The sequence below is a fragment of the Rhodoplanes sp. P11 genome, from assembly GCF_964266735.1.
Lineage (GTDB): Bacteria > Pseudomonadota > Alphaproteobacteria > Rhizobiales > Xanthobacteraceae > Rhodoplanes > Rhodoplanes serenus.
The window spans coordinates 758-109,974 of sequence record NZ_CAXWGY010000022.1 but is presented as its reverse complement, the minus strand read 5'-3'; the positions used below and the strand labels follow the sequence as shown (position 1 = coordinate 109,974).

Genomic DNA, 109,217 nt, shown 5'->3' with positions numbered 1-109,217 from the left:
GGACGGAGCAGCAGGACAGAGCATGAAAGCCGCCCTGGTGTTCGCCGGTCGCACGGCGGCCGGCACCACGTTCCGGCCCTATCGATCGCGCCCCTTCCTGGCGACGCTCGCGGCGAGCGGCATCGAGCCGGTGGTGGTCGATGTCGATCTCGGTCCCGACGAGCCCGGCCCGTGCACGCCGGTCGAGCTCGCGGGCCTCGTCGGCTATCACAACGCGGTCGACCGGCTGCCGCTGATCGTCGCCCAGGAGCGCGTCGACGTGGTGCAGACCTTCGGGGCGACCATCGACCTTGACCCGGTGTGGCGCCACGCCGCCCGCGCGGCGCGGCCGATCCTGCATTACGTCGCCTCCGAAGGCGCGATCGAGGACGGGTCGACGCCCGCATCGGGGCTGATCGATCTGGCGCGGCGCGGCCGCGGGCTGCCCCATGTGCGGGCGCGGCGCGCCTCCCGCCACGTCTCCGCGCTGATCGGATCGAACCGCGCCGACATCGGCCGGCACGTCCGCGACGGCTTCTTCCCGCGCGCCCGCTTCTCGGTGGTGGCGCCGCCGCCGGCGCCGCGTCCGGTGAGCACCAACGGTCCCTCGCCGGTGCTGGAGCAGCGGTTGCCGGTGTTCGGCTTCCACGATCCTGACGCCGATCCCGAGCGTCTCGACTTCCTGCTGCGCGCCGTCGCGCTGACCGGGCAGACCGGCCTGTTCGCCCTGCGCATCGCGCCCGCCGCCCTCGCCGAAAGGATCGCCCTGCCGCCGTCGGTGACGGCGGTCGATGCCGTCTCGCCGGAGGCATTCCTGCGCGACGTCGACGTGCTGATCGTGCCGCGCGCCGACGACCGCGCTCTCGCGGCCGTGGTGGCGGCGCTCGCGGCGCGCCGCAGCGTGGTGGTGCCCGACACCGGCGCTGCCGCCGAGCTGGTCGGCTACGGGCGGCGCGGCCTGCTCTACGCCGCCGGCAGCGCCTACGAGCTGGCGATGGCCCTCAACGTGATGGCGGAGGCGTGGACCAACCGGCCATTCTCGTTCGAGGGCGTCGACGAGGCGATCGCCCGCACCGCCCCGGAGGCGGTCGCGGCCGTGTTCGCGGCGGCGTGGCGCCGGCTCCCGGGACGAGGCGACGCATAGCCATGGCGCCCTTCGATCCGACCATCGGGCTGATCGTTGTGGGCCGCGGCGATCCGCGGCTCGCCGGCGCGACCCTCGCCTCCCTGCGCCACTGGCGCAGCCCACCCAATCGCGTGGTGCTGGCGGTGCCGAAAGGGCGCGAGCACGCCTTCGCGGCGATCGCGGCGAGTGCGGCCGTCACCCTGGTGGCGACCGCCGAGGCGGATGTGCTCGCCGCCGGCCTCGCGGCGCTCGCCGATCATGTCGAGCTGGTCGTCGCGGCCCCCGAGGGGGTCGTGTTCGAGCCCGGCTGGCTCGACGCCATGCGCGACCGCGCCATGCTGTTCGAGGATCTGGTCGGCGGGATCGATCTCGTCCATCGCGCCGTCAAGATCACGCCCGAGGGCGATGCTCCGCTCGCCGAGCCGGCGCACGATGCGCCGATGCACGACGCGCCCATAGCCGAGCGCTGGCTGCTGCCGACACTCCGCCGCGTGGTGCGGGCGCGCAGCCTGATGGGCGCGCTGCTGTGGGCCCGCGTCGCGGTGCTGCCGCAGATCCGCCTGGCGACGGCGGGGGAGGGCGGCGACGCCATCGCGTTCGTGCTCGCCCTCGATCAGCTCGCGCGGCGCGGCCGCACCGAGATGGGCTTCACCCGGCACGCCCGCCATCTCCGCCTGCTGCCGGAGCGCCGCACCGGCTTCGATGCCGGCTACGGGCTGTACCGGCGCCTGGAGCAGGTCGCCGAGGCGCGTCGCGCCGCCGCGGTGGGCGCGCCGACGGCGAGTCATCTCGACTTGCGCGTCGAGCGGCTGCGGCTTCTGGCCGAGCAGGCGGTGCGGGCGCTGATCGGCCGTGCCGGCAAGCACAATGCCGCGACCTTCCTGAAGGGCGCGCTCGCTGCCCGCCGCGACGGCCTCGCGGTCCGCCGCACCGTGCTGCGCGACCTGCGCGAGCTGCGCTGACGCGGCGCGCTCTCGGCGCTTCTCCGGATCAGCAGCTATAGGTGCCCTGGAGGTGCATGATGCGCTCCTGCAAGCGCATCTCGCGGATCACCTCGGCGTGGTGCCAGGCGAGTTCGGCCAGGAGATCGGTGCGTGACAAGAGGTCGACGAGCCGGCCGTCGTCGAGCACCACGAGATGGTCCGGCCCGTCGGGGGCGAGCAGCGCCAGCGCCTCCGGCACCATGGTGTCGGGGCCGGCCTGGATGGTGAGCCGGTCCATGGCGTCGGCGACCGTCAGGGCGCGCGGCGGCGTCTCGGGATGGCGGGCGACGGCGCCGGTGACGCCGCGGCCGGTCAGAACGCCGACGACTGTCCCGCCATCCAGCAGCACCGCGAGAGCATCGAGTCGCCGCTCCGTCATCAGGGCGGCCGCGATGTCGAGCCGGACGTCGACCGCCACGGTGGCGGGCCGTGGTTGCCGCAGCTCGGCGAGCCGCCGCAGCGTGCGGAACGGGCGGTCGACGCCGACCGTCATCGCGCCGCCCGGGTGGCGCGGGCGAGCCGGTGGCGGGCGGCCGCGACGAGCGCCAGCCCGATGGCCGCCGCCGTGAGGTCGACGGCGAAGTCCGCCAGCCGCGCATGTCGCCCCGGGACGGGGATCTGGGCGAGCTCGATCGCCGCCGTGAAGCCCGCGGCGAGCAGCAGGTGGATGGGAAGGCGGCCCGGCAGTGCGAGGCCCGCGGCGACGCCGAGCACCAGGAACGCCAGCGCGTGCTCGGCCGCGTGCGGCCCGGTGACCGGGCGCAGCCCCGGCGGCACCACCGACAGGAGCAGGATCGAGGCCGCTCCGATCGCGGTCGCCACACGGGCGAGAGGAAGCCCGAGGGTGACGGGCCACGACGCCACCACGGCGCGTCCGCTCCCGCGATCGGGGGTGATCGACGTCATGCGTGGGCGGCGGATGCGCGAAGCTCGGCCGCGAGCGCGATGTAGTGAGTGCCGATCTGGTCCCAGCCGTAGCGCTCGGCGGTGGCGCGGGCGCCGCGGCACAGGCCCGCATAGGCGGTGGGGTCGGCGAACACGCGGCGCACCTTGTCGGCGATGTCGTCGGCGTCGGGCGCGATGTGGAAGCCGTTGACGCCGTTGGCGAGGTAATCCTCGATGCCGCCCACCGGCGTCGCCAGCACCGGCACCTCGCTCGCCAGCGCCTCCATGCAGACGAGCGAGAAGGTCTCGTAGGAGGTCGGGAACACGAAGGCGTCGGCCGCCGCATAGAACGCCTCGACGTCGTGGCGGGCGCCGGCGAAGACCAGCCGGTCCCCGGCGCGGCGGGCGAGCCGCCGGTAGGGCGCCGGGTTCTCGGAGCCGACGACGAGAAGCCAGGTGTCGTCGTCGAGACGGTCGAGCGCGCCGATCGCATGGGCGAGGCCCTTGCGGTCGAACTCGTGGCCGATGAACAGGAGGAGCCGCGCCGCGGCCGGGATGCCGAACTCGGCGCGGATGCGGGCTCCGGCGGCCGGGTCCGGGCGGAAGCGGGCGAGGTCGATGCCATTCGGGATCACCCGGATGCGCGCGGGCGGCACGCCGTAGTGACGCTGAAGCTCGCCCGCTACCCGCGACGACACCGCGACGAACATGCGATAGCGCAGGCCGCCGATCATGATGCGGTCGCGCATCGCCACCCACAGATGGGTCGGGTTCAGCAGCCAGCGCCAGCTCCCGGCGCGGCGCTTCTCGGCGAGATTCTCGGCATTGACGGCGTGCACCACGAGCACGTCGCCATACAGGCTGTCGCCGTGGCTGATCACGACGGCATCACGATGCCGCTCGGCCGCGCGCGTCGCCGCCAACGTGAACAACGGCACCACCAGGGCGCGGCCGAGATGGCGCAGCGCCCCACGGGTCGGCACGCGGGCGAGCCAAGGCGCGACACGCTCCACGATGGTGCGGTCGTCGACCTTGCTGCCGACGGTGCTGGCGATCACGGTGTTCTGCACGCCGGCGCGGCCGAACACGCCGGCGAGTTCGAGCGCGACGGTCTCGACCCCGCCGACCGAGCTCAGTTCCTGGACAATCTGAATGATTTCGAGTGTCATGAGCGGATGATCGGGGTTGGCGCGGCATGAGCCGAACCACGATGGTTCGGGGTGGGACGGGCCGCCTTCCGGCGGCTCCTGCTCTCGTGAGATCCCCTCTCGTGAGATCTGCTCGCGTGAAATTTGATCTCGTGAGATCTGCTCTCGTGACGGCTGCTCTGGCGGCGGCTCTGGCGCTGATCCCGGCGGCACCGTTGGTCTCCCGCGTTCCGGTGCAGGCGCAGCCTGCCGGGCGCGCCGGCGGCGATCTCGGTGCCGTGCCGCTGCGCTGGCGCGTCGGCGGCGGCAATCTGGTCACCCATCTGGCCGGCGCCGAGAGCCGTCAGCTCTACACCGCGCTCACCGGCATCGGGGCCCGGCTCGGCCGCATGGATTCCTACGGCTGGCGCGATCTCGCCCGCCGGCCGACGCCGCAGGACTTCGAGGCGGCGATGCGCGAGGCGCACCGCAACGGCATCGTGCCCATCATCCTGCTCGAGTACGAGGGCAGCTATCAGTTTCTCGACCCGCCGCAGCCGATCGGCTCCTACGACGATTGGTATGCGGCCGGTCGCGTTCATGCCGAGCGGTTCCGTCCCGACGGCACGTTCTGGCGCGAGCACGGCATCCGCGGCTTCGGCGTCACCGTCTACACGGCGATCAACGAGCCCGACGTGCAGGCCACCATTCCGCACGCCGCCTATCGCGACGCGCTCGCCGGCTTCGCCGACGGTGTCCACAGCATCGATCCGGCGTTGCGTGTCGTGCCCGGCGGCTTCGCCACCTGCAACTCGCACGGCGACGCGATGCTGCGCGGCTATGGTCCCGCCATCGCCGATCTCCTGGAGAGCGGGCGCCTCGACGGCATCGACCTGCACACCTACTACAATGCCCGCTGGTTCCCGCTGACCCGCGGCCGCACGGTCTCGGCACAGGGCTGCTTCGATCGCGTCAAGGCGGCGCTCGGGCTGCGCCGCGACATCGCCTTCTACGCCACCGAGTTCAACGTCGCGCAGGTGGAGGACTGGGCCGATCCGCGGCTCGCCGCGAGCCTGTTCCTGACCGGCCTGTGGGATCATCTCGGCGTGGTCCGCGCCGACCGCCGCAGCAGCGCCACCGTGCTGGCGTTTCCGTGGAACCTCGCCGACACCGGCCGCATCGAAGGACCCGCCTACGCGATGGCGGCGGCGGAGGACCCGTGGCGGCCGGATCTGCGCGCCGAGGCGCTGCGCCTCGTGCTCGATCTCGCCGGCGACATGCGCTTCACGGCGCTCGATCCGGATCGCAGCGGCACCTACCGGCTGGAGGGCGACGACGGCATGCTGCTGGTCTGGCAGAACCGTCCGGGCTGGACCGACCGGCCCGGCCCCACCTGGACGGTGGAGCTGCCCGGCTGGGCCCGGATGGCCGAGCTGTGGGGCTTCGACGGTCTGCGTCGGGTGGTGCCGGTGCATGGGGGAATGAACGAGCTGGCGGGGCTGGCGGAGAACGAGACTCACATGGTGCGACTGCGGCGGACGGAGGAGCAGCGCGAGCAGGGCAGTCGACGTTGAGCGATCACCGGGTTGGAGCATGGTTGCCGATGTCCGAACGCGATAGCGGCGAACGACGGTCAGATCCAACAATATCGATTTTCTCACGCGGAATTGTCCGGCCCGCGGCCGACAACCAAGATGTCGCGAGGGCCTCGGCGACCGCTTTGTAGGTAAAGCGGGTTAGGACGTTCCGGCGGGATGCGGGCGCCCGGGTGGCGCGCTCGTCCGGGTCGCCGGCGATCGTGTCGAGAAGTGTGGCGAGCGCGGCGGGATCGTGCTCCGGCACGATCCAGCCGCCGTCGCCGACCACATCGGGGATCGCCCCGCAGGTCGAGCCGATCACCGGCACGCCGCAGCTCTGCGCCTCGACGATGACGCGGCCGAACTGCTCGCGCACGGCGCCCGTCGTGCGGGTCAGCAGGATCAGCGCGTCGAGCCCGTGCATCACGCGCGCCACCTCGGCCGGCGACGCCCAGCCGCGCAGCGTCACCCGGTCGCCGAGGCCGAGCGCCGCGATGCGGGCGCGTAGCGCCGGCTCGTGCGGCCCCTCGCCGACGATGACGAGCGACACCGGCGTGGACGTCCGCGCCATGGCGTCGAGCGCATCGTCGAGCCCCTTCTCCGCGATCAGCCGCCCGACATAGCCGAGCCGAAGACCGGGCGGCCGCGGCGCGTCGCCGGGGTCGGCCGCGACCGCGTCGGCTGGTTGAAACACGTCCTGGTCGACCCCGTAGCCGATCATGGTGACAGGCCCCGCATAGCCGCGCGCCCGGCACACCTGCGTGGCGTCGGGGCTGCGCGACAACAGATGCGCGGTGTGGCGCAGCACGTGGCGGCGGATCGCCTCGAACGGTGGCGGCAGCCGCTTGAGGATGTTCTGGTCGACCTCCAGCACCAGCGCGGCGCGCCGCTTCAGCAGGCTCGCCTGGAGCGCCACCAGGCTCCACGGCTCCTCCCACAGATGGATCACGTCGGGATCGAGCTGCCGCAACAGCCGGCGCAGGCCGGGATAGACGTGCAGGTACCAGCCCATCGGGCCGGCGCGCGGCAGGCGGATCGGCATCACATGCACGGTGACGCCGGGATCGTCGGGCGGATCGGCCGTCAACACGCGACCGAACTCGTGCCAGGTCGCCGGCACCACGAGATGCACGTCGAGCTCCGGCCGATCGGCGAACGGCGCGTAGCGGCGTCGTCCGATGGCGCGGCTCACCGCCGGATGCGCGATCGAGACGACACGCAGCGGGCGTGCCTCAGACACGGCCGAGCACCCGCGCCGCGATGCCGGTCATCCCGGTGAGATGTGCCTCGGCGAGCGCCAGCCGCCGGTGCGAGCCGACCAGCGTGTTGCGCGGCAGGCTGAAGGGGTCCTGGTCGCGCCGCACCAGGCCCTTGCGGGTGGTGGCGGCGCTGTCGTAGCCGGCCTCGCGCACCAGCGCGAAGTCGCGCGGCCCGCAGTCGCCGGCGCGTCCGTACGGAAACGCGAAGTGGCGCACCGGCAGGCCGAGCCGCTCGCGCAGCCGCGCCCGGCTGCCGGCGATCTCGGCGGCGGCGTCGGTCGGCGCCAGGGCCGAGATGCGGGCATGGGTCACCGTGTGGGCGCCGATCTCGACCAGCGGATCGTCGCGCACCGCGTCGAGCATCTCCCACGACATCGCGTGCCGCCGGTGGAGGGCGTCGGCATCGACGCCATTCTCGGCACAAAAGGCGGCGTAGCGCCGCGCCGGATCGGTGCGGTCCCAGTCGGCCGCGATGCGGGCGAAGGCGTCGCGCTTCTCCGCCGCGGTGGGCACGGCATGGATGACGCCATCGACCATCACGCGGTCGCGCTGCATCAGTACATCCTCCAGGCCGGCGCCCCACATCGGCATGGTGCCGTCGGGAATCCCGGTGGTGACGAACAGCGTCACCGGCACGCCGTGGCGGCGAAACAGCGGCACCACCGCCTCGAAGGTGTCGCGATAGCAGTCGTCGACCGAGAAGTTGACGAAGCGGTCGCCGGTCTCGCCGCGGCGGCTGCGGCGCAGCGCCTCGTCGATCGTCACCACCGACCAGCCGGTGCGCGTCAGGTAGCCGAGCAGGCGGTCGAGAAAGCCGAGGTCGAGATAGAAGTCGCGGTTCGGCAGCTCCTCCCACTGCTCGGTCGGTGCCGCCCGATGGAACGTGAACAGGCAGCCGCGCGAGCCGAGCAGCAGGTCGGTGGCGGCGCCGAGCGGCCGCACCAGATGCTCGGCTCCGGCGAGCCAGGTCGAGAGGGCGACGCGGGCAGAGGTCATCGGCGTCTCCAGCGGTTCACGGCGGTGTCGCGGATATGGGCGAGGACGGCCCGGCAGGTCGCCGGCATCAGCACGGCGGCAGCGAGCGCGATGGTGGCGAGGCAGGCGGCGGCGCCGGCGGCGAGGCGTGGCACCAGGCCGGCCATCTCGCCCTGGATCAGCCAGCCGGCGCCGAGCATCACGGCGGCGGGGCCGCAGCCGATCAGCACCAGCACGGCGAGGCGGCCACGGCATTCGAGCGCCAGCACGGCGCCGCCGAGCAGCACCAGGCTGCGCACCGCCTCGCCGAGCCCGAGCAGCAGCGGGCCGGCGTCGGTGGTCTGCTGAAGGCCCGAGGTGGCCAGGTTGACGGCGACGTTGGCGGCGTAGGCGGTCACCAGCACGAAGGCGGCGCGGGCGTTGCGGCCGGTGCTGTTGAGGGTGCGCAGCAGAATCCAGCCGAGCGTCGAGGCCCACAGGCCGACTGCGATGCCGCGCAGCGTCTGGCTGGTCAGCACCACGCCCTGCTCGGTGAAGGCGCCGCGGAAGAACACGAGCCGCACCACGTCGGGCGCGAACACCACCAGGAACGCCGAGGCCGGCAGCGCCAGGGCGAGCACCGGGGCGGCGAGCGCCTCGATGCGGGCGCGCTGGTCGGCCGGCGGCCGGCTGGACAGCACGCCGAGGCCGACCGGCTGGCTGACCAGCAGGAGGGCGCTGTCGGTGAGGGTGCGGGCGTAATCCATCGAGGCGACGGTGCCGGTGCCGATGCGCGACGCCATCAGCCGCTCGACCCAGATGTTGATTTGCTCGGCGAACGGCAAGGCGAGCAGCGGCCGCAGCCGGCCGAGGAAGTCGAGGCCGGCCTCCATCACCAGCGCCGGGCGGGCCCCGGCGAGGCTGAGATGGCCCTCGCGCCACAGCGCCCACACGCCCCAGGCGGCGAGACCGTTGAACGCGATGGTGAAGGCCCAGGCGAGGAGGTCGATCCGCCCGGTCAGCGCCAGCAGCACCAGTCCGATCATGATGCAGACGTTGAGGAGCCCGGCCCGCAGATTGGTCAGCCGGGCGCGGCCGAGCGCGATCTCGCCGGCGGCGAGGCAGTTGAGCGCCACCGAGGCCGGCATGCCGAGCGCCATGATGCGCACGAAGTCGAGCGTCATGGCGCGGCCTTCCGCCACGAAGCCGCCGACGACGGCGTCGACCCACCAGGCGCCGGCGGCCTGCACGGCGAGCATCAGCACCACCGCCAGCAGCGTCAGCGCGACCGTGAGAGCGGCGAGCCGCTCGGGGGCGTCGCCGCGCAGCTGCGCGTCGCGCTGGCCCGGGATCATGATGGCCGGCACGCTCTCGTTCTGAAGGAAGGCGAGCGGCAGCAGGATCGCCGTGAGGGCGCCGCGGAAGCCGTCCGCCACCAGCGAGGCGCCGAGCACCTGGGCCATGGTCAGCTCGCGGGCGAAGCCGAGCAGCTTGCCGACCAGGGCGCCGCCCATCAGCCCCGCCACCATCCGGCGGCGCGATCGCGCGGGGCTTCCGCTCGGCGGATCGTCGTCGACCACGGCGGGGGTCATCGGATGGTCCGGGGCGGCCCGGCGGGACCCGGCGTGCGCGGCCGCACCCTGGCGGCGGCCGAGGCGGCCGCGGCCGGTGCCGCGGCGGCCGCCGCGGGGGCGAGCGCCACGAAGGTCCAGAACAGGAAGCCCAGCTCGCCCGACGCGATGCTGGCGAGCGGCATCTGGAACAGGGCGCCGCAGGCCAGCGCCCCGATCACCACCGCCTCGCGGTCGCCGACCCGGGCGGCCGCCGCGATCGCGGTGCCGGCCGCCCACACGAAGCCGGCGAGGCAGACCAGCCCGACCGCGATGCCCATGGCGACCCAGCACGCGACGATCATGCCGTCGATCGCCATCACGCCGGCCGAGCCGACGTCGCCGACCGTGAAGCCGGAGCCGAACAGGGTGCCGTCGCCCTGGCTCCACAGAGTGACGTACTGCTCCAGGCGCTCCTGGAGGCTGCCGTCCTGGCTGCCGTCCGACAAGGTGGCAAGGCGATCGCCGATCACCTCGCCGAACGGCGTCAGCGTCGCGGCGACGATCGCGGCGGCGGCGAGGCCCGCCAGGGTGACGCCGGCGCGCCGCCGCGTCACTGCGAAGGCGAGGCAGAACAGGAGGCCGACGGCGAGCGACAGCCAGGCGGTGCGGTAGAGCGACAGCAGGAAGGCGAGCGCCGCCGGCGCCACCAGCAGCACCTGCCAGCCGGGGCGTAGGAAGCCGACCAGCAGCAGGCCGACTGCCGTGAAGGTGGCGAAGCTCGCCGGCCCGTTGAGAGTCGAGAAGGTGCGCACCCCGAACGGGATCGGCTGGCCCGCCGACATGATCGGCGCGAAGCTCATCCAGTAGCGATCCCAGTCGGGCGGGGCGACGTACTGCCAGATGCCGTAGAGGCCGATGATCGGCAGGATGACCACGAAGGCGCCGGCGGCGCGGCGCACCAGCTCGTCGGCGCGTGCCGCGTCGATCAGGGCGGCGGCGTAGACGAGCGGCACCGCCCATTTGAGCGCCCCCGAGGCGGCGTTCATCCAATCGCCCTGGATCATCGACAGCGCGGTCGCGTAGGCCACGCAGGCGCCGACCAAGAGCAGCGGGCCGAAGCGGCGGTCGAACGGGCGGTCGCTCTCCAGCCGCCGCCACAGCGCCGGCAGCACGGCGAGCAGCGCCAGCAGCGGGCCGACCAGCATCAGGCCGGCCTGGTCGTAGCCGGCCGAAAGGTCGACCAGGCGGCGCACGAAGGGCGCGAAAGCGAACAGCACGAGGGCGGCTTGCAGATGCTCGCCGGGACCGCGCCGCCAGGCGTACCAGCCGACGGCGCCGCAGCCGAGCACGAACACCGGCCGGGCGAGGCCGCCCAGCATCGGGCCGGCCACCGCGGTGGCGGCGAGGAGGAGCGCGGCCGGCACCCAGCCCGGAACCGGGAGGAGGGCCCGATCGTCGGCCGCGAGCAGCCGGCTCATCGCGACGCTCCGGCGGCGACGCGGGCGATCACGGCGGCGACCGCCTCCTGCATGGCCTCGACGCCGTAGAGGGTGTGGGCGCGGGCGGCGGCGCGCGCGCGCTGCGCCGCGAGCCCGTCGGGAGCCGCGAGGGTGCGGGCGATGGCGGCCGCGAGCGCGGCGTCGTCGGCGGGCGGCACCAGCGTGCCGGCGGCCCCGTGATCGAGGATCTCGGCGGCGGCGCCCGCATCGGTGGCGATCACCGGGGTGCCGGCCAGCATCGCCTCGACCAAGGTGCGGCCGAACGGCTCCGGCGCCACCGAGGGATGGACCATCACGTCGACCGCCTGCATCAGCAGCGGCACGTCGGCGCGGTGGCCGAGGAAGCGGACCCGTTCGGCGAGCCCGAGAGCCGCGGCCTGCGTGTGCAGGGCGGCGGCATAGTCCTGCTCGCCGAACAGCGCGTCACCGACCACGATGGCGCCGACGCCGGGGAGGGCGGCGAGCGCATCGAGCAGCACATGCTGGCCCTTCCACGGGGCGAGGCGGCTGAACACGCCGACCAGCGGCCCGTGGGGCAGGCCGAGGGCGGCGCGGATCGCCGCCGGCGGCCGCGGGTCGCGCGCGACGGCGACGCCGTTCGGCACGATCTCGACCAGATCGGTCCGGCCGCCTGCCGCCGTGAAGGCCGCCGCGGCCGGCGCCGAGGGCACCACCACGCGGGCCGCGAAGCGGTTAGCCAGCGTCACCTGGAGGCGGCGCTGGGCGGAGCCGAAATGGCTGTCGTCGATGATGTCGTGGAGGTGCCAGACCAGCGGCCGGCGGGCGACCGCGCCGGCCAGCGCGGCGAGCACGAACGCCTTCTGCGAGTTGGCGTAGACCACGTCGTGGCGGCGCGCCGTGCGGGCGATCTCGACCGCGACGCCGGCAAGCCGACCGGCCAGCGGCGCGGCACGCCACAGCGAGGCGTCGCGCTTGACCGCCGACAGGCCGCGCCCGAACCGCGACCTCACCACGGCGAGCCCGGTGCGTCGCATCGCCTGATCGAGCGGGCCGTCCTCGAACAGGAACGCGGTGGCGCCCTGCCAGCGCCGCACGACGTCGAGCAGCACTAGCTCGGCCCCCGCGATGGCGCTGGTGTGGTTGACGAACATGACCCGCGGGCTCGCCATCAGGCGGCCCCGAGATAGGCGACGGGTCGCACCGGACGGGAGTCGTAGAGCGGCAGGTCGTCGGACTTCACCATGGTGATGGTGAGGCCGAACACATTGCCGCCGGCGGCGCGCAGGCCCTCGATGGTGACGGCGGCGCCGACCACCGACGAGCGGCCCCAGCGGGCGCAGCACAGCACCCCGTCGACATGCTTGGCGAGGATGTGGGCGTCCATCAGCACGTCGGCGGGCGGGCTGTCGATCAGCACCAGGTCGTAGCTCTCGGCGAAGCGCAGCACGTCCGGCATCGCCTTGCTCATCAGCAGCTCTGTCGAGGCCGCGGTGGCGCGGCCGGCCGGCAGCGCGTCGAGGTTCGGGATGCCGGTGCGCACCACCGCCTCGCGCAGCGGGAACTTGCCGGCCAGCACCGCGGCGAGGCCGGGGCTGCCCGGCAGGTCGAGCGCCGCCGCGACGGCGGGCCGCCGCATGTCGGCCTCGATCACCAGCACGCGGCGGCCGGTGGCGGCGACCAGCTGGGCGAGGGCCAGGGTGGTGAAGGTCTTGCCCTCGCCCGGCCCGGGCGAGGTGACGAGGACGGAGCGATAGCGCGCGTTCGAGCCGGCCAGCACGATGCCGGCATAGAGCTTGCGCAGCGCATCCTGGAGGCCGGGATCGCGCCGCGCCTGCTGGAGCGCCGCGGGTAGGGGCAGCTCGCTCTGCCGGCTCCACAGGAGGCCGAGCACCGGGGTGGCCGGCGCATCGGCGACGCGCGGCAGCTCGGCGAAGATCGGCGCTCCGGTGACCACCGCGAGATCTCCGGAGGCCCGCACGCTGCCGTCGGCACGGTCGCGCAGCAGCGCCGCCGCGGCGGCCAAGAGCGTCGCGATGGTGAGCCCGGCGGCCAGGAAGGGCAGCTTCTTGGGGAAGAACGGCTGGGTCGGATACTCGGCCAGGCTGACCAGCCGGGTGCTGCCGAGCATCACGCGGCGCTCGGTCTCCAGCTCGCTCGCCCGCTTGTACAGCTCCGAGTACTTCTGCCGCTTGATATCGGCCGAGCGCACCATGCTCTCGATGGAGGCTTCGTCGGCGGTGGCGTCGGCGACCTCGGCCTTCACGGCCTCGACCTGCTTGCGCAGCGTCGCCACCAGGGTGTCGGCGGCGTCGAAGGTCTTGCGGGCGCTCGTCGTGATGGTGGCGACCTCCTGGGCGAGACGCTCGACCAGGATGTCGCGCTCGCGCTGGAGGGCGCGCAGCGACGGGTGGCGATCGCCGAGCGTGAACGAGGTGTTGGCGAGCTGCGCCGACACGGTGGCGATCTGCTGCTTGAGATCCGCGACGGTGCGGCTGGCCAGCACGGCGGGCGCATCGGCGAGGCCACGGGCCTGGCTGGTCTCGATCTCGCGCAGGCGGGCGGCGGCCTCGGCGCGCGCCGCCTCGGCGGCGGCGAGCTGCTGGCTGATGCTGCTCAGCCGCTCCGAGCCGATCGGCGCGGTGGCGCCCCGCATCAGCCCCTTGGCGCGGCGGAACTCCTGGATGGTGGCGTCCTTCTCGCGCACCTCGGCGTCGAGCTGGCCCAGCTCCTTCCACAGCCAGGCGGCGGCGGCCTCGCGGCTCGCCGAGAGGCTCGCCTTCTGATCGTCCAGGAAGGCGGTGACGAGGGCGTTGGCGAGCGTCTGGGCGACGTCGGCGAGCGGCGACGCATAGGAGATGTTGATGACCCGCGAGCGGCCGACGGTGCCGACCCGGTAGCGCGCCATCACGTACTCGATCAACGCCTCGCTGTCGGGGGCGAGCTTGTCGCAGCTCTCCTGCCGGGACGGCAGCAGCAGGCCGACGAGGCCGCGGCCCTTCTCGTGGCGGCACTCGCGCATCACCGCGTCGTGGGCACCCGGCATCGCCATGGCGAGCCGCATCACCCGCGGCGAGCGCACCAGCAGAAGCTGGCTCTCGAGGTCGGCGGGATCGCCGATCTTCTGGGCCCACGCGGCCGAGGCGTTGGCGACGCCCGGCTCCGGCTCGGCGACGATCACCGAGCCGGTGGCGAGATAGCTGGTCGGCAGCACCAGGAGGGCCGCGACGGCGAGCGCCGTGACGGCGCCGAACACCGCGGCGGCGAGGCCACGGCGGCGCCACAGCCGGACCAGCAGGCCGGTGCGGCGCGGAACGCCGGCGAGATCGGCGACGGGGGCGAGGGTGACCATCGGGCGTCCCTCTAGGCGAAGCTGCGGCCGGCGAGCACGGCCGCCGGGTTGCCGCCGGTGCCGGCCTCGCGGTCGCGCCGGCCGGCTTCGACCTGACGGTCGACGAAAGCGGAGAACTCGGCCCGGAACCGCTCGGCCGAGAAGCGCGCCGCGTGGGTGCGGCAGACGGTGCGCGAGAACATGTGCTCCTGCGCCACGAAGCTGCGCACGCAGGCCGCGATGTCGGCCGGATCGGGGGTCGGGAAGAACAGGCCGGAGCGCTGCGGCAGCGCCGACGAGACGATCTCGCGGGCGCCGCCGCGGCCGAGCGCGAGCACCGGCGTGCCCTCCGACATCGCCTCCACCATGATGATGCCGAAGTCCTCCTCGGCCGCGAACACGAAGGCGCGGGCGGTCGCCATCAGGTTGCGCAGATGATCGTCGCTGACGAAGCCGGCGAACGACACGTTGGGGGTGGCGATGCTGCGCAGGCGCGGCGCCTCGGGGCCGTCGCCGGCGACGATCAGCGTGAGATCGGGCAGCGCCGCGAAGGCGCGCACCACGGCCTCGATGTTCTTGTAGGGGACGAGGCGGCTGGCGGCGAGGAAGTGCGGGCCGCGGATCACGTCCGGGCGCGGCTTCGCCAGGGTGACGGGCGGATAGATGACCTGGGCGGTGCGGCCGTAGACCCGGCGGATGCGCCGCGCCACGAAGGCCGAGTTGGCGATCATCGCATCGGGGCCGTGCGCGGTGCGGCTGTCCCACAGCCGCATCCGGTGCAGGATGGCCCGCGCGATGGCGCTCTTCAGGCCGGTGGCGTAGCCGCTCTCGCGCAGATAGCTGTGCTGGAGGTCCCAGGCGTAGCGCATCGGCGAGTGGACATAGGAGACGTGGATCTGGTCCGGCCCGACCAGGACGCCCTTGGCGACCGCGTAGCTGGACGACAGGACGAGGTCGTAGCCCGACAGATCGAATTGCTCGATCGCGATCGGCATCAGCGGCAGGTAGGAGCGGTGGCGCGAGCGGATCGCCGGCAGCCGCTGGAGAAAGCTGGTGGTGGCCTGGCCATAGCCGATGCGCGCCCGGTCGGCGTCGGAGAGCACGTCGAACAGGGTGAAGACGTCGGCGTCGGGGTAGCACTGGAGGATCTCGCGGAGCACCCGCTCGGCCCCGCCGACCGTGTAGAGCCAATCGTGGACGACAGCGACGCGCACGGGGAGCCTCCTGTGGCCGGAGGACCGGCTCCGGCGTGTCCTCCTCATAGGGGCTCGCCGGGCGCGTGCTCAATCACATCCTTAAGAGTTCGTTAATTTGATCGGCTGTGGAGGCGGTGCGGCTCAACCCGTGGTCGACGTGCCGACCGGAGCGAGATTCCGGTCGAATCCGGTCAAAAAGTCAGGGAAAGGGGCTGGGCGGTGTCGTGCAATGCACCTAAAAATTGCATAAATTTAGATATTGCGCTCTTTTGGATATTATTGGCCGGGTGATGACCCACCCCGCGGATGACCCGGACGGCCGCCCGTTGACGCAATCGTGATGCAAGACTGTCGCGATCCGCCAGAAGCGCCTGGCCGGTGGCGGCCGGTTCCGCTCCACGCCCGGAGCCTCTCAGCGCGATCCGGCTGACCATTGAGTGGTCATTCCGGAAGCCGCGAAGCGGCTGTCCGGAATCCAGCCGAGAGTCCAGAGTTTGCTGTGGGATGACGTGTGTCGCTGGGTTCCGGGTTCGCGGCGCCGGGACGGCGCAAAGCGCCGATCCGGGTGCCGCGCCCCGGAACGACGGCGAACTGGTCACCCGGAGACAGTCTCAGGCGCCCTCGACCGGCTGCCCGACCAGGCAGTTCCGACCGTTGGCCTTGGCCTCGTAGAGGTGGCGGTCGGCGCGCTCCACCAGCAGCTCGGCGGATTCGCCGGGGGCTCGCATCGCCACCCCGATCGACAGGGTGACGTGGCCGAGCGACTCTTTGGTGGTGCGGCGGAGCAGCGGCCGCTCGGCGATGGCCCGCCGGATCTGGTCGCCGATCGCCATGGCGTCCTCCAGGCGGGCGCTGGGCAGCAGGACCGCGAACTCGTCGCCGCCATAGCGGGCGACGAGATCGGAGGTGCGCACGTTGTTCTTGAGGGTCACGGCGACGAGCCGCAGCACGTCGTCTCCCGTGGTATGGCCATAGAGATCGTTGAAGCGCTTGAAGTGGTCGATATCCACCATGGCCAGCGACAGCGGCGCGGCACTGTCGTGGTCGTCGGCCTTGGCGACCGACTGCATCAGCGAAAAGTCGAAATACTTGCGGTTGGCGAGACGGGTGAGCGGGTCCGTCATGCTCTCGATCCGCAGCGTCTCCATGTTCTCCTGGAGAAGACGGAACTGCTCTTCCGACTGCTTGAGCTGAACCTGGAGCAGGGCATTGGTCTGCTGCACCGCCGAGGTCGACCGCACCAGCGAGCCGACCAGCTCCGAGAACGACATGGCCGGGATCGAGTCGCCCAGCATCTGGGCGGCGCTCTGGAGGCTGATGCCGTAGTCGGCGGCGGAGCCGCTCGCCACCTCGATGACGGTCTTGACCTTGCGGGTCTCGCTGCCGAGCGCCTGGCCGACCGTCAGGAACTGCTCCAGATGGCGGCTGGTGGCGAAATGGCGGTGGTGGATGGCTTGCACCCGCGCCGGCGACAGGCTGTCGGGCGCGATGGCGTCGAGCTCGCGGTTGAGGTCGCGATTGTGGCCCTTGAAGTAGGTGAACCAGACCTCGAAGGTCGGCGGGTCCGGGACGGCGCCGAGCCCGCGGATGCGCTCCAGGGCCTTCAGCGCGATGGTGAAGCCCTCGGAGGCGATGTCGGCGGACGCTTGGGTCATGGCGCAGGTGAGTCTGTCGTGGTCACGGCGTCGGTCGATCGGCCCGGCCGGGCGGCCGTTCACCGGCGATCGCGGCCAGGATGCCGCCTCATGGTTTACGTCCGATTAATCCCGTTCTCCGATACCGCTCGGGTGCGGTGGCGGCTCGGTCCCGGCGCCGGCCGTGCGGGCTCGCTTGTTCGGCTCGCCCTGCTTTGTTAAGAGCCGCGGCGCCCTAGAGCGGGGTCCTTATGATCGCAGTTTCGATGGCGAACCGGCGTCCACTTCGCCGGAAAATGCTCTAACGGGCGCCACAGAAAGGCTGATTCCATGCGCGTGGCGATGATCGGCACCGGCTATGTCGGGCTCGTGTCGGGGGCGTGCTTCGCCGACTTCGGTCACACCGTGACCTGCGTCGACCGCGACGCCCGCAAGATCGAGGCGCTCCAGCGCGGCGAGATCCCGATCTACGAGCCGGGCCTCGACCGGCTGGTCGAGACCAATGTCCGCGAGGGGCGGCTCGACTTCACCACCGAGCTGCCAGGGCCGGTCGCCGCGGCGGACGCGGTGTTCATCGCGGTCGGCACCCCGTCGCGGCGCGGCGACGGCCATGCCGACCTGTCCTATGTCCATGCCTGCGCCCGCGAGATCGCCGCGGCGCTCGCCGGCTTCACCGTGGTGGTGACCAAGTCGACCGTGCCGGTCGGCACCGGCGACGAGGTCGAGCGCATCATCCGCGAGACGCGGCCCGACGCCGATGTCGCGGTGGTGTCGAACCCCGAGTTCCTGCGCGAAGGCGCGGCGATCCGCGACTTCAAGCATCCCGACCGCATCGTCATCGGCACCACCGACGAGCGCGCCCGCGCCGTGATGACCGAGCTGTACCGGCCGCTCTATCTCAACCAGGCGCCGCTCTTGTTCACGGCGCGCGGCACCGCCGAGCTGATCAAGTACGCGGCCAATGCGTTCCTGGCCACCAAGATCACCTTCATCAACGAGCTGGCGGATCTGTGCGAGAAGGTCGGCGGCGACGTCCAGGAGGTGGCGCGCGGCATCGGCCTCGACAACCGCATCGGGTCGAAGTTCCTGCACGCCGGGCCGGGCTATGGCGGCTCGTGCTTTCCCAAGGACACGCTGGCGCTGATCAAGACCGCGCAGGACCACGAGGCGCCGCTGCGCATCGTCGAGACCGTGGTGGCGGTGAACGACCAGAGGAAGCGCGCCATGGCCCGCAAGGTGGCGGCGGCGCTCGGCGGCAGCGTTCGTGACAAGACCATCGCGGTGCTCGGCCTCACCTTCAAGCCCAACACCGACGACATGCGGGACGCGCCGTCGATCCCGCTGATCACCGCCTTCGGCGACATGGGGGCGCGGGTGCGGGCCTACGATCCGGCCGGCATGGAGCAGGCGAAGCGCGATCTCGACGGCCTCGTCACCTTCTGCGGCAATGCCTACGAGTGCGCCGAGGGAGCCGATGCCCTCGTCATCGTCACCGAGTGGGAGCAGTTCCGCGCCCTCGACCTCGACCGGCTCAAGCAGGCGATGCGGCAGCCCGTGGTGGTCGACCTGCGCAACGTCTACCGGCCCGACGAGATGGCGCGCGCCGGCTTCACCTATGCGAGCATCGGGCGGCCGGCCTTCGCCCCGTGAGGCGGCCACGTCGACCGCGGTGCCCGCAGGCGCGATACCGCGCTGGGGCGGAACCGCGCAGGCGCGATACCGCGCCGGGCGACCGACGTCGTCCCGGGTAACGCGGGTGCGGAGACCGGCATGGTGCCTTGTCTCGGAGCGGACGCGACGATCCGGGGCGCCTCGCGCGGCGCGGCGCTCGCGGCTGCGCTCCTGCTGTCGGCGGCGGTCGCGTCGGCCCAGGGATTTCCCGGCGTGATGCCGCCCACGCCGTCGCCCGGCGGCCCGTCCCTCGGCGGTCCGTTCCCCGGGAGCAGCTCACCCCTCGGCGGCCCACCGCCACCCGCCATCGCGCCCGGCCCGGCCGCTCCGGGGGGCGGTATCGGGGCCGATCGCCGGGCGGTCTCGCCGGCGCCGCACGGGGGTCGCGTGGTGGTCGTGCCGGGCCTGCCGCCGGTGGTGGTGCCGCCGGGGCGGCGCGGCCGCGACAGCTACGCCGACCGCGTCGAGCGCTGCGTCCACTACGGCTCCGCGGCCGGTGTGCCGCCGAGCGAGATCGGCCGCTTCACCGCGATGTGCGCCCACTGAACGACGTGGGGCGGTGCGTCGCGCCGGCGAACAGCCCAAAGCAAAACGGCGGCACCCCCGGGGGCGCCGCCGTTTGTTTCTTCGGCTCGGCTCGGCTCGGTCGGCCTGGCCGGCCGAGCCGCCTGGCTCAGCAGCTCGTCTGGCCGCAGCGGGCGGTGTTGATCTTCTGCCGCAGGGCGTCGCGGCCGACCGCGCCGATCACCACGTCGGAGCCCACCACGTAGCTCGGCGTGCCGTTGAGCCCGAGCGCCTCGGCGAGCCGCAGGCTCTCCTCCAGGCTCGCCCGCACCTCGTCGCTGTTCATGTCGCGCTCGGCGCGCGCCGCGTCGAAGCCGGCCTCCTTGGCGGCGGCGAGCGCCTTGGCCTTGTCGGCTTGGCCGCGGCCCATCAGCAGGCGCTGGTGGAAGTCGAAATACTTCTTGCCGGTCTTGTCCTGGAGCTTGACCGCGGCGGCGACCTTGGCGGCCTCGATCGAGCCCTCGCCGAGCACCGGGAACTCCTTCAGCACGACCCGCAGCTTGGGATCGGCCTGCATCAGCTCCTGGAGGTCGCCGAGGGCACGCTTGCAGTAGCCACAGTTGTAGTCGAAGAACTCGACCAGGGTGACGTCGCCGTCCGGGTTGCCGACGACGACATGGCGGGCCGACTTGAACAGCGCGTTGGCGTGGGTCTGCACCGCCGCCTTGGCCTTCTCGGCCTCGACCACCGCCTGCTTCTTCTCCAGCTCGGCCAGCACCTCCTGGAGCAGCTCCGGCCGCTTCAGCAGGTACTCGCGGATGATCTGCTCGACCTCGCCGCGTTGCGCGTCCGTGAAGGTCTGGGCGGCCGCCGGGGGGGTGGCGAGCCCGGTGAGGCCGAGCGCCGAGGCGACCAGCCCCGAACAGAGAAGGGCGGTCGCGGCAAAGCGCGGCAGGCGGAGCGGCATCGGTCGGTGTCCTTTTTCGATGGTGTTAGCGCGGGCGTGGGCCGGTCGGCTGGACGCTCGCAATGTCGTCGGCCTTGACCCAGCCAGGCGAGCCCACCGGGAAGCGCGTCTTGGCGCGCGCGGCGAGCTGGCGGGCGGTGCGCAGGTCGCCGCGGGCGGCGGCTGCCTGGGCGGCGGCGAGATCGGCTTGTGCGAGATCACCCTTGCGGCCGTAAGCCTTGGCGAGCTGGGCGTAGCCTTCCGGAATGTCGGGGTCGACCAGCATGGCCTGGCGCAGATACCCGATGGCGTCGTCGGCGCTCTTGGGGTCGTTGGTCTCGATCAGCGCCTGCGCCAACATCACCTGGATCAGCAGCGGGCTCGGCGCCGAGGCCACCGCCCGGCGCAGCGGTGCCACCGCCTCGGCGGCGCGGCCGCCTTCGAGCAGCACCTGGCCTTTCAGCTCGTGGAAATAGGGATTGTTCGGCTGCACCTGGATCAGCGCGTCGATCTGGGCGAGCGCCTGGCGGATGTCGCCGTGCCGGTAGGTCGAGATGGCGCGGGCGTAGCGGGCCGGCAGGCTCGCATCGGCGGGCGGATAGCGGCGTGCCACCACGCCCGGCTGGTCCATGTAGCCGAACAGCTTGGCCCGCACCATGTCGTGGCGAAGCTGAAGCTCCGCCGGGTCCTTGCGGTCCCAGAACTGGGTGCGGGCGATCTCGGCCAGGTTGGCGATGCGCTCGGACGGCAGCGGGTGCGACTGGAGATAGGGGTCGGCGCCCTGCGCCGCGAACAGCACTTGGTCGGCGAAGCGCTTGAACGTCTCGTACATGCCGCGCGCCGACTGGCCGGTCTCGGTCAGGAACTTGACGCCGGCGCGGTCGGCCTGCTCCTCGTGCTGGCGCTGGTAGGCGAGCAGCGAGCGCTGGATCATGCTGGTCGGCGCCGCCATGGCGACGGCCGCCGGGTTGCCGCCCACCTGGCCCGAGCGGGCGCCCGCCGCCACGGCGCCGAGGCCGAGCAGCACCGCGATGATCGCCATGGTGCTGGCGTTGGCGAGCTCGGTGCGCAGCTTGGCGAGATGGCCGCCCGAGATGTGGCCGGTCTCGTGCGCCAAGACCCCGATGATCTGGTTCGGCGTCTGCGAGTCCATCAGGGCGCCGGCGTTCACGAAGATGCGGCGACCATCCATCACGAACGCATTGAACGAGCGGTCGTTGATGATGATGACCTTGACGTTCTGCTGGGCGAGGCCGGCGACCTTGAGGATCGGCCGGGTGTAGTCGCGCAGCAGCTGCTCGATCTCGGCGTCGCGGATCAGCGGCAGCCGCGCCTGGGCGGCGGCCGGCACCGGCAGGCTCGCCATCGTGACCGCAAAGGCCACCGCGGCCGCGATGGCGCGCGGCGCCCGCAGGGTGAGCCGGCGCTTGACAGGGTCGCTCGCTGCGCTCATTCGAACCGGGTGCTTGGTCGCCCGTCACGACGATACGCAGGAGACCGGGCGTTCGACAACGGGCCGCCGCGCGACCCTTCCATGACTCAACAACCCGCAGAATGCGGCAACAGCACGGCGCCGGCCTCGCCCGGGACTCGCTGCTCCGGGACCATCGGTCCGGACGCGCGGCTCCGAGACCCCCGTCCGCGTCGCGACCGCAGCCGAAACGCCGCATCGCTTCCGAGGCTTCCATGACATCCGACCACCCCCTGTGCCAGCCCTCGGCCCGCAGCGACGTCCCTCCCTTCATGGTCATGGACGTGATGACGGCCGCCGCCCGCCTGGAGCAGGCCGGCCGTCACGTCATCCACATGGAGGTGGGGCAGCCGGAGGCGCCGGCCCCCGCCACCGCGCTCGCCGCCGCGCGCGCGGCGCTCGGCGGCAGCGGTGCCGCGCTGGGCTACACCGAGAGCCTCGGCATCCCGAGCCTGCGCCGCCGCATCGCCCGCCACTACGAGGAGACCTACGGGCTTGCGGTCGATCCCGCCACCGTGCTGGTGACCACCGGCTCGTCGGGCGCCTTCGTGCTCGCCTTCCTGGCGCTGCTCGAGCCCGGCGACCGAGTGGCGCTGACGGCGCCGGCCTATCCGCCCTATCGCCACATCCTCACGGCGCTCGGCTGCGAGCCGGTGCTGATCCGCACCGGCCCCGAGACGCGCTGGGCGCTCACCCCGGAGGCGCTGCTGGCGGCCCATCGCGAAACGCCGCTGAAGGCGGTGCTGATCGCCAGCCCCGCCAACCCGACCGGCACCATGATGACCGAGGAGGCGCTGACGCGCCTCGTCCGCACCGCCGAGGACGCCGGCATCGCGGTGATCTCCGACGAGATCTATCACGGCCTCGACTACGCCTTCCCGGCCACCACGGCGCGCGCCGTCTCGGGCGACACCGTGGTGATCAACTCGTTCTCCAAGTATTTCTGCATGACCGGCTGGCGGGTCGGCTGGATCGTCGCGCCGGAGCGCCTGGTGCGGCCGATGGAGCGGCTGCATCAGAACCTCGCCATCTCGGTGCCGACGCTGTCGCAGATCGCCGCCGAGGCGGCCTTCGAGGGGCGCGCCGAGCTGGAGGCCGTCAAGGCCGGCTATGCCCGCAACCGCGACATCCTGATGAAAGGGCTGCCGGCCTGCGGGCTCGACCGCTTCCTGCCGGTCGACGGCGCCTTCTACCTGTACGCCGACGTCTCGGGCTTCACGCCCGACAGCCACGCCTTCGCCCGCGCGCTGCTGGAGGAGGCCGGTGTCGCGGTGACGCCGGGGCTCGACTTCGATCCGGTCGCCGGCCATCGCTTCGTCCGCTTCTCCTATGCGCGGGCCGAGGCCGACATGGTGATGGCGGTCGACCGCATCGGCCGCTGGCTGAAGGGCATGGGGTAGGGCGGCTGCCGTTGGCGATCGAGACGTTGGCGTTCGGTGCCGCCGGCACGGCGGCCGGGCTGTGGGGCCTGCGCTGGCTCGCCCACCGGGCGCTGCTGCGCGGCCTGCGGGCGCCGCGGCTGCCGCACGCCCAGGGGCCGCTCGACCTCGGTCTGCCGGCCGATCGCGTCGACGAGGCGACCATCGACGGCCCCCGCGGCAAGCGCCTGTTCGCTTGGCTGGTGCGGCCCGACGGCGATCCGGCCGTGCCGTGTCCAGCCGTGCTGGTGATGCACGGCTGGGGCTCCAACGCCGCCATGATGCTGCCCGTGGTGGCGCCGCTGCGCGCCGCCGGCTTCGCGGTGCTGCTGCTCGACGCCCGGTGCCACGGCCGCAGCGACGACGAGGACTTCGCCTCGATGCCGCGCTTCGCCGAGGACATCGCGGCGGGCCTCGCCTGGCTGCGCCGCCGCCCCGGCATCGACGCCGCCCGCATCGCGCTGATCGGTCACTCGGTGGGGGCGGGCGCCGCGCTGCTGCATGCGGCGCGTCACGCCGACGTCGTCGCCGTGGTCAGCCTGTCGGCCTTCGCGCATCCGCGCGAGGTGATGAAGCGGTGGATCGCCGCGGTGCGGCTGCCTTACCCGGTGCTCGGCTGGTCCGTGCTGCGCCATGTCGAGCAGGTGATCGGCGTCTCGTTCGACACCATCGCGCCGGTGGCGACCGCCGCCCGGGTGACGTGCCCGCTGCTGGTGGTGCATGGGCGCCGCGACGACACGGTGCCGTTCTCGGACGCCGAGCGCATCGCCGGGGCGGCCCCGCACGCCACGCTGGTCGCGGTCGATGCCGATCACGATCTGCGCGGCGCGCTGGCGCCCCATGCCGGGGTGCTGGTGGACTTCCTCGTCGCGGCGGCCGGCACCGGCTCGTGATCAGTTGTGCTTCTTCACCCAGATGTTGAGCGACTGCCAGTTCTGTGCGGCGTTGATCTGGGCGCGTTCCCACGGATCGACGAAGCCGTCACTGCGCGCCTTCAGCTTCATCGCCTGGATCTGCTGCTGTCCCTTCATGAGCTGGGCGGTCTCCCCATAGGTGAGCTGGCCGCTCTGAACACCCTGGAAGATGCGCTGGCCCTGGAAGACCTGGCGGTCGTCGATGGGGCCGGCGGCGGCCGCGCCGGCGGTGGCGAGCAGGGCGCCGGTGATCAGGATGATCTTGGACAGGGAAGTGCGGGACAGGAAAGTGCGGGACAGGGTCATGGCACGCTCCTCGGATCGGCCCGGTCGGCGGTGCCGGATGGCAGACCGCGTGGGCTCGATCATGAGGTGCGGAACGGTCCCGAGAGGTTCAGTTAACATGCTGACATAATTGATGAATAATCGTTCAACATGAACCGTTTGTCAGTCCCGTCCGGAACGCCTCGGACGGGCCGGCGCCGGCCGTCCGTCGTGCCGGCTTCCGGCCCGATCAGCACGCCGTGCCGGCGTCGATGGCGGCCTGGGCGAGCCGCACCGCGTCGGCGGCGGTCTCGGCATCGGCCGAGGTGGTGAAGCCGCCGAGATCGGCCGAGGCGGGTGACGTGGCGGCGGCGTCGCCGCGATGAACCACGGCGCGCCAGCGGCCGGGCTCGCGCTCGAAGGGTGCGATCGTCCAGCCCGCATGGGTGAGGGGGGCGGCAGGTGGTGTCTCGGCCTCGCGGGTCATCGGCGGCTCCGGTCTCGTGCGCGTCGCGAGCACATCTCGTCTCGCGGATCGCGAGTCTCGTCGGCGCGAGTCTGATGGAGAAGCGGGCCGGCGCCGCCCGGTTCCGTCCGGCGCGCCACGATGCGGCGCCCGCGGCGCGGCGTCGCCCTGTGGCGATCGGACGCCATTGTGACAGCTCTATGAACTGGCGGGCCGGCGAGGGCGCCGCTTAAATCCTCGCGCGATGAACGATCGCGAGGAGCGTCGTGAAGACACGGATCATCGAGCATCTCGGCCAGTCCGACATCCTGCTGCCGGTCCTGGTGGCGTCGGCGCTGGCCGCCAATGATCGCGCCAAGCTGCGCATGAGCGTGCTGCAAGCCGCCGCCCAGCACGCCAGGCGGCCGGGCGGGCCGGTGCCCGACTGGGCCGCCGAGGCGCGCGCCGCCGGCCTCGACGCGGCGGCCTTGCGGGCCCTGGTGGTCGGCGCCCGGACCGCCGCCGGCGACGTGCTGGTGGCGCCCGGTCTCGACGATCTCAAGCGGGCGCTGGTCGCCGACGGCGAGGCGATGATCGCCCCGGTGGCGGCCGCCGATGCCGGCGCCGGCACCGCGGCGACCGCCCGCTTGCGCCACGCCGCCGCCGACCTCGACTCCCCCGGCCCCGACCAGATCGGCCTCGCGGCGCTGGCGCATCTCACCGCCGCCCCGCACGACGGCGGCGACGACACCCTGCACCGGCTGGTGATGGACCTGCACCGCGACATCAACCGGCTGGCGGCGGCCTGCGCCGAGGAGACGGTGGCGGGCGCCCGCGCGCATGGCCTGCGCGACGCCGACCGGCCGCTCGTCGAAGCCTTCATGCGCGGCGTCGCGGCGACCCGCGGGCTCAAGTTCGACCATCCCGGGCTCGACACCCTGGCGACCCGCGTCGGCGAGCGGTTGGTGCTGCAAAACGACATCGGCACCACCGACGCCCATGTGCTGGTGGTGGCGATCGAGGACGGCGTCGTCACCGTCACCTACTCGGACGTGCATCGGCCGCGGGCGCAGTTCTTCACCCGCCTGCTCGACGCCCACCCGGTCGCCTGGAGCGGCCTCTCGGAGGCGCGTGCCGCCGGGCTCGGCGAGGGCGGGGCGTTCTATCTCGTCACCGGGCGGCTCGCCGGCGACGGCGCCGCGCTGGCCGCCTTCCTGGAGACGCTCGGCGCCTCGCTGGTGTTCCTGATCGACTGGAACCGGGCCCGCAAGGTGCTGCGCACGCTGGTCGGCAAGGGCGATGCCGTGCGGGTGCTGGAGCGGGCCGCGCGGGCGCGCGTCGGCCATCGCGCCTTCCTGGAGCTGGGCGGCGGCGAGCTGATCGCTGCGGCGGTGCGCCACGCGGCGCCGACCCGCATCGGCTTCGGCGAGCGCCTGGACGCGGTGCTCGGCCGCGACGCCGCCTTCGAGTTCGTGGAGAGCGTGCTGCGGATCGCCGCCGAGACGCTGCGGGCCGGCCGCTCGGTGCGGCTCGCCAACGACGCCGTCGAGGCGGAGCTGGTCCGCCATCTGGACCGCGGCGACAGCCGGCTGCTCGCCGTGGCGGTGCGGCAGGCGGGGCTCGCCCGCGAGATCGCGGTGCGCATCGCCGCCGACATCGGCGAGCGGGCGGCCGGCCGGCCCGGTTCCGGTGCCGCCCTCGCGGCCTTCGCCAAGCGCACCGAGGAGAAGGCCGACCGCATCGCGCTCGACACCCGGATGGCGGCGCGCCGGCTCAATGCCGGGGCCACCATCACGGCGATCGTCGACGTCATCGAGGACGCCATCGACGAGCTGGAGCAGGCCGCCTTCCTGGCCTCGCTGATCGACGGCGAGACCGCTCCCGAGATGCTGCGGGCGCTCGGCGAGCTGTGCGTGGCCGTGGTGGACGCCACCGAGGCCGCGGTGTCGGGCCTCGACGCCGCTGCCGACGTGCCCGAGGGGCGCCGCGCCGATTCCGACGACGCGCTGGCGGCGGCCGGTCGGCTGGCCGAGATCGAGCGCGCCTGCGACGCCGTCGAGCGGACGCTGACGGCGCTCGTGCTGCGCGGCGACGGGGCCGCCCGCATGCTGATCGGGCCGCTGGAGCTGGCGCGTGCGCTGGAGCGCGCCAGCGACCGCTTCGCCCGCGCGGGACATCTGCTCCGCACCCATGTTCTCGATCATCTGTCGGCATGAGGGAGACGATGACGATCGTCAGGCTCGGACAGGGCGACACCGTGCTGGCGCCGGAGGCGGTGGGCGCCAAGGCCGCCAATCTCGACCGGCTGATCCGCATGGGCGTGCCGGTGCCGCCCGCCTTCGTGCTGCCGATCGCGCACTGCGTCGCGGTGCTGGCCGGGGCGCCCGGCGCCGAGGCGGCCATGCGGGACGACCTCGCCGCCGGCATCGCCTGGCTGGAGGAGGCGACCGGCCGCCGCTTCGGCGACCGCCGCCGGCCGCTCTTGGTATCGGTGCGCTCGGGCGCGGCGCGCTCGATGCCGGGCATGCTGGAGACGGTGCTCGATGTCGGCGCCACCACCACGGCGACACGGGGCCTGGTGCGCGCCACCGGCAATCCGCGCTTCGCCTTCGACTGCCGGCGGCGCCTGCTCGAGTCCTATGGCGAGACCGTGCTGGGCCTCGGCCGGGCGCCGTTCGCGGCGCGCCGCGACGAGCTGATGCGGGCCGAGGGCGTCGCCTCCGAGCGCGATCTCGACGGCGACGCCATGGAGCGGCTGGTCCGTGCCTACGAGGACGTGCTGGGGCGGGCCGACGTGACGGTGCCGGACGATCCGGCCGCACAGCTCGCCGCCGCCGCGCTCGCGGTGTTCCGCTCGTGGACGAGCCCGCGCGCCGTCGCCTATCGCGGCCTGGAGGGGCTCGACGCCCTGCGCGGGGTCGCCGTCACGGTGCAGGCGATGGTGTTCGGCAATCGCAGCCTGCGCTCCGGCGCCGGCGTCGCCTTCTCGCGCGATCCGTCGACCGGGGCGGCCGCGCCGGTGATCGAGATGCTGATCGCCGCCCAGGGCGAGGACGTGGTGTCGGGGCGCCGGACCCCGCATGGGGAGGCCGCTTTCGCGGCCGCGCTGCCGGAGGCGGCCGCCCGCCTCGGCACGCTGCTCGGGCAGCTCGAACGCGCCTTCGGCGACGTCCAGGACATCGAGTTCACGGTCGAGGACGGCGCCTTGTGGATTCTCCAGACCCGGGCCGCCAAGCGCACCCCGATGGCGGCGCTGCGCTTCGCCGTGGATCTCGCCGAGGCGGGCGTGATCGACACCGCCGAGGCGTTGCGGCGGCTCGCCGATATCGACGAGGCGGCGCTGATCCGCACCCGCCTGGCGGAGCCCGGCGAGCCGGCGGCGCGCGGCATCGCGGCGGCCGGCGGCGTCGCGGTGGGGCGGGCCGCCTTCGATGCCGACAGCGCGGTGGCGCTCGCCGCCACCGGCGACCCGGTGATCCTGCTGCGGCCCGACACCAGCCCGTCCGACGTCGCCGGCTTCGCGGCGGCGGCCGGCATCGTCACCGCGGTCGGCGGCCGCACGGCCCACGCGGCTCTGGTGGCGCGCCAGATGGCGAAACCCTGCGTGGTCGGCTGCGCGGCGCTCGTGGTGTCGCCCGGCTCCGGCCGCGCGACGCTCGGCGGTGCCGTGCTGCGGGAGGGCGACTGGCTGGCCGTGGACGGCGACGAGGGGGCGGTGCATCTCGGCACGCCGCGCACCGTGGTGGAGCGCCCGCCGGAGCTGGACCGGATCGCGGCGTGGCGGGCCGGGGCGGGCTCGGAGATCCGCGGCCAGCGGCTGCCGATGGCCCCCTAGGCCGGTTGGCAAGGGAGCGAACGCGACAGCAAAAGAGCTCCGGGACGGCGTCCCGGAGCTCTTTCGTCGGTTCGGTTGCTCGGCTCGTGTCGGCGTGAGCGGCGCCGGAAGGCTGTGCGGGCGCGGCCGAAGCCGCGCCCCGGCGAGAGCCTACGCCTTGTCGCCGAGCAGGCGGCGCGCCCACCAGCCGGTGCGCCGCGGCTTGGCGGCCTCGGCCTCGGTGGCCGACGCGGACTCGGTCGGCGTCGTGTTGCCCGCTGCCGCCGGCGGCGTGGTGCCGTTGGTTTCGGCAGCGGCGGCCGGCTCCGACGATCCCGTGGCCGGGCTGTCGGCGGTCGAGGGCTCTCCGGCGGTCGCGGCCGGGCGGCTGCCGTTGTCGCCCGCGACGCTGCTCGTCGCCTCGTTGCCGCGCTCCAGCAGGAACGACACCGGCTCGCGCACCGTCGAGCGGCGTCGCACCGGCTCGGGCCGCACCGGCTCGGGCTGCGGGGGCTCCACACGCTGCGCCTCGGCACGAGGTGCGGGCTCGGACACATCACCGTCGCCGGCGGCCTCGCGCCTCGCCGCTGCGCGCCGCGGCGTGACCTCGGCAGGCGGGGTGGCTTCGGCGGGCGGCGTGATCGACTCGGCAATCGACTCGGGCGCCAGCGCTTGCAGGGGCTCGGGCGGATCGATCGGCCCGAAGTCCGGCGGCGGCGGCACCTCGGCGGCGGCACGGCGGCCGCGGCTGCGCCGCTCCACCGGACGCTCCGGCGCGTCGAAGCCGGCCCCCGGCGACGGCAGGTTCTCGGGACCGATCTCGGTCGGCGCGATCTCGGCCACGCCGTGGGTGCGGATCTCGATGTCGCGGACAGACGGCCGCTCGGCGGTGGGGAGCGGGTCGGTCGTGCCGACACCCTCCGGTGCCTCCGCCGTCACCGCCTCGTCGAGGCGCGGCCCGCCGAAGTCGGCGATCGCTTCGGCGATGTCGGGCTCCAGCAGGTCGAAGCCCGGCTCGGGCGTGTCGAACGGGGCCGGGCTGCCGTCGTGGCGACGGTTGCGGCGTCCGCCGCGCCGGCCGCGCCGACGCCGCCGGCGTCCGCTCGCGTCGGTGTCGCCGTCACCGGCCTCGCGCGGACCGGCGTCGCCGGTCGATGCGTCGCGCTCGACCTCGTCGCCGTTGTCGTGATCCTCGAACGCGACCTCGTGCTCGGCGACGGTCTCGCGCGTCGTGGCGGTGTCACGGCCCGCGACGGTGTCGCGGGCGGCCACCGGACGCTCGCCACGGTCACGGTCGCTCCGGTCACGGTCGCTCCGCTCGCCGCGCTCCTCGCGCTCGTCGCCCCGCCGGCCGCGGCGGCGACGACGACGCCGGCGGCGGCCATCGCCGTCGCTCTCGCCGGTCTCCTGCTCGGCGCGCTGCTCCTCGGTGTCCTCGTCGTCCTCGACGACCTCGATCTCGCCGTAGCTGTCGGCCTCGCTCTCGTCCTCGTCCTCGTCCTCGATCCGGGCCGGGCTGGGGAGCGCCGCGGCCGCCTGGGCGGCCTGGGCCGCGAGGGCGCGGGCCTGCTCCAGGCTGTGCACCTGCTCGCCCTTCTCGATGACGAACGGATGCTGACCCATGACGTTGGGATCGGCCTTCACCGTGATGGTGAGGCGGAAGCGGCTCTCCAGCTCGGCCAGATGGGCGCGCTTGTGGTTGAGGATGTAGAGCGCCGTGTCGGTGCCGGTGCGGATCGCCAGATTGTGGGTGGCGCCGCGCATCAGCGTCTCTTCCAGCATACGCAGGCACTGCAACGCCACCGACGACACCGAGCGGACATGGCCGGTGCCGCCGCAATGCGGGCACTTCTCGGTCGAGCTCTCGAACACGCTGGTGCGGATGCGCTGACGCGACATCTCCATCAGGCCGAAATGCGAGATGCGGCCGACCTGGATGCGGGCGCGGTCGTTCTTCAGGCACTCCTTCAGGCGACGCTCGACGGCGCGGTTGTTCCGCTTCTCGTCCATGTCGATGAAGTCGATGACGATCAGGCCGGCGAGGTCGCGCAGGCGGAGCTGGCGGGCGACCTCCTCGCAGGCTTCGAGGTTGGTCTTGAGGGCGGTGTCCTCGATGTGGTGCTCGCGGGTGGCGCGGCCCGAGTTGACGTCGATGGCGACCAGCGCCTCGGTCTGGTTGAGCACGATGTAGCCGCCGGAGCGGAGCTGCACGGTCGGCGAGAACATCGCGTCGAGCTGGGTCTCGACGCCGTAGCGGGTCAGCAGCGGCTGCGGCTCGGCGTACAGCTTCACGTTCTTCGCATGGCTCGGCATGAGCATGCGCATGAAGTCCTTGGCCTCGCGATAGGCGGCCTCGCCGGCGACGATGACCTCGTCGATGTCCTTGTTGTAGAGGTCGCGGATGGCGCGCTTCACCACCGAGCCTTCCTCGTACACGAGGGTGGCGGCGGTCGACCGCAGGGTGAGGTCGCGGACCTGCTCCCACACGCGGAGAAGGTACTCGAAGTCGCGCTTCACCTCGGTCTTGGTGCGCGCCGCGCCGGCGGTGCGCAGGATGACGCCCATCCCCTCCGGAACTTCCAGCTCCTGGGCGATCTCCTTCAGGCGCTTGCGGTCCTGCGCGTTGGTGATCTTGCGGCTGATGCCGCCGCCGCGGGCCGTGTTGGGCATCAGCACCGAGTAGCGGCCGGCGAGCGACAGGTAGGTGGTCAGCGCCGCACCCTTGGTGCCGCGCTCCTCCTTGACGACCTGCACCAGCATGACCTGCCGGCGCTTGATCACCTCCTGGATCTTGTACTGGCGACGCATCCGTGGCGTGCGGTCGGGCAGCTCCTCGAGCGCGTCGGCGCCGCCGACCGACTCGATGGTCTCCTCTTCCTCCTCGCCGTGCTCCTCGTCGTCGTCCTCGTCCTCGTCGTCTTCGTCGTCCTCATCGTCGTCGAGATCGTGGCCGTTGGGAGCCCCGTCGGGGCCGGCGACCGGCGGCAGGATCTCGCCTTCGATCGGGGCCGCGGCCGGCTCGGCCGGCGCCTCGGCGGAAGCCGCCGCAGTCTCGGCGGGGGCGGACTCGGGCGCCGCGTCGGGGGCCGCCGCGGTCTCGACGGCAGGACTCTCGGTGGCGGCCGTCTCGTCGGCAGGAGCCTCGGTGCCCGAAGTCTCGGTGACGATGGCCGCGGGGACAGGGGTCTCGCCGGCAGCCGTCTCGGCCGGTGCAGCCGCGGCGCCCGTCTCGGCAGTCGCGACGTCGGACGCCGCGCCATCGGACGCCGAGATGTCGGCGGGCGCAGCGGTCTCCGGCTGGCCGGCTTCCGGCGCGCCGGTGATCGAGCCGGCATCGGCCTCGGAACGGGCGAAGTCGAGCTCGGTCTGCGCCTCGCCGGCGGACGGCGAGGGGGCGCCGCCTGCTTCGGCGACCTGATCGTCGGGCGTCGAGCCGTCGCTGTCGGGGATCGGCTCGCTGGCGACTCGGTCGTCGCGATGGGGCGGCCGCTCGGCGGCGATCTGGCGGGAGCCGCCGGCACGGGCGGCGGCGCGGCGGTCGGCCTCGGCCTCGGCGGCCCGGTGGGCGCGCTCCTCCTCGTCGATCAGCACCTGCCGGTCGGCGACGGGGATTTGGTAGTAGTCGGGGTGGATTTCGCTGAACGCGAGAAAGCCGTGGCGATTACCGCCGTAGTCCACGAAGGCGGCCTGGAGCGAGGGCTCCACCCGCGTGACCTTGGCCAGATAGATATTGCCTCGCAGCTGTCGGCGGCTCGCCGACTCGAAATCGAACTCCTCTACGCGGTTTCCGCGGAGCACGACCACCCGGGTCTCTTCCGGGTGGGTCGCGTCGATGAGCATCTTATTCGCCATGTGTGTGTCTCTGTGCGGCGCAGCCGTGCACGGGCCGGCCGCCTCGCGGGGCCGGGCAGGTGGGACGGATGATGCAGGCCGAAGGGGGGGTGGAACCTCGGGTGTCGAAGCGCACGTCGCGGTCCAGGGGGCGAGGACGGGAGCGCCGGCGCTCTTCCAAAGCGCCCGACGATGTGCTCCTCGTTCAGTGTCCCGGACATCGGCTCCGAATCCTGGGGTGCGGTGACCACGCGCAGTGGCCTCGACGGGTCAAGAGCTGGGGATCTTTCGCGTGAACGTCCCTACGGAGCGCAAACGCATTCAATCTTCCTTCGAAGGAGGCGACGGCTCGCTGCCGATCGCTGCTGCGATCCGCCTCGCGCGGCGACCCCGAAAACGGGGGACGGACCCTCGAAGCGTCCGGATGATCGAGCGATGTCACCGGAGCCTCGGAATCCACCAGCCACTCTTATTAAGGCGCGTCATGGCCCATTGGCAAGCCGGATGCTATTCACGTCCGGGCGAGAGTGGATCGGGAATCCCTGGCGGGTCAGCCAGTTGTCTCACCCGCGGGTGATCCGTTCCGGGGCCGGGCAGGTGATCCGGGCCGCGGGGCGCCGCGAGAAAGCCCACGTTAACCGTCAGACTTTATTCGGGGAAGCAGGCCGGGGAGGGGGCAGCGACGTGGCACGGAATGTGGGCCTCTCGCTCATCGTTGCCGTGGCGCTCGGCGTCCTGCCCGCCGGCGGGACACCGGCGGTCGCTCAGTCGGCGCCCGCCTCGCGGCCGCCGGCGGCCGCCCCTGCGAGCTTCCCGATCGCCACCGATGCCCGTCTGGCGGGCGACGCCGGCCAGACCCGATTCGTGGTCGACCTGTCGAAATCCATCGAGATGCGGGCCTTCACCCTCGCCGACCCCTACCGGGTGGTGATCGACCTGCCGCAGGTGACCTTCCAGCTCCCGCCCAAGGCCGGCGAGCACGGGCGCGGCCTCGTCAAGGCATTCCGGTACGGGCTGGTGATGCCGGGCGGCTCGCGCATCGTGCTCGATACCGCCGGTCCGGTGCGGGTGGAGCGTGCCTTCGTGCTCGATGCCACCGAGGGCCTGCCGGCCCGCCTGGTGCTCGATCTCGCGGCGGTCGACCGCGCCACCTTCCTGCGGGCCGCCGCCATCGACAACCGGCTGCCGCGCGAGCCCCAGCGGCGCACCGAGCGCGACGGCGTCGCTTCGCCCGGCGATCCGCGGCCGCTGGTGGTCGTCGATCCCGGCCACGGCGGCATCGATTCGGGCACCCGGGCGGCCAGTGGCGAGCTGGAGAAGGCCATCGTGCTCGATTTCGGCCTGATGCTGCGAGACAAGCTGGAGCAGACCGGCAAGTACCGCGTGGTGATGACCCGCACCGATGACCGCTTCATCCCGCTCGCCGACCGGGTCCGCCTCGCCCGCAGCCGCGAGGCGGCGCTGTTCATCTCCATCCACTGCGACGCGCTCGCCCGCCGCGATGGCGGCGCCGAGGGGGCGACCGTCTACACCCTGTCCGAGCACGCCTCCGACGCCGAGGCGGCCCGGCTCGCCGAAGCCGAGAACAAGGCCGACGCCATCTCGGGCGTCGATCTCTCGGCCGAGCCGGACGACATCGCCGACATCCTGATCGATCTCGCCCAGCGCGAGACCAAGAACTATTCGGGCCAGTTCGCCCGGACGCTGGTCGGCGAGCTGAAGTCGGCGGCGCGGCTGCACAAGCATCCGCTCAAGTCGGCCGGCTTCCGGGTGCTGACCGCGCCCGACGTGCCCTCGGTCCTGCTCGAGCTCGGCTACGTGTCGAACCGCGCCGACCTCAAGCTGATGACGTCCGAGGCGTGGCGCGCCAAGACGACCGAGTCGATCGTCGCCGCCGTCAACGCCTTCTTCCACCCGCGCCTCGCCGCCCCCGCCGAGACCGCCGCCGGTGGGGCGAATTGAGAGGGCGCCGCGCTCCGGTTCCCGTGGGACCGCATGCTATGGGGCCGGATGCTACGGGGCCGGGTGGTTCTCCCGCGTTCGCTCGGCTCAACCGGCTACGGGCTCTCATCGAGCCAGCTCGCCGGGTCGCGCATGCCATGGACGACCGCAACCACCAGCACGCCCTGCGGGATCGGCTCGTAAATGATGATGTAGCGCCCTTCGATCAGGATGCGGGCGGAGGGGGCCAGCTCCGGCCGAGCCACCCCCATCAGGGGGTTGTCGGCGGCGAGCTCGACCTTGTGCATGATGCGGCGGAGCAGCCCATCGGCGGCCGCCGAATTCTCCGCTGCGATGCCGGCCCAGACCTCGAAAAGATCGGTTTCGGCGCGCGGCGTGAGAAAAACGCTAGCCACGGGCCGCGAGCTTGTCCCTGAAGTCTGCGAGCAGGCTCTCGGTATCCACGGCGCGGGGCGGGCCGCTGGCCTTACCGTCGTCGTAGGCGCGCTTCAGCCGGGCGACGTCCTGGGCGCGGGACTCTTCACGCTGCTCCCACAGGCGCAGCGCGTCGCGCACGACGTCGCTCGTCGAGGCATAGGCCCCGGACTGGACAGCCTCCTCGACCTTCCCGGCCTGCCGCCGGGAGAGCGAGACCGTCAGCGTGCGCATGTCGGTTGCAGATTTACCCATGCCCCTATTATGGGGCGATCGAGAGGGCTAAACAAGCGAAGCAGGGTCCGAACCCTCCGGCTCGACCACGCGGGCGATCCCGCGGACCGGGCGCGCCGGGATCGCCGGGCCGCTCTGGCCCGAGCCTCAGTTTGACCATAAAACCGGGCGACCTACGGGTCTGGTGCGCCGGCGGACGGACGGAATCCGTCGGCTCGGCCGGCATGGGGACGGCGACGGCTCCGCCGGCAGGCGGAGCCCGGATGGCGCTGGGGACTGGCGCGCTGGGGACTGGGCGATGCGGCTGATCCTGCGATTCTTCGGCTTCCTGTTCACCCTGGGGACCATCGTGTTCCTGGTGGGTGGGGCGGCGGCCGCGGTCCTGGTCTGGCACTTCTCCAAGGACCTTCCCGACTATACCCAGCTCCAGGAATACGAGCCGCCGGTGATGACCCGCGTGCATGCGGTCGACGGCTCGCTGCTCGCCGAATACGCCCGCGAGCGCCGGCTCTACCTGCCGATCCAGGCGATCCCCAAGCGGGTGATCAATGCGTTCCTGGCCGCCGAGGACAAGAACTTCTACGAGCACGGCGGGCTCGACTTCACCGGCATCGCCCGCGCCGGCGTGCTGCTGGTCCAGAACTTCGGCTCCAACCGGCGGCCACAGGGCGCCTCGACCATCACCCAGCAGGTCGCCAAGAACTTCCTGCTCACCAACGAGGTGTCGTTCGAGCGCAAGATCAAGGAGGCGCTGCTCGCCCTCAAGATCGAGCGGACCTACTCGAAGGACCGCATCCTCGAGCTCTATCTCAACGAGATCTATCTCGGCTTCTCGGCCTATGGGGTGGCGGCCGCCTCGCTCCTGTACTTCGACAAGTCTGTCGGCGACCTGTCGATCGCCGAGGCGGCGTATCTCGCGGCCCTGCCCAAGGCGCCGTCGCAGCTCCACCCGTTCCGCCAGCGCGAGCGGGCGCTGGAGCGCCGCAACTACGTCATCGAGCGCCTCTCGGAGAACGGCTGGATCACCGCCGCCGAGGCGGAGGCCGCCCGCAAGGAGCCGCTCAACGTCACGCCGCGGCCGACCGGCGCCCACATCTTCGCGGGCGAGTACTTCGCTGAAGAAGTGCGCCGCGAGATCCTGGAGAAGTTCGGCGAGAAGCGCCTGTACGAAGGGGGCCTGTCGATCCGCACCACCCTCGATCCCAAGATGCAGGTGATGGCCCGCAAGGCGTTCACCGACGGTCTCGTCCGCTTCGACGAGACGCAGGGCTGGCGCGGCCCGGTCACCAAGATCGACGTGTCGGGCGACTGGGGCGTGCGGCTCGCCGACGTGCGGGCGCTCGCCGACGTGGCGCCGTGGCGGCTCGCCGTGGTGCTGGAGACCTCGGACCAGACCGTCCGGGTCGGGCTCCAGCCAACACGCGAGCCGGGGGGTGCGGTGTCGCGCGAGCGTGCCGTCGGGATCGTGCCGCTCGATGCGATGAAGTGGGCGCGCGCCACCAGCGGGCCGAGCCGCGGCAAGCCGGTCGCCAAGGCGTCTCAGGTGCTCGATCCCGGCGACGTCGTCTATGTCGAGCCGCTCGCCGGCAAGGACGGCCAGTTCCGGCTGCGTCAGATCCCCGAGATCTCCGGCGCCATGGTGGTGATGGACCCGGTGACCGGCCGCGTGATCGCGCTGGTCGGCGGCTTCTCGTTCGACCAGAGCCAGTTCGACCGCGCCACCCAGGCGATGCGGCAGCCCGGCTCGTCGATCAAGCCGCTGGTCTATGCCGCCGCCCTCGACAACGGCTATACGCCGTCCACCATCGTGGTCGATGCCCCGATCGAGATCGACCAGGGGCCCGGCATCGGCGTGTGGCGGCCCGAGAACTACTCGACCGGCAAGTATTACGGCCCACAGACGCTGCGCTTCGGCATCGAGCACTCGCGCAACGTGATGACGGTGCGGCTCGCCCAGGACATCGGCATGCCGCTGGTCGCCGAGTACGCCAAGCGGTTCGGCATCTACGACAACATGCCGCCGTATCTCTCCTACGCGCTCGGCGCCGGCGAGACGACGGTGATGCGGATGACCACCGCCTACTCGATGATCGCCAATGGCGGCCGGCGCATCACCCCGACCCTGATCGACCGCATCCAGGATCGCACCGGCAAGACCATCTACAAGCACGATCAGCGCGAGTGCCGCGGCTGCGAGGCGGAGGGCTGGCAGAACCAGGCCGAGCCCGGCCTGATCGACCGCCGCGAGCAGGTGCTCGACCCGATGACGGCCTACCAGATCACCTCGATCATGGAGGGCGTGGTGCTGCGCGGCACCGGCTCGACGGTCGCCGCCGTCGGCAAGCCGGTGGCCGGCAAGACCGGCACCACCAACGACGAGAAGGACGTGTGGTTCGTCGGCTTCACGCCGGAGCTCGCGGTCGGCGTCTATCTCGGCTACGACAAGCCGCGCCACATCGGCCGTGGCGCCTCCGGCGGCCACATGGCGGCGCCCATCGTCCGCGACTTCCTCAAGGTGGCGCTCGCCGACAAGCCGGCGGTGCCGTTCCGGGTGCCGCCCGGCATCAAGCTGATCCGCATCGACGCCCAGACCGGCACCCGCGCCGGCCCCGGCACCGCCAAGGCGATCCTCGAAGCCTACAAGCCCGGCACGGCGCCGGCCGAATCGACCGCCTATGCGGGCACGCTCGGACCCGACGGCCAGCCGCTCGGCGTGACCCCGGAGGTCGACCGGGCGGTGCGCACCGGAACCGGCGGCCTGTACTGAGCCGCCGGAGGCGGGTGCGTCCCGCTGTTACGTGGTGTGGTTGGGCCGATCGGGCCGCCTAGCCGCTTCGCGGCCTTGGCGGTTGGGCTATTCCGGGCGCAAAAAAAGGCCCCTGCCGGCAAGCAGGGGCCTTTCGCGTGTCGGTGGCCGGAGAATGGAGCCGCCCTGGCGGCGCGCGTGCAGCCGCGCGCCGGCGCTCGTTCGATGTCGCCGCTCAGAACTGGAGGTGCGGGAAGCGCTCCTGCGCCTCGCGACGCATCCGCTTCACCTCACGGATGGTGTCGGCGATGTGGTGCAGCGCACGCGCCACGGCATTGCCGGAGGTCTGAGCGGGAGCCATGGCGGTGTCGAGGGTGGTGGCGTGATTCATTGTTCACTCTTTCGTCTTCTTGAACGGTGGCGGCGTCGCGGGGGCGCCGTTTCGTCCCTGATATCGGGGGAAGAGGCGGCCGGAAACAGAGGCGGACAGGACAGATATTGTTGACGGTTCGGCACAGATCCGCGTGGACTGCTTCTTCGTATCCGCTGGATCATCCAAGACGAAAAGCGCCCCGGCGGACCCGCCGGGGCGCTTCCATGTGCGATCAGTCGATTGAATGAACTCAGCTTTCCATCGACGGATAGCGGCGCTGGGCGGCCCGGCGCATCTCCTTCACCTCGCGGAAGACATCGAGGATGGAGCTGAAGCCGGCGACGGCGCGGCCGAGCAGGCCGGCCTGGTGGCGGCGCGGCGCGTCGGCGTGGCGAACGGGGGTGGACGTCTGGGTCATGGGATCACCGTATTTCTTGGAGGGCGCCCGGCCCGGAGGTCCGGACCGGCGCTTCCGTCTCGTTGGGCATGGTTTAGAGCATCCTATTGCGGCGCACACATGACGCCTGAGCGATTTGAATTTGTTGATTAAAGTTTGGTTGCGATGCGACACGAACGGTTAACCAAACGGACCTTCGCGAAACAATGAATCCCGATGAGCAGGCCCACCCGGAGCCGGCTCGGGGGCGAGTGGGCCATCGGGGACGGGCGCGATCGTGCGGCGGCCATCAGGGTCTGGGCCGTCGTGGCGGGGCGAGCCGGGCGGCGATTCGCCGGCAGGTGCGGCGCGGCCGTATCGCTGGCCTTGCGCCACGGCCCGCCGCGTGGCGAGATGAGGGCGACAGCCGCGGGGGCGAGCCGATGGAGCGACCGATGGCGTTCGTCTGGGCCCGTATTCTGATGCTGGTGGCGGGCTGGGCCGCCGCGCTGGCCACCGCGCTGCTCTCCTCGTCGCTCCTCGCCACACCGCGGCTCTCGGTCTTCCTGGTCAGCGGCGGCCTGTGGACCTGCGCCCTGCTGCTCGACTGACCGGGCGTCTCGCCCGCCGCCCGTCCACGCGCGCGCCGCGACCGCGCGCCCCGGCGAGGCGGGTTGCGCGGCGGCGCCCGGCCGGCTACATGCGGCGGTCGTGAACGGGCCGCGGGCGGCCCGCGAGGTGAACAGTCGATGCGCGCCGAAACCCAGACGGTCGTCGAAGAGATCAAGCAGTCGGTCGGGCTGCTGAGGAGGCATCTTTGACTTCGACAAGGCACGCGCCCGACTGGCGGAACTGAACAAGCTCGCCGAGGACCCCGAACTCTGGAACGATCCGCAGAAGGCGCAGCGCCTGATGCAGGAGCGCACCAGCCTCGAGGACAGCCTGACGGCGATCGGCCGCATCGAGCAGGAGCTCGACGACCAGCTCACCCTCATCGAGCTCGGCGAGGCCGAGGACGACGAGAGCGTGGTCGGCGAGGCCGAAGCGGCCCTCAAGAAGCTCAAGGGCGAGGTCGACCGCCGGCAGCTCGAAGCGCTGCTGTCGGGCGAGGCGGATTCCAACGACACCTATCTCGAGGTGCATGCCGGCGCCGGCGGCACCGAGAGCCAGGACTGGGCCGCCATGCTGCTGCGCATGTACACGCGCTGGGCCGAGCAGCACGGCTTCAAGATCGAGTACCTGGAAGAGACCGAGGGCGAGGAGGCCGGCATCAAGTCGGCCACCATCCAGGTCAAGGGTCACAACGCCTATGGCTGGCTGAAGACCGAGCGCGGCGTGCATCGGCTGGTGCGCATCTCGCCGTTCGATTCGAACGCGCGCCGACACACCTCCTTCGCCTCGGTCGATGTCTACCCGGTGGTCGACGACCGCATCGTCATCGACATCAAGGAGGCGGATGTCCGCACCGACACCATGCGGTCGGGCGGCGCCGGCGGCCAGCACGTCAACAAGACCGAGTCGGCGGTGCGCCTCACCCACATCCCGACCGGCATCGCGGTGGTCTGCCAGGCCGAGCGGTCGCAGCACAAGAACCGCGCCCAGGCGTGGGCGATGCTGCGCGCCCGCCTGTACGAGCAGGAGCTGAAGCGCCGCGAGGAGGCCGCCGCCGCCGAGAACGCCGCCAAGACGGATATTGGCTGGGGCCACCAGATCCGCTCCTACGTGCTCCAGCCGTACCAGATGGTGAAGGACCTGCGGACCGGCGTGCAGACCTCCGACACCGGCGGCGTGCTGGACGGCGACCTCGACCAGTTCATGGAGGCGACGCTGGCCCAGAAGGCGTTCGGCGGCGGCCCCGGCGAGATCGAGGACGTCGACTGACGGCCTGCCGGGTGGTGCCCGCCGGCCACCTGGTCGAGCGTCACGCGGCCCGTCAGTTCCGCACGCAGGTGAGGACGCCGGGTGCGACGCGGCCGGCGACCCCCGCGCCGGTCCGGGTGCAGCGCCAGGCCGGATCGCGCGCCGCGGCCGGCGGAAAATGCGCCGTGAGCGGCCCGTTCAGCTCCGGCTCGTGAATCCAGATCAGCCCGCTGCGCGGTCCGGCCGCCGTGGTCCACGCATCGAGCCGCGCGATGTCGGCGCCCTGGACGACGTCGACGGCGACCGGCATGCCGGCGCGGTGGAAGAAGAACCCGCCGAGCGCACGGGCGAAGCGCGGGTCCATGGCGCCGAACAGCGGATTATCCCAGACGAAGGCGACGCGCTCGACCCCGGCCGCCATCAGGGTGCGCGAGCCCGACTGCGTCTCCAGATCGCGCTTGTGGCCCGGCACCGATCCGTCGGCGGCCCAGCGCACCGCGAGCATTCCGAACAGCAGCACGTAGACGAAGCCGCTGGCCGGCACCCGCCGGCTCATCTCGGCCGCCACCAGCGCGGCCCCGAGCAGGAGGCCGGGCACGCAGGGCACCAGGTAGCGCAGGGTGAAGCTCGGCCGGATGGCGCCGAGCCCCAGCATCAGGGCCGCCGCCGCGACCGACACCACCACGGCGACGGCGGCGGGGGTGGCGGTGGGGGGCGAGAGCGTGCGCCGCCTAACCCCGGCGACGAGGCCGCGCAAGAGCATCAGCACCGCGATCGCCAGCGTCCAGGCGGCGAGCTCGACGGTGCCGAACAGGAAGGTGGCGACGGCGGACATGTGCCGCAGCTCGACGAGCTGATACCAGGCGTGGGCCGGATCGGCGAAGCGGGCGAGGGTCGGCCCGTGCAGCCCGAGCCACGGCACCGCCGGCAGCACCACCAGGACGGCCGGCCAGGTGCGCAGCGCCCGCCGGCCGCACAGCGCCAGGTAGGCGAGGCCCTGGAGGCCGACCACCACGGCGGCCAGGTAATGGGTCAGGACGGTCAGGGTGCCGAGGCTGGTCCATAGGAGGGCGCGGCCGAGGGTCGGCGTCGCCACGAGGCGCAGGAAGGCGACGGTGGTGGCGGTGGCCAGCGCCAGCAGCAGCGCGTAGCTGCGCGCCTCCTGGGCGAACATCAGGCTCGGCCAGGCGAGCGCCAGAAGGGCGCCCCACAAGAGGCGTTGATTGCGGTCGAGCGCCGGGTTGGGCAGCAGCACGATGAACGGAGTGAGCAGCGCGGCCGCCAGGCTCGGGGTGCGCAGCGCCGCGTCGTCGAGGCCGGCGACCCCGGCCCAGGCATGGGCGAGGGCGTAGAACAGCGGCGCGTTGGGGTCTTGCAGCGCCATCGCGGCCATGGCCCGCAGGTCCGGCTGCGCCGCCACGACGCCGGTGACCGCCTCGTCGATCCACAGCGGGCCGGCCTCGCCGACGATCCGGGCGACGATGCCGATCGCCAGCGCGACCACCACGGCGATGGGAAGCAGAAGCCGCTCGGCCTGCACCCCCAGCCGGGTGGCGCGCGGGACGCCGCCGTCCTTGTCGAAAGTGGTGTCGGTCATGATCGGATCGCCGGTCGCGATCCTAGCCGAACCAGCTTAACGGCTCGTGTCTGGGTTGTGGCGCGGGTGGCTCTACAGGGCGCCCATGCGCAGGCCGGCGCGCAGGAACTTCTGCGGGTCGACGGCGTCGCCGCCGACCCGGGTCTCGTAGTGCAGATGCGGCCCGGTGGAGCGGCCGGTCGAGCCCATGCGGCCGATCACCTGGCCGATCTTCACCGACTGGCCGCTCTGCACCAGGATCTCGGAGAGGTGGCCGTAGCGGGTCGACAGGCCGTTGCCGTGGTCGATCTCGACCATCTTGCCGTAACCGCCGCTCCACCCGGCCGAGGTCACGGTGCCGTTGGCGGTGACGCGGATCGGCTCGCCGGTGCTGCCGCGGAAGTCGAGCCCGGTATGCATGGCGGGGCGGCCGACGAACGGGTCGATCCGCACCCCGAAGGTGGAGCTGAAGTCGACGTCGCCGGCGACCGGCTTGCGGATCGGGATCGCCACCAGGGTGCGGGTCAGCCGCTCGGCCTGGGCGCGGGCGAGGCGGACGCGGTGGATCTGGCGCTCGAACGCCTGGGCGCCCGATTGCAGCCGCACCGGCACGAACGGCCCGCCGACGCCGGTCTCGGCCGGGGCGGCGCGCTCCAGCCCGAGATCGGCCAGGAGGGCGCGGATGCGGCGGGCGCGCCCCTCGTAGGTCTCCTCCAGGGTCGCCAGCGTGGAGACCTGGCGGCTCTCGATGCGGTCGAGCGCCCCGTGCAGGCGGGCGATCTTGGCGTCGAGGCCGGTCAGCACGTTGCGGCTCGCGGTGGCGGCGGCCAGCGCCGGCGGCGGCTGGCGCGATTCGAGGCGGGCCTGGCGGTCGGGCGGAGCCTTGAAGATCACCGTGTCGGAGATCGGCGACGCCTTCGGGGTGGGCTCGGGGGGCGGGGCGCCGCGGCCGGGTGGCCGGATGGCGCCGGTGGGGGTCGGGTCGGCCGCGACACCGCCGATGCCGCCGAGCTGGCCGGCGCGGTTCTCGAGCTGCGACTGGCGGCGGATCACCTGCTCGAGCTTCTGCTCGAACTGCTCCTGGTCGAGGAGCTGACGGGTGGTCACCCGGTCGACCTGCGCCCGCATCTCGGCGATGCGGTCCTCGTAGGCGGCCTCGATCTCGGCCTGGCGGGCGATCATCCGGGTGATGACGTCGTCGTGGAAGGCGAAGTAGGAGGCGGTGACGACCGACCAGCCGGCCATGATCACCAGGGTGCCGACGACGGTCCAGAAGGCGACCGGGCCGAGCCGGACCTGGCGGCCCGCATAGCCGAACGTGAAGGCGCGGCGGACCGGCGATGCCGCGGTCCGCGGGGCCGCGGCCGGGCGTGCGGCCGGGGTGGTGCGGCCGGCCGGCTGCGGCGGCAGCGGTGCGGCCGGGCGCGGCCGACGCTCGTCGATGGGGACGTGGTGGCCGTAGCGATGATCGGTGCGGTGCTCCGGCCGATAGTCGCGGTGCTCCGGGCGAGGATCGAGGCGGAGGTCGGCGCGATGCTCGTAACGGTGCTCGCGCGGGTCGGCCGGGTGGCGCGCCGCCGCGGCCGGACCCGGATGGTGATAGGCGGCTCGCCCCGTCTCCCGGCCCCTCTCGACGGCGGCATGGTCGGCACTCGGCCGATCACGCAGTCGATAGTCGTTGGAGGGACGCTCGGTCATTCGGGCTCCGGGGTGGCCGGTGCGGGCGCACCGGCACGGCGAGAGCCGCATGACAGCACTGCATGGTAAAGAATCTCCCAACGAATCGAGGAATTTTCGATCCTTTGCCAATCCGTCCTGCGAGCCCGTGGCGGCCGGAAGGACGGCGCGTCACCGGCGTGGGCGTGTGCGGCCGGGCCTGCCGCCCCGTGAGGTTCGCCACCACACGACGCGCCCACAACGAAAAAGGCCCGCCGGAGCGGGCCTTTGTTTTTCCGGGAGATCGCGCCGCGGCTCACTCGCCGATGGTGCGCACCACGCTCGAGGTCGGGCGGCCGGCGCCGGCGGTCGGCAGCTTCTCGTTCTTGGCGATCATGGCGTCGTACTGGGCGAGCGATTGCAGCGGCGTGCGGCCCACCATGTGGACGACCTTGTAGCCGCCCTTCTTCAGCTCGGCCAGCAGCAGGGGCACGGCCTGCGCGGTGCCGTGCTGGAAATCATGCATCAGGACAATGCCCTTGCCGTGCTTCTTCAGCTTGTCCATCACCCTCTGGACGATCTGGTCGGGCTTCTTGATCCGGAAGTCGAAGGAGTCGAGGTCGGTCGAGAAGATGCCGACATTGCGCTCGCCCAGATAGGTCACCGCCTCCGGCGGATGCTTGAGCTGCGGGAAGCGGAAGAACGGCGCGATCGGCATGCCGATGGCCTGCTTCACGGCGCTGATGCCCTTCTCGATCTCCTCCTTCTGCTCGTCCGGCGACTTCTTGGAGAGGTCGACATGCGACCAGGTGTGCGAGCCGACCGAGTGGCCGGCCTCGTAGACCTGCTTGAGGATGTCCGGATAGTAGGTCGCGTGCTTGCCGATCGAGAAGAAGATCGCCTTCACGCATTCCTGCTCGAGGGCGCGCAGCACCGCCGGCGTGTTGCCGAGCCAGGGGCCGTCGTCGAAGGTCAGCACCACCTCGCCGGCGCGCAGGAAGTCGTGCTGCTTGAAGTGCTCGAAGCCGAAGCCGGGACCGCCGGTGGTGTCGATCTCGACCACCCGCGACACGCCGAGGGCGCTCGGATTGGTGCAAGCCGGCCCCTTGGCGACCGCCGGGCCGGAGGGCGGCGGCGGTGGCGCTGCGGTGGGCGTGGCGCCCGAGCCGCCCGGCAGGCCGGCCCGCGGCAGGCCGCCGGCCTGTCCACCCATCTGGCCGCCCGCTTGGGCGACCACGATGGGGTCGGCCCCCTGGGCCATGGCGCGAACCACCGGGCGCGGCTCGGGTGCCGCGGTGCCGGCCGGTGCCGCGATGGCCGTTCCGGGCTGGCCCGCGGCGGATTGCGGCTGGGCTCCGCCCGGCCACGGCAGCCCCTTCTGGGCGAAGACGATTCCGATCGAGCCGGCGACCGCCACGACGACGAGACCGGCAGCCACTGTGCGTGCACGCATGGCCTGTTCCCTTCTAGCTCGCTCGCCGAACAGTCGGATCGGGCCCGGACATGTTCCGTCGCTGCGCGACTCGGTCGGTCGAGAGCCACCTCTGGTTCATGCTAGACGAATTCGTTTACCAAATTCACTCCGATGCCGGCCGAATCACTGCCGCGTGATCGAGTTTCCCGCGAGTGCGCGGGATCTGCCACACTCCCGGCGGGACGGCGCGCGCCCGCGGCGGGGCGCCGGGGCGGCGTGCCGTGGAGGGAGACGACATGGCGGAGTTCGAGGACATCGCGCTGTCGGTGCGTGGCGGCGTTGCCCGCATCACCATCACGCGGCCGGAGCGCTACAACGCCTTCCGGGCGCAGACCTGCGAGGAGCTGATCACCGCCTTCGTGCGCGCCGGGGCCGATCGCGCCGTCGGCGTGATCGTGCTCACCGGGGCGGGCGACAAGGCGTTCTGCACCGGCGGCGACCAGTCGTCGCACGCCGGCGGCTATGGCGGCCGTGGCACCATCGGGCTGCCGCTGGAGGAGCTGCACACCGTCATCCGCGACGTGCCCAAGCCGGTGATCGCCCGGGTGAACGGCTTCGCCATCGGGGGTGGCAATGTGCTGGTGACCTGCTGCGATCTCGCCATCGCGTCCGACCGCGCCGTGTTCGGCCAGGTCGGCCCCAAGGTCGGCTCGGTCGATCCGGGCTTCGGCACCGCCTTCCTGGCCCGCGTGGTGGGGGAGAAGAAGGCGCGCGAGATCTGGTTCCTGTGCCGCCGCTACACCGCCGAGCAGGCGCTCGCCATGGGGCTCGTCAACGCGGTGGTGCCGCATGCCGAGCTGGACGCCGAGGTCGAGCGCTGGTGCGCCGAGATCCTGGCGCTCAGCCCCACCGCCATCGCCATCGCCAAGCGGGCCTTCAACGCCGATTCCGAATCGATCCGCGGCATCTCGGCGCTCGGCATGCAGGCGGTGAGCCTGTTCTACGAGACCCCTGAGAGCAAGGAGGGGGTGGCGGCCTTCCGGGAGAAGCGGCCGCCGCGCTTCCGCGGCGCCGGTCCAGTGGATGACGGTTCGGTCGACGAGGGTCAGCCGGGATATAGGTCCCGCCAGGCCGGCAGCGCCCCCGGGAACGGCAGGGCGGTCGCCTCGTAGACGCCGCGCGCGATGGCGCGGGCCACCACATGGGCGGCGACCGCGCCGAGCCGCGTCAGCCCGATCACCGGATCGCCGAGGATGCGGCGGCCGGTGGCGGCGGCGAACACGATGTCGCCGTCGAGCGGCGTGTGGATCGGGTAGAGGGCGCGGGCGAGGCCGTCCTGCGCCATGGTGGCGAGGCGCTTGGCGTGGGTGCGCCCCAGCGCCGCGTCGGTGACCACCACGACGAGCGTCGTGGCGGTGCGCGGCAGGCCCTTGGTGACGGTGGCGAGCGCCGCCGCCGGCACCGTGGCGGGCGAGCCGCGGCCGCCGAACTCGCGGTCCTGCTCGAACGGGCCGGCCCAGAAGTGCGGACCGTCCCCCACCGTGGCGCTGCCGGCCGCGTTGACGGCGGCGAGCGCCGCCACCGTGACGCCGTCCTCGGTGACCGCCGAGGCGGCGCCGATGCCGCCCTTCATGTTGACCGTGGTGGCGCCGAGGCCGGCGCCGACGCTGCCGAGCGCATGCGGGCCGGGCGTGGCGGCCGCCGCCGCCGCATAGCCGAGCTCGCGATAGGGCGGGAAGCGGCCCCACCCCTTGTCGCCGCCGTTGAGCAGGTCGAACAGGATGGCGCCCGGCACGATCGGCACCCGGATGTCGCGCACCGCGAAGCCGCGGTCGTTCTCGCGCAGATACGCCTGGACGCCGGCGCAGGCGTCGAGCCCGAAGGCCGAGCCGCCGGCGAGCGCGATGGCGTCGACCTTCTCGACGGTGCGGCCGGAATCGAGCAGGTCGGTCTCGCGGGTGCCGGGGCCGCCGCCGCGCACGTCGCAGGCGGCGATCACCGGCTCGTCGAACAGGATGCAGGTGACCCCGGAGGCGAGCTGCGCGTCCTCGGCGTGGCCGACCGAGACACCGGGGATGTCGGTGAGAAGATTGCGTCGCATCGTCATGGTCGCATCGTCATGGCAGCGGGTCCGGAATCGAGAAGCCGTCGCGCCGCAGGATGCCGGCGAGCCGCTCGGCCGCCGCCGCGATGGTGTCGACCCGCACGAAGGCGGCGCGCGCCTCGTCGGGGAAGTCCTCGGCCGGGCCGAGCAGCACGGTGCGGCGTGCCGCCGGCGGACGCTCGGCCTCGCCGCGGAAACGCGCCGCGATGGCCAGCTCGTTGCGGGTGCCGACCGATCCGGCGAGCCCGACCACGGCGTCGGCCGACAGCACGTTGACGTGGTTGCGCGAGGGCGCCGTCGTCCAGTCCTCGACCCGCGGCGGCAGCGCCGTGAAGATCGCCAGCTCGACGAGCGGGTTCGGGTAGGCGATGCCGTCGGGCGTGTGGTGCGGGGCGTCGAGATCGCCGGCGGGATCGCGCGGCACCATGCCGAGCGACAGGCCGCGCCGCGCCGGCACCGCCACGAAGCCCTCGGCGGCGGCCGACATCACGCCGAAGCCGGCGCCGGTGAGCAGATGGGCGCCCAACCCGGCCACCATGGCGCCGACCGCCCGGGCGAGGGCGACCCGCTCGGGCGGAAGCGGCGAGCCGCTGCCGAGGACGGCGACGACGGGAAGCCTGTGGACCATGACCTGTGCGCAATCGGGTGCGCGCCAACCGACACGGATTCGAGAAGGCCGTCAATCGGGCCTGCTACGGGGCGGAGCGCCTCACACGATCGCGGGAGGTAGCCCGGGCGTGCTTGCCCGGCCCGCCGCCAGCGGGCATCAAGGGCCGGCCCGACGAAGCCGGACGGGTTCGCGCAGTCGCTGCGCTGACGCAAGGAGAACGAGGGCGTTCCGGCGTAGGACGGGCCGACCCTCGCTCGATCGACGGAACGGACCGCTGACACCATGACCGACGTCTCGCTGCTCTGGGCGCTGCTGGCCGGCATCGTCAGCTTCCTCTCGCCCTGCGTGCTGCCGCTGGTGCCGCCCTATCTGGTGTACCTGGCCGGCAGCTCGCTCGAACGGGTCGGCGCCGAGGGCGCCGCGGTGGCGCGCGACCGCCGCGGCACCGTGGCGGCGGCGCTGGTGTTCGTCGCCGGCTTCTCGACCGTGTTCGTGGCGCTCGGCGCCAGCGCCAGCCTGATCGGGGCGCTGCTGCGGGCCTATTCGGGCGGGCTGTCGATCGTCGCCGGGCTCGTCATCATCGGCATGGGGCTGCATTTTCTCGGCCTCACCCGAATCGACGTGCTGATGCGGGAGCGGCGGCTCCCGATGCCGCGGCCGGTGGGGCTGTGGGGCGCCTACGCGATGGGACTCGCCTTCGCGTTCGGCTGGACGCCGTGCATCGGGCCGATTCTGGCCGCGATTCTCGCGGTGGCGGCCTCCAAGGACACGGTGCTGCGCGGCGCCGGTCTGCTGGCCGTCTACTCGGTCGGGCTCGGGCTGCCGTTCGTGGCCGCGGCCTTCGCGGTGGAGCCGTTCACGGCGTTCCTGGCGCGCTTCAAGCACCGGCTCGCCCTGGTCGAGAAGGCCATGGGGGTGCTGATGATTCTCACCGGCCTCGCCTTCCTGTTCGGGCTGATCAACCAGGCGAGCTTCCTGCTGCTGGAGTGGTTCCCGATCCTCGCCACCATCGGCTGAGCCGACCCCGCATCGGCGGCGCGCCGGTCGCGTCGCGCAGCGGGTCCGACCCGCGGACGCGGGGCGAATCGTCGCGTTCGGACCGCGTGCCCCGGCGGCGCAGCCGACGATCGAATCCGGCCGCTGCCGCGTCTCCCGGTGGGACTGAACACCGCTGCCGAGAGGCCCGACGCCCGCTCGTTCCGCCGCCCGAAATCGAAGCGTCAACTCGGCGAGACTGTCGCGGCGGAGAGCCGGCTTCTAATCCCCCGGGATGGGTCGGGCCGCCGCGGCGGTTCGCGCCAGGCCGTCAACGGCGCAGGATCAGGCCGTTTTTTCCGTGCTAATCCGGCCGGACATGTGCGGCCGCCCATAGTGCGACCGGCCAGGGTCCATTAGCCGAGGAAAATTACGTATTGGTCCTCGTTGACACTCAGAGATGTAAAGGTAGCATTACACTGGACTGTTAAGACAGAACGACACGAGGCGACCTGACAGGAACCGTGAGTCGTCCGTCTCCGGCAGAGGCTGTCGATCCGGGAGTTTCTATCAGGATCTACGATCCGGGAGGCTGCCCTCGGGCGGGATGGCTGGCGCGGGGCGCGAGCCGGGTAGGGTGCGCAGCCACGGGGCGCGCCGATGGACAGGAGGCCGCGGGTCGGCCGGCACGGCCGGACCGGGTTCGAGGCAGGACATTGGAACTCCGCCGCTGGCCGGTCGGGCGCGGTGGCGGGTCAAGGCGGTGCGTCTCGGCGCCCGCAGCGTGCGACAGGTCGGTCCGCCGGCCGTCGACAGCAGGTTTCTGATGACGGACTTCAAGTTCAACGAGGACGTGGTCGGCTGGGCAAGACCGTTGTCGCGGTGGCTCAACGATGTCGACTGGCAGTCGAGCTGGCGCATGTTCTCGATCCAGTATTCCCCCGATGCCATCGGGCGGAATGTCGGTCGTGGCGATTTCCGTCACGACAAAACCCGGCTGTCAGGGCGTTTGCAGCGACGTCCTGCGGCAACCTCAATGGAGGGTATACAGATGGCTGAAAATCGGAGCCTTTCCGGCCTGACCGAGGAGGAGGCGCTCGAGTTCCACGCCCAGTTCAAGACCACCTTCACCGCCTTCATGGTGATCTGCGTCCTCGCCCACGTTCTCGTGTGGGCCTGGAAGCCCTGGTACTGAGCGATAGGGGGAATTCGAAATGGCCAACCCGCAAGACGACTACAAGATCTGGCTGGTCCTCAATCCGTCGACCTGGCTGCCGGTGATCTGGATCGCCGCCCTCGTGGTGGCTCTCGCGATCCATGCGTTCGTGCTGAACAACCCGCGGTACAACTACATGGACATCAAGACCGCGGCCGAGAAGGTGCAGACGAAGTAAGCTGCGCGATTTCGGCGTTTCTCCTCTTTTCGAGGAGCGTGCGCAGGCGGGTGGCTCGGATCGTCCGATCCAGTCCACTCGTATCGTCGGGAAGGCTTTTTGCCGTCGCGACGAGGTGACGCGTGATGCCTTCGTGCTCACGCGTCGTCCCTGCGCCGGTCGAGCCGGTTTCGGCCGGATCGGCAGACGGACGGTGATTGGTGTTGCGTACCACACGGGTGCCGAAGCTCGCTTCGGCGCCCGTTTTATTGTGTTCGTCGCGCAAAGCGCGAGAGTCCCGACGAGACTCGCCCGACCCGTGCGGGTGACCGGGCTTTGGGCTGTGACGGGCGAGATCCGCGCCTCACCGCGACCCCGGCCTCAGGTTCGGACGGGCGCCTGCCCGGCGCGATGGCACATGGCCTCACCTCGCCCCGCGACGCGGGGAGAGGTCGGATCGCAGGCCGCAGGCCGGCGAGCCGGGTGAGGGGCACCACCGCGTATCGAGTCACCGAGGCGGCCGAGACACCGAGATAGGTTCTCTGACATGGCCTCACCTCGCCCCGCGAAGCGGGGAGAGGTCGGATCGCGGGCCGAAGGCCGGCGATCCGGGTGAGGGGCTCACCGCGTATTGAGTCACCGAGGCGACCGAGACACTGAGATGGGCTCTCGCACACGGTCTCATCTCGCCCCGCGAAGCGGGGAGAGGTCGGATCGCAGGCCGCAGGCCGACGATCCGGGTGAGGGGGCGCCACCGCGTATCGAATTACCGAGGCGGCCGAGACACTGAGATAGGGCCCATGGCCTCACCTCGCCCCGCGACGCGGGGAGAGGTCGGGTCGCGGGCCGAAGGCGACGAGCCGGGTGAGGGGCACCACCGCGTATCGAGTCACCGAGGCGGCCGAGACACTGATACCAACGGCAGCACTCTCGGACTGCATCCTCCGGCCGAAGGCCGGGCACGACGAGTCGACATCAGCAGCCATCGGTATGAGATCGGCTCTCGCACCGGGCCTCACCTCGCCCGGCGAAGTGGGGAGAGTCGGATCGGGGGCCGAAGGCCGGCGATCCGGGTGAAGGGCTTCACCGCCCGCGAGCGGGCCCGTGGCACGAGGGCCCCGCCGCGATGTGCAGCTCCGCCGCACGGGCGACAGATCGAACGCGCCGTCGACCAGGGCGTGGTGAACCGTCCCGGTCGCGGCGGGTTGAGGGGGCAGGGGACTCGTTTCGGACTGGCGGAGACACCATGCTGGCCCACGACATCATCTCGACCCATCCCGACGTGCGGGGCAACACCAACGACGCTCTGATCCACTGCATCGAGGAGTGCTACTCCTGCGCCCAGGCGTGCACCGCCTGCGCCGATGCCTGCCTCGGTGAGCAGGACGTGAACCGGCTGCGGCAGTGCATCCGGCTCAATCTCGACTGTGCCGACATCTGTGCGGCGACCGGCGCCATCGCGTCGCGTCGCACCGGCTCCAACGAGGCGGTGATGCACGCCATGCTGGAGGCGTGCGCGCTGGCGTGCCGGCAATGCGGCGAGGAGTGCCGGCGGCATGCCGAGCACCACGAGCACTGCAAGGTGTGTGCGGAGGCGTGCCGCCGCTGCGAGGACGCCTGCCGCGAGGCGATGCGCACCGTGGCGCACTAGAACGGAATCCGATCCAACTGGATCGGATTCCGTTCTGGAAGTCCTTGCGTGATCGCATTTTCGACGGCGAACCGGAGTCCACTTCGCCGGAAAATGCTCAACGCGGCGGAACGGTCGGGCCATCCCGGCGGCGGCGTCCGCAGCGTCGTCGTCCGCGGCGGTCCGGCCGGCGAGCCCAAACACCAAGCCGCCGGGATCTCGCGATCCCGGCGGCTCGTCCTGTCGGCCGTCTCGAGCCGGCCTTTGCTCGTCGCCTCGCCTTTGCTCGTCGCCTCGCCTTTGCTCGTCGCCTCGCCTCTGCTCGTCGCCTCGCAGGACCGATGTCGCGTCGTCGCTCTTCGACCGATCGCTCGCCCCGTAGGCACCGCGGTGGCGCCGCGTCGCGGCGGCGCCCGCAGCGCAGCCAGCGGGCGCTGCTGCGCCTTACTCCGTCGCTTCCACGTAGGTGAGCTTGCCGTCCTCGCCCTTCTTCCAGACATAGAGGACGTAGCGGTCCTTCTTCTTGCCGCCGACCAGGTAGCCGTCGTTGGAGACGTCGCCCTTCTTGTCGAGCGACAGCGTGCCCAGCACGGTGTCGAACGGCTTGCCGGACGACATCACGGCCGCGACCTTCTTGGGATCGGCGGCCTTGGCCTCCTCGATGGCGGCCTTGATGACCTGCACGGCGGCGTAGCTGTACAGCGTGTAGGCCTGCGGCTCGAACCCGCGCTTGCGGAAGACCTCGACGATCTCCTTGTTGGCCGGGTTGGTGCGCGGGTCGGGCGAGAACGTCATCAGCGAACCCTCGACCCCCTGTCCGGCGATGGCCGCGAACTCGTTGTCGGCGAGGCCGTCGCCGCCCATGATGACGGCCTTGACGCCCTGGTCGCGCATCTGGCGCAGGATCAGGCCGCCGGTGTCGTGCAGGCCGCCCCAGAACACGAGGTCCGGATTGGCCGCCTTGAGCTTGGAGACCAGAGCGGTGAAGTCCTTGTCGTCCTTGTTGACGCCCTCGTAGAGCACCTCCTTGAGGCCCTTGGCGTTCATCGCCTTGCGGGTCTCGTCGGCGAGGCCCTGGCCGTAGGTGGTCTTGTCGTGGACGACGGCGATCCGCTTGCCCTTGAACTTGTCGGCGATGATGGCGCCGGCGAGGCCGCCCTGCTGGTCGTCGCGGCCGCAGACGCGGAAGATGTTCCACATGCCGCGCTCGGTGACCTTCGGATTGGTCGAGGCCGGGGTGACCGACAGGATGCCGTTGTCCTGATAGACCTCCGAGGACGGTATGGTGACGCCGGAGTTGAAGTGGCCGACCACGAACTTGACGCCGTCGGCCACGAACTTGTTGGCCACCGATACGCCTTCCTTGGGGTCGCCGCGGTCGTCGCCGGCGTACAGCTCGATCTTCTGGCCGAGGATACCGCCCGCCGCGTTGATGTCGGCGACCGCCTGCTCGACGCCTTGCTTGAGCTGCGCCCCGAAGGCGGCGCTGCCGCCCGTCATCGGGCCGCCGACGCCGATGCGGATCTGAGCCTCGGCGCTGCTCGGCGCCAAAGCGGTGCCGAGCGCGGTGCCGATCGCGAGACCGAGCGCGAGGACCTGCGTCCTGCCGTGGATCATCGTTCCTCCTCCTGCGAAGCTGTGAAGCGCGTGTGCGTGGCGGCGACCGCCACCATGGTGCCATTGAGACGGAAACCGCCCGTCGTGTCACTCGGCATGGCGGCGCCGGGCGGCGGCCGCGCCCGCGGCGCGGTGCCGCGCCTCCGGGGGCCGCACGCCCGCGCGGCGCTCACACGCCGCGCTCACGCGCGGCGCTCACACACGGCGCTCACGCATCGCGCTCCGCCGGAATGATCAGGAAGCCGTACTGCCGGATCATCTGCCGCCGGCGGGTGCTGCGGAACGCGGCGAGCGCCACCGCGGTCACCACGGTGGTGTCGACCGCATAGTACCAAGGCGACATGAGCGTGCCCTCGAACAGCGCGAAGTGGATGAAGCGCACCGCGAAGCCGAACAGCAGCATCGCCGGGAGCACCATCCACCATGGCCGCCAGGTGCGGGCGATGGCCCGCCCGGACAGCCAAGCGCCGGCCCCGCCTAGCACCAGGGTCACCAGGAGGAAGATGCCGAAGGAGTCTTCCTGATAGAGCAGGCCCTGCATGGCGGGTCCTCGGTTCAGGCTCGATCCGGTCCGATGGTTCGTAGGCCGCAACGCCGGGGTGGGATGGCGGCAGCGCCGCCGCCCTGTTGCGTCGGGCCTGGGAACGCCTCGCCTCGCCGCAAGGGCCGCCAGTCCGCAGGTTCCGTATCGCTGGCCGAGATCATGGTTCAGGACCCCGTGGCGGCGGTTTCGCGGCGGCCGCCTTCGAGATAGGCGGCCTGCACCTCGGGCCGCTCCAGCAGGTCGCGGCCGCTGCCCGTCATCGTGATCACGCCATTGACCATCACATAGGCGCGGTGGGCGAGCTTGAGGGCGTGATAGGCGTTCTGCTCGACCAGGAACACGGTCAGGCGCCGGGTCCGGTTCAGCTCGCGGACGATGTCGAAGATCTGCTGGGCGATCAGCGGCGCCAGGCCGAGCGACGGCTCGTCGAGCAGCAGCAGGCGCGGCCGGCTCATCAGGGCGCGGGCGATCGCCAGCATCTGCTGCTCGCCGCCCGACAGCGTGCCGCCGCGCTGGGCGAGGCGCTCGGAGAGCCGCGGGAAGAAGGCGAGCACGCGGTCGAGCTCGGCCGGATCGGCCTCGGGTCCGGCCGCCACCAGGCCCATTTGCAGGTTCTCCAGCACAGTCATGCGGGCGAAGATGCGCCGCCCCTCGGGCGACTGGGCGATGCGCAGGCGGGCGATCTCGTGGGTCGGCAGGGCGGTGATGTCGCGGCCATCGAACACGACGCGGCCGGCGCGCGCCCGCGGGTTGCCGCAGATGGTCATCATCAGGGTCGACTTGCCAGCCCCGTTGGCGCCGATCAGGGTGACGATCTCACCCTCGTTCACATCGAGGTCGACGCCCTTCAGCGCCTTGATGCTCCCGTAGTAGGTCTCGACGCCGCGCACGGCGAGCAGCGGCTCAGCCATGGCGTCGATCCTTGTCCGATCGGGAAGAGCCGGCGGACGAGCACGGCTCTTCACCTCTCCCCGCAGGCGGGGAGAGGTCGAAGTCCGCGCGTGGCGTGCGGACTTCGGGTGAGGGGGGGATTGCGGCTCCACGATACGCCCCCTCATCCCGACCTTCTCCCCGCGAGCGGGGAGAAGGGGCGCGGACGTCGTGCCTTTCGGTCCGATGGGCGGACGCGGTCCTCATAGCCCCACCTCCGCCTCGGCGGCCTCGACCTCGTCGTCGGCGACCCCCAGATAGGCCGCGATCACCTTCTGGTCGTTGCGCACCGCCGCCGGCGAGCCGTCGGCGATCTTGACGCCGTAGTCGAGCACGACGACGTGGTCGGAGATCTCCATCACCACCGACATGTCGTGCTCGATCAGCAGCACCGAGGTGTCGTGGGCGTCGCGGATGGTCAGGATCAGGTCGTTCAAGGCGGCGCTCTCGCGCGGATTGAGGCCGGCGGCCGGCTCGTCGAGGCACAGCAGCACCGGGTCGGTGCACATGGCGCGGGCGATCTCCAGCCGCCGCTGGGCGCCGTAGGGCAGGGCGCCGGCCGGCTCGTCGGCGCGCTCGATCAGCCCGGTGAGAGCGAGCCAGTGGCGCGCCTTGTCGACGGCGGCGCGCTCGGCCCGCGCATAGCTCGGAAACCCGAGCACGCCGAGCAGCGTGAAGCCGGAGGCGACCATCAGGGGCGCATGCTGGGCGACCAGCAGGTTCTCCAGCACCGTCATGCCGGAGAACAGGCGGATGTTCTGGAAGGTGCGGGCCACCTTGGCCTGGCGCGTCACCAGATGGTCGGGCATCCGTTCGAGCAGGAACAGGGCGCCGTCCGGGCGCGTCAGCTTGCGGTCGCCGCACAGAGTGAGCGCGTCGAGCTCGCTCCATAGCCGGGCGTCCCCATGCGCCACCGCGATGCGGCCTTCGGTCGGCTTGTAGAAGCCGGTGATGCAGTTGAACACGGTCGTCTTGCCGGCGCCGTTGGGGCCGATCAGCGCGGTGATCTCGCCGCGCCGCGCCGTGAAGCACAGGTCGTTGATGGCGACGAGGCCGCCGAACCGCATGGTCAGGTGCTCGACCTCGAGCAGGGCCGGGGCGGGCGAGGCGCGCATCAGCCGTGCCCCTCCTTGACCAGGCTGCCGGACACCGCCTTGCGCTCCTTGAGGAACACCGACGGATCGCGGGTGGCGATCAGGCCGCGTGGCTTCCAGATCATGATCAGCACCATGGCGAAGCCGAACAGCAGCATGCGGTACTGGGTCGGGTCGAACTCGCGGCCGAACACCGCCTTCAGCGCGTCGAGCTCGCGCAGCAGCTCGGTGCCGCCGATCATCGCCACCGCCGCGATGGCGACGCCGATCTGGCTGCCCATGCCGCCGAGCACCACGATGGCCAGGATGGTGGCCGACTCCATGAAGGTGAACGACTCCGGCGAGATGAAGCCCTGGCGGGCCGCGAAGAAGGAGCCGGCGAAGCCGCCGAACATCGCCCCGATGGCGAAGGCGGTCAGCTTGGTGGTGGTGGTGTCGATGCCGAGCGACCGGCAGGCGATCTCGTCCTCGCGCAGCGCCTCCCAGGCGCGGCCGATCGGCAGCCGGCGCAGCCGCACGGTGACGAAGGCGGTGACGAGGGCGAGCGCCAGGATGATGTAGTAGAGGAACACGCTGCGGTAGATCGGGCTGAACTCCAGCCCGAACACCGCCGCGAAGCCGCTGTCGGAGGCGTTGAACGGGATGCCGAAGAAGGTCGGCCGCGGGATGCCCGAGATGCCGGCGTAGCCGTTGGTGACCGGCACCCAGTTGATCAGCACGAGGCGGATGATCTCGCCGAACGCCAGCGTCACGATGGCGAGATAGTCGCCGCGCAGCCGCAGCACCGGGAAGCCGAGCAGGATGCCCCAGAACGCCGCCAGAATGCCGGCGAGCGGCAGCAGGGTGAAGAACGACAGGCCGAACTCCTTGGCGAGCAGCGCATACGAGTAGGCACCGACCGCGTAGAAGGCGACGTAGCCGAGATCGAGCAGCCCGGCGAGCCCGACCACGATGTTCAGGCCGAAGCCGAGCATCACGTAGATCAGGATCTGAATGCCGAAATTGTCGATCCATTTGAGGCCGCCCTGGAAGCCGACCAGCCACAAGGCGAGGAACGGGAAGACGGTGACGAAGCCGATGGCGAAAGGCGGGAACCAGCGGCCGAGGCCGGCGGCGAGCCGGCCGGCGCTGCCGTCGGGGCGCGGCGCGGCGCGGGCGCGGCGCTCCCGCCATGGCGTGATCACCAGCGAGTTGAGCAGGCTGCCGGCCACCACGAGGGCGACCAGCACGACGAGGAGAGGCCAGCGCGTCTCCAGCCGCAGCTCGCCGCGGATGTCCTGCACGGCCTGAAGCGCGATCAGCGGCACGAACAGGCCGAGCGCGACGGCGCCCCAGATCGCCGCGTCCTTGACGGCGCGGAGCGCCAGGGGGGTGGCGCCGTTCGGGCTCATGCGGTGCCTCGCGGCGGGAAGGCGGTCGTCCCGGCGGGACCCGCCGGATCGTGCCGCGCCGTCGTGACCGCGCGGATGCGCGGGCCGGCGGCGACGGGAGCATGAGGCCCCGGCTCGGCGCCTCGCGCCGCCGCCGGCCGGCAAGGTCTGCGCTCCACCCGCATGGTCAGACCTTCTCCACCTCGGGCCGGCCGAGCAGGCCCTGGGGCAGGAAGATGAGCACCACCGCGAGGATCGAGAAGGCGGCGACGTCCTTGTAGTCGATCGAGAAGTAGGCCGACCACAGGGTCTCGACGAGGCCGATCAGCAAGCCGCCGATCACGGCGCCGGGGAGCGACCCGATGCCGCCCAGCACCGCCGCCGTGAACGCCTTGACGCCCGGCGTGAAGCCGTCCGCGAAGCTGATCACGCCATAATACATCAGATACATGGTGCCGGCGACGGCGGCGAGCGCCGCCCCCATGACGAAGGTGATCGACACGGTGCGATCGACGTCGACACCGAGCAGGGACGCCATCTTCTGGTCCTGCTCGCAGGCGCGCTGCGCGCGTCCGAGCGCCGTGCGGCTGACCAGCCACCAGAAGGCGGCGAGCAGCACCGCGGTGACCACCCAGACCATGATCTGCTTGTAGGAGAGCGTCACCTGATAGCCGGACCCGCCCATCAGCACGAAATCGCCGGTGAGCAGCGGCGGGATCGACTTGTTGCGCGGCCCCTGGGCGACCTGGACGAAGTTCATCAGGAAGATCGACATGCCGATCGCCGAGATCAGCGGAGCGAGCCGGAACGAGCCGCGCAGCGGCCGGTAGGCGAGCCGCTCGATCGCCCAGTTCAGCACGCCGGTCAGCACCATGGCGACAATCAGCACGATGAACAGCGCCAGCGTCACCGAGGCGATGCCGAGCCATGTGGTCAGCACCAGGAAGGCGATCAGGGCCACGAAGGCCGACACCATGAAGACGTCGCCGTGGGCGAAGTTGACCATCCCGATGATGCCGAACACCATCGTGTAGCCGATGGCGATCAGGCCGTAGATCGAGCCCAGCGTGATGCCGTTGATGAGCTGTTGTACGAAGACTTCCATGCGTCTGCCGTGCCTTCCACCCCGAAAAACGCCGGCCGGCCCGGTCCCGGGTGCCAGGCACCGGCGAGACCACTCTCTGTTACTCTTAACAGCGGCCCCTTGCTCCGGCAACGCTCTATCACGTCGCAGGAATCCGTCGTGGCCCCGGCCCGTTCCGAGGCCGGCGGGTCGTTTCGTCCTTAGGCTTGCAAGGACGATGCCTGATCAGATCGTGACGCCGGCGGCGGAACGTCTCGCCGGCCACGGCGCCGACGGTCGGGCGATGCGGCACCGCAGCAGCGATCGGCCGCAGAGGACGCCGGCGATCGGCGCGGCAGGACGGGCCGATGTCTGCTCACGATCGTGGCAACCTGCCTGGCCGTTGCGCAGGCCGGAGGCGAAGAGAAGTGGGGAATTGTTGTCATATATTGATAGATCTGACGGGCTCGGCGACCCCGTGTTCTGGTCGCCGTCGCCCCGGCCTATGGTGACAGCATGACCCGCGCCGCTACCCTGCCGCTCTTCCATCTCTACGGCGACCCGCCGGAGGATCAGGCGTTCGACTTCATCCATGTCGAGACCATCGCGTCGCGGTCGGCCCGTCATGCCTGGACCATCCACGCCCACCGGCACCGCAACCTGTTCCAGATCCTGCTGATCACGGCGGGCGGTGGCGACATGAGCCACGAGACGGCGACCCGCCCGTTCACGGCGCCCTGTGCCATCCTGGTGCCGGCCACCGTGGCGCACGGCTTCCGCTTCCGCCCCACGGAGACTGCCGGATGGGTGATCAGCTTCACCGAGGACGTCGGGCACGGCCTCGGGACGGCGGCCGACGCGGCACTGGCGCGGCTGCGGATGCTCGCCGCCGATCCTGTGGTGCCGATCGGTGGCGAGGCCGAGGCGGAGCGGCTCGCCGGGCTCGCCCACGCCCTGCACGAGGAGCATTTCCTGGCTCGCGACGGCTACCGCCTCGCGCTGCGGGCCTGGCTGGCGCTGATTGCCATCGGGGTGGCGCGGCTGGCGGCGCGGCGTGAGCGCGGCAGGACACCGGCTCCGACGGGTGGCGCCGGCGAGCCGGTCGTCGAGGCGCTGCGCCACCTGGTGGAGGAGCATTTCCGCCGCGAGCGGCAGCTCGCCTTCTATGCCGGCCGGCTGGCCATGACGGCCGATCGTCTCAACGATCACGTCAAGCGGGCGAGCGGCGTCACGGTCGGGCACCTGATCCGCCAGCGCATCGTCACCGAGGCCAAGCGCCAGCTCGTGTTCACCTCGCAGCCGATCCACGAGATCGGTTACGAGCTGTCCTTCGCGGACCCGTCGCACTTCACCCGCTTCTTCCGTCGCCAGACCGGCTTGACGCCACAGGCGTTCCGCGAGCAGGGCGGTGGCTGATCCGGCACCGGCCGCGTCAAGCGTGGGGACGAGGGGCTCCGGCGCGGCGCCGCGGCGGCGCCGGGCTGCGCTCCATGTAGGCGGCCACCACCGCCTCGGTGAGGTCGACCAGCCGACGCGGGCTCAGCCGGCTCGGATCGAAGTCGCCATCCTCGCACCAGCGCCGCACCAGGTCGTCCATGTCGGGCTCGATCGCGGCGCCCGCCATCCACCACAAGGGGAACCGCCGCTCGTCGGTGGCGCGCGTGTCGGCCAGCACGATGTCGCTGTGGCGGGGATCGGCCGCGATGCGGTCGTAGGTGGCCGTCACGGCGGCCTGCCGTCCTTCGAGCACCTGGACGATCCAGTTGCGATCGACGATCATGGCCCCGGTGATGCCGTGCAGGCGGTTCTTGGCAATCGAATGCGCGAGGATGTCGGCCATCTGGTCCGCGACGGCGTCGCGGTCGGGGCCGAGACGGTTGCGACTGTAGTAGACGAGACGAACCAGAGCCATGGTCGTGTCCTCGCGTGGGGGCGGGCGGAGGCTGTGCTGATGTCGAGCGATAACACGGGCGGCACGCGAAGTCCCGCGGCGGTGCACCACGCGACGTGAGCGGGATACGCTGCACCGCACAGGGCAGCCGACGCCCCCGCGGGGTCTTCACCCCGCGCCTCGGGGTCGGCATGATCACGGCCAGTCCTCACGACGGCCGGTCCTCACGACGTGAGGAAGCCCAAGACCTCGGTGTTGAACGCCGCCGCCTGCTCGATGTTCGAGAGATGGGCGGCTTCCAGAATGGTGAGCTGCGCGCCCGGGACGTTGCGGCGGATGAACTCGGCCGCCTCGGTCGGTGTCGACTGGTCGTAGCGGCCGGCGACCACCAGGGTAGGCACCGCGATGCGGGCCAGGAGGTCGCGCTGGTCCATGTCGCGCACCGCCTCGCCGCAGGCGATGTAGCCGTCGACCGGCGTCGCCAGGAAGGCGGCGCGGATGCGGGCCACCGCGTCCGGCTCGCGCTCGCGGAACTCCTCGGTGAACCACAGGCCCATCACCTTGTCGACGATGGCGGCGAGGCCGCCGGCCCGCACCACTGCGATGCGGTCGTGCCACGGCTGCTTGTCGGCCATGTGGCTCGTGGTGTTGGCGAGCACCAGGCGGCCGAGCCGCTGAGGCGCGTTGGCGCCGAGCCACTGGCCCACCATGCCGCCGAGCGACAGCCCGACCCAATGGGCCTGGTCGATGCCGAGGCCGTCGAGGATCGCCAGCGCGTCGCGGCCGAGCCGCTCGATGGTGTAGGGGCCGGGCGTCACGCCGGAGCCGCCATGGCCGCGGCGATCGTAGCGCACCACCCGGAAATGGCGGGCGAGGGGGGCGACCTGCGGCTCCCACATCGTGTGGTCGGCGCCGAGCGAGCTGGACAGCACCACGGCGGGCGCCGTCTCCGGCCCCTCCACCTCCACCCGGAGGGCGCAGCCCTCCGCATCGATCATCGGCATGTGTCCCGTGCCCCCTCGTTCCGATTCGCCGAGCCGGATCACGCGGGTCCGAATCGGCGCCAGTTCCGTCGTCCCGCCGCTCAGGGCGTCGAAGCCTCGCCCTCCGGCGGCACCGTGCCGTCCGCAGGGGCCGCGACCGCGGCCGCGAACTTGTTGAAAAACTCGTCCGCCATCTTCTTCGAGGCGCCGGCCACCAGGCGCTGGCCGAGCTGGGCCAGCTTGCCGCCGATCTGGGCCTCGACATTGTAGGACAGCAGGGTGCCGCCGTCGCGCTCGGCGAGCGCCACCGCGGCGCCACCCTTGGCGAAGCCGGCGACTCCGCCCTCGCCCTCGCCGGAGATGCGGTAGCCGTTGGGCGGATCGAGATCGGTGAGCTTGACCTTGCCCTTCCAGCGCGCCTTGACGGGGCCGATCTTGGTCACCGCCACCGCCTGGAACTCGGTCTCGGACAGGCGGTCGAGCATCTCGCAGCCCGGGATGCACACCCGCAGCACGTCGGGGTCGTTGAGCTTCGACCACACGATCTCGCGCGTCGCGGGGAGCTGCACCTCGCCCGCCATCGTCATCGCCATCGCCACACTCCGTCGTGTCGGGGTGGGCGCCGCGGTGCGGCGCACCACGACCATCATAGGCGGCGGACGGCCGGAGGAAAGGGGGCGAGGCCCGCCGCCTCGCCGCAGCGGCGCGCCGGGGCGGGTGCGCCTCGGCGAGGCTGGCGCCCGCCCGGGCCGCGGTCTACCATCGCGGCCGCGACGGCAGCCGCGTCCTCACCGGAGGCGGTGCCGCGCCAACCAAGAAGACGTAACCCCCGGTGGAACGCAGCAACGGAGGATCGACATGTCGGGCATCCCATGGCCGGCGGCGCTTGCCGTAACGGTGCCGCTTGCCGTCGCGGCCTCGCTGATCGATACCCGCCCCGCCGTCGCCCAGGGCGGCATCGTCTGCCAGTACGGCCCGGCGTCGTACCGGCGCTGCTGCACCCAGTCCTATGCCCGCAAGCCGAGCCTCGCCGCCCGCGCGCGGGCGAACGACATCGATGCCTGCATGGGCAAGGGTGGCGGCAAGAAGACACGCGGCTGAGCCGCCTGCGCTCTGCGCATCGCAGGAGCCGGCGCCCCGCGCCGGCTTCGGCAGACCCGCGCCGCCGATCGGCCGTCTGCCGGCGCCGGTGATCTCTGCTCAGACCCGCCGTCCCGCGCTCGGCTTCGCCATTCCCTCCCGCCACCCGATCCGCTCCCCGCCGCAAGGACCCCCGATGACCGAACAGGCCGCTGTCCCGTCCGTTCCGGCCGCCGCTCACGCCGAGCCGCGCGTCCGCCGCTTCGACGCGCAGCGCTGGATGATCGACAACGTCATCCGCGCCAACGGCATCGACTGGGATCAGCCGCGCTCGATCTATCTCAACGCGCCGTGCGGCACCGAGGCGAACGCCGACTTCGCCGGCATCCGCGAGCGGGTGAGGAAGATGGCCGACATCGGCCCCGCCTTCGCGGCGGTGGCGCGTCGTCGCCAAGCCAAGGCCGAGGCCGCCGAGGCGGACGGTCACCCGGTGACGGCGCGCGACAACTACTACATGGCGGCGGTTCACTGGGCCGCCGCGCAGTGGCCCTACGACAGCAACAGCGCCGACAACCTCGCCTGCAACGCCCGCAAGCGCGCCTGCTATACCAAGTACGCCGCATTCGCCGATCACCACGTCGAGCCGGTGTGGATTCCGTTCGAGGGCAAGGCGCTGCCGGCCTGGTTCCACCTGCCGCCCGGCTATCGCGACGGCCGTCTGCCTGTGGTGATCGCGGTGCCCGGCATGGACTCGTTCAAGGAGGCCATGGTGGCGCTCGCCAACGACCGCTTCCTGTCGCGCGGCGTCGCCGTGCTGGCGATCGACGGTCCCGGCCAGTACGAGGCGCCGGTGCTCGGCCTCTACTTTTCGACCGAGCGCTGGGCCGCGGTGGGACGCCCGATCGTCGACTGGCTGGCGGGGCGACCCGAGGTCGATGCCGGCCGCATCGGCGTGGTCGGCACCAGCTTCGGCTCGTTCTTCTCGACCATCCTCACCGCCCACGAGCCGCGCATCGCCGCCTGTGCGGTGATGTCGGTGTGCCACGAGCCGGGCGGCGACACGATCTTCGAGCAGGCGTGCCCGACCTTCAAGAAGCGCTTCATGTACATGTCGGGGATCACCGACGAGGCCGAGTTCGACGTGTTCCGCCGCACCATCACCTGGGAGGGACACGCCGAGCGGATCGCGGTGCCGTATCTGTGCGTCGCCGGCGAACGCGAGGAGCTGAGCCCGCTGGAGCATTCCGAGCGGCTGCTCGCGGCGTTACGAGGGCCGAAACGGCTCGTCGTCTACGAGGAGTCGCGCCACTCGGTCGGCAATGTGGCGGCCACCAATCTCGGGCCGTTCCCGCCGACCCTGGTGGCCGACTGGATGGTCGACCGGCTGGCCGGCAAGCCGATGGCGAGCGAGCGCTGGTTCGTGCGCGCGACCGGCCAGGTGGACAAGAGCCCGCTCTGAGCTGCGCACGCGGGTGGTGCCGCGCGCCTCGCTTCAACGACGGCGGCCCTTGAGGTAGCGATAGGCGCTGCGCACGTCGGCCGCGATCCACTCGCGATACCGCGGCATCTCGGCATAGCGGGGCAGGCGCACCTCGCGGCCCGCGGCCTCCTCGGACAGGCCGTTACGCACCGCCGCCGCCACCGCGTCGCGCAGCGCGACCAGCAGATCGCGAAACTGCGCCACCTGGTGCAGCGTCACCGGCGGGCCATGGCCCGGCACCACCGCCTCGACGTCGAAGGTCAACACGCAGTCGAGCACGCGAATCCAGCCGTCGAGGTCGCAGTCGCCGAGCCAGGGGAAGCGGCCGTGGAAGAGGAGATCGCCGAGATAGACCACGCGGGCGCGCTCGAGATGGACGACGACGTCGCCATCGCAGTGGGCCGGGCCGAAGTAGCACAGCCGCACCACCTCGTCGGCGAGATGGAAGGCGAAGCGGTCCGTGAAGGTCTGGCTCGGCGGCACGATGTCGAGCTGCGCGTAGACCGCGTCGGAGAGGTGGCGGCCGGCCGTCTCGCGCGCCACCGCGTCGTCGGCCACGAGGTCCGGAAAGCTCTCACCGTAGCACAGCGCCGCCTTGGTGGGCAGGTCGGTGATGGTCCAGCCGCGGCCGCCATTGGGGCCGAGCAGCGCCGCATAGGTCTCGGCAGTTCGCTCGTGCGCGACGATCGGCGCCTCGCCGGCGAACACCCGGTTTCCGGCGACGTGATCGAGATGATAGTGCGTGTTGACCACCGCCCGGATCGGCTTGCCGAGCTGATCGGCCAGCGCGCCGCGGAAGCTGCGGGCCAGTGCTTCGTTCTGCTGGGTGTCGATCACGATGACGGAATCGCCGGTGTCGATGGCACCCGTGTTGGAGCAGCCGTCGGCGCCAAGCCACACATAGGCCCCGGCGCCGACGTGGTGGAACTGCGGTTCGGTCGAGTCGGCTGTCATGCAAAGTCGGTCCGGTATGCGTCGCCGCCGTCCCGGGCCGGGGAGGGTCGGCCTAAGAGGCTGCTCGAGAGGCGGCCCGAGTGTATGATCGCGGCCGGCGACTTGTCCAAATGGTTTGCGCGAAACGCGGCCCGGCGGCGCCTCCCTCCGGCTCGTGCATGGTTCTTGCTTCGCGGCGGGTCTCGTCGTCCTCCGCCGCCCGGACCGGGACGGCGGCCGGGCGGCCGGCGATGTGCCCACGGGCGTCTCGGCTCTTCGTTCCGGGCGCGACAGCGATGCGCCACTGCGGGTTCCGGCGTGGCTGCCGCCCCCTGTAGTCTGGCGGCCTCACCTCGTCGCGAGCCGGCAGCGTTCGCCCGTCCCGGCGCCCTGCCACCCGCGACCCCCGGAACCACCCTGGCGAGGAGACTGGCATGGACCGATATGCGCGCGGCCCCTTCAATGTCGGCTACGAGCGGCGGGTCGATCTCGCGGTGCTCCGCGCCAAGCGCATCGCCAAGGCCCAGGAGGAGCGCCGCAAGGCGGGGCTCGACGCGCTGCTGGTGTGGAAGGACGAGAACCAGCGCTACCTGACCGATCTGCGGCCGCAGCTCATCACCGGCAAGACGACGGCGCTCAACGGGGCGCTGCTGATCGAGGGGCGGGCGCCCATCCTGTTCTGCTCCGGCGGGGAGCGCGACCGCGTCGACCTCACCATGCCGTGGATCGAGGAGGTGCACACCATACCGATCATCGAGGAGGTGGCGCTGGTCGACGGCATGGTGCGCGACATCCTCGGGCCGGTGCTGAAGCGCCACGGCCTCGCCGACGCCAAGCTCGGGCTCGACGAGGCCAACATGGTGTTCGTCAAGGCGCTGGCGCGCCACTTCCCGAAGCTCTCGATCGAGGACGGCGACACCCCGATGCTGGCCGCCCGCATGATCAAGCTGCCGGAGGAGATCGCGCTCTTGGAGGAGGCGACCGCCATCGCCGACGCCGTCACCGCCTCGGCCACCGCGGCGGTCGCCGACGGGGTGCGCGAATGCGAGGTGGCCGGCGAGGCGATGCGCACGCTGTTCCGGCTCGGCGGCGAGTACTCGCATGTGATGACGCCGTTCGTCGCCTCGGGCGAGCACATGGCGCCGCCCAATCGCATCTGCGGCGACAAGCTGATCCGCCACGGCGACATCGTGTTCATCGACATCGGCGCCGCCTTCGGGGGTTATTTCGGCGATGTCGCCCGCGCGGTGATCTGCGGCCGGCCGTCCGACGAGCAGCGCCGCATCTTCACCGCCGTGCACGCCGGGCTGATGGCCGGCATCGCCGAGATGCGGCCGGGACGCACCAACAAGGATTGCGCCGACGCGATCGTGCGCACCGCCGGACAGTATGGGCTCGATGGCCGCTTCCTGTCGCTGTTCATCGGCCACGGCGTCGGCATCGGGGCGAACGAGCCGCCCTATATCGGCGAGACGCTGCCCGGCGCGCCGACCTACGAGTTCCGACCCGGCATGGTGTTCGCGGTCGAGCCGCTGGTGTGGGTGCCGGGTGTGCGCGGCGGCGGCGGCGTGCGGCTGGAGGACATGGTGCTGGTCACCGAGGACGGCCCGCACGTGCTGTCGCGGGCGCCATACGACGAACGGCTGCTGCTGGGCTGAGCGGACCTCTCCCCGCGAGCGGGGAGAGGTGAGGAGGGCTCGTCGCCCTCGATGACTCACTTCGCCTTGAGAAGATCCTCGACGCGCAGCAGCACCAGCTCGTTGTCGTCGGCCTTGTTGGGCTCGCGGCTCGACGAGAACGGCAGGTTGTTGTCGTTGCCGACCACGATGTGGTGCTCGTCGACGCGGTCGACGTTCTCGATGGTGAAGAACGGGAACGCCAGCACGCCGGCGGTGAGCGGCTTGCGGGCCTTCTTGTCGGGGTCCTGGATCTTCATCAGGTCGATGTAGCCGATCTTGCGCACCGGCTTGCCCACCATGGCGTCCGTCATCTCGATCTTGTAGACGCGCTTGAACTGGGCCGGCTTGGCGAAGCAGGTCTCGGTCGCGGTGCCGGTGGCGCCGGGCGGACACGCCTTGTCGGCGGTGCCTTCGAGGTCGTCGCGCTCGATGACGAGGCCCGTGGTGGCGTCCAGCATGTTGAAGTCACCGATGGCGTGGCCGTTCTGCTCGAACGGATAGTACCAGAAGCGGCCGGTGAACTTCTCGGCGGCGACGTCGAACTCCAGGATGCGGGCGGCCTGCTTGCCGTCCAGGTTCTCGAACTCCTTCTTGTCGGCGTCCCACAGCGGGCCTTCGAGCAGCCCATAGAGGAACCGCCCGTCCTTCGAGGCCGCGAAGCCCTCGTAGCCCTTGGAGCGGCGCGCGTTGAAGCTGCCGGCCTGGTTCGGCACGCCCGGCGAGGCGACGGCGTAGTGGTCGGGCGAGCGCACCGGCTTGCCGTCCGCCGTGGTCTCGACCACGCCGAGCACCTTGCCGCTGCGGTCGACCTTGATCAGATAGGGGCCGAACTCCTCGCCGATCCAGATCACGTCGCCGATCGGCTGGATGCCCTCGGGATCGAAATCGGCGCCGGTGAGGTAGCGCGTCTCGGTGCCCTCGTGGGTGATCCGGAACGGCACCTTCTTGTCGGGGTCGCGCAGGAACACGGTCTCTAGCCGCTCGACCTTGCCGGTCGCCCAATCGATTTTGAAGCGATGGAAGAACAGCATGGCGTCCGGCGAATTGGCCTTGGAGCCGAAGCCGTTGTCGGTGAGCACCAGGAAGCTGCCGTCGGGCATGACCTTGATGCCCGACTGGCCCTGCACCGGCTGGCCCTCGAAGGGCAGCGCGAGGCCGGTCGGCCGGCCGTTGGACTTGCCCATCACGGTGCCCGCCGCGTCGACGCGCTTGCCGGTGGTGAACTTGCCGGACATCTTGAGGTCCGCCGGCGCATCGGCGGGCGCGTCCACGAAGGTCGCGGCCGGGAAGCTGGCGTGGCCGGCGAGCACCGCCGGGAATTCCTGCTGGGCGTGGGCCGGGGTGGCGAGAACGAGCGCCAGGGCGGCGGTCGCGAGGGCGAGATGGCGGGTCATGGGGTCTCCGCGTGGGTCCGTTGCACCCGCGCTTGTCGACCGCCACCACGACGCCGGCTTGACGCGGCGATGACACGACGATGACGGCGGCCTGGACGGCTCCTTGGATCACGGCACCACGGGGGCGTGCGAAATGTCCGAACGGGAAGGTCGGGGATTTCGCTTGCGCTCGATCTGGCCGGCCGGGCTACAAGCGACGGCATCCACGCCCTCACAGGTCATCATGAGTCAGCACGAGCCATCTCGCCTCACTCCGACATCCGATTCCGTCACCGTCGAGCATCTCGACCCGGCCGATCACGCCCGGGCGATCTCGCTCCGCCCTTATCCCCACCAGGCCACGTTCGTGGCGAGCAACGCGGAGTCCCTGGAGGATGCCGCCGATAATCCGGCCTGCGTTCCGCTGATCATCCGGGCCGCCGGCGAGCCCGTCGGCTTCGCCATGTACGCGCTGGACGAGGACGACGGGAACTATTGGATCTATCGCCTGATGATCGACGCCCGCGTCCAGGGCCGCGGCTACGGCCGTGCCGCCGTGATCCGGATCGTCGAGATGCTGTCACGCATTCCGGGCTGCGATCGCGTCGTGCTCGGCGTCAAGCCGGACTACGAGCGGGCCCGCCGGCTCTACGAGGGCGGTGGGATTCCGGCCGACCGGCGAGATCATCGATGGCGAGATCGTCATGACGCTGGCGTTCTGAGCCCGCGGGGGCCGCCGCCTCGCGGCCCCGTCGTCCCGGCGGTGCGCTGGTGCCGACCGCTGCCCCTGCGGTCACCGGGTCGGCGGGCCGCCGGCTGCCACCGGCTGCACCGCGGAACACCGCGGGACGGCGGGCGTTGCCACCCGACCCCATCGCCGCGCGCGCGCTCGCGCCTTCCTTGACAATGGACACCGGAATGACGCTCCCCCAGGGGCTCGCCTTCGCCATCGTCGGCACCATGATGATCCTGTTCGTCTGGGGCCGGCTGCGCTACGACGTCGTCGCCGCGCTCGCCCTCGTGGCCGCCGTCGTGTCCGGCATCGTGCCGGCCGACAAGGCGTTCTCGGGCTTCGGCGACGACGTGGTGATCATCGTGGCGAGCGCCCTCCTGGTGTCGGCCGCGATCGCCAAGTCGGGCGTCATGGAAGAGGTGGTGCGGCCGCTCGGGCCGTATCTGACGACGCCGCGCCGCCAGGTGTTCGCGCTCGTCTTCGCGGTGGTGGTGCTGTCAACCTTCATCAAGAATGTCGGCGCGCTGGCGATCCTCATGCCGGTCGCCTTCCAGCTCGCCAAGCGCACCGGCACGCCGCCGTCCTGGCTGCTGATGCCGCTCGCCTCCGGCTCGCTGATCGGCGGCCTGATCACCCTCGTCGGCACCTCGCCCAACGTCATCGTGGCGCGGGTGCGGGCCGACATCGTCGGCGAGCCGTTCCGCATGTTCGATTATGCGCCGGTGGGACTCGCGGTGGCGGCGGTCGGCCTCGCTTACCTGACCTTCGCGTACCGCCTGCTGCCGAAGGACCGCCAAGGCGGCTCGTCGCTCGATGCCGCCATCAACATCGAGAACTACGTGGTGGAGGCCGCGGTGCCGGAAGGCTCGCCGTTGGTCGGCAAGCGCGCCGCCGAGATCGGCACCCTGGACGAGGGCGTCAGCACCGTGACCACGGTGGTGCGCGATCAGGAGCGGCGCCACCGCGTCACCCCCGGGCTGCGCCTGAAGGCGGGTGACATTCTGCTGATCGAGGGCGAGCCCGACTCGCTCGAGCGTGCCGTCGTGCGCGCCGGCCTCCAGCTCTCCGGCCCGGCCGGGGAGGCGGCCGCCGAGGGCGACGCCGACGAGGTCGGCACCGTCGAGGCGGTGGTGACAGGCAGCTCGCCGCTCGTCGGCGAGACCCACGGCAGCGCCGGCCTGTGCGACCGCTTCGGCCTCGATCTCATCGCCATCAGCCGCTCCGGCGAGCGCATCACCGAGCGGCTGCGCAGCGTGCGGTTCCGGCCCGGCGACGTGGTGGTGATTCAGGGACGGCTCGACCGCGTGCCTGACGCCCTCAAGGAGCTCGGCCTGCTGCCGCTGGCCGAGCGCGAGCTGGAGCTCGGCCGCGGCCGGCGGCGCTGGATTCCCGTCGCGGTGCTGGCCCTCGCCATCGGCGCGATCGTCTCCGGGCTGCTGCCGATCGCGGTCGCGTTCTTCGCCGCCGCCGTGCTGCTGGTGCTCACCAAGGCGCTGGCGCTGCGCGAAGCCTACGAGGCGATCGAGTGGCCCATCGTGGTGCTGCTCGGCGCCCTGATCCCGGTCAGCGACGCGGTGCGCACCACCGGGGCCACCGACCTGATCGCCGGCTGGCTGTCGGTGGCGACCGCCGCGCTGCCGCCGACCGGGGCGCTCGCCCTGATCATGGTAGCCGCCATGGCGGTGACGCCGTTCCTCAACAACGCCGCCACCGTGCTGGTGATGGCGCCGATCGCCGCGAGCCTCGCCGGCACGCTCGGCCTTCGCCCCGATCCGTTCCTGATGGCGGTGGCCATCGGTGCCGCCTGCGACTTCCTCACGCCGTTCGGCCACCAGTCCAACACGCTGGTCATGGGGCCCGGCGGCTATCGCTTCGGCGACTACTGGCGGCTCGGCCTGCCGCTGTCGCTCCTGGTCGTCGTGGTGGCGGTGCCGGCCATCGCCGTGGTATGGCCGCTCTCCCGCTGAGTCGAGCCGGTCGCGTCGCGGCCGCGTGGCCGCTGCCACGAGACCGTCATGTCGGCACGGCATGCAGTTCGGCGCGCGGTGACCCGGCCGTTCCCGAGCCACCTCCGCGCCCGATTGGAGACCCTCGATGCGCCCGCGCCAGACCGCCTTCCTGTTCGATCTCGACGGCACCCTCGTGGACAGCGTCTATCAGCACGTTCTCGCCTGGCACGAGGCGCTGGAGGCCGAGAGCATCCCGCTGTCGGTGTGGCGCATCCATCGCAAGATCGGCATGAGCGGCGGGCTGTTCACCAACATGCTGCTGCGCGAGACCGGGCTGGAGCTCGACGCCGAGCGGGCCGAGCGGCTGCAACGCCTGCACGCCGAGAGCTACGGCCGGCGCTCCGCCGAGATCCGGCCGCTGCCCGGCGCTCGCGCGCTGCTCGACTATCTCACCGAGGCCGGCATCCCGTGGGCGATCGCCACCAGCGGCCGCATCGCCACCGCCAAGCGCACCCTCGACACGCTGGGCGTCGATCCCGACCGCGTCCCGGTGATCACCCGCGACCTGGTGAAGTACGCCAAGCCGGACCCCGACCTCTTCCTCGCCGCCGCCGACCGGCTCGGCGTCGCCATCGAGGACTCCTGCGTGGTGGGCGACAGCGTGTGGGACATGCTGGCGGCCCAGCGCGCCCGGGCGCTCGGCGTCGGCCTGCTGTCGGGCGGCTACGGCGAGGCGGAGCTGGAGCGCGCCGGCGCCTACCGGGTCTACGAGGACCCCGCCGCCATGCTGCGTCACATCGACGAGGTCGGCGGCCGGCGCTGACGCCGGCCTCGCCGACGGGGCGCTTGATCACCGTCAAGGCCGATCACCGCCCACTTGCCCTAACAAGATACCGGGGTGCGACTCCGCCGGCGTCTCGACGATAACGATCTCGTCGATCCGGTCCATCTTCGACACCGCCGCATCGCCGTCCCGCCGAGGGCGGTACCTCGACCCAGGAGCAGTCCCGATGGTTCCGTCCGAGCTTGCGGCCGAATCCCTGTCCGACGCGGAGCACCGCACCCGCACCGGCCTCGATCCCGAATCGCTGCGTCGCGCCGTCCGCGACCATCTCTTCTATTTCCAGGGGCGCCATCCGGCGACGGCGTCGGTCAACGACTGCTACCTCGCGGTCGCCTATGCGGTGCGGGATCGCCTGTTCCAGCACGGCGTCCAGTCGCTCGATCTCCTGCTGCACCGGCCCGACGCGCGCATCGTCGCCTATCTGTCGGCCGAGTTCCTGATGGGACCGCAGCTCGCCGCCAATCTGGTCAATCTCGGCATCCTCGATGCCATGCGTGAGGCGATGACGGCGTTTCCCCACGATCTCGACCGGCTGATCGATCACGAGGAGGAGCCCGGGCTCGGCAATGGCGGCCTCGGGCGGCTCGCCGCCTGCTATCTCGATTCGCTCGCCACCCTGGAGGTGCCGGCGATCGGCTACGGCATCCGCTACGAGTTCGGCATCTTCAACCAGCAGATCCGCGACGGCTGGCAGGTGGAGCTCACCGACAAGTGGCTGCATCTCGGCTACCCGTGGGAGATCGCCCGGCCCGAGCGCGCCGTCGAGGTGCGCTTCGGCGGCACCACCGAAGGCTACACGGACGCCGACGGCCGCTATCGGGTCCGCTGGAACGCCGCCGAGATCGTCATGGGCGTGCCGCACGACACGCCGATCCTCGGCTACCGGGTGAAGACCTGCAACCTGCTGCGCCTGTGGCGCGCCGAGGCGGTGCAGTCGTTCGACTTCGCCAGCTTCAATGTCGGCGAGTACGGCCGCGCGGTCGAGCAGCAGGTGTCGACCGAGACCATCAGCAAGGTGCTCTATCCCAACGATGCGTCGCCGCAGGGCAAGGCCCTGCGCCTCAAGCAGCAGTACTTCTTCGTGTCCTGCGCCATCCAGGACATGCTGCGCTCGCACATCCGCTTCGGCGGCACGCCCGACACCTTCCATCACCGCTGGGCCGCGCAGCTCAACGACACCCATCCGGCCGTCGCGGTGCCGGAGCTGATGCGGCTGCTGCTCGACGAGCACGGTCTCGAATGGGATGCCGCCTGGGAGGTGACGCAGAAGACCTTCGGCTACACCAACCACACGCTGCTGCCCGAGGCGCTGGAGACGTGGTCGGTCGACCTGTTCGGGGCGCTGCTGCCACGCCATCTGGAGATCGTCTACGAGATCAACCGCCGCCTGGTCGACGGCGTGCGCCGCGTCTATCCGGGCGACGAGGGGCGCGTCCGCCGGATGTCGCTGATCGACGAGAGCGGCCGGCGCTCGATCCGCATGGCGCATCTCGCCTGCGCAGGCAGCCACGCCGTCAACGGCGTCGCGGCGCTGCACACCGACCTACTCAAGACCCAGGTGCTGGCCGACTGGGTGGCGATGAGGCCGGATCGCTTCCACAACGTCACCAACGGGGTGACGCCGCGCCGCTTCATGGTGGTGAGTAATCCCGGGCTGTCCGGCCTGATCACCGCGGCGATCGGCGACGGCTGGCCGAGCCGCCTGGAGGCGCTGCGCGAGCTGGAGCGCTTCGCCGACGATCCCGATTTCCGGGCGCGCTGGCGCGACGTGAAGCGCGAGAACAAGCAGCGGCTCGCCGCCGCCATCGAGCAGCGCACCGGGATCGTCGTCTATCCGGACTCGCTGTTCGACGTGCAGGTCAAGCGCATCCACGAGTACAAGCGCCAGCACCTGAACGTGCTGCATCTGCTCACACTGTACCGTCGACTCAAGGCCGATCCGAGCCTCGACATCGTGCCGCGCACCGTGGTGTTCGGCGGCAAGGCGGCGCCCGGCTACTTCATCGCCAAGCTGATGATCAAGCTGGTCACCGCGGTCGGCGCCCTGGTCAACGACGATCCCGACGTGCGCGGCCGGCTCAAGGTGGTGTTCTTCCCCAACTTCAACGTCAAGGTCGGCCAGATCATCTATCCGGCCGCCGACCTGTCGGAGCAGATCTCGACAGCCGGCCAGGAGGCGAGCGGCACCGGCAACATGAAGTTCGCGCTCAACGGCGCGATCACCATCGGCACGCTCGACGGCGCCAATATCGAGATCCGCGACGAGGTGGGGCCGGAGAACTTCTTCCTGTTCGGCCTCACGGCCGACGAGGTGCGTCTCCGCAAGGCGGCGGGCTACGATCCGCGCGCCGTCTACGAGAGCAATCCGGTCCTGCGCGGTGTCATCGACCTGATCGCCTCGGGGGCGCTGTCGCCGGACGACCCCAGCCGCTTCCGGCCGCTGGTGGATGGCCTGTTGTGGCACGATCCGTTCATGGTGCTGGCCGACTTCCAGGCATATGTCGATTGCCAAGCTCAGGTGGACGCGCTGTGGCGCGACGGCGAGGCGTGGACGCGGGCCTCCATCCTCAACGTCGCCCGCATGGGCAAGTTCTCGTCGGATCGCTCCATCCGCGATTACTGCGAGCGCATCTGGCACGTCGAGCCGGTGCGCGCCTGACTCCGGATGTGGCGGCTGGTGCTGCGCACCGCCCGCCCCGCCGCGCGCCTGACGCGGTGCATCAGCCGGCCGAGACGGCCGCACGACGCCGCCACCTCGGCGACTGCACCGGCGACCACGTCGGGGCGCAGATGCTGAATCATGTGGCCGACCGCCGGCAGCTCCACGGCCGATCCCCAGCCGAGCTGCGGCATCAGCCAGGCGCCGTGATGAGGCCAGGGCGTCACCCGGTCGCGTCCGCCCCAGATCACCACGGTGCGGCAGTCGATCGGGCGGGCCGCGGCGGCGAACCGCTCCATGGCGGGGTTGAAGCCGCGCAGCTCGGCCGCCATCGCCAGCACGGCCGGCGGCTGCACCGCGACCGCGAAGGGCAGGCGCAGCATGTGGGGCGGCACCGGGTCGGGCGCGAAGCTCGACGCCAGCACGCGGCCGGCGAGCCACGGGGCCACCTGCGGGATCGCCCACCGCACCGGCCGGCCGATGGCCGGCATGGTGGCGAGCCGGAGCAGGGGCTTGGAGGCCGGCTGGGTGGGCCGGCAGAAGGGGGCGAGCAGCACCAGCCCGGCGACCCGCTGCGGGTGCGAGCGGGCGAGCCACAGCGCCACCGACGCCCCGAACGAATGCGCTACCACGATCGCCGGCGCGACGTCGAGGCTCTCCAGCACGGCGGCGACCCAGTCGGCCTGCCGGTCGGGGGCGAGCTCATCGGCCGGCTGCGGCGCCGAGCTGCCGTAGCCGGGGCGGTCGAGGGCGAGCAGGCGGTGCCGCGCGGCGAGCGGCATCAGTGGGGCCAGGATCTCTTCGGCGAGGCCGCCCAGCCCGTGCAGCAGCACGACGGGCGGGCCACTCGCAGCGGCGGCGCGGACCTCGATCACATGAGCCGTGCGGCCATTGAGCGAGGCGGCGACGGCCGCGGCGAGGGCCGGGCCGGCCGGTGTCGGGACAGCCGATGGCTCCGCGCCGGCGACGCCCGGCTCGACGACCAGATGGCGGAGGAGAGGGGCAGGTGGAACGGCGGTGCCGGTCGCGGGGGTGGCTCCGGAGATGCCGGTGCGATCGTCACCGGCGAAATGGGAGCCGCGGGTCTCGATCTCGATCATGCGCCGGGGCCTCTGCTCGGGTCCCCCGCCACGGTTGCCGACGCACGACGTCACCGCCGCGCCCGGCATGTGGCGCCGCGCCGCCGGATCGGGGGCCGTAGAGGAAAAGCCGAACCGCCGCAGGCTGTTCCGGTCGTGGACCGCGGTTCGGTCGGCGACCCGACATGGACCTGGATCGGCTCCACCCGGCCGTGACGTCGTGATCCGTCGATCCGGTGGCGGGCGCCGCGGAAGCGGACATTACGCAACCCGAGTCGTCGCGAACCGATTCGTCGCGAGCCGATCGTCTGTGCAGATGGGTGGTGCGGACGCGAGACGTCGGTCGGGACAGCTGGGACCGGCTTGGCTGAGGATGAGCGTGGCTGGGGGACTAGGTAGGGAACTCATACAGGGCATTGATTCAGAGGTGATCTCTGGCCTCTGATTGGGTTCTCCCGAATCAGGAGGCCAAGATGGCGCGGTTGTTCTGGCTGTCGGACGAGGCGTGGGCGCTGATCGAACCACGGTTGCCACGGGGTAGACCCGGCAAGCCTCGGGTCGACGACCGGCGGGTGATCAGCGGGATCCTCCACGTGCTGAAGGTTGGATGTCGCTGGCGTGACGTCCCGGCGGAATACGGCCCCGCCACGACCATCTACAACCGCTACAACAGATGGTCTCGGCGCGGCGTATGGCAGCAGCTGTTCGAGCAAATCGCAGCTTCCGGAGAACCGCCCACCGAACTGATGATCGACAGCTCCCACGTGAAAGCGCACCGCTCGGCGGCCGGCGGAAAAGGGGGGAGTGGAATCAGGCGATCGGGCGCTCCCGGGGCGGTCGTACGAGCAAGATCCATTGCTTGGCCGATGATCGCGGCAGACCGATCGCGTTTGCGCTGACCCCGGGCAACCTCGCCGACATCACGATGGCGGTGCCCCTCATCAGTCGCGTCGTGCCGTTCAAACGCTTGATCGCGGACAAGGCCTACGATGCCGATCGGCTGCGCTGCTGGTTGAAGGCTCGCCGCACGACATCGGTCATTCCCTCGACAGCGTCGAGGGCCGTCCCTTATCCGCTCAGCCGCGTTGCTTACAAGCGCAGGAACATGATCGAGAGGCTGTTCTGTCGTCTGAAGAACTGGCGTCGAATCGCGACCCGCTACGATCGCCTCGCCCGCAACTATCTTGCTGCTCTGGCACTGCTCGCAGTTGCAACCGAGTGGCCCTGAATGAGTCCCCTACCTAGGATTCGAACCTAGACTAACGGAGTCAGAGTCCGTGACGATGCATTGAAAAGGCGCGACGTTATTTCCAACCGAGAGAGAAATCAGCGTAATCGATTCAATGGGTTGCAAGTGAATTTCCAACTAAAAAAGCCGCCCCCGGGGTGTCCCGAGGGCGGCGATGGCGATGGTGGCGATGGCGGTGGGGGACGAGTGGGCGGGGCGCTATCCCAGCTATCCCAGCCGCCCCCCGGCGGCGGTGAGCAGCCCGCCGAGTCCGGTGACCAGGGCGCCGACGACGGACCGCACCACCCACCGCTGCGCCGACTCCAGCGCCGTCACGCGCTGCGCCAGGGCGGCCGCCCGGGTGTCGAGCGGGACGAGGTCGCGGGCCGTCAGCGCTGCTTCGAGGCGCTGATCGAGGCGCTCGATCCGTGCCGCGGCCGCCTCCTGCCGCTCCTCGATCCGCGCCAGGGTGGTCGCGAGATCGGCGATGGTGATGCGGGCCATGGCGGTTACTTCGTCGCGGCCGGAGCGTCCGGAGCGTCCGGCTTGGTGGCGTCGCGGGCGAACAGGCCGATCACACCGACGACGATGACACCCACATTGGTGAGCAGCACGCTCAGATCGATGTTGCCCGACGCGAACATGGTGCACAGCGCCGCGATGGCGGTGAGGATGCCGCCGGCCCCCGCGGTAGTGGTGACCTTGTTGCCGAGGATGGCGGCGAGGATGGCGGACATTTTCGAGGCTCCGGTGGTCAGGGGTCGCGCGTGCTGCACGAGCAGCACCAGGACGGCCGCGGCCGCGCCTGCCACGACGGGGAGGGGGAGGCCGGCGAGCGCCGAGCCGATGACGACGGCGCCAGCGCCGGCGGTGGTGGGGAGGCTCGGCGGCGCCGAGCCCAGCGGGGTGACGAACTCCCAATCGACCAGGCCCTTGCCCGGCAGGCCGATCGCCGCGGCGGCGGCCGGGGTGAGATCGATCCCGGCCCGGTTGGTGCGGCCGTCCCCCTCGGCGCGCGGCCGGGCGTCGGCGGTCCAGTAGGGATCGGCCGCGCCGCGCCAGCTCGGATACCAGGGGCCGACGTCGACCACGTCGCAGACCACGGACCGGACGCCCCGGGTGACGCGGACCTTCGGCCGCACGCCGGGCGGGAAGCGCCAGGGGAGCGCGACGCCGGGCCGGTCGGGGTCGACCCGGCCGCCATAGGCGCTCGCTTGCTCGTCGCCCGGCCCGCCGAACACTGTGGCTGTGATGTCGCGCTGCCGGCCGGGCGGCGGTGCCGTCGCCGGCGGGGCGGTCGCCGCGGGGCGCGCACCGCCGAACGGCAGGTCCCATGGGCGGGCGTCGTCGTAGGCCGACGCATCCGGCACCACAGAGATGTGGACGTGCTTGTCGTGCCGGCTCGCCCCCGTGTAGGGCCGCCACGTCCACGGCGAGATGGTCGACGAGACGATCCGGCCGGCGCTGATCACGTACTTGATGCGCGGGTCGCGCGAGCCGCGCAGGTGCTCGGCGAGCGCTGCGGTGTCGACGCCGCCGGCCGGGTCATGGGTGATGTCGATCGCCGTCACGACGCCGTCGCTGTTGGGATTGTGGTCGCTGGCGCGCGCGGCGTGCGCGGCGTCACCGATCGTGCCGTCCCAATCGCGGCGGCGCTCCGGCCGGGCCGCGTCGATCTGCCGGCGCAGCGTGTCGAGCGACGCGGCCAGGCGCCATGTCATCAGCCGATCCCGCCCTTGGCCGGGTCGGGCGCCGGCGCGGTGCGCTTGTCGAGCAGGTCGGCCAGCTCGCGGAACGCCTGCTCCAGCGCCTCGATGCGCTCGTCGCGGGCCGTCTTGCTGGCCGCAGCCGCCCGCCAGCGCGCCACGAAAGTGCGGGCGATCTTCGCGCCGCCGTACAGCGTGGCGAAACCGCCGATCGCCGCGAACAGGTCCACGATCGACGGGAGGTAGGAGACGGCTTGCATGTGATGGCTCCAATGAAAAAGCCGCCCGGCGAGGGCGGCTCATGATGGGCGAAGCGTGCCGCGACGCTAGGATGTCTGCGGCTCGGACTCGTCGATCTGCTTGCGCAACTCATCGATCTGCTTGCGCAACTCATCGATCTGCTTGCGCAGGTCGGCGACCTCGATGGTGCGGTGCGCCTCTGCGGCCGCCAGCGCGTCGAGCGACGAATTGCGCTGCTGAGCGATCACGGTTGCGGCGTGAGTCAGGAAGGTGGGGTCGGTTACGGTGGTCACGATGTCACTCCCTTGATAACCACGAAGGACAGGACGACGGCTTCGGAGAGGCTGCCGCCGGAGGTATTGCGCAACTCAATCCGGCACGAGCCGGCCGCCACCGCCGTCACGGTGACGGTATAGGAATTGGCCGTCGCGCCGGATTTGATCGCGACGGCGACGAGATCGGCGGCAGCAATGGCCGAGTTCGTCATCGTGAAGCCGACGGTGGTACCTGCGGCGAGCGCGGCGTTGTTCAAGGTGATCTCGCCGCTCACCTTGTTGAGCGTGACGCCCGTCGATTTCGATGTGACTTGCGTGACAGCGCCGCCAGCTCCCGTGGCGTAGCCGATGCCGGCGATCGCGGACGACGATTTCAGACTGCCGACCTGCTCCAAGTTTTGGTTGGAGTCGATCGTCGTGGCCAGCACTCCAGCGTCAGTAAACATCTGGATCTTCTTCCCGGCCGTTTGCGTGCCAATGAGAAAATTCGTTACCCCCTGGATGGCGGCGTCACCAGCGACAGCAGTTGAGAAGAATTGCCCCGCACCTGCCGCGACTCCTAGATTAAAGTCTCCAGAGGATCGTCCTATCGTCATATAAGTGAATGCGGAGGCATTACCGGAAAGAATAGACAAACCGGAGGAGTTGGCGGCAAAAAAAACATTGGCGCCCGTCCAGTCGTTTGCTCCTCCGAGCGCGGCGAGCGTCCCGCTCGTCGGAAGAGTGACGTTCGTTGCGCCGGTCTGGGTCAGAGTCAGATTGTAGGCGCCAGCAGTCGTGAGATTGCCGCCGAGGGTGATGGTCTTGGTGCCGTTATCAATGCCAGTGCCGCCGCGGCTGCCTGCAAGCTGCCCCGTCCATCCGAGCGTCAGCGACGTGGAGCGCAGTAGTGCCGTCGACGGAGTGCCGCCGAGGGTGAGCGTGACATTGCTGTCGTCGACCTTGGTCATCGCGGCACCAGTGATATCCGCGCCTGCGATTGTCGACCACACAGGAGCCGCGGACGCCGATCCGGTACCTGTCTGACTCAGGTACTGTTTCGCGGCGCTCGTGTTGCCGGAGAGTCGCGACAGCGTGTTGGCTGCGCTGGCGTAGAGTAGGTCACCGAGCGCGTACGATGACAGCCCTGTGCCGCCATAGATCGCGACGAGCGGGCTTGATAGCGCCAGCCCGGCGAACGACGCTGCGCCGCTACCGTTGATCGCGGCCCCCGGCGACGCCCACGCATTGCCCGTGATGACCGCTGCGGAGAGATCGATGCCGTTAGCGATCGTCATCGCGTCGCGGACTCGGATCACCGTGCCTGTCGACTTGAGCGGCGGCGCACCGCCGTAGACACCGATCTGGATCGCGGTATTCCATCCGACAGCGCCGGGCTGATTTCCGAACACAAACGCCGCGTCATCGACCGAACCGGATACCGCATCGGTTGCTACCTGCACGATCTTGATGCCGTATTTCGCCAGCAGACTCGCACCAGCGCGGACGTCGGTGTTGTATTCGGAAATCGAGCCCTCGGCTAAATGTGTCGCACCATATAGGATTTTTAGGTATGGGTTTTCCGCATAGAAATACCCTTTTTCTGCTCCGAGAGTGCCATTATCACCAGCCTGCACCTGCATGATCGGCTGGTGCGTGACATAGAAACGCGCAGCGTCTGACCACGAGGGGTCAGTGGCGCCGTTGTGCGAGCCAACCACAACAAACGCCTGGCGGCCGCCCTTCGCCGCCGCGCCGCCCCAACCGTGGATGAACGAAAAACCGCTTACGAAATTGGGGCCATTGTCGACCTGATCAGACAAAATGAAGAAGTTGTTGAGCGACGCTCCAGGGCCGCCGCCAGCGCCGGCCGCGTACTGAACCGTGTCAATCGCGAGCGCCGTCGTTCCAGCGGGCGGTGCGACAGACACTTTCGACGACGCCAGCCCAACAGAGAACGTGTGCAACCCCGTCCACGTGGGCGTGGACGTGAAGCTCGGGGCGACGGCAGCGCCGTTCGAGAGAAACGCCGCGCCGGCGGCGCCTGGACTGGCCCACGCGAAGCCGGTCCACCCCGGACCCTTTCCGATTGGGATCGAATAGTCGGGAACCTGCCAGGACATTGTCAGCTCTTAATCAGCCAGCCCGACAGGGCCGTGACCGGGATGATGTGGATTGCGCCGCCCCCGCCAGGGCCGGCCAGGGACTGCAAACTCCATGCGCCGGAGCGGCCGTTCACGGCCTCTGAGCCGTGCGGACTGAACGAGACGGTCCCGCCGTATGCGTCCCAGCGGTACACAATCTTCTCGCGGCCGGTCGCGGATGACACGGGCGGTAGCGCTACCGATACATCGCCGCCGGCGCCGCGATTGATCACCACGATATCGTCGTCAGCAGAGATAGTAACAGCAGAGGATGTTAAGACTCGGACGCGGCGCGTGTAGAGCTTGAAGATCGCGACGACCTCGTCGACCGTGTCCGCCGCTATGATCTCCGATCCGAGCGCGCCGAACCGCGGCAGAAATCCGTCTGCGATCGATACCGCGTAGGAGCCGTTCGCGAATGCAACGGAGATGCCATTCCCGCCCGAGACGTTGGCGCGCAAGACAGGCAGCACTCGCATTCGCAGACCGGGTCGGCGAACGAGCTTGAGGCGCATCGTCATGACGTCGGGCCCCCATGGATCACCGAGAGGTCGCCCGCCGCAAGCTGATCCACCGCGTCGCCGCGCGCGACGCGGATGAATACCGAGTAGGTCCCGGCGCACAGCGGGGTCATCGTCTCGTCGGGGATTGACCACCCGAACGCTCCGGCGCCCGTGATCGTGATCATCCCGTTAGCGGTCGATGCGGTGATGATCGCGGTGTCAGGGGTGTCCTGGCGAGTCACGTAGAGCACGATCGACGCGCCGGTCAGGTCGATGAGATCGCCCGTGGCGTCGTCGACAAGCTGGGCGTCGTCGGCCCAATCCGCGCGATTGGAGACCGTTCCGAGATTGCCCTGATACATGGCGATCCTACAGCTTGATGTAGATGGTGGCGAGCAGCCGCGGCCCGACGGAAGCGAAAGGCGAGGCGGTCATCGCGCTGCCGGTGGTCGCTGTGCGGTTTTCATTTCCGCCGGCGGGCGCGTCGGCGACCTTCATGCCTGTGGTAGCAGTTTCTGTGGTCGAGTTGTTCAGCGCGGCGACACCGGCGCTGCCCGGCCCGACGCCGAAGAAATTGGCCACCTCATTGGGCCTGCGATAGCCGTGCGCATGGCCGGGGTCATACAGGTACACGTTGTGATAATGCGGAGGCAGGTTCGCGGCGCCGAGCGATCGGCTCTCCGCGCCGCCGGTCGCCCCGAGAACGGTCGCCTGGGCGCCGAAGAACGACGACGTCAGGCGGCCCGCCGCGGTCGAGCCCATGTCGTCGAGGCCGGCCAGCGCGCGACCACGCGCGTCGGGGAGCGCGATGGTCTTGTTCGCGAGCCAGTCGGCATTCGCCGATGCGCCGCGGCCGCCGGAGACGGCGAGGTTGGGGTCCGCGGACCACAGATATTCGAACAGCGCCTGTGCGTCGGCATGCGCACGCTCGGTGGCTCCGCTGGTCGCCGAGCCGATCGTGCGTCCGTTGGCCCGCACCCAGCCCGAGATCGGCCCGGTGCCGTAGCGATGCTGAATTGCCCCGGTCGAGAAAACCGTCGTTGGGTCCACGGCGCTGCCGCCGCCGCCGCCGGAGGAGGGGCCGATGACCAGCACGCCGTCGGCGGCGAGCATCTGCACGCCGGCGCGATCGGTGAGGCGGACCTTGATGCTTCCGTCCGGGTAGAACAGATGCGGCAGCCGGCCGGCGGCGTCACACACCACGGGCCAGGGGTGCGGGATGGTCAGCCCGCCGTCCTGATAGGCGCTCTGCGGCGTCGTGGTGCCGGCCGCGTAGGTGTAGAGCAGGCACCCGGCGAGCGGCCGCCCCTGGGTGTCGACCTGCACCGACAGCGAGAGCGGAATAGAGCCGGCGGCGAGCGCCGGCCACGCGCCGAAGATCAGCGCCGCGAGAGCCGCAGCGGCCATGAGGAGTCGGGGCATAGTTGTTACCGGAGGTTGAAACGGGCGGTCGGTTGTGCTCCGCTATCGGCATTTCGATAGGAGGGGCACATGCGCTTGTTCGCGATGCTGATCGCGGTCATCTTCGTCGTCGGCATGGTGGCTGAGGCCGAGGCAAAGGGCAGGAAGGGCAGCACGCGGGTCGGCGGCTACACCAGCCACGGCAAGGGAAGCCATTACATCGGTGGTCGGCGATGACAACGAGGCGGGGCCCGGCGCTTCATATCGCTGGCTTGGTTGTCCTGTCGGCGATCCTCATTTCCTGCGCCTCAGACCGCAATCAAGAAGCTGAGCGAAATGCAGAGATTAAGCGCGCCTCTGAAGCGGAGATGGACCGATGCGCAGCGCGGTACTTTCCGGTCACCCGAGCAAACGCCATCGCATGGGCAGACTGCAAGATTGCGGCGACGGAAATGCTGCGTCCTATCGCACGATATCCTGATCTGATTAGCTTGATGATCGCCACCTACCGTCGGTCTGTTGAGCGGTTTGCAAGGGGGGAGATCACCATGGCGCAGGTCCAAGAGGATGTGGCTCGCGTAACCTCAGCCGCAACATCCGAAGAGCAAAGGCGTCGTTTGGCGGAGATAAACACGATCCTGGCCGGGGAGGCGGTTTCGGCTGCCGAAAGACAGGCTGGCGCGGCGGAGCGGGCGGCTCGGCCAGTCATACAGCCTGCGCCAGATCCGAAACCGTTCGTCATGCAGCCAATTGGCCGGTAGGAGTGTGACGTCTGGTTCGTATAGGCATCCTGATACTCGCCGTGGTGACGTGGACCTTGGTCCCCTACCCGTGGTCAGGGTGGATTTTCGTTCTCGGCGCGGCTGCCAGATACGCCGCCAACCGCCGACGTGACGGCTCCGCGCGGGACCTGCTCACTTCCGACCGCGGCGAGCCTCGCGTCGAAGGCCCGCAGCGCGCTCATGATCGACCGCGTGTTCGCGGCCGCTGACAGGCCCTCCAGGATCTCGGCCGGGTCTTTGCTCACCAGCATGTCGGCCACACGCTTTGCCACACGAGCATCGAGCGCTGCCCGCCCGCCGCCAGCCATCAGCGCCCATGTCATGAGGTTGGAGGGGCTGAAATCTCCGGTCAGAATTCCGCCGACCGAAGCGCCGCCGAGTCCGCCGGCAGAGGCCCGGCCCACGCCAGCCATCGCCATCTCGCGGAACTGCTGAGCGGTGGTCGAATTTCCGAGCGCCTGCCGGGCGATGTCCATCACGGACTCGACACGGAGAAAGGCCTCGAACTCCTTCGCTCCTTGCTCACCGAAAGCGATCCGAAGTTGCTTGACCGCGTTGGGCGACGAAAAGATGCGATGATTGAGTATCGAACGGTTCTGTCCCGACTCGCCAATGCGCCTCGTGATATCGGCAGCTACGCCAGCCCGGAATAGCTGTAGCTCTGCCGGGTTGAACGCTGCCACCGCCCGCTGTGCAGCCGGAATTTCAATCCCGGACGAAAGGAACTTCTTGCCGGCGTCAAGCGCATCTTCGGCATCGAAGGCCGCGGCCGCCCCGCGTCGCGCCGCGCGATAGGATGGGACGAGCTTGTCGAGTTCGGCATTCATCTTCTCGGCGATCTGAGAGAGAGTCGCGCCTTCGCTGTCCCGCCCGGACCTGAATGCGGCCTTCGCCGCGTCGCTGATCTGCCGGCGCGTGTAATCCCAGAATTGCAGGTCAGGATAGGTCGGGGCTCCGGTCGGGCCGCGCCCGATCTCCATGCGCCCGTCCGGCGTGAACCGGACGCGGGGGTTGAACCCTCCGAACCCCTCGGTGACTGCGATGTCCTTGCCCTTCACCGAGGCGGCGCGCATCGCGTCGCCGACGGCAGGGCTGCTCGCTAGTCGCTCCAGCTCCGGCGACCAAAGCCCGCCTGACCCTTCGGCGTAGGCCTTGCGATAGGCCCCACGGTTCTGCGCTCGCGCCGTCGACTTCAAGGCCTCGCGCTCAAGCTCGCTGTCCGGGACCTTTCCCACGACGCGCTCGGTCATGGTCTGCGCTCGTTCCTGCTGACCGAGGAAGCGATCCTTGGTGGCTTCGGTCAGTTTTGCCCGCCCCTCCGGAGAGAGATTGGCTGCGCTGCGGATGAGACTGCGGCCAGGCTCGCCGAGCATGTCCATGACGCGCTGAGGGCCGCCGGCCGCCGCCCCCTGGACCACTTCGGCCTCGGTGAGGCCGGCCTGTCCGGCAGCCCTGGACCTCGCCAGTTCGGCAGCGATGTTCCTGGCAGCCTGCGCGTCAGGATTTACCACACCGCGAACCATGCCGGCGACCGGCAACATGCCGTTGATGAAACGCCCGGCCTGACGCACGCCTTCCGCGGCGACCGGGACCGCACCGCCAGTCACCATTCCGAGCGCCGCGCCGGTCAGGGATCGTGCGGCGCGATCGGTGGCATTTTCGCCCTCGCCCGCGCCCGCCGCAGCCCCGTAGCCAGCGCCGACCACGGCAGATCGCCCGATGCGCGCAGGCAGCGTCGCCGCGCCCAGCGCGCCGCCCACGGGCAGGGCGACGGCGCCGGCTATCTCTCCGGCCAGCATCGTGCCGGGGTACTGCTGCTCGGCGGCTTTCTGGACGCCGCGGATGCGATCGCGGCCCTCCTCGTAGGCGTCGGTGGCGGCGCCGCGGCCGGCCAGCGCCTCATAGGCGAGCCGGGCCGCGCCGATCGGGATGCGCAGGCCACCAAGGATCTCGGGCAATCCGGATGCGTTGGCCGCGCCGTAGAGTTCGTCACGGAAGTTGGCGCTTGCGCCACCAAGCACGCCCTCGAACAGCGCGCGTGCCCGACCGACGTCGGCCGTGGTCGGAAAGGCGGCCCACGGGTCGGCGTCGCCCTGGCCAGCCTGCGGGGCCGGGCCGGGCGTCACGGTGATGCGGGTCGGGGCGGGCGAGGCAGGGGTGGCGGGCGGTTCCGGGCCGGACGCGACCGCCGGGAAGGCGTCCCATTCGCTCACGGCACGATCCTCTCGACGCCATTCGGGTCGATGAAACGGGTCCCGCGCGGCAAGCGGCGGGCCTCGTCGGCAGTGCGGACCTGGACGGGGCGCCCAGCGGCCTGCGGGCGAGGCTCGTAGAGCCCGGCCGACTCCGCCTCACGGTCTCCCCACACCTTCGCCGACGGCCGGACTTCGGCGCGCGGCGGGCCGCCGGTGAACCGCTCGTCGAACGTCGCGGCAGGCTGCGCCGGCGCCGCGCTGGCGGCCGGCCGATCCGGCTGCCGAGCCGTTCCGGGCGGAGGCGCTCTATCGAGGCTGCCGCCGCGACCGCGACCGACCGTGTCCATCACATAGCGAAGCTCACGCTCCAACTGGTCGAGCTTAGCACCGGCAGTCTCGGCAGTGTCGGTTGGGCTGAACTGGTATCTCCGCACATACTGTGCCGCTTCTGTCTGCGACATTCCCGCGCCGGTGAGATTGCGCAGCAGCGCTTCTGCGCCGCTGTCGATCTGGCGGCGCAGCTCCCCGGGCGCCCCAGCTCCGAGATAGCCCATGGCGGCGTCGATCGGCCCCGTCATCTCCCCGCTCTTTACCCGCTGCCGGATCGCCGGGAGCTGATCGAGGAATGACCGGCCGAGGCCGAGCCGGGCCGCCACTTCGGCATCGACCTTCTCCGCCGGCCCGCCCGCGATCGGCACGAGGCCGGCGTCCGGGTTGGACGGGTCGGCCCACTTGTAGCCGGCCGGAGCGTTCTGGCGGTCCGTCACCTGCCGCTTGTAATTCGGGTCGGCCGGGCCGCCTGCAATCGGCCTCATGCCTCCTGTCGCGGGATCGCGCTCGAACCCGGCCGGCAGCCGCCCACCCTCCAAGATGCGTTGATCCAGCTCGTAACGCCGATCCGCATTGCGCTGTGCGCGAGCCGCCTCATCGCGCCGCCACGCGAAATCTCGTTCGTCGGTAGCGCGCGCGTAGTCCCGCTGCGCCCGAGCATCGGCCAGCCGCGCGGCCGCCATGCCGGCATCGACCTCGCCGGCACCAAGATAGCGCGTGCCCAATTTGTTCAGATCGACATTGCCGTCCGGCCCGGTGGCATCGGCCACGGCCTGCGCCATCATCTCCTTGCGCCGATACTGGCCGATGGCGTCGCCGATGCGCGCGAGGGGCGCCCAGTCGATTTGCGGGGCGGTCTCCCACTTCGGGAGCTGGAGTGGATTGATGCCAGCCATGTCACTTCTTCCCGCCGAACAGATTGCCGGCCATGTTCATCAGCCCGTTCCAGAACTGGCCGCTGGCGTTCATCTGCGCGTTGGCGGACGCGGTGTTCGAGTTCGCGGTACCGCTGGCGACGTTGCCGGCGACGTTCGATCGGTTGAGGGCTCGATTATCGTAGGCCCCGGCCTGGGTGCCGTAGACGCCGGCTCGCCCGCTCGCCGCCGCGCCGGTCGCCGAAAGGCCCGAGTCGCTGTAGCCCTTGAGATGGCCGAGCCAGTTGTTCCAGTCCTGGTTGGCGAGCTGCTGCGCGCGCGCGCCGATCTCGGCCATCGTGTTGCCCGACGCCGCCAGGCCGAGCGACGCGGCCTTGCGGGCGACCGCGTCGGCGGCTTGGTCGACCTGATACTGATAGCCCGGGCTCGACTGGAACGCGGTCCGCGCCGCGGCGGCCGCATCGGCGCCGTTCACGCCCATCGCATCCATCGCGAGCGCCCCCGCCCGGCTGTAGCGGTCGCCGATCTGGCCGAGCGGCGTGAACGCCTCGGCCGCCTTGCCGTAGGCCGCATCCGCGGCGGCGCCGCCCTGGTCGATGTAGCCCTGTGCGTCGCGGCCGTATTGCGCGTAGAGCCGCGCATTCTGCTCGGCGGCGTTCTTGGCGCTCGAGCCGGTAAAGATGTCGAAAATACCCATCACGGGATCTCCGCTCGCAGCGCCGACACGAGGTCGTGCAGGCTGCGCAAGAGGTCATAGAAGGCGCGCGTCGGCCGGCCGGTGGCGGGATCGATCAGCACCACGGTGGGCGGCGGCAGCGGCAGCGGCGGCTTGGTCGCGGTCGGCATGTCATCCGCTCCGGGCTTCCGCGCTCATCGTCGCGCCGAGGAAGCCGACATAGACCGGGTCGGCGATGTCGAGGCGCCAGCGGCGGCCGTAGGGACCGGCGATCCCGGTGTTGAACAGCGTGATCCGGGTGTCGCCGCGCGCCTGGTGGCCAAGCGAGCGGTGCAGCGGCGCCGACCACGACAGCCCGCCGTCGTCGCTCCATGCGATCTCGACGGTCGGATCGGTCTCGATCGGATCGAGCCCCGCCGCCACCCCGACGCCGACCGCGAAACGGAAATCGGCGCGCGCGATCCGCTGGCGGTTCGGGAAGCCCGACACCGGGCCGCTCTCGATCCGCATCGGCAGCGGCGCGGTGACGTCGCGGTGCGCCGCCGTGGTGATCTCGACGATGTGGCCGGACGCGGTGTCGCCGGCGAGCCAGCGCCCGAAGGCGGGCACGGCGCCGGCGATGCGGCTGCGCGTCGCCTGGTGGGCGCGCCGCTCGTGCCACTGGCCAGTGCCGAGATCGAGCACCCAGGTCCAGGCCGGGCTGCTCAGCTCCCACATCGCGTGGCCGCCCGCCATGTAGGCGGTGGCCTCCAGGGTGCTCTTGTCCGCCACCGCCTCGATCAGCCGATCGAGATCGGGCGGGCTGACCTTGTCGACCTGATAGCCCGTCAGCCGCACCACGGTGCTGTCGTGCGCGACCCATACGAGGCCCTTCGACATCTGGTCCTCGTGGCCGGCTACCGCATAGGGGCCGATCAGGCCGTAGTCGAGCACGGTCGAGCGCTGGAACGGAAACGGCGAGGTGCCGACATTGGTCCACACCTCGGACGTGTAGGCGCCCATCAGCACCAGGACGCTGCCGGAGGTGACGACCCGCACCAGTCCATCGGGGCGGGCCTCGCCGCGCGCGAACGACAAGGGGTTGACCGCCGTCGTGTTGAGGTCGGTCGCGAACACACGGCCGTCGCCGATCCCGAACACCAGATAGCCGTCGATCGAGGTGACGCTGTTGGGAGAGGGTAGGTCCGCGTCGGGGTAGCCGTTGGTGACGGTCGACGAGGTGAACGTCGCGACAGTGCCGTCCGGGTCGACGAAAACCTGATCCGGAGTCGTGGCGTTGTTGCGGGCGAAGAACCCGCGCCGCGTTCCGTTCAGCGCGCCGATGTCGACCGCCGCGCCGCCCGCGGCGGTGTGCTTCACCAACCGGCCGGACCATGCGCTGTAGAGCGTGCCGTTAATCTCGGCGGCGCCGCGGAAACCGGTCCGTGTCGTAGTGCCGAAGGCGCGCAGGCCGGGCACCCGTCGGTAGACGCGATCCGACGCCGCGGTGTCGCCGAGCGGCTCGCCGAAGCCGTTGATCAGGCGCCCGGCGCTCTCCTGCGGGTGCCGGCCCGGCGCGCTCGACAACGGGAAGGGGATCGGGACGACGCTAGCAGCCATGGCGACACCGCACGAGACCCCGCCGCAACATCGGGTCGGTGCGCAGCGTGCGGCGGGTCCGCGGCGGCCGGCCGAGCCGCCGCAACCGCTCCTCGGCCTGCGTCCGAAGCACGTAGAAGCTGGGATCGGCCTGGAGCCCCCAGCCGCACTTCGCCTCGTCGGCCAGCACCGCGGCGAGCGCCAAGAACTGCGCCGGGTCGATCTCGCCGCCGCTCGCCACCGGCTCGCCAGGGGCGTCCACATAGGCGATCTCGTCGGCCGCCAGCATCGACACCATCGGGTCGATCAGGGCGTCGACCTTGGCGACGTCCTCGGCGGCCGACGTCTGGCCGGCGGCGAGCACGCCGAGATTGTCGAGCGCCTTGTCGATCAGGTCACGGCGTGTGTAGGAGACCGCGGCCATTGCTCAGCTCTTCCGCTTCTTGGGTGCGGGCGGCGGTGCGGCCGCCTGACGGTCCGGCGCGTCGCCGGGGGCGCCGGGGGCGCCGGGCTCAGGCGGAATGCCGCGCTCCACGTCGTGCGGGTGATAGCCGCGCGCCGGCCGGTCGGCCCAGCCCTCGGGCAGAGGCCCGTCGAACAGGTGCTCCTCGGGGCCGCGATAACCCCAACGCCTGGTATCGGTCATGATGTCCTCGGGGAGAGGGGGCGGACCGAAGCCCGCCCCGACGTCATGGTCAGCCCCACAGACGGACGGCGAGGTCGGGATAGATCGCCTCGACTCCGAACATCACGTCGAGCCGGATGATCTCCTTGTCGTTCGTGATGTCGAAGTCCTTGACGACGCGGATCGACAGGCCGTTGTGGCTCTCCTGCGCCTTGAAGGCGGCGCTGTCCGGCATGATCAGCGGGACGGTCACCAGCGCGAAGGCGTTCCGCGAGAAGCAGAGGTTCTGCGGGTAGGCCGTCGAAGCCGTGCCGAGCACGGTGATCGCCGCGTTGTCGGCCGGAGCGTTGCTCACGGTCTGCTGCGCACCGGACGTGATGATCGCGGGCGAGATGGACAGCGTCGCATTGCCGGAGCCGTCGGCGGTGGCGTCGGCGAGCGCCACGAACTGCTGCAAGTAGGGCATCACCTGCTTGCCGGTCGTGCCCTCGCCGGGGACCGGATTGACTGCGTAGACGCCCGCGATGGTGAACACGTCACCCGCCTTGAGCACGGCGCTGGAGGCCGTCCAGGCGTCGGTGACGAGGCTCTGCTTGTTGCCGGTAGACGCGATGGACTGATAGGTCACGCTCTGGTTCGCGCCGTTCACCAGGGGAGAGCCGGCCTTGGTGCCGACGACGTGGTTGCGGACGTTCTGGCTGCGGAACGTGTCGAACCCGGCGATGTCGCCGATCGTGCCCTCGCGGTACGCCGACTTGGCGACATCGGCCATGTACAGGGCCGTCTGACCGCCGGCGAGGGTCCAGCCTGCGGCCGGGTTCACGACGGCTGCACGAGGCTTCGCCGGCACCGCCATCTCGTCCAGCCGCTGGGCGGCGGACCCGAGGGCCGCGAAGTTGGCCGGCGTGGTGCCCGGCGTGCCGACCGAGTTCCACACCTTCTTGTAGAGGCTGGCGACCGCCTGGTCGACCACCTGGGCGAGGGTGATGCAGGCGGGTTGAATGTAGCGCTCGGAGTACTTCTCGATGGTCAGGGTCAGGTCTTGAGAGCTGAACTCCCAGCCGACATGCTTGCGCTGATCGATCTTGATCGCCGTGTTGCCTTCTTCGACGTCCTGCTTGACCAGCGTCGCGCCGTCGGCCGCGTAGAACTTCACCGGCCGCCGAATGCTGACGGTGTCGCCGACCTTCACGAACTCCTTCTTGTACTCACGGTGGACGCGGTTCGCGAACACCAGGTTGTTCTCCAGATGCATCAGCGCTTCCTTGGCGATGACGCTCGGGGTGATCAGCTTGTTGGCCATGTGCGGCTAGTCCTCAGCCTTTGCGGGCCTCGCGCCACTTCCGGTACTGCTCCATCGTCATCTTGGACGGGTCGGGAACAGCGCTCGCGCCTCCCTTCGGGGGCGTCTTCGGCGGAGGAGCCTTGGTGGTGGTCTTCTGGGTGGGTAGGGTCAGACGCGCTTCGATGCGCCCGATCTCGCGGGTTGCCTCTCGCTCGCTCATCCGGTTGAGGCGGTCGAGCCGCTCCGGGTTCTTGGCGAGGTGGTAGAGGAGGTGAGCCGAGCTGTCGGACTCGATCACCAGCCGCTCGACGATCGGCGATGCCTTGAGACCATCGCGGGACGCCTTCTTGAGCGTCGTCGCGAAGTCGGGCACCTTCTCGGCGAACTCCTCGACACGCTCCTGATGCGCCTCGACCTGCTCGCGCAGCGCCGCGTGGTGAGCGTTGTGCGCCTCGACGGCGCGGCGTTGGAGCTGCCGGAAAGTCTGGCGGGCGTCGATCTCGTAGGCGGTGCGGGCGCGGTCGTAGGCGGCGTAGTCGGTGCCGAAATCCTCCTCGCGCGGCGGGTCGCCGATCTCGGCGCGGACGTCGGCCAGCGTCACGCCGCCGTCGCTCGGAACGCGACTGCGGAGCGTGGCGAGCTCGGCCTCCGCGGCGGCCAGGCGGCGCTTGAGCCGCTCGGAGCCGGATGCCTTCTTGCGGCGAGGCTGCTCGTCGTCCTCATCGCCCTCGTGCTCGTCCGCGTCGCCGGCGTCGTCGCCAGCGTCCTGGTCGCCCTCGGGCTCGTCCGTCCCTGTGTCGGCCGGTTCGGGCTCATCGCCCGCGTCGACCTGGGTGGACTCGTCGACCCGGTCGGCCAGCAGGGTGTCGTCCGCCGGCGCGGAACCGTCGTTCTCGATGTCCATGCGTCTCTCGTCGGTGGTGCCGCGCGGGGGCGGCGGTCATCACGCGGCCAGCACGTCGCGCGCCGGCCTGCGGAAGCGTGTCAGTAGCGATAGCCGTAGATGGCCACCGCCGCATTGGTGTTGCCAGCGCCAAGAGCCGGCAGCGTCAGGGTGATCGCAGTGTTTGGCGCACTCGCCGGCATGCAGGGTGCAAGATCGAGCGCGACAGTCTCGTTCTGCGCAGCCGGATCGGCCTTGACCGCGTACGGCAGCGTGATCGTCCCGCCGAGCAGACCGGAGATGGTCGCGTTTACGACCGTCGCGGCTGTAGCCCCGGTCGACATGATGATGAACCCGCACAGGTAGTGGGTCCGATCGACAACCGCGCTCATCGTCGCGGTCGCCGCCGCGTTCGCGACGTTGCCGCTGGATTTGGACTGGTACACGGTCCAGGTTGGCACCTGCTGTGCGTACGAGCCACCAGCGGTGAGTAATGAAGCGGTGAGTGCGAGCCAGTAGACGAGGCGCATGATCACATCCCTTCGGGAGGCCGCGCCAGCACGTCGCCGGGCGCGAAAAAGCCGCCCGGAGGCGGCTCGGAAGCGGTGGTGGCGGGGTCCATCGGCGGCGGCACGCCGCCCTGGCCGGTGTCGCCCGGCATCGGCGGCGGCACGGCGGGCGGCTGCATCGCCTGCACGGCGTCGACGAGCTGCATTATCACGGCCGAAATCGTGTCCACGGCGGCGGCGAGCTGGTCGACGCGCGGGTCTGACGCGGCTCCAGCGGGCGCCTGCTGCGCCGCGGCGCTCGCCGCCTCCATGCGCGCCGTTTCCAGCTCGGCGGCGATCTTCTCGCGCTCGACGTCGAGCTTCGCGGCTTCGAGCTGCATCTTCATCTGTTCGAGCTGCGCCTTCTGCTGCTCGGCCTGTGCCGCGGCCTGCTGCGCCGGATCGGGGGGCGGCGGAGGCGGGGGCTGCTCGCCGGACTCGGCCGCCTCGGCCTGCTGGATCGGCGGCGGCAGCATGGTCCTCAGCCGCTTTGCGATCTTGTCGGCCAAGGGGAAGTCCTGCTGGCTAGCGAAGAGATCGGCGAGGATCACGGCCTGTGGCCCGAGCGCCTGCATCAGCGCCTGCATGCCGTCACGCGCCTCGGCCCTCGCGGTCGTGAAACTCGGACCCATCTCGATCGAGAGGTCGTAGGCGCCGACCGTCACGTCGTTGAGGACGTGCGTTGCGATGCCGTCACCGTTCGGGTCGATCAGTACCTCGTTGAGTCGCACCAGGTCGACTTTACCATCGTCGCCGACGATGCGGATCGTGCGCGCGGTGTCATACACGTACGGGATCAGGTCGAGCAGAATGCGGCCGGTGTGGCGGAGCGCCCGGGCGAAATTGTCGACATACACATAGGTGCCGGTGTCGCCCTCGCGCTGGCGCGCCATGATGGCGCGGCCCGACGTCTCGTTGCTGGCGGCGCCGAGCGAGGCCGGGTAGATGCCGGTGACCGCCGACATGTCGCCGGTGGCGGTGGCGAGCAGCTCGCCGATGCCCTGGGACGAGACGGCCGGCTGCACCCGCTGCGGCGCTTGCCCGCCGTTCGCTGGATCGGGCTCGTACTCCAGGTACGGCCAGTTCTTCGCGTTGGCCGTCTCCCACTGGTCCACGAACTTCTCGAAGTTCTTGCGGGTGCCGGTGAACGGCGCCTTGGGTTGCAGCGCGATCACCTCGGCCTGCGCCGAGATCGAGTAGTTGTAGAGGCGCTGCGGGTCCCTGAGCGTGCGGATGACGCCGCGCCGCACGGTGCGGCCGCCGATCCGGATCTCTTCGCCGATGAGCGGCACGATCGGGATGTGCCGGCCCGGCCACTCGTCCGGCCCCTCCAGGATCTCGCTCGCCGAGATCAGGCTACGCATCACCTTGTGGTCGTCGCGCGTCTCGATCCTGGCGCCGAGCGCGACTGCGTCCGCCTCGGCGGCCGCATCGTCGGTGACGTCGTCGACGCCGCCATCGGGCATCAGGGCGAGGCGGCGCTTGGCCGGCACCTTCTCCCAATATTCGGCGACCCGCACGGTGTCGTTGCCGACCAAGTCGGTCAGCACGGCACTGGCGTCGGCGCGATCGACGGCGTCGGCGCTGGCATCCGGCCATCGCGCCTCGAAGGCGGTGCGCGACAGGTCGACCGGCACGAAGCACCACGCCGCGTCCTCGCGGGTCGGCTGGACCGCGTCGGGGTCCCAGATCACCGAGACACCGTCCTCGATCGGCGCGACGCCGATCTCCTGCAAGAACGTGTCGGTGCCGGCGTATTCGGTGGTGATGCGCCAGTGGCCGACGCCGGCCGCGACCTGGCTGTCCACGGCGCAGAAGTAGGCGGCCTGCGCGTCGCTGCGCTGCTCGATGTAGCGGATCAGGCCGGGCAGGATCTTCGCCGCGACCTCGGCCGAGCCGCGATCGTCGACCGGCGTCACCTTGATGGCGGGCCGCATCTGCCGCATGTCTCCGGTGACCTGGCGCACGAACTGGCTCGACTTGTCGACCGTCAGGCACGGCCGGCCTTCGTCCTCGCGGCCTCGGCGCGCCACCTCGTCCCACTGGCCCTCGCCGGCGCGGAACGCCAGGTCCTCGTAGGCGCGCGTGATGTTCTCGCGCTCGCGCTCGTAACCGCGCTCGTAGCGGCGCAGCGCCTCGGCGTGCGGGTCGGTGTCGCCGGCCGCTGTGCCGGCGTCGGACTGGGTCTGCTCGGCCATGTGGTTGCGTTCCGCCCTGGACGGGCTACACTTTTCCGATCCGGAGGGACCGATGGACAGGGTGATGATTGCGGCGGGAGGATTGGCGCGAGCTGGACTCGGAGTCTCGGCGGTGTGGGCCGGGCTCTTCCCGCTGCTTTTCCTCGGTGCGGCGGACTGGCCGGGCTTCCTCGCGGTTCACCTCGCGGTCGGCGCGATCAGCTTGGGGCTCGGCACGGCGACATGCTTCATTTTCGTCGCCGCTCTCCCGGTCCTGCGATTGATCTCTATTCTTCGGTCGGCGCGTCGGGCTTCGGCTCAGGCTTCGTCTTCGGCTTTGCCTTCCGCTTGACGGTCGGCCGCGTGCGCTGCGCCACATAGGCGTCGGCCGCCTCGATCAGCCCCTTGGTCCTGGCGATCGGCGCCGGCCTCTCCATCCACCCCATCGGGAACTCTGACCCGAGCTTTGCAAGCGGCACCCCGGCCAAGAGCCCGGTGGCGGCACGCTTCGCCAACTCGACCGGGTCCGTCAGGGTCGCGCGAGCCGCCTCGCGGTTCGGGTCACCCGCCGGAAGCATCAGTGCATCATACTCCTGCGGGATCAGGCTGGCTTCGGCCGGCAGTGCAGCCGAAGCGCCCATGACGCCCCACCCTGGTTTTGCCCCGGGCGGAGGCCCCAGTTCATCGAATGCCCGCATCTCTGCCGCGATGCCGCGAGCCGCCGGCTTCGACGCGCCGGGCAGCGCCTCGGCCGCCTGATCGACGGCGGCATTCCATCGACCGATGGCGCGGTTGTTGTAGATGGTCTTGCCCGCCTTGACGGCGGCCGGAACGGCAAAGGCCGCCGCGGCTCCGGCGAACGGCAGCGCCGATGCGAGGTTGGGATAGCGCTCGCGGAACGGCATGCGTGCCTCGGCGTCGCGAGCCCTGGCCGCCGCGGCCTCGGCGTCGCGCTGGCGCTGTGCCTCCATCTGCCGTTGCAGCTCGGCGTCCTGGACCGCGCGCTGGCGCTGGAACTCGGCCTCGGCGCGCTGCCGCTCCATGTCGGTCTGGGCCCGCATCCGGGCCTCGGCCTCGGCAGCCTGGCGCTGCGCTTCAAGTCGCTGGCGCTCCACCTCGATCTGCTGGCGCTGCTCCCGCGTGAGGCGGGTGCCGGCGTCAGCCGGGGTCATCGTGGCCCCCAGCGCACCGGCCACGGCCGCTGTGGTCTTCGGGGCTGCGGCGATCACGCCGCGCACCAGCGGAGCCGCCAGCGGCGCCATGGCTGTCACGGCATTCGCCGCGGCGCGGGGGTCGTCGCCCTCGCGCAGTGCATCGTTGGCGCCGAGCGTGCCGCCGATCACCGGCAGGATATCGGCGAGCGACAGGCCGGCGGTGTCGCTCCGGGCCGTGTTGGGTAAACCGGTCGACCCGACCAGGCCGGCGACGAGGTCGCGCTTCGGCTGTCCGCCGCCGTCGCCCATTAACCACCCGCCGATGCGCTCTCGCCACGTCGGGGTGTAGGCGCGCAGCTCCTGCGTCGGCTCATAGCGGGCGAGCCCAGCACCAAGTTCATCGAGAGCCGACCATCGCTCGTCGAATGTCGCCATCGTCAGGCTCCCATCCAGCCTCCGCCGCGCGGGCGGGAGCGTCGTTCCTTGGTCTGCATCGGCTGCTCGTAGGCGACGCACATCAGGCCGAAGGCGTCGGCCGCGTGGCTCGACCAGTCGTGTTCGGGGCCGAGCCCCACATTGCGGTTCTCGTCCCGCCGCTCGTGATAGAAGCCGAGTGCATCGCGCCCGGCCTCCGTGGCGGCGGCGTCGAACCAGATCCGGGGAAACAGCCGCCGGACGGCTTCGATGCGCATCATCGCGGCGCCGCGGCCTTGGTTCTGCACCACCTCGACCTCGAAGCCGGCGTCGCGGACATGGTCCTCGTAGCGCTTGCCGGTGATCGTGTTGGTGTTGACCCCGTCGTGCGGCAGGACGCACAGCGCCTCGCCGTGGCCGCGTGCGCGCAGCTCGGCGACGTAGTGGGCGAGCACCTGGCCGACGCCCTCGATGTAGTCGAGCACCCGGATCTCGCGGTCGACGAACTGGGCGACCCAGATCGCCATGGCGTCGGCCGAGGCGCCCGCGCCCCCGAGATCCCAGAAGGCACGGCGCCGGATCAGCGGATCGGCCACGACCTTGCCGATGCGGCCCTCGGTCTTCGCGGTGGCGAGGTGCTTGGCGAAATAGGCTCCGGTCAGGGCCGACACATAGCCGCCCTCCCAGATGTGATCGTACTGGTCCGGATCGTCGCGCAGGCAGTCGCGGCGCTCCTGGTCCAGCACCGCCGGGAACCACGGATTGTCCCGCCAGTTCGCCTGCACCACGACGGCGCCGGTCGGCGGCGAGCCGCGCAACAGAAGGTCGATCGGATCGGTCTTGCGCCGCGGGTTCCAGCTCGCCCAGATCTCCGAGCCCTCGGCCCGGATGGTCGGGCGCAGCAGGGTCAGCGATCGCGCCGACAGGGTCTGCGCCTCCTCGATCCAGGCGCGGCGAAAGCCCTCCAGGCTCTTGATCGACTCGGCCGTGTGGTCGGCCATGCCGTTGAAGATGATCACGCCGTCGCCCGGCGTCTCGATCCGCTCGCGCCACACCTTGAAGCCGTCGGCCTCGGTGAGCTTGTGCGCGACGAGCTTCGCCTCGATCAGGCGCTTGGCGCTGTCGGCCAAGGTCCGCTGCACCTCGCGGATGCACACCGACAGCAGGCCCTTGTTCGCCAGCGCGTCCTCGATCAGCATCTCGGCGAAGACGTGCGACTTGCCGGAGCCGCGGCCGCCATGCGCCCCCTTGTAGCGGGCCGGCGCGAGCAGAGGCGTGAACACCTCAGCCGTCGGCATCCTCAGGCTTCTGGTTCGGTCGGACGATGACACGTTCGATCCTGCTGACGACCGCGACGGGCCCTTCGCCGTCGGGTCCGGCGATCGCCTGCGGCGCCTTGCCCCAGGCTCGATCCAGCAGCGCCACGGCTGCGCTCACCCGGGCGGCCTCGCTCTCGCCGGCCGTCGCGATCTGCGCCAGGGCCTCGATCGCCTCGGCGGTCTTCGCCCTGGCGAGGTCGCGCACCTCGGTGATGGTCTTCGGCCTGCCGCCAGGATTGCCACTCCGCCCGGGCTGGAACTTAGCCATGTGATTTGCCCTGTTACGGGTCTGTTCTCAGGACGAAGCAGGCGCCGTGGCGCCAGCCTCTTGTTCCGTGCGGCTGACGCGCTTCGTGCGCGGCAGCGGCGCTGCGATCAGCACTTCTTGCCGCCCTTCTTCTTCGCCATGTGGCTCTCCTTGGTGATGGTTACAGGCGATCATCGTCGACGATGATCGACACGACGCGGCCGTGCTCGGCGTCATCGCGCACCTCGGCCCGCACGGTCGGAAAGTGCCCACCCGCAGGGAACAAGCTTTCGAGCGCTGGACCGATGACGCATCGAACGAAGTGCGAAAGGGTCTGCTCGTCACCACGCTCAGGGACATCGACGGCGCGCCTCATACGGTTTCCTCCCCCTCGATGAGCCCGCATCACCCGTGCCGCGACGAAGTCGGCGCGCTCGGCGGTGCAGCCGGTCCCGGCCCGCACGGTGGCGGCAATCTGGTCCAGCCGAGCCGCTTCCGGCGAGCCCTCGTCGGGTAGTCTCATGCGGCCGGCCGGGAACGTGATCACATCGCCCATGCGCATGCACCTCTCATAGAAACTTCCGTCCGGCGTGGTCGCGGAATGCCTTGGCACGTCGGTCATAGGCTTTCAGCGTGCGCACTTCACGGTGGCGCGTCACGTCCATCACCTTGAGCAGATCGGCGCCGGACTCCAGGGCCGAAGTGACGAAGCCCGCGCGCAGCGAGTGGCCGGAGAACTGCCGGGTATCGAGTCCGGCCGCCGCGGCGCGCCGCTTCACGATGTCGGCGACGGCGTGGTCGGACAGCGCGCCGGCGGCAACCCGGCCGCCGCGGTTGACCGCGCGGAACACCGGGCCTTCGGTGATCGCCGCGGCCGACAGCCAGGCGTCGAGCGCCTGGACCGGCCGGAGCTTCCCGCCGATCGGAACCGCGACTTGGTGACCCTCGCCCTCTTGGTCGGTCTTGGACCTCCGGATGTGGATGACCACGCCCTCCGGGGTCCGCTCCAGGTCGGCGACCGTGAGTGCGACGAGTTCCGAACGGCGGAGCGCTGCCGCGAAGCCGATCAGCAGGAGGGCGCGGTCGCGTCGCCCTTGCATGGTGTCCGGGATGCCCTTGAGCATCGCGGTGATGGCGCGCGCCGTCGCGGGAGCCTTTTGCTCGACCGCGACGCCGACCCGCCGCCGGATGCCTCTCAGCACCGCCTTGGTCGGCTCGGCGGCGGTCGGAGGGGGCGACCCGGCCAGCCGATGCGCGTATGCGATCGCGGCGGTCCGCCGCATGATGGTGCTCGCCTTCAACCTGGCGTCGGCCAGAGAGGCGAGATAGGCCGCGACGGTCTCGACCGCGGCGGGCAGCGGCGCGACAGCGTGGGAGTAGCACCACGCCCGGAAGTGATCCCAGTCGCTCGCATAGGCCCGCCGGGTCGCGGCCGATTTCTCGGCCATCGCGTAGGCGCGGGCGGACCTCAGTGCATCCGTGAGGTCACCCGGCCCGGTGCCCGTTTCGAGCGCCGTCGTCCCGCCGATCGGGACCGGCAGAACATGTTGATCCATCGTTGTTTTTCAGAGCGACTCGCTCGTCGGAATAGGCTCCGAGAAGGATGATTATCGGAGGCTATCCGAGCCCGAACCCGGCCCGCCGGCGCTGCACCAGCACGGGCCTGCCGCGCACCCGGATGACGGTCGGCTGGCCACCGACTGGAAGCGCCGGCCGGGCGCCAGCCGCGCGGGCGATCGCCCGCAGCTCGGCCGCCAGCTCCGACTTCTGCTCGGTGAATCGATCGGGGCGTCGCCGGTCCGGCGGGGCCAGGCGGTCGACCCGCCGCGCGAGATCGTAGAGGCGGGACAGGTCAGCCATGATGACGGGCACAAAAAACGCGCAGGCGGAGGACCGCGGCGCGCATGAATTCCACGATGACGATTTTGCAGGTTTCGCCGGTCCGGTCAAGTCCGAAATCTAAGTAGATCACCGTATTGACGCACCATCCAAACATCGCCAACGCATGGACTCCTCTGGAGTGAACCCCCGCTCATGCCCCCGATCCGTCCCGCCCGCCAGACCGGCCGCTACGCCGATCGCAGATCAGTTCGCACTCCCGCCCAGGGCCTCGCTCGGCCTCCGGCAGGCGCTGCCATCCGCACCGCGGTCGTCGCCGTTCCGGACCCGATGGAGCCCGGCGCGCGTCTGCTCGCCACCGTCAATACCAGGACCGACATCCTGGAGGACGAGCGCAGCCACGGCCGCATCAGCGAGGCGGCCTATCAGGTCGGCCGCATGCTCCAAGAGGCGTTCGAGCGCACCGCCCGGCTCGGCAGCTCGTCGAGCTGGAACGACGGTGGCCGCATCGACATGGCCGAGCGCCATGAACTGGCCATCGGCTACGCGGTACAGGACGCCCGTAGGTTGCAGGCGCTGATGCGGCGGGTCGAGAACGCCGTTGGCGTCGTCGGCGCCCGGATGCTGCGGGCCGTGATCGGCGACCGGACGAGCTTCGCGGCGATCGCGGCGGCCCGCGGTCGCGCTGGAGACCGCGCGACGCGGCAGGCGGCGGCCCACTTCCGAATGCTTCTGGAGGAGACCGCCGAGCACTTCGCGGCGCGCGGGCCGGCGGGGCGCTGAAGCGGTCAGCGCGCGAGCACCACACCACTAGGCCGCTGATCGAGGGCCGTTTCCAACAGCTCGCGGACGGCCGCTGATCGCGTGATCCCACGCTCGGCGGCATATCGGTCGACCCGCTCCCTCACCGCATCAGGCACGCGCGCAGACAGCAGCGGGTCGTGTCCCGTCGCGGGTCTGCCTCGCTTTCGTTTTTTTTGGTATACCGCTATTGACCGCGTCATCAATATCTGTATACTTAAATTCATCGACGAGATCAAGGCCCGCGCCTCGGGGCACATCAGGGGCGGAGGAACGGAAATGGCCAACCACCCGAACCGGAGCGTCACCAAGCAGCTCTTGAATGACCTGCTCGCGTACGAGACCGACGGCGCCAACCCGACAGACGGCCGGCGAGTGATCCGTGACGAGCGCCTTCGCCTCGGGGCCGCGATCGCCCGCGACGCGAAGCGGGCGAACACCGAGCGTGCCATCAAGGCCATCAAGCACCCTGCATCCAACCAAGGGCAAGCTCAGGCGGCAGCGATGCGCGACGAACTCGCTCGGTTGCCGGCGGCGGACCACTTGAGCGTGGTTATCGCGCACGCGCGCGCCACGCTCAAAGCGTGGTCTACCTAATCATCACCGTAGGTAGGCACCCGGGGCGCTGTCACGCCCCGGGTGCCCTGCAAATCACCCATAGGAGAGAGCTTCGTGAGCGTGACACCAGAAGTAGACGATATCGGATATGTCGCTCAAATTCTCGACGCCATGGAGAGGGCAGACAAAGCACTCAAAGAAATTCAATGCATGGCCACGAATGTGGAATACCACAACCGAGGCGGCGACGCCGCGCAGGAGATGGTGGCGGATGCGGCCAAGTGGCTTGACGCAGAAGTGGCCGTAGCGCTTGCCCGTCTCAAGGCAACATATTCGGCCTACACCGCCGCATGGGACGGGGATCGCTCCGATTACGCTCATTGGCTGAGCGAGGCGGACCGCCGGGCGGACCTCGCGCCCGGAGGTCACGGATGCGACGTCGTGAGACTGCGGGGCGGCGTCTGCCGCAGATCGGTGTGAAGTATGCTTCAATGAGGCCGTGGCTGAGCAGCCTCAGGGCTGATCGCGCCACCCGAGGCGGCTGCCGGCAGCCGCGAGCTGCGCCAGGGCATCAATGGTCCGCTTGCCCTGGCCGCGGACCGAGCGATAGCGCCGCACGCTCGGCACGTAGCATTTTGCCGAACGATCGTATTTCATCGCGTCCGGATGCTGCCGGGCGAACGCGCCGATGTCGCTAGACGCCTGCGACATCGAGATGCCGAAGCGATCGACGAGATCCGCGCGCACCACTCGCCCACGCGCGAGCAACAGCAGGTCGATGAAATCGAGGCGCACTTCCTCGGCCCACGTCATGGCGGCAATCCGTCTGGTTTCTGCGACCATTTTGCATGGTCGACGGCGCGGCTCAAGCCCACACTCGACGTCGACCTCACCACTCCGGCGCGGTGGCGACGCGCCGGCGCTCCGCCCCGCGATCGCGGCCGCTCTCCCGGGCGAAGAGCCGCAGCCGGCGCGTCGCCTTGTGGCGCGCCCAGCACAGCACCGAGGCGCGATCGGCCCGCCCGAGGTGGCGCGCTGCAAGCATCAGCAGCTCGAGATGCGGCGGCGCTCCGTCCGGAGGGAGCGCCGGCACCAGGACCGCCGGCACCGGCGCGTAGATCGGCGTGTCCGGCAGCGCGCGGAACGCCGCCACCAGCGCCTCGCCGACCTGCCGTCCGGTCCATTCCATGCGAGGAATATACGACGTATTCCAAGGCGTTTAATCCCAATCGTTGCCGTGATCATCGGGCGCGGGTTGGCGCCCGTAATGCTCGACCAACTGCTCGCCGGTCATCACCTTCGGACGGACTCGCTCGACCGCCGACGTGAACATGGTTTGAGGTGCTGGACGCCCGGACTGATCGGCCACGATCCGCTCGACGTGCTCGCGGAACCCATCGCCATGCACAGCGGCGGCCCTGGCCACGTCGAGAGCATCCCAACCGTGAGGGACGGCGCTGATCCCGTACCGCTCGCACAGCCCGGACCGCGTCGCGGCCCCGGAGACGGGGCGGAGCGACTGTGGCGGACCATTGAGGAGGCGAGGCCGCATGGCCCGTTCGCGGTATCGTTGCTCCGCTTCAAACGCCTTTTCGAGCCATCCCCTGGCAGCGGCGATAGGAGGACAGCGTTCGAAGTGTCCAGGGATCCCGTTCACCATGTCGGCCGCCACCTCCATGAACCATGCCGGGTAGCGCTCCAGGAGCTGGACGTAGCCCGCGATGAATACCTCCCGGTCACTCGCCGGGATCGTGGGGTAGGCACCGAGGATCCGCAGCACCACGCGAGCCGCCTCCTGTCGCGAATTCTCGGAGCTTGGCGAGGGCATTCCTGGTCTCCTGTTCGGCCTGATCCCGCACCGAGTAGGCGCGGACCGCGGGTGCGGCGTGGACGGTCTTGGCTGGGAGGGCGACGATCTCGGGGAGGGGTTTCGCCTGGCCGGCGATCTCGCGGGCGATGGCGGGTTCGAAGTAGCCGACCCCGCTGGGCGGCCCGTCGCGCTTGCGCGCCATCGAGGCGCGGGCGCCAATCAGCACCACGTCGCGTGTCCAGCCGCGGGACAGCCACGTCTGCACCCGGTGGGCGGCGCCGCACCAGCCCGGCGGCGTGTCGGCGCCGGCGCCGACGCCGGCGATCGCCGCCAGCTCGGCGGCGAGGGCGTGAGCCTCCGGCGTGATCAGGCTGGCCGGCCGTGCGGGCAGGGCTGGTTCCGGGGCGGGCTCGGGACGATCGAGCGGATCAGGGTCGCGCGCCTGCGCGTCACCACCATCACCAATCTTTTTCTTGTATTTCCTGTCTTCTTCTCTGTCCCGCTCCTGTCCCGCTTCTGTCCCACCATCTGACCCGTCACTGTCCCGGTCAGGCAGGCTCACGCGCTGATATTCGTTGTACTTTGAGATAGTTATGACAGTGATCCCTGTACCGCTTTCTGTCCCAATCATCGTCTCGGTTTTCAGGGCCTCCAAAAATCGGGCGACGTTGCTCTTCGGCCAGCACCACTTCTCGGCCATGAACCTGATCGAGTGCACGAGTTGGCCGCGCTCCAGCGCGATCCTCCTCCCCTCGATCATCACCACCCTCGGCTTCCACGCCGCCTCGGAGATGAGCCACATCCACGCTTCGCGACGCGAGAACGGCTCTCGGCTCTTGAGCATGGGGTGGTCCCACACGCCCCGATCGATCGCGAAAACGCCACGCTCGCTCATTGCCGCCACTCTCCGAGTGTCCTGGCGCCCTTGCTGCGGTTACAGGAAGCGCACGAGCATGCGAGATTTGAGGCGTCGTTGGTTCCGCCGCGGGATCGAGGCGTGATGTGGTCGATGTCAAACGGACCTTGATCGTTACCGCAGTAGGCGCAGCGAAAATCGTCGCGCCTCAAGACCGCCTCTCTGATGCGTCGCCAATCGGTGCCCTGGGTCCATCGGCACGGATGAAAAGCCCAGTCGGCATGACGCCATGACGTAGCGCCGGTCGGTGTGACCGCGCCGTCTTCGACGCTGAAAAATGCGAAGAGGGTCGGCTTAAATCTCCGCCACCGCTTCGGTGTCAACCGAGCGTATTTGGCGAACGATCGATCGTCTGCCGGGATACTGCACCCCGGCGACTGCCAGATAGCGATGAGCAGCAGCAGATACGCGCCATGCTCGGCAGCCGTCAGGTGCCCGGTGTCGGCCCGGTAGTCGGCGATGTACAGGGGCATCCACGGGCGAGCCATCATCCCCTCCGCGCGCGCTTCTCCGGCGGCACAAACGCCATTGCGCCGTGCTCCGGGCAGTAGTGGTCGAGCGGCGAGTCCGGGTCTCTCCGGCGGGCGCCGCAGCAGCGGCGCGGCGACCACGCCGGAGCGTCGTCCTGCCACAGCGGCCAGCGGCAGTGTTGGCGCTCTAGATCGAGCAGCGCCACGCCTCCGGGCGGCCCCGACGTGATCACTGGCGCTCCGCCCCGCTCGGGGAGGGAAGGGCGCGCCGGCAGCTTCGGCCGCGCACCGAACACGATCGGGCGCGGCGCCCGCGGCACGCATTGCACCTTGAGCGGCCGGCCCTTGGCGACGGCGCGCATCCGTTCCGTGACAACCGTCACGCCGTGGCGCTCGGAGCGCCGGACGCCGCGCCGGTGCATCAGGCCCTGCACGGCGCTGCGGGTGACGAAGGCGCCGAACTCGTCGCGTATCGCAGCCATGATCGTCGTGGCCGAAGCGCCGTCGCGGTAGAGCGCGATCGCGCGCTCGGCCGCCTCCGGCCGCTGAGCCCACAGCGAGGGCGGGTGCGCGCTGACCCTCTCGGGCGGCGCGGCGGCATCGTGCAGCACCATGGGCGTGAGATCGGTCATGGTGTTCACTCCGCCGCGTGCAATTTTTTCACCGCGGTCGATGCGGTGCTGATCAGGAGGTCACGAAACTCGGGCGGAGTGGCAGCGCGGATCTTCGTCTTGTCCCTGCCGCCGACCATCGCCATGACGCCGATGCGGCGTGCCTTCTCGCGGCCGTGAAGCTCGACCGCGCGAGGGTGGAGACGCTGCGGCGCCGGTCCCCAGATCAGATCGGGAAGTTCGGCGCCGACAGCGTAGAGCCATGTCGGCTTGCGCCCGAAGTGTCCGTAGTGCCCTTGCTCGACTTGGCACGTCCATCCGCCATATCGATCAGCCACAACCCACCCGCCACGTGCCGGCGGCGCAGATAGGCCGAAGTAGGCCCATGCGTGCGAGTGCGCGGGGTGTTCGAGCACGCCACCAAAGTTGCGGACCGCGGCAAGCGCGGCAGCGAAGCAGCCCTGATCGGCGCCCAGCTTGAATTGATGCGGCCTCGCCGGCGAGCCGTGCCAGTATCGTCCCCACCGTTCGCACGGTGGATGAGCGACGACCGGCCACGGCCCGGCGTAGAGCCGCGCGTCTCGTTCGATCGGCCACGGGTCGACGTGGCCAAGCCCGGAATACACGCCGCCGCGCTGCACGAATAGGGCAGCAATCATCATGTCACCTCACCCGCCGACGTCGCGGTGCGGCCAATCCCAGGAGTGGCGCGGGACGGTCATGGCGCAGTCGCGCGATAGGTCTGCGACGTGTCCGGGCCGAACAGGCCGTCCTGCAAAGGCTCGACGAAGCGGGTCCGGATGGCGATCTCCCCGCTTCTGCGGGAGACTGTTTTTCCGGACGGTTCGAGCGCGAATGTGATCTCACATTCTCCGGTGCGCTTATGGCGGAGCGTGCGCGTTAACCGCTCGCCCGACTGCATCGCTCGGATGATGGACGCCACTCCTCTCGGGAGTGAGTCGAGGCCTGATCGTGACCGACGCCGTCCCATGACGCCGCCCTCACGCCACAGCGCGTTCGATGGCGGCGCGACCGAGCGGCGTGTCGGCCAGCATGCCGGGGGCGTGCATGTAGGTCTCGACAATCGCCTCGTGCTCGGCCCGCTCGTCCTTGTCCTGCTTGCGCAAGCGGATCACCGCGCGCAGCGCCTTGACGTCGTAGCCGTTGCCCTTGGCCTCTGCGAACACGTCCTTGATGTCGTCGGCGAGCGCCTTCTTCTCCTCTTCGAGTCGCTCGATCCGCTCGACAAGCGCCCGGATCTGATCACGCGACACCCGGCCGGCGTCCGAGGTCCATTCGGTTGCCACCATCGTTGTCTCCTTTCATCATCTGCGGCGGATGGCCCGCCGCAGAACCCGTGTCACTCACGAGACCTCGCGGCGCTCCGAAGCATCCGTTCCGCCCGCTTCCGGCGCCTGAACCATCGCCACCACATCCAGAGCGCCCGAAGTAGCCGCATTCATCTGCTCCATCAGAGCTTCGGCGCGCTGCCGCTCGACCTCGGCCTCAGCCTCGATCCGCTCGCAGAGACGTCGGTACTGGTTCACGATGTTGAGGCCGGCAACGAAGCTCACCCGCTTGGCGGCGGGGTCGCCGGCAACAAACTTCCTCACCCACGAGGCGGAGACGCCGACGGTCGTGGCGACCCGCTCGTATGCGGACATCCGCGAGCCGGTCTCGAGCTCGGCGCGGCGGACCAGCTCAGCCGTCATGGCGCGGGTGGTGTCGAGCACGTCCGCCGCCGCGTTCATGTCCGTTGTCCGTTTCCGGGCAAAAATTGTCCGCATTCGCGCGGGCTCCTCTGCAATGGTGATCCCGACGAGGTGATCACGTTCGCGCCTTGGCGGGCGCGGCAGAGGGATGAACGGATGGAGCCGAACGAGAACGACGGACGAGACGAGGAGAGGGAGCCGGGCGGCATGGGGTCAGGCGACGAGAGCCGCCCGGCTCCCAGGTGGCGCGCCCGGGTCTGTGGTGCGGGCGCGCGCTCGCGCGCCGTATGCGCGGCGCGGATCACGGGTTGTTCCTGATCTTCTTCGGCAGTCGCGTCGGAGGCTGTTCGCCCGTCAGATCGAACGCGATGGGGTCCCCGCGATCCTTCTGATACACGATCATGCAGACGGTCTTTCGGAGGTTCTCGCACCGACGCCGAAGGCCGATGATCTGGATCGCTTGAGCCAGGGCGATCATGCCCAGCGGGAGGCTCAGGGCCGCAGCAACGTCGCGGGCGAGGGCTGCAAGGTTGGCGATCATGATGGGATGAGAACCAGCACCAGGAAGGCGGCAATGAAGTTGATCGCCGCAGCGCCGAGCAGCAGAAGTGCACGGACACCGGCACAGAACGGTGGGCGACCATCCACCGCGGTCGCCACTCCAACAAGTAATCCCGATACGAACGTCAACGTTATCAGCGCCGCGGCAGCGGTTTCGGAGATCATTGTCACCCCACTTCCGTGTGGCTGCTTCGGGCCATGCGTCGGGGTCGAGATGTGGGAGCTCGCTCACGACGCGGCCTCGCGGCTCACAGCGATCTGCCTCGCCGAGCGAAGCGGCTTCCCTCTCCGCTTGGCGAGGATGACCGGGTAGCTCGTATCCACCTTGTGACGGGCAGCAATCGCCCTCAGCGGCAAGCCGGAAAGGTAATCGTGCAGGATCGCGCGCTTCTGCTCTTCGGTCAGGCGAGGTGCGCTCACGACGCGGCCCTCCTCTTCGCTTCGTCGGCGATGTATTGCCAGCCGACCTGCTTCTCGACCGCCCAACCGACGCGGATCGCGGTGATCAACGCCCACGTCTCGGCGGCGACGATCAGCAGGAGCGCGATGTGCAACCAGTCGAATGCGATGCAGCTCACGACGCGGCCCTCTCGGTGGCGGGGCGGGCGCGTTGCTGGTCAGCCCAGTCGCGCAAGGTGACTGCGCCGCCGGTGATCTCCTCCAGGCGCACGATCGTCAGGGCGTCGGGGATGCGCTCGCCGTACTTCCACTTCTTCACGGCGAACGCGGTCACGCTGCCGAGCCGGGCGGCGAGAGCTTCATCGTCGACACCTTCCCGGCGCATGTAGTCGAGCAGCTTCATGTCGGCACCTCTTTCCCCTAAGTTCCCCGAAACGGGAAACACAGTCAAGCCCCCAATTTGGGGCGCGACGGGTAGCGGGAAAAATGGCAATCTCCCCGACATGGGGAATAACCTGAAGGTCTTGCGCGAGCTGAAGGGGTGGACGCTGGATGATGCGGCCGCCGCGATGGGCGTCTCGCGCGGCGGCTACATCAAGCTGGAGCGAGGGGAGCGGAAACTGAGCGAGCGGACCATCGGTCTCGCGGCGAAGGCATTCGGGGTCGGCCCGGCAGACCTGATCGAGGGCAGCGAAAACGGCCCGGACGAGGCTCCGCGCATTCCGCGGTCTCATCTCATCACGCCAGTGCGAGACTTCAGGATCTACGGCTCGGCAGAGGGCGGCTCAGGGCAAATCATCGTTTCCACCGACCCAATCGACATCTACCCGCGCCCCATGCCTGTTGAACACGTGAAGGAAGCCTATGGCCTCTACATCACGGGCGAGTCGATGGTGCCTGAGTACGAGCCGGGCGACATTGCCATCGTGAACCCGCGGTTGCCGATCATCGCGAATGTTACGGCGATCCTCTACGCCAAGGATCATGGTGAGGCGCGAGCGACCATCAAGCGGGTGCGCCGGTTCACCGACCACGTATGGCTGCTCACGCAGTGGAATCCGCCTGAAGGAATGGCGCCCGACTTTGAGTTGCCCCGATCGGAATGGAGCATCGGTCATCGGGTTGTGGGCCGCTACACGAGACGCTGATCGAGCGAGACGCCGGGGATGAAGCGTTGTGAGTGCTTCGCCGAGTCGCAGTCAGCATCTGGATGCGGATCCGGGCAGCCCCGCCGGTCGCTCCGGCGGGCTCCTCACCCCGCAACCCGCATCCCACGGCCCTGACGGGTGGCGCTGGCATCACTGGTGCCGGCGGACCCGTCAGGGAAGCGACGTGGGGCCACCCGAGGCTGTGCGCACAGCGGAGGGTGGGCCGATGCAGCCATGAACGGCGGCTTATCCGTTCGATGGCGGCCACCACCTCAACCCCAAAGGGCTGAGGCGCGCCGAGGCCCGGAGGGAATGGCTGTGAAGCCTTCAATCCGGTTCAGCGTCACGATCAAGATCGACGTCGCCCAGATCCTGTACGGGGTCGCGGCGATCGTCATTCTCCTGGTCTGACAGGCGGGGGTCCGGCCGGCTCGAGCAGGATAGCACGCGAGTTCTGGGGCTCAAAAAATATCCCCAAAACGGGGTTGACTATGTTTCCCGTTTCGGGGAACATCTCTCCATCGCCGATGGAGAGCCCGATGCCCGCCACCACCGCAACGCCCAAGCCCGCAGAGACCCCGCAGGCCCTGCCGCGGGTCGCGTTCGCCAGCGCGGGGGCGATGACCCCGCAGGCCCGCCGCCGAGCCGCCGAGCTGATGCAGGCCGAGCAGCCGAAGCTCTCCGCCGCCGGCGAGATCGTCCGCGGGTTGCGGCCCGCCGATCAGGACTGAGGGCCGCGCCGTGTTCACCTCGACATGCACTCTGGTCGAGCGCGCCGTCCATCTCGGCGCTCGCCGGCCGACTATCGTGATCCTGCTCGACCGCGAGCGGTGGGCGAACTGGCAATCCGCGGCCCTTCAGCTCGTCACGGCATGGGACGCAGAC

General features: G+C 70.7%; 111 protein-coding genes and 1 pseudogene. 33 read left to right on the top strand and 79 right to left on the bottom strand.

Features of this window, described 5'->3' with window-relative positions; all coding sequences use genetic code 11:
* Positions 1-22 precede the first annotated feature (22 nt).
* Together ACFQUV_RS25255 and ACFQUV_RS25250 are read left to right on the top strand one after the other, a co-directional pair.
* Positions 23-1,123 (top strand): glycosyltransferase, encoded by a 1,101-nt coding sequence (locus tag ACFQUV_RS25255; protein WP_165363960.1) that lies wholly within the window; start codon positions 23-25, stop codon positions 1,121-1,123.
* Between the two features lie 2 nt (positions 1,124-1,125).
* On the top strand, positions 1,126-2,067 hold the full coding sequence (locus ACFQUV_RS25250; protein WP_129609530.1) for a hypothetical protein: 942 nt from the start codon (positions 1,126-1,128) through the stop codon (positions 2,065-2,067).
* A gap of 28 nt (positions 2,068-2,095) precedes the next feature.
* On the opposite strand, the gene ACFQUV_RS25245 is transcribed toward ACFQUV_RS25250, so the two are convergent.
* The 4 genes and pseudogenes from ACFQUV_RS25245 to ACFQUV_RS25230 all read right to left on the bottom strand — a co-directional run.
* Positions 2,096-2,581, bottom strand: coding sequence for a CBS domain-containing protein (locus tag ACFQUV_RS25245; protein WP_129609531.1), 486 nt, complete (start codon positions 2,579-2,581; stop codon positions 2,096-2,098).
* Positions 2,578-2,994 carry a VanZ family protein gene (locus tag ACFQUV_RS25240; RefSeq protein ID WP_129609532.1) on the bottom strand — a complete coding sequence of 139 codons (417 nt, stop codon included), beginning with the start codon at positions 2,992-2,994 and terminating at the stop codon, positions 2,578-2,580. The genes ACFQUV_RS25245 and ACFQUV_RS25240 overlap by 4 nt, the downstream gene beginning before the upstream one ends.
* Positions 2,991-4,142: a glycosyltransferase family 4 protein gene (locus ACFQUV_RS25235; protein WP_129609533.1), complete on the bottom strand. Its 1,152-nt coding sequence runs from the start codon at positions 4,140-4,142 to the stop codon at positions 2,991-2,993. The genes ACFQUV_RS25240 and ACFQUV_RS25235 overlap by 4 nt, the downstream gene beginning before the upstream one ends.
* A 109-nt stretch (positions 4,143-4,251) precedes the next feature.
* Positions 4,252-4,323, bottom strand: a pseudogene (locus tag ACFQUV_RS25230) (hypothetical protein); the annotation flags it as partial.
* On the opposite strand from ACFQUV_RS25230, the gene ACFQUV_RS25225 reads away from it, so the two are divergent.
* Entirely contained in the window at positions 4,289-5,674 is a 1,386-nt protein-coding gene (locus tag ACFQUV_RS25225) for a hypothetical protein (protein ID WP_307719466.1), read from the top strand. The pseudogene ACFQUV_RS25230 and the gene ACFQUV_RS25225 overlap by 35 nt on opposite strands.
* 4 nt (positions 5,675-5,678) lie before the next feature.
* Here the strand turns inward: ACFQUV_RS25225 and ACFQUV_RS25220 are convergent, their stop codons facing one another.
* The 8 genes from ACFQUV_RS25220 to ACFQUV_RS25185 all read right to left on the bottom strand — a co-directional run bounded on the left by ACFQUV_RS25220 (position 5,679) and on the right by ACFQUV_RS25185 (position 17,082).
* Positions 5,679-6,917, bottom strand: coding sequence for a glycosyltransferase (locus tag ACFQUV_RS25220; RefSeq protein WP_129609534.1), 1,239 nt, complete (start codon positions 6,915-6,917; stop codon positions 5,679-5,681).
* The gene (locus ACFQUV_RS25215) at positions 6,910-7,932 is read right to left on the bottom strand and encodes a polysaccharide deacetylase family protein (protein ID WP_129609535.1); all 1,023 of its coding nucleotides are present in this window, start codon (positions 7,930-7,932) and stop codon (positions 6,910-6,912) included. Before ACFQUV_RS25215 ends, ACFQUV_RS25220 begins: the two co-directional genes overlap by 8 nt.
* Positions 7,929-9,482 (bottom strand): lipid II flippase MurJ, encoded by a 1,554-nt coding sequence (locus ACFQUV_RS25210; RefSeq protein WP_129609536.1) that lies wholly within the window; start codon positions 9,480-9,482, stop codon positions 7,929-7,931. The genes ACFQUV_RS25215 and ACFQUV_RS25210 overlap by 4 nt, the downstream gene beginning before the upstream one ends.
* The gene (locus tag ACFQUV_RS25205) at positions 9,479-10,921 is read right to left on the bottom strand and encodes an O-antigen ligase domain-containing protein (RefSeq protein ID WP_244601606.1); all 1,443 of its coding nucleotides are present in this window, start codon (positions 10,919-10,921) and stop codon (positions 9,479-9,481) included. The genes ACFQUV_RS25210 and ACFQUV_RS25205 overlap by 4 nt, the downstream gene beginning before the upstream one ends.
* On the bottom strand, positions 10,918-12,072 hold the full coding sequence (locus ACFQUV_RS25200) for a glycosyltransferase (RefSeq protein ID WP_129609537.1): 1,155 nt from the start codon (positions 12,070-12,072) through the stop codon (positions 10,918-10,920). Before ACFQUV_RS25200 ends, ACFQUV_RS25205 begins: the two co-directional genes overlap by 4 nt.
* Entirely contained in the window at positions 12,072-14,252 is a 2,181-nt protein-coding gene (locus tag ACFQUV_RS25195) for a polysaccharide biosynthesis tyrosine autokinase (RefSeq protein ID WP_129609538.1), read from the bottom strand. The genes ACFQUV_RS25200 and ACFQUV_RS25195 overlap by 1 nt, the downstream gene beginning before the upstream one ends.
* 11 nt (positions 14,253-14,263) lie before the next feature.
* Positions 14,264-15,445 carry a glycosyltransferase gene (locus ACFQUV_RS25190; protein ID WP_129609539.1) on the bottom strand — a complete coding sequence of 394 codons (1,182 nt, stop codon included), beginning with the start codon at positions 15,443-15,445 and terminating at the stop codon, positions 14,264-14,266.
* 593 nt (positions 15,446-16,038) lie between these two features.
* Positions 16,039-17,082: a GGDEF domain-containing protein gene (locus ACFQUV_RS25185; protein ID WP_129609540.1), complete on the bottom strand. Its 1,044-nt coding sequence runs from the start codon at positions 17,080-17,082 to the stop codon at positions 16,039-16,041.
* A 309-nt stretch (positions 17,083-17,391) separates the two neighbouring features.
* Between ACFQUV_RS25185 and ACFQUV_RS25180 the strand changes: the two genes are divergently transcribed.
* Both ACFQUV_RS25180 and ACFQUV_RS25175 read left to right on the top strand, forming a co-directional pair.
* A complete protein-coding gene (locus ACFQUV_RS25180; RefSeq protein ID WP_111387259.1) occupies positions 17,392-18,711 on the top strand; it encodes a UDP-glucose/GDP-mannose dehydrogenase family protein in 1,320 nt (439 codons plus the stop codon).
* Positions 18,712-18,831: 120 nt separating this feature from the next.
* On the top strand, positions 18,832-19,278 hold the full coding sequence (locus ACFQUV_RS25175) for a hypothetical protein (RefSeq protein ID WP_129609541.1): 447 nt from the start codon (positions 18,832-18,834) through the stop codon (positions 19,276-19,278).
* Between the two features lie 127 nt (positions 19,279-19,405).
* Here the strand turns inward: ACFQUV_RS25175 and ACFQUV_RS25170 are convergent, their stop codons facing one another.
* Together ACFQUV_RS25170 and ACFQUV_RS25165 are read right to left on the bottom strand one after the other, a co-directional pair.
* Positions 19,406-20,203: a DsbA family protein gene (locus ACFQUV_RS25170; protein WP_129609542.1), complete on the bottom strand. Its 798-nt coding sequence runs from the start codon at positions 20,201-20,203 to the stop codon at positions 19,406-19,408.
* 25 nt (positions 20,204-20,228) lie between these two features.
* Positions 20,229-21,635 carry a M48 family metalloprotease gene (locus tag ACFQUV_RS25165; RefSeq protein WP_129609543.1) on the bottom strand — a complete coding sequence of 469 codons (1,407 nt, stop codon included), beginning with the start codon at positions 21,633-21,635 and terminating at the stop codon, positions 20,229-20,231.
* A 233-nt stretch (positions 21,636-21,868) separates the two neighbouring features.
* Between ACFQUV_RS25165 and ACFQUV_RS25160 the strand changes: the two genes are divergently transcribed.
* Positions 21,869-23,053, top strand: a complete 1,185-nt coding sequence (locus ACFQUV_RS25160; RefSeq protein ID WP_165363962.1) for a pyridoxal phosphate-dependent aminotransferase — start codon at positions 21,869-21,871, stop codon at positions 23,051-23,053.
* A gap of 11 nt (positions 23,054-23,064) precedes the next feature.
* A complete protein-coding gene (locus tag ACFQUV_RS25155) occupies positions 23,065-23,964 on the top strand; it encodes an alpha/beta hydrolase (protein WP_244601607.1) in 900 nt (299 codons plus the stop codon).
* Here ACFQUV_RS25155 and ACFQUV_RS25150 read toward each other — a convergent pair whose 3' ends face one another.
* Positions 23,965-24,291, bottom strand: coding sequence for a hypothetical protein (locus ACFQUV_RS25150; protein ID WP_244601608.1), 327 nt, complete (start codon positions 24,289-24,291; stop codon positions 23,965-23,967).
* Between the two features lie 208 nt (positions 24,292-24,499).
* Positions 24,500-24,736 (bottom strand): hypothetical protein, encoded by a 237-nt coding sequence (locus ACFQUV_RS25145; protein WP_111388034.1) that lies wholly within the window; start codon positions 24,734-24,736, stop codon positions 24,500-24,502.
* Positions 24,737-24,981: 245 nt separating this feature from the next.
* On the opposite strand from ACFQUV_RS25145, the gene ACFQUV_RS25140 reads away from it, so the two are divergent.
* Together ACFQUV_RS25140 and ACFQUV_RS25135 are read left to right on the top strand one after the other, a co-directional pair.
* Complete coding sequence (locus ACFQUV_RS25140) at positions 24,982-26,910, top strand: hypothetical protein (protein ID WP_129609544.1); 1,929 nt, start codon at positions 24,982-24,984, stop codon at positions 26,908-26,910.
* Between the two features lie 8 nt (positions 26,911-26,918).
* Positions 26,919-28,529, top strand: a complete 1,611-nt coding sequence (locus ACFQUV_RS25135) for a PEP/pyruvate-binding domain-containing protein (RefSeq protein WP_129609545.1) — start codon at positions 26,919-26,921, stop codon at positions 28,527-28,529.
* 150 nt (positions 28,530-28,679) lie between these two features.
* On the opposite strand, the gene ACFQUV_RS25130 is transcribed toward ACFQUV_RS25135, so the two are convergent.
* Complete coding sequence (locus tag ACFQUV_RS25130; protein ID WP_129609546.1) at positions 28,680-32,360, bottom strand: ribonuclease E/G; 3,681 nt, start codon at positions 32,358-32,360, stop codon at positions 28,680-28,682.
* A gap of 663 nt (positions 32,361-33,023) precedes the next feature.
* On the opposite strand from ACFQUV_RS25130, the gene ACFQUV_RS25125 reads away from it, so the two are divergent.
* Positions 33,024-34,301, top strand: coding sequence for an N-acetylmuramoyl-L-alanine amidase (locus ACFQUV_RS25125; RefSeq protein ID WP_244601609.1), 1,278 nt, complete (start codon positions 33,024-33,026; stop codon positions 34,299-34,301).
* Positions 34,302-34,396: 95 nt separating this feature from the next.
* On the opposite strand, the gene ACFQUV_RS25120 is transcribed toward ACFQUV_RS25125, so the two are convergent.
* Positions 34,397-34,696, bottom strand: coding sequence for a type II toxin-antitoxin system RelE/ParE family toxin (locus ACFQUV_RS25120; RefSeq protein WP_111387237.1), 300 nt, complete (start codon positions 34,694-34,696; stop codon positions 34,397-34,399).
* Positions 34,689-34,970, bottom strand: coding sequence for a type II toxin-antitoxin system ParD family antitoxin (locus ACFQUV_RS25115; RefSeq protein WP_244601610.1), 282 nt, complete (start codon positions 34,968-34,970; stop codon positions 34,689-34,691). Before ACFQUV_RS25115 ends, ACFQUV_RS25120 begins: the two co-directional genes overlap by 8 nt.
* Before the next feature lie 277 nt (positions 34,971-35,247).
* Between ACFQUV_RS25115 and ACFQUV_RS25110 the strand changes: the two genes are divergently transcribed.
* Positions 35,248-37,716: a penicillin-binding protein 1A gene (locus tag ACFQUV_RS25110; RefSeq protein WP_129609548.1), complete on the top strand. Its 2,469-nt coding sequence runs from the start codon at positions 35,248-35,250 to the stop codon at positions 37,714-37,716.
* 214 nt (positions 37,717-37,930) lie between these two features.
* Here the strand turns inward: ACFQUV_RS25110 and ACFQUV_RS25105 are convergent, their stop codons facing one another.
* Both ACFQUV_RS25105 and ACFQUV_RS25100 read right to left on the bottom strand, forming a co-directional pair.
* On the bottom strand, positions 37,931-38,086 hold the full coding sequence (locus ACFQUV_RS25105) for a hypothetical protein (protein WP_155479377.1): 156 nt from the start codon (positions 38,084-38,086) through the stop codon (positions 37,931-37,933).
* Between the two features lie 232 nt (positions 38,087-38,318).
* The gene (locus tag ACFQUV_RS25100; RefSeq protein ID WP_155479378.1) at positions 38,319-38,486 is read right to left on the bottom strand and encodes a hypothetical protein; all 168 of its coding nucleotides are present in this window, start codon (positions 38,484-38,486) and stop codon (positions 38,319-38,321) included.
* 413 nt (positions 38,487-38,899) lie between these two features.
* On the opposite strand from ACFQUV_RS25100, the gene ACFQUV_RS25095 reads away from it, so the two are divergent.
* Together ACFQUV_RS25095 and prfB are read left to right on the top strand one after the other, a co-directional pair.
* Complete coding sequence (locus ACFQUV_RS25095) at positions 38,900-39,055, top strand: hypothetical protein (protein WP_165363964.1); 156 nt, start codon at positions 38,900-38,902, stop codon at positions 39,053-39,055.
* Positions 39,056-39,193: 138 nt separating this feature from the next.
* Positions 39,194-40,325 (top strand): peptide chain release factor 2 gene (prfB, locus tag ACFQUV_RS25090; RefSeq protein WP_111388257.1). Its coding sequence is split into 2 segments (ribosomal slippage): positions 39,194-39,262 and positions 39,264-40,325, totalling 1,131 coding nucleotides; the frame shifts between segments, so codons are not numbered across the junction.
* 52 nt (positions 40,326-40,377) lie between these two features.
* Here the strand turns inward: prfB and ACFQUV_RS25085 are convergent.
* The 3 genes from ACFQUV_RS25085 to ACFQUV_RS25075 all read right to left on the bottom strand — a co-directional run bounded on the left by ACFQUV_RS25085 (position 40,378) and on the right by ACFQUV_RS25075 (position 44,749).
* A complete protein-coding gene (locus tag ACFQUV_RS25085) occupies positions 40,378-41,901 on the bottom strand; it encodes a hypothetical protein (protein WP_129609549.1) in 1,524 nt (507 codons plus the stop codon).
* Between the two features lie 72 nt (positions 41,902-41,973).
* A complete protein-coding gene (locus ACFQUV_RS25080; RefSeq protein WP_378396019.1) occupies positions 41,974-43,323 on the bottom strand; it encodes a peptidoglycan DD-metalloendopeptidase family protein in 1,350 nt (449 codons plus the stop codon).
* A gap of 529 nt (positions 43,324-43,852) precedes the next feature.
* A complete protein-coding gene (locus tag ACFQUV_RS25075) occupies positions 43,853-44,749 on the bottom strand; it encodes a polysaccharide deacetylase family protein (protein ID WP_371851700.1) in 897 nt (298 codons plus the stop codon).
* A gap of 497 nt (positions 44,750-45,246) precedes the next feature.
* Here ACFQUV_RS25075 and ACFQUV_RS25070 point away from each other — a divergent pair, with 497 nt between their 5' ends.
* Complete coding sequence (locus ACFQUV_RS25070; protein WP_129608742.1) at positions 45,247-46,122, top strand: enoyl-CoA hydratase-related protein; 876 nt, start codon at positions 45,247-45,249, stop codon at positions 46,120-46,122.
* On the opposite strand, the gene ACFQUV_RS25065 is transcribed toward ACFQUV_RS25070, so the two are convergent.
* Both ACFQUV_RS25065 and ACFQUV_RS25060 read right to left on the bottom strand, forming a co-directional pair.
* Positions 46,056-47,057: a P1 family peptidase gene (locus ACFQUV_RS25065; protein ID WP_129608743.1), complete on the bottom strand. Its 1,002-nt coding sequence runs from the start codon at positions 47,055-47,057 to the stop codon at positions 46,056-46,058. The genes ACFQUV_RS25070 and ACFQUV_RS25065 overlap by 67 nt on opposite strands.
* Positions 47,058-47,067: 10 nt before the next feature.
* Entirely contained in the window at positions 47,068-47,682 is a 615-nt protein-coding gene (locus ACFQUV_RS25060; RefSeq protein ID WP_129608744.1) for a hypothetical protein, read from the bottom strand.
* A 264-nt stretch (positions 47,683-47,946) separates the two neighbouring features.
* On the opposite strand from ACFQUV_RS25060, the gene ACFQUV_RS25055 reads away from it, so the two are divergent.
* The 4 genes from ACFQUV_RS25055 to ACFQUV_RS25040 all read left to right on the top strand — a co-directional run bounded on the left by ACFQUV_RS25055 (position 47,947) and on the right by ACFQUV_RS25040 (position 51,663).
* Positions 47,947-48,681, top strand: coding sequence for a cytochrome c biogenesis CcdA family protein (locus tag ACFQUV_RS25055; RefSeq protein WP_129608745.1), 735 nt, complete (start codon positions 47,947-47,949; stop codon positions 48,679-48,681).
* 784 nt (positions 48,682-49,465) lie between these two features.
* On the top strand, positions 49,466-49,834 hold the full coding sequence (pufB, locus tag ACFQUV_RS25050; RefSeq protein ID WP_244601549.1) for a light-harvesting antenna LH1, beta subunit: 369 nt from the start codon (positions 49,466-49,468) through the stop codon (positions 49,832-49,834).
* A 19-nt stretch (positions 49,835-49,853) separates the two neighbouring features.
* Positions 49,854-50,033 carry a light-harvesting antenna LH1, alpha subunit gene (gene pufA / locus ACFQUV_RS25045; protein ID WP_111385575.1) on the top strand — a complete coding sequence of 60 codons (180 nt, stop codon included), beginning with the start codon at positions 49,854-49,856 and terminating at the stop codon, positions 50,031-50,033.
* A gap of 1,225 nt (positions 50,034-51,258) precedes the next feature.
* Entirely contained in the window at positions 51,259-51,663 is a 405-nt protein-coding gene (locus tag ACFQUV_RS25040) for a four-helix bundle copper-binding protein (protein ID WP_129608746.1), read from the top strand.
* Positions 51,664-52,086: 423 nt separating this feature from the next.
* Here ACFQUV_RS25040 and ACFQUV_RS25035 read toward each other — a convergent pair whose 3' ends face one another.
* The 6 genes from ACFQUV_RS25035 to ACFQUV_RS25010 form a co-directional block, all read right to left on the bottom strand.
* Positions 52,087-53,259 (bottom strand): branched-chain amino acid ABC transporter substrate-binding protein, encoded by a 1,173-nt coding sequence (locus ACFQUV_RS25035; RefSeq protein ID WP_129608747.1) that lies wholly within the window; start codon positions 53,257-53,259, stop codon positions 52,087-52,089.
* A 208-nt stretch (positions 53,260-53,467) separates the two neighbouring features.
* Positions 53,468-53,800 (bottom strand): DUF6867 family protein, encoded by a 333-nt coding sequence (locus tag ACFQUV_RS25030; RefSeq protein ID WP_129608748.1) that lies wholly within the window; start codon positions 53,798-53,800, stop codon positions 53,468-53,470.
* A gap of 167 nt (positions 53,801-53,967) precedes the next feature.
* Entirely contained in the window at positions 53,968-54,714 is a 747-nt protein-coding gene (locus ACFQUV_RS25025) for an ABC transporter ATP-binding protein (protein ID WP_129608749.1), read from the bottom strand.
* A gap of 222 nt (positions 54,715-54,936) precedes the next feature.
* Positions 54,937-55,848 carry an ABC transporter ATP-binding protein gene (locus ACFQUV_RS25020; protein ID WP_129608750.1) on the bottom strand — a complete coding sequence of 304 codons (912 nt, stop codon included), beginning with the start codon at positions 55,846-55,848 and terminating at the stop codon, positions 54,937-54,939.
* Positions 55,848-57,218: a high-affinity branched-chain amino acid ABC transporter permease LivM gene (gene livM, locus ACFQUV_RS25015; RefSeq protein ID WP_111385581.1), complete on the bottom strand. Its 1,371-nt coding sequence runs from the start codon at positions 57,216-57,218 to the stop codon at positions 55,848-55,850. The genes ACFQUV_RS25020 and livM overlap by 1 nt, the downstream gene beginning before the upstream one ends.
* 166 nt (positions 57,219-57,384) lie before the next feature.
* Positions 57,385-58,302 (bottom strand): branched-chain amino acid ABC transporter permease LivH, encoded by a 918-nt coding sequence (locus tag ACFQUV_RS25010; protein ID WP_129608751.1) that lies wholly within the window; start codon positions 58,300-58,302, stop codon positions 57,385-57,387.
* A gap of 474 nt (positions 58,303-58,776) precedes the next feature.
* Between ACFQUV_RS25010 and ACFQUV_RS25005 the strand changes: the two genes are divergently transcribed.
* Positions 58,777-59,676 carry a helix-turn-helix domain-containing protein gene (locus ACFQUV_RS25005; RefSeq protein WP_129608752.1) on the top strand — a complete coding sequence of 300 codons (900 nt, stop codon included), beginning with the start codon at positions 58,777-58,779 and terminating at the stop codon, positions 59,674-59,676.
* A 16-nt stretch (positions 59,677-59,692) separates the two neighbouring features.
* On the opposite strand, the gene ACFQUV_RS25000 is transcribed toward ACFQUV_RS25005, so the two are convergent.
* The 3 genes from ACFQUV_RS25000 to ACFQUV_RS24990 all read right to left on the bottom strand — a co-directional run bounded on the left by ACFQUV_RS25000 (position 59,693) and on the right by ACFQUV_RS24990 (position 61,727).
* Entirely contained in the window at positions 59,693-60,172 is a 480-nt protein-coding gene (locus tag ACFQUV_RS25000; RefSeq protein ID WP_129608753.1) for a BLUF domain-containing protein, read from the bottom strand.
* A 203-nt stretch (positions 60,173-60,375) separates the two neighbouring features.
* Positions 60,376-61,155: a 3-oxoadipate enol-lactonase gene (gene pcaD / locus ACFQUV_RS24995; RefSeq protein ID WP_129608754.1), complete on the bottom strand. Its 780-nt coding sequence runs from the start codon at positions 61,153-61,155 to the stop codon at positions 60,376-60,378.
* Positions 61,156-61,235: 80 nt separating this feature from the next.
* A complete protein-coding gene (locus tag ACFQUV_RS24990; protein WP_111385586.1) occupies positions 61,236-61,727 on the bottom strand; it encodes a carbon monoxide dehydrogenase subunit G in 492 nt (163 codons plus the stop codon).
* Positions 61,728-61,992: 265 nt separating this feature from the next.
* On the opposite strand from ACFQUV_RS24990, the gene ACFQUV_RS24985 reads away from it, so the two are divergent.
* Positions 61,993-62,235: a hypothetical protein gene (locus ACFQUV_RS24985; protein ID WP_129608755.1), complete on the top strand. Its 243-nt coding sequence runs from the start codon at positions 61,993-61,995 to the stop codon at positions 62,233-62,235.
* A gap of 175 nt (positions 62,236-62,410) precedes the next feature.
* Complete coding sequence (locus ACFQUV_RS24980) at positions 62,411-63,673, top strand: S9 family peptidase (protein WP_165363852.1); 1,263 nt, start codon at positions 62,411-62,413, stop codon at positions 63,671-63,673.
* 33 nt (positions 63,674-63,706) lie between these two features.
* On the opposite strand, the gene ACFQUV_RS24975 is transcribed toward ACFQUV_RS24980, so the two are convergent.
* On the bottom strand, positions 63,707-64,648 hold the full coding sequence (locus ACFQUV_RS24975) for an MBL fold metallo-hydrolase (RefSeq protein WP_129608757.1): 942 nt from the start codon (positions 64,646-64,648) through the stop codon (positions 63,707-63,709).
* Between the two features lie 413 nt (positions 64,649-65,061).
* Between ACFQUV_RS24975 and ACFQUV_RS24970 the strand changes: the two genes are divergently transcribed.
* A complete protein-coding gene (locus ACFQUV_RS24970) occupies positions 65,062-66,285 on the top strand; it encodes a Xaa-Pro peptidase family protein (RefSeq protein WP_129608758.1) in 1,224 nt (407 codons plus the stop codon).
* A gap of 56 nt (positions 66,286-66,341) precedes the next feature.
* On the opposite strand, the gene ACFQUV_RS24965 is transcribed toward ACFQUV_RS24970, so the two are convergent.
* Complete coding sequence (locus ACFQUV_RS24965; protein WP_129608759.1) at positions 66,342-67,700, bottom strand: esterase-like activity of phytase family protein; 1,359 nt, start codon at positions 67,698-67,700, stop codon at positions 66,342-66,344.
* 103 nt (positions 67,701-67,803) lie between these two features.
* Between ACFQUV_RS24965 and ACFQUV_RS24960 the strand changes: the two genes are divergently transcribed.
* The 4 genes from ACFQUV_RS24960 to ACFQUV_RS24945 all read left to right on the top strand — a co-directional run bounded on the left by ACFQUV_RS24960 (position 67,804) and on the right by ACFQUV_RS24945 (position 73,864).
* Positions 67,804-68,583, top strand: coding sequence for a GNAT family N-acetyltransferase (locus ACFQUV_RS24960; protein WP_244601550.1), 780 nt, complete (start codon positions 67,804-67,806; stop codon positions 68,581-68,583).
* Positions 68,584-68,597: 14 nt separating this feature from the next.
* The gene (locus tag ACFQUV_RS24955; protein WP_129608760.1) at positions 68,598-70,379 is read left to right on the top strand and encodes an SLC13 family permease; all 1,782 of its coding nucleotides are present in this window, start codon (positions 68,598-68,600) and stop codon (positions 70,377-70,379) included.
* Positions 70,380-70,506: 127 nt separating this feature from the next.
* Positions 70,507-71,184 carry an HAD family hydrolase gene (locus ACFQUV_RS24950; RefSeq protein ID WP_111385005.1) on the top strand — a complete coding sequence of 226 codons (678 nt, stop codon included), beginning with the start codon at positions 70,507-70,509 and terminating at the stop codon, positions 71,182-71,184.
* Positions 71,185-71,371: 187 nt separating this feature from the next.
* Entirely contained in the window at positions 71,372-73,864 is a 2,493-nt protein-coding gene (locus ACFQUV_RS24945; protein ID WP_129608761.1) for a glycogen/starch/alpha-glucan phosphorylase, read from the top strand.
* Here the strand turns inward: ACFQUV_RS24945 and ACFQUV_RS24940 are convergent.
* A complete protein-coding gene (locus ACFQUV_RS24940) occupies positions 73,822-74,964 on the bottom strand; it encodes an alpha/beta fold hydrolase (protein ID WP_129608762.1) in 1,143 nt (380 codons plus the stop codon). The two genes, ACFQUV_RS24945 and ACFQUV_RS24940, sit on opposite strands and share 43 nt — an antisense overlap.
* 452 nt (positions 74,965-75,416) lie before the next feature.
* Here ACFQUV_RS24940 and ACFQUV_RS24935 point away from each other — a divergent pair.
* A protein-coding gene (locus ACFQUV_RS24935) for an IS5 family transposase (RefSeq protein ID WP_378395961.1) occupies positions 75,417-76,171 on the top strand; the annotation gives its coding sequence in 2 pieces (ribosomal slippage) (positions 75,417-75,750 and positions 75,750-76,171; 756 coding nt in all).
* A gap of 228 nt (positions 76,172-76,399) precedes the next feature.
* On the opposite strand, the gene ACFQUV_RS24930 is transcribed toward ACFQUV_RS24935, so the two are convergent.
* The 8 genes from ACFQUV_RS24930 to ACFQUV_RS24895 all read right to left on the bottom strand — a co-directional run bounded on the left by ACFQUV_RS24930 (position 76,400) and on the right by ACFQUV_RS24895 (position 82,425).
* Positions 76,400-76,675: a hypothetical protein gene (locus tag ACFQUV_RS24930; RefSeq protein ID WP_378395960.1), complete on the bottom strand. Its 276-nt coding sequence runs from the start codon at positions 76,673-76,675 to the stop codon at positions 76,400-76,402.
* A gap of 5 nt (positions 76,676-76,680) precedes the next feature.
* The gene (locus ACFQUV_RS24925) at positions 76,681-77,892 is read right to left on the bottom strand and encodes a hypothetical protein (RefSeq protein ID WP_378395958.1); all 1,212 of its coding nucleotides are present in this window, start codon (positions 77,890-77,892) and stop codon (positions 76,681-76,683) included.
* Positions 77,892-78,137, bottom strand: coding sequence for a hypothetical protein (locus tag ACFQUV_RS24920; RefSeq protein ID WP_129610089.1), 246 nt, complete (start codon positions 78,135-78,137; stop codon positions 77,892-77,894). Before ACFQUV_RS24920 ends, ACFQUV_RS24925 begins: the two co-directional genes overlap by 1 nt.
* 66 nt (positions 78,138-78,203) lie before the next feature.
* Entirely contained in the window at positions 78,204-78,410 is a 207-nt protein-coding gene (locus tag ACFQUV_RS24915; protein WP_129610826.1) for a hypothetical protein, read from the bottom strand.
* Positions 78,407-80,494 carry a hypothetical protein gene (locus ACFQUV_RS24910; protein ID WP_207211563.1) on the bottom strand — a complete coding sequence of 696 codons (2,088 nt, stop codon included), beginning with the start codon at positions 80,492-80,494 and terminating at the stop codon, positions 78,407-78,409. The genes ACFQUV_RS24915 and ACFQUV_RS24910 overlap by 4 nt, the downstream gene beginning before the upstream one ends.
* Positions 80,495-80,496: 2 nt before the next feature.
* Positions 80,497-81,036 carry a hypothetical protein gene (locus ACFQUV_RS24905; protein WP_129610827.1) on the bottom strand — a complete coding sequence of 180 codons (540 nt, stop codon included), beginning with the start codon at positions 81,034-81,036 and terminating at the stop codon, positions 80,497-80,499.
* A complete protein-coding gene (locus ACFQUV_RS24900; protein ID WP_129610828.1) occupies positions 81,033-81,380 on the bottom strand; it encodes a hypothetical protein in 348 nt (115 codons plus the stop codon). The genes ACFQUV_RS24905 and ACFQUV_RS24900 overlap by 4 nt, the downstream gene beginning before the upstream one ends.
* Before the next feature lie 7 nt (positions 81,381-81,387).
* Positions 81,388-82,425, bottom strand: coding sequence for a hypothetical protein (locus ACFQUV_RS24895; protein WP_129610829.1), 1,038 nt, complete (start codon positions 82,423-82,425; stop codon positions 81,388-81,390).
* 84 nt (positions 82,426-82,509) lie between these two features.
* On the opposite strand from ACFQUV_RS24895, the gene ACFQUV_RS24890 reads away from it, so the two are divergent.
* On the top strand, positions 82,510-82,656 hold the full coding sequence (locus ACFQUV_RS24890) for a hypothetical protein (protein ID WP_155481709.1): 147 nt from the start codon (positions 82,510-82,512) through the stop codon (positions 82,654-82,656).
* Positions 82,657-83,254: 598 nt separating this feature from the next.
* Here the strand turns inward: ACFQUV_RS24890 and ACFQUV_RS24885 are convergent.
* From ACFQUV_RS24885 to ACFQUV_RS24805, 17 genes are all read right to left on the bottom strand, one after another.
* Positions 83,255-85,414, bottom strand: a complete 2,160-nt coding sequence (locus ACFQUV_RS24885) for a hypothetical protein (RefSeq protein WP_129610830.1) — start codon at positions 85,412-85,414, stop codon at positions 83,255-83,257.
* The gene (locus ACFQUV_RS24880; RefSeq protein ID WP_129610831.1) at positions 85,411-86,622 is read right to left on the bottom strand and encodes a hypothetical protein; all 1,212 of its coding nucleotides are present in this window, start codon (positions 86,620-86,622) and stop codon (positions 85,411-85,413) included. Before ACFQUV_RS24880 ends, ACFQUV_RS24885 begins: the two co-directional genes overlap by 4 nt.
* A gap of 1 nt (position 86,623) precedes the next feature.
* Positions 86,624-87,298 carry a hypothetical protein gene (locus ACFQUV_RS24875; protein WP_129610832.1) on the bottom strand — a complete coding sequence of 225 codons (675 nt, stop codon included), beginning with the start codon at positions 87,296-87,298 and terminating at the stop codon, positions 86,624-86,626.
* Entirely contained in the window at positions 87,298-87,447 is a 150-nt protein-coding gene (locus tag ACFQUV_RS24870) for a hypothetical protein (protein ID WP_158859779.1), read from the bottom strand. Before ACFQUV_RS24870 ends, ACFQUV_RS24875 begins: the two co-directional genes overlap by 1 nt.
* 1 nt (position 87,448) lies before the next feature.
* A complete protein-coding gene (locus tag ACFQUV_RS24865; protein ID WP_129610833.1) occupies positions 87,449-88,876 on the bottom strand; it encodes a hypothetical protein in 1,428 nt (475 codons plus the stop codon).
* Positions 88,866-89,279, bottom strand: coding sequence for a hypothetical protein (locus ACFQUV_RS24860; RefSeq protein ID WP_129610834.1), 414 nt, complete (start codon positions 89,277-89,279; stop codon positions 88,866-88,868). The genes ACFQUV_RS24865 and ACFQUV_RS24860 overlap by 11 nt, the downstream gene beginning before the upstream one ends.
* A gap of 3 nt (positions 89,280-89,282) precedes the next feature.
* Positions 89,283-89,501 carry a hypothetical protein gene (locus ACFQUV_RS24855; RefSeq protein ID WP_129610835.1) on the bottom strand — a complete coding sequence of 73 codons (219 nt, stop codon included), beginning with the start codon at positions 89,499-89,501 and terminating at the stop codon, positions 89,283-89,285.
* Between the two features lie 49 nt (positions 89,502-89,550).
* Positions 89,551-90,783 carry a P22 phage major capsid protein family protein gene (locus ACFQUV_RS24850; protein WP_129610836.1) on the bottom strand — a complete coding sequence of 411 codons (1,233 nt, stop codon included), beginning with the start codon at positions 90,781-90,783 and terminating at the stop codon, positions 89,551-89,553.
* 13 nt (positions 90,784-90,796) lie between these two features.
* Positions 90,797-91,669, bottom strand: a complete 873-nt coding sequence (locus ACFQUV_RS24845; RefSeq protein WP_165364119.1) for a hypothetical protein — start codon at positions 91,667-91,669, stop codon at positions 90,797-90,799.
* A gap of 80 nt (positions 91,670-91,749) precedes the next feature.
* On the bottom strand, positions 91,750-92,178 hold the full coding sequence (locus ACFQUV_RS24840; RefSeq protein WP_129610837.1) for a hypothetical protein: 429 nt from the start codon (positions 92,176-92,178) through the stop codon (positions 91,750-91,752).
* A gap of 2 nt (positions 92,179-92,180) precedes the next feature.
* On the bottom strand, positions 92,181-94,394 hold the full coding sequence (locus ACFQUV_RS24835; RefSeq protein ID WP_129610838.1) for a portal protein: 2,214 nt from the start codon (positions 94,392-94,394) through the stop codon (positions 92,181-92,183).
* 266 nt (positions 94,395-94,660) lie between these two features.
* Entirely contained in the window at positions 94,661-95,962 is a 1,302-nt protein-coding gene (locus ACFQUV_RS24830) for a hypothetical protein (RefSeq protein ID WP_129610839.1), read from the bottom strand.
* A gap of 2 nt (positions 95,963-95,964) precedes the next feature.
* A complete protein-coding gene (locus ACFQUV_RS24825; RefSeq protein ID WP_129610840.1) occupies positions 95,965-97,239 on the bottom strand; it encodes a PBSX family phage terminase large subunit in 1,275 nt (424 codons plus the stop codon).
* On the bottom strand, positions 97,226-97,528 hold the full coding sequence (locus ACFQUV_RS24820; protein ID WP_129610841.1) for a DUF5681 domain-containing protein: 303 nt from the start codon (positions 97,526-97,528) through the stop codon (positions 97,226-97,228). The genes ACFQUV_RS24825 and ACFQUV_RS24820 overlap by 14 nt, the downstream gene beginning before the upstream one ends.
* Positions 97,529-97,688: 160 nt before the next feature.
* Positions 97,689-98,063 carry a hypothetical protein gene (locus ACFQUV_RS24815; RefSeq protein WP_129610842.1) on the bottom strand — a complete coding sequence of 125 codons (375 nt, stop codon included), beginning with the start codon at positions 98,061-98,063 and terminating at the stop codon, positions 97,689-97,691.
* A gap of 13 nt (positions 98,064-98,076) precedes the next feature.
* Positions 98,077-99,063, bottom strand: a complete 987-nt coding sequence (locus tag ACFQUV_RS24810; protein ID WP_244601702.1) for a site-specific integrase — start codon at positions 99,061-99,063, stop codon at positions 98,077-98,079.
* A 61-nt stretch (positions 99,064-99,124) separates the two neighbouring features.
* Complete coding sequence (locus ACFQUV_RS24805) at positions 99,125-99,367, bottom strand: hypothetical protein (protein WP_129610843.1); 243 nt, start codon at positions 99,365-99,367, stop codon at positions 99,125-99,127.
* Positions 99,368-99,541: 174 nt separating this feature from the next.
* Between ACFQUV_RS24805 and ACFQUV_RS24800 the strand changes: the two genes are divergently transcribed.
* Positions 99,542-100,129 (top strand): hypothetical protein, encoded by a 588-nt coding sequence (locus tag ACFQUV_RS24800; protein ID WP_129610844.1) that lies wholly within the window; start codon positions 99,542-99,544, stop codon positions 100,127-100,129.
* Between the two features lie 5 nt (positions 100,130-100,134).
* Here ACFQUV_RS24800 and ACFQUV_RS24795 read toward each other — a convergent pair whose 3' ends face one another.
* The gene (locus ACFQUV_RS24795; protein ID WP_378396016.1) at positions 100,135-100,254 is read right to left on the bottom strand and encodes a ribbon-helix-helix protein, CopG family; all 120 of its coding nucleotides are present in this window, start codon (positions 100,252-100,254) and stop codon (positions 100,135-100,137) included.
* On the opposite strand from ACFQUV_RS24795, the gene ACFQUV_RS24790 reads away from it, so the two are divergent.
* Together ACFQUV_RS24790 and ACFQUV_RS24785 are read left to right on the top strand one after the other, a co-directional pair.
* The gene (locus ACFQUV_RS24790) at positions 100,211-100,744 is read left to right on the top strand and encodes a hypothetical protein (protein WP_378396023.1); all 534 of its coding nucleotides are present in this window, start codon (positions 100,211-100,213) and stop codon (positions 100,742-100,744) included. The two genes, ACFQUV_RS24795 and ACFQUV_RS24790, sit on opposite strands and share 44 nt — an antisense overlap.
* Before the next feature lie 75 nt (positions 100,745-100,819).
* Positions 100,820-101,185: a hypothetical protein gene (locus ACFQUV_RS24785; protein ID WP_129610846.1), complete on the top strand. Its 366-nt coding sequence runs from the start codon at positions 100,820-100,822 to the stop codon at positions 101,183-101,185.
* 33 nt (positions 101,186-101,218) lie between these two features.
* Here ACFQUV_RS24785 and ACFQUV_RS24780 read toward each other — a convergent pair whose 3' ends face one another.
* From ACFQUV_RS24780 to ACFQUV_RS24710, 15 genes are all read right to left on the bottom strand, one after another.
* On the bottom strand, positions 101,219-101,548 hold the full coding sequence (locus tag ACFQUV_RS24780; RefSeq protein ID WP_129610847.1) for a hypothetical protein: 330 nt from the start codon (positions 101,546-101,548) through the stop codon (positions 101,219-101,221).
* Between the two features lie 46 nt (positions 101,549-101,594).
* The gene (locus ACFQUV_RS24775; protein ID WP_129610848.1) at positions 101,595-101,894 is read right to left on the bottom strand and encodes a hypothetical protein; all 300 of its coding nucleotides are present in this window, start codon (positions 101,892-101,894) and stop codon (positions 101,595-101,597) included.
* Positions 101,895-101,924: 30 nt separating this feature from the next.
* A complete protein-coding gene (locus ACFQUV_RS24770) occupies positions 101,925-102,488 on the bottom strand; it encodes a hypothetical protein (RefSeq protein ID WP_129610849.1) in 564 nt (187 codons plus the stop codon).
* Positions 102,442-103,410, bottom strand: coding sequence for a hypothetical protein (locus ACFQUV_RS24765; RefSeq protein ID WP_129610850.1), 969 nt, complete (start codon positions 103,408-103,410; stop codon positions 102,442-102,444). Before ACFQUV_RS24765 ends, ACFQUV_RS24770 begins: the two co-directional genes overlap by 47 nt.
* Entirely contained in the window at positions 103,407-103,904 is a 498-nt protein-coding gene (locus ACFQUV_RS24760; RefSeq protein WP_244601704.1) for a DUF1376 domain-containing protein, read from the bottom strand. The genes ACFQUV_RS24765 and ACFQUV_RS24760 overlap by 4 nt, the downstream gene beginning before the upstream one ends.
* A 14-nt stretch (positions 103,905-103,918) precedes the next feature.
* Positions 103,919-104,533: a GcrA family cell cycle regulator gene (locus tag ACFQUV_RS24755; protein ID WP_129610851.1), complete on the bottom strand. Its 615-nt coding sequence runs from the start codon at positions 104,531-104,533 to the stop codon at positions 103,919-103,921.
* A 5-nt stretch (positions 104,534-104,538) separates the two neighbouring features.
* Positions 104,539-105,174, bottom strand: coding sequence for a hypothetical protein (locus ACFQUV_RS24750; RefSeq protein ID WP_244601705.1), 636 nt, complete (start codon positions 105,172-105,174; stop codon positions 104,539-104,541).
* A gap of 56 nt (positions 105,175-105,230) precedes the next feature.
* Positions 105,231-105,455 carry a hypothetical protein gene (locus ACFQUV_RS24745; protein WP_129610852.1) on the bottom strand — a complete coding sequence of 75 codons (225 nt, stop codon included), beginning with the start codon at positions 105,453-105,455 and terminating at the stop codon, positions 105,231-105,233.
* Between the two features lie 58 nt (positions 105,456-105,513).
* The gene (locus ACFQUV_RS24740; protein ID WP_129610853.1) at positions 105,514-105,822 is read right to left on the bottom strand and encodes a DUF2312 domain-containing protein; all 309 of its coding nucleotides are present in this window, start codon (positions 105,820-105,822) and stop codon (positions 105,514-105,516) included.
* Positions 105,823-105,876: 54 nt separating this feature from the next.
* Positions 105,877-106,263 carry a hypothetical protein gene (locus ACFQUV_RS24735; protein WP_129610854.1) on the bottom strand — a complete coding sequence of 129 codons (387 nt, stop codon included), beginning with the start codon at positions 106,261-106,263 and terminating at the stop codon, positions 105,877-105,879.
* A 262-nt stretch (positions 106,264-106,525) separates the two neighbouring features.
* Entirely contained in the window at positions 106,526-106,765 is a 240-nt protein-coding gene (locus ACFQUV_RS24730; RefSeq protein WP_129610855.1) for a hypothetical protein, read from the bottom strand.
* Positions 106,762-106,950 carry a hypothetical protein gene (locus ACFQUV_RS24725; RefSeq protein WP_129610856.1) on the bottom strand — a complete coding sequence of 63 codons (189 nt, stop codon included), beginning with the start codon at positions 106,948-106,950 and terminating at the stop codon, positions 106,762-106,764. The genes ACFQUV_RS24730 and ACFQUV_RS24725 overlap by 4 nt, the downstream gene beginning before the upstream one ends.
* 63 nt (positions 106,951-107,013) lie before the next feature.
* Positions 107,014-107,205 (bottom strand): hypothetical protein, encoded by a 192-nt coding sequence (locus tag ACFQUV_RS24720; RefSeq protein ID WP_129610857.1) that lies wholly within the window; start codon positions 107,203-107,205, stop codon positions 107,014-107,016.
* Complete coding sequence (locus tag ACFQUV_RS24715; protein ID WP_165364122.1) at positions 107,202-107,363, bottom strand: hypothetical protein; 162 nt, start codon at positions 107,361-107,363, stop codon at positions 107,202-107,204. The genes ACFQUV_RS24720 and ACFQUV_RS24715 overlap by 4 nt, the downstream gene beginning before the upstream one ends.
* Entirely contained in the window at positions 107,360-107,587 is a 228-nt protein-coding gene (locus ACFQUV_RS24710) for a hypothetical protein (RefSeq protein ID WP_129610858.1), read from the bottom strand. The genes ACFQUV_RS24715 and ACFQUV_RS24710 overlap by 4 nt, the downstream gene beginning before the upstream one ends.
* On the opposite strand from ACFQUV_RS24710, the gene ACFQUV_RS24705 reads away from it, so the two are divergent.
* Positions 107,586-108,332, top strand: coding sequence for a LexA family transcriptional regulator (locus tag ACFQUV_RS24705; RefSeq protein ID WP_129610859.1), 747 nt, complete (start codon positions 107,586-107,588; stop codon positions 108,330-108,332). The genes ACFQUV_RS24710 and ACFQUV_RS24705 overlap by 2 nt on opposite strands.
* Positions 108,333-108,871: 539 nt before the next feature.
* Complete coding sequence (locus ACFQUV_RS24700) at positions 108,872-109,063, top strand: hypothetical protein (protein ID WP_129610860.1); 192 nt, start codon at positions 108,872-108,874, stop codon at positions 109,061-109,063.
* Positions 109,064-109,217 lie beyond the last annotated feature (154 nt).

Bases quoted from the DNA above. Each gene is read 5' to 3' on its own strand.
- ACFQUV_RS25255 (WP_165363960.1), top strand. From the start codon at position 23: ATGAAAGCCGCCCTGGTGTTCGCCGGTCGCACGGCGGCCGGCACCACG.
- ACFQUV_RS25250 (WP_129609530.1), top strand. From the start codon at position 1,126: ATGGCGCCCTTCGATCCGACCATCGGGCTGATCGTTGTGGGCCGCGGC.
- ACFQUV_RS25245 (WP_129609531.1), bottom strand. From the start codon at position 2,581: ATGACGGTCGGCGTCGACCGCCCGTTCCGCACGCTGCGGCGGCTCGCC.
- ACFQUV_RS25240 (WP_129609532.1), bottom strand. From the start codon at position 2,994: ATGACGTCGATCACCCCCGATCGCGGGAGCGGACGCGCCGTGGTGGCG.
- ACFQUV_RS25235 (WP_129609533.1), bottom strand. From the start codon at position 4,142: ATGACACTCGAAATCATTCAGATTGTCCAGGAACTGAGCTCGGTCGGC.
- ACFQUV_RS25215 (WP_129609535.1), bottom strand. From the start codon at position 7,932: ATGACCTCTGCCCGCGTCGCCCTCTCGACCTGGCTCGCCGGAGCCGAG.
- ACFQUV_RS25210 (WP_129609536.1), bottom strand. From the start codon at position 9,482: ATGACCCCCGCCGTGGTCGACGACGATCCGCCGAGCGGAAGCCCCGCG.
- ACFQUV_RS25205 (WP_244601606.1), bottom strand. From the start codon at position 10,921: ATGAGCCGGCTGCTCGCGGCCGACGATCGGGCCCTCCTCCCGGTTCCG.
- ACFQUV_RS25200 (WP_129609537.1), bottom strand. From the start codon at position 12,072: ATGGCGAGCCCGCGGGTCATGTTCGTCAACCACACCAGCGCCATCGCG.
- ACFQUV_RS25195 (WP_129609538.1), bottom strand. From the start codon at position 14,252: ATGGTCACCCTCGCCCCCGTCGCCGATCTCGCCGGCGTTCCGCGCCGC.
- ACFQUV_RS25185 (WP_129609540.1), bottom strand. From the start codon at position 17,082: ATGACCCAAGCGTCCGCCGACATCGCCTCCGAGGGCTTCACCATCGCG.
- ACFQUV_RS25180 (WP_111387259.1), top strand. From the start codon at position 17,392: ATGCGCGTGGCGATGATCGGCACCGGCTATGTCGGGCTCGTGTCGGGG.
- ACFQUV_RS25175 (WP_129609541.1), top strand. From the start codon at position 18,832: ATGGTGCCTTGTCTCGGAGCGGACGCGACGATCCGGGGCGCCTCGCGC.
- ACFQUV_RS25170 (WP_129609542.1), bottom strand. From the start codon at position 20,203: ATGCCGCTCCGCCTGCCGCGCTTTGCCGCGACCGCCCTTCTCTGTTCG.
- ACFQUV_RS25165 (WP_129609543.1), bottom strand. From the start codon at position 21,635: ATGAGCGCAGCGAGCGACCCTGTCAAGCGCCGGCTCACCCTGCGGGCG.
- ACFQUV_RS25160 (WP_165363962.1), top strand. From the start codon at position 21,869: ATGACATCCGACCACCCCCTGTGCCAGCCCTCGGCCCGCAGCGACGTC.
- ACFQUV_RS25150 (WP_244601608.1), bottom strand. From the start codon at position 24,291: ATGACCCTGTCCCGCACTTTCCTGTCCCGCACTTCCCTGTCCAAGATC.
- ACFQUV_RS25145 (WP_111388034.1), bottom strand. From the start codon at position 24,736: ATGACCCGCGAGGCCGAGACACCACCTGCCGCCCCCCTCACCCATGCG.
- ACFQUV_RS25135 (WP_129609545.1), top strand. From the start codon at position 26,919: ATGACGATCGTCAGGCTCGGACAGGGCGACACCGTGCTGGCGCCGGAG.
- ACFQUV_RS25130 (WP_129609546.1), bottom strand. From the start codon at position 32,360: ATGGCGAATAAGATGCTCATCGACGCGACCCACCCGGAAGAGACCCGG.
- ACFQUV_RS25115 (WP_244601610.1), bottom strand. From the start codon at position 34,970: ATGGGTAAATCTGCAACCGACATGCGCACGCTGACGGTCTCGCTCTCC.
- ACFQUV_RS25110 (WP_129609548.1), top strand. From the start codon at position 35,248: ATGCGGCTGATCCTGCGATTCTTCGGCTTCCTGTTCACCCTGGGGACC.
- ACFQUV_RS25105 (WP_155479377.1), bottom strand. From the start codon at position 38,086: ATGAATCACGCCACCACCCTCGACACCGCCATGGCTCCCGCTCAGACC.
- ACFQUV_RS25100 (WP_155479378.1), bottom strand. From the start codon at position 38,486: ATGACCCAGACGTCCACCCCCGTTCGCCACGCCGACGCGCCGCGCCGC.
- ACFQUV_RS25095 (WP_165363964.1), top strand. From the start codon at position 38,900: ATGGCGTTCGTCTGGGCCCGTATTCTGATGCTGGTGGCGGGCTGGGCC.
- ACFQUV_RS25085 (WP_129609549.1), bottom strand. From the start codon at position 41,901: ATGACCGACACCACTTTCGACAAGGACGGCGGCGTCCCGCGCGCCACC.
- ACFQUV_RS25075 (WP_371851700.1), bottom strand. From the start codon at position 44,749: ATGGGTGGACAGGCCGGCGGCCTGCCGCGGGCCGGCCTGCCGGGCGGC.
- ACFQUV_RS25070 (WP_129608742.1), top strand. From the start codon at position 45,247: ATGGCGGAGTTCGAGGACATCGCGCTGTCGGTGCGTGGCGGCGTTGCC.
- ACFQUV_RS25065 (WP_129608743.1), bottom strand. From the start codon at position 47,057: ATGACGATGCGACGCAATCTTCTCACCGACATCCCCGGTGTCTCGGTC.
- ACFQUV_RS25060 (WP_129608744.1), bottom strand. From the start codon at position 47,682: ATGGTCCACAGGCTTCCCGTCGTCGCCGTCCTCGGCAGCGGCTCGCCG.
- ACFQUV_RS25055 (WP_129608745.1), top strand. From the start codon at position 47,947: ATGACCGACGTCTCGCTGCTCTGGGCGCTGCTGGCCGGCATCGTCAGC.
- pufB (WP_244601549.1), top strand. From the start codon at position 49,466: ATGACGGACTTCAAGTTCAACGAGGACGTGGTCGGCTGGGCAAGACCG.
- pufA (WP_111385575.1), top strand. From the start codon at position 49,854: ATGGCCAACCCGCAAGACGACTACAAGATCTGGCTGGTCCTCAATCCG.
- ACFQUV_RS25040 (WP_129608746.1), top strand. From the start codon at position 51,259: ATGCTGGCCCACGACATCATCTCGACCCATCCCGACGTGCGGGGCAAC.
- ACFQUV_RS25035 (WP_129608747.1), bottom strand. From the start codon at position 53,259: ATGATCCACGGCAGGACGCAGGTCCTCGCGCTCGGTCTCGCGATCGGC.
- ACFQUV_RS25030 (WP_129608748.1), bottom strand. From the start codon at position 53,800: ATGCAGGGCCTGCTCTATCAGGAAGACTCCTTCGGCATCTTCCTCCTG.
- ACFQUV_RS25025 (WP_129608749.1), bottom strand. From the start codon at position 54,714: ATGGCTGAGCCGCTGCTCGCCGTGCGCGGCGTCGAGACCTACTACGGG.
- ACFQUV_RS25020 (WP_129608750.1), bottom strand. From the start codon at position 55,848: ATGCGCGCCTCGCCCGCCCCGGCCCTGCTCGAGGTCGAGCACCTGACC.
- livM (WP_111385581.1), bottom strand. From the start codon at position 57,218: ATGAGCCCGAACGGCGCCACCCCCCTGGCGCTCCGCGCCGTCAAGGAC.
- ACFQUV_RS25010 (WP_129608751.1), bottom strand. From the start codon at position 58,302: ATGGAAGTCTTCGTACAACAGCTCATCAACGGCATCACGCTGGGCTCG.
- ACFQUV_RS25005 (WP_129608752.1), top strand. From the start codon at position 58,777: ATGACCCGCGCCGCTACCCTGCCGCTCTTCCATCTCTACGGCGACCCG.
- ACFQUV_RS25000 (WP_129608753.1), bottom strand. From the start codon at position 60,172: ATGGCTCTGGTTCGTCTCGTCTACTACAGTCGCAACCGTCTCGGCCCC.
- pcaD (WP_129608754.1), bottom strand. From the start codon at position 61,155: ATGCCGATGATCGATGCGGAGGGCTGCGCCCTCCGGGTGGAGGTGGAG.
- ACFQUV_RS24990 (WP_111385586.1), bottom strand. From the start codon at position 61,727: ATGGCGATGACGATGGCGGGCGAGGTGCAGCTCCCCGCGACGCGCGAG.
- ACFQUV_RS24985 (WP_129608755.1), top strand. From the start codon at position 61,993: ATGTCGGGCATCCCATGGCCGGCGGCGCTTGCCGTAACGGTGCCGCTT.
- ACFQUV_RS24980 (WP_165363852.1), top strand. From the start codon at position 62,411: ATGACCGAACAGGCCGCTGTCCCGTCCGTTCCGGCCGCCGCTCACGCC.
- ACFQUV_RS24975 (WP_129608757.1), bottom strand. From the start codon at position 64,648: ATGACAGCCGACTCGACCGAACCGCAGTTCCACCACGTCGGCGCCGGG.
- ACFQUV_RS24970 (WP_129608758.1), top strand. From the start codon at position 65,062: ATGGACCGATATGCGCGCGGCCCCTTCAATGTCGGCTACGAGCGGCGG.
- ACFQUV_RS24965 (WP_129608759.1), bottom strand. From the start codon at position 67,700: ATGACCCGCCATCTCGCCCTCGCGACCGCCGCCCTGGCGCTCGTTCTC.
- ACFQUV_RS24955 (WP_129608760.1), top strand. From the start codon at position 68,598: ATGACGCTCCCCCAGGGGCTCGCCTTCGCCATCGTCGGCACCATGATG.
- ACFQUV_RS24950 (WP_111385005.1), top strand. From the start codon at position 70,507: ATGCGCCCGCGCCAGACCGCCTTCCTGTTCGATCTCGACGGCACCCTC.
- ACFQUV_RS24945 (WP_129608761.1), top strand. From the start codon at position 71,372: ATGGTTCCGTCCGAGCTTGCGGCCGAATCCCTGTCCGACGCGGAGCAC.
- ACFQUV_RS24940 (WP_129608762.1), bottom strand. From the start codon at position 74,964: ATGATCGAGATCGAGACCCGCGGCTCCCATTTCGCCGGTGACGATCGC.
- ACFQUV_RS24930 (WP_378395960.1), bottom strand. From the start codon at position 76,675: ATGGCCCGCATCACCATCGCCGATCTCGCGACCACCCTGGCGCGGATC.
- ACFQUV_RS24925 (WP_378395958.1), bottom strand. From the start codon at position 77,892: ATGACATGGCGCCTGGCCGCGTCGCTCGACACGCTGCGCCGGCAGATC.
- ACFQUV_RS24920 (WP_129610089.1), bottom strand. From the start codon at position 78,137: ATGCAAGCCGTCTCCTACCTCCCGTCGATCGTGGACCTGTTCGCGGCG.
- ACFQUV_RS24910 (WP_207211563.1), bottom strand. From the start codon at position 80,494: ATGTCCTGGCAGGTTCCCGACTATTCGATCCCAATCGGAAAGGGTCCG.
- ACFQUV_RS24905 (WP_129610827.1), bottom strand. From the start codon at position 81,036: ATGACGATGCGCCTCAAGCTCGTTCGCCGACCCGGTCTGCGAATGCGA.
- ACFQUV_RS24900 (WP_129610828.1), bottom strand. From the start codon at position 81,380: ATGTATCAGGGCAATCTCGGAACGGTCTCCAATCGCGCGGATTGGGCC.
- ACFQUV_RS24895 (WP_129610829.1), bottom strand. From the start codon at position 82,425: ATGGCCGCTGCGGCTCTCGCGGCGCTGATCTTCGGCGCGTGGCCGGCG.
- ACFQUV_RS24890 (WP_155481709.1), top strand. From the start codon at position 82,510: ATGCGCTTGTTCGCGATGCTGATCGCGGTCATCTTCGTCGTCGGCATG.
- ACFQUV_RS24880 (WP_129610831.1), bottom strand. From the start codon at position 86,622: ATGGCTGGCATCAATCCACTCCAGCTCCCGAAGTGGGAGACCGCCCCG.
- ACFQUV_RS24875 (WP_129610832.1), bottom strand. From the start codon at position 87,298: ATGGGTATTTTCGACATCTTTACCGGCTCGAGCGCCAAGAACGCCGCC.
- ACFQUV_RS24870 (WP_158859779.1), bottom strand. From the start codon at position 87,447: ATGCCGACCGCGACCAAGCCGCCGCTGCCGCTGCCGCCGCCCACCGTG.
- ACFQUV_RS24865 (WP_129610833.1), bottom strand. From the start codon at position 88,876: ATGGCTGCTAGCGTCGTCCCGATCCCCTTCCCGTTGTCGAGCGCGCCG.
- ACFQUV_RS24860 (WP_129610834.1), bottom strand. From the start codon at position 89,279: ATGGCCGCGGTCTCCTACACACGCCGTGACCTGATCGACAAGGCGCTC.
- ACFQUV_RS24855 (WP_129610835.1), bottom strand. From the start codon at position 89,501: ATGACCGATACCAGGCGTTGGGGTTATCGCGGCCCCGAGGAGCACCTG.
- ACFQUV_RS24850 (WP_129610836.1), bottom strand. From the start codon at position 90,783: ATGGCCAACAAGCTGATCACCCCGAGCGTCATCGCCAAGGAAGCGCTG.
- ACFQUV_RS24845 (WP_165364119.1), bottom strand. From the start codon at position 91,669: ATGGACATCGAGAACGACGGTTCCGCGCCGGCGGACGACACCCTGCTG.
- ACFQUV_RS24840 (WP_129610837.1), bottom strand. From the start codon at position 92,178: ATGCGCCTCGTCTACTGGCTCGCACTCACCGCTTCATTACTCACCGCT.
- ACFQUV_RS24835 (WP_129610838.1), bottom strand. From the start codon at position 94,394: ATGGCCGAGCAGACCCAGTCCGACGCCGGCACAGCGGCCGGCGACACC.
- ACFQUV_RS24830 (WP_129610839.1), bottom strand. From the start codon at position 95,962: ATGGCGACATTCGACGAGCGATGGTCGGCTCTCGATGAACTTGGTGCT.
- ACFQUV_RS24825 (WP_129610840.1), bottom strand. From the start codon at position 97,239: ATGCCGACGGCTGAGGTGTTCACGCCTCTGCTCGCGCCGGCCCGCTAC.
- ACFQUV_RS24820 (WP_129610841.1), bottom strand. From the start codon at position 97,528: ATGGCTAAGTTCCAGCCCGGGCGGAGTGGCAATCCTGGCGGCAGGCCG.
- ACFQUV_RS24815 (WP_129610842.1), bottom strand. From the start codon at position 98,063: ATGGGCGATGTGATCACGTTCCCGGCCGGCCGCATGAGACTACCCGAC.
- ACFQUV_RS24810 (WP_244601702.1), bottom strand. From the start codon at position 99,063: ATGGATCAACATGTTCTGCCGGTCCCGATCGGCGGGACGACGGCGCTC.
- ACFQUV_RS24805 (WP_129610843.1), bottom strand. From the start codon at position 99,367: ATGGCTGACCTGTCCCGCCTCTACGATCTCGCGCGGCGGGTCGACCGC.
- ACFQUV_RS24800 (WP_129610844.1), top strand. From the start codon at position 99,542: ATGCCCCCGATCCGTCCCGCCCGCCAGACCGGCCGCTACGCCGATCGC.
- ACFQUV_RS24780 (WP_129610847.1), bottom strand. From the start codon at position 101,548: ATGGTCGCAGAAACCAGACGGATTGCCGCCATGACGTGGGCCGAGGAA.
- ACFQUV_RS24775 (WP_129610848.1), bottom strand. From the start codon at position 101,894: ATGGAATGGACCGGACGGCAGGTCGGCGAGGCGCTGGTGGCGGCGTTC.
- ACFQUV_RS24765 (WP_129610850.1), bottom strand. From the start codon at position 103,410: ATGAGCGAGCGTGGCGTTTTCGCGATCGATCGGGGCGTGTGGGACCAC.
- ACFQUV_RS24760 (WP_244601704.1), bottom strand. From the start codon at position 103,904: ATGCCCCTGTACATCGCCGACTACCGGGCCGACACCGGGCACCTGACG.
- ACFQUV_RS24755 (WP_129610851.1), bottom strand. From the start codon at position 104,533: ATGACCGATCTCACGCCCATGGTGCTGCACGATGCCGCCGCGCCGCCC.
- ACFQUV_RS24750 (WP_244601705.1), bottom strand. From the start codon at position 105,174: ATGATGATTGCTGCCCTATTCGTGCAGCGCGGCGGCGTGTATTCCGGG.
- ACFQUV_RS24740 (WP_129610853.1), bottom strand. From the start codon at position 105,822: ATGGTGGCAACCGAATGGACCTCGGACGCCGGCCGGGTGTCGCGTGAT.
- ACFQUV_RS24735 (WP_129610854.1), bottom strand. From the start codon at position 106,263: ATGAACGCGGCGGCGGACGTGCTCGACACCACCCGCGCCATGACGGCT.
- ACFQUV_RS24730 (WP_129610855.1), bottom strand. From the start codon at position 106,765: ATGATCGCCAACCTTGCAGCCCTCGCCCGCGACGTTGCTGCGGCCCTG.
- ACFQUV_RS24725 (WP_129610856.1), bottom strand. From the start codon at position 106,950: ATGATCTCCGAAACCGCTGCCGCGGCGCTGATAACGTTGACGTTCGTA.
- ACFQUV_RS24705 (WP_129610859.1), top strand. From the start codon at position 107,586: ATGTCGGCACCTCTTTCCCCTAAGTTCCCCGAAACGGGAAACACAGTC.
- ACFQUV_RS24710 (WP_129610858.1), bottom strand. From the start codon at position 107,587: ATGAAGCTGCTCGACTACATGCGCCGGGAAGGTGTCGACGATGAAGCT.
- ACFQUV_RS24700 (WP_129610860.1), top strand. From the start codon at position 108,872: ATGCCCGCCACCACCGCAACGCCCAAGCCCGCAGAGACCCCGCAGGCC.